Below are 115,343 nucleotides of genomic sequence, written 5' to 3' on the forward strand. Positions count from 1 at the left end.
AGGGTCAGCTGATTTTCAACTTGAGTTAACTGCTTGTTGTAGATGAACTCTTCAGCATTGTTCAATAATTGTTTTTTAACCTCTGATCCGAATTTATCTTCCACTATTGTAAGATTAATACCCCACATCGTCCTTAGTGAGGTCATCGTATATTCATTGATACGGTCTAAGGCTGATAATTCTTCAGTTTCCAAAGGAAGTACTCCTTGGTCGATATCGTGTATATATTTGGCATTATTCGCGATATTCCATGAACGTGATGTACCATTAAATGAATGTGCAGATGGACCTATACCTAAATAATGCTTTCCTTTCCAATAGTTCGTATTATGCTTTGCATACATCCCATTTTTAGCAAAATTAGAAATTTCATATTGTTCAAATCCTGCAGTTGTTAATCGATCAATCAGCATCAACATTTGATCCGCTGCTTGATCGCTATCTATTGCGGCAGCTTTTCCTGTTTTGATCATATGATCGAGCGCTGTTTTCTTTTCTACAGTCATCGAGTAGGATGAGATATGCGGAATCTGAAAATCCAGTAGCTTTTGCATATTCATTTTCCACTTTTCATCGGTTAATAATGGAAAGCCATAGATCAGGTCGCAGGTGATATTTTCGAATCCGGCATCTTGAACCCGCATAATACAGGATTCAGCTTCTTCTTGATTGTGTGCCCGGTTCATCCATCTTAGATCTTCTTCAAAAAAGGATTGAATGCCGATACTAAAACGATTGATTTCTGTTTGCCGCAGTTTCGCTACTTTTTCTCGCTTAAGATCGTCGGGATTAGCTTCTAAGGTAATTTCAACATTGGTGTCAATTTCGAAATGCTGCGATACTTTGTCAATCAGTCTGGAGATATCTTCCGCTTCTAGTATAGAGGGGGTGCCACCGCCAAAGTAAATGGACTGAATATTTTTGTCTTCCAGATAATCAGCTCTAAGTTCCACTTCCTTGTATAGCATGCTGAGCATTTCGTCTTTATATTTCAGTGACGTGCTGAAGTGAAAGTCACAGTAATGACAGGCTTGCTTACAGAATGGAATGTGAAAGTAGATCATGGGTACGTTTTATATGAAGGCAAAGGTAAAGGAAAATCCATATTTAAATGGATTTATTCTATTTCTTTGGTATACTGTTGCATGTTTTTATGAACTCTTCTTTTGATCCGATCGCGTAGATTACGGGGAGCAATAACCTCTATATTCTCGCCAAAGCCCAATATTTCTCGTTCCAGTTCAAAGTTTAAAACGACATCAAGACGAATCATGATACTACCATCATTATTTTTATCGATGATCTGTTGAGAGCTGTGTAATGGTTTGGTCTCTACATAAGGAGCATTGAAACTGTCAATTTTTAAAATTACTTTTTGGCCTCGGTCTTTGTGGCTTTTTGTTACGCCGATTGTATCGGCAAAGTAACGATCGAAATCAATTCCATCATAGGCTATGAAACCATTTTTTGCCATTTCATCAATATCTACAATACGATCAAGGGCAAGGTTGAGTAATAATTTTCCTTTTTTTGGTTTACAGATTAAAAACCACCTATTTCGGTATTCTTTTAAAAGGTATGGGTAATAAACATCTTGCGTTGGTGCAAGCGACTTAAATGATTTGTAGGTGATAAGTAAAGGTATTTCTTCGAGGATGGCATGATGTAAGGTACTGATCCAGTTCAAACCTTTCAGTAGTTTATTACTTTCCATTTGCACGACAGGTTTTTGAATTCCTACGGATTTAATGAGTGTATTTTCTAAACGTAAGATCATATCACTCATCTCGTCAAAATAAGAAAATCCATTAAGATGCTTGAGTAAATCCACGGCTTCTTTCATCTTCTTCATATCTAAGGAGGTGATGGGTGAATTACTGATGCTATATTTTGGATCACTATAGCTGTAAAATTTCCGATCTGTCACAATGATTGGAGCATTATATCCTAACTTATTGCTACGCATAAGCTGTATGTCTCCTTGAATCGTTCTTTTACTTATCCCATTATGGATACCTTCCAGTTCGTAAAGGGCATTGGATACTTTTTCAATGAGATCTTCTAACGTCCATTTGCGATGACGTTGACATAGACAACTGTCTATGGTTTTGTAGCGTATTAATGCAAGTTTATTGGTGGACATTTTCTTTTTGATGAAATTTTACAAAGTTAAATGTACAAAATTCATCTTTACTGCGCAATGTATTTGCGCATGAAGTTTTTTGTTAAGATTTTTTTTACATATATTCAAATTTATAAGTTTGATTTTCAGTTATATATGTATTTTTTTGTATTGTTTTTTAAAAATGTTTTTTGCTACGCAGTAAGGTTGCGTGATTAGGTGTGCACATTTGTAATGTCGATCAAGACAAATAGTTCTTTGAGAAATTAAGCGAATAGCTTTTAAGATATATACCTGAAAAGGTGTATGACATAGTGGATTATTTTAAAGTCCTCGTCTCCTGTTTCTGTATAGCAGGGTAGTATTATTTTAGTTGAAAATAATATGCTGACTTAAAAAACTACTATTGTCTCATGTTGGGGTCGTAGGTTCGAATCCTACCTCCGTCTCGAACGGAGTAACTCAGGGGGTAGAGTACAACAAAAAGGTGGGTTCGAATCCCACGCACATCTCAAAAGTGTGTCCATCGGTTGGAGGAGCGAAAGTTCCATGTTCAAGTTTAAACTTTCTTTAAAAAAGTTTCCACTTAATAAGCGCTTCGTCTCTCGTTTGGTTTTCTCTTTTTGTGAAAAGGGCAGACAATTGAATGGGGTCTTTGTAGTATAAAATAGGTTCTAAAGGCAACGATAGGGTTGAGGATAGTGGAATACTTAAAAGTAATACAGGAATGGGCTGTATTTTATTTAGGGATAAGCTGTCATCATTTTATTTTTCTTTTAGCCCACTTTTATATTCCGGTCATATTCAATAAACAGGAATCGAAGCGTTTATAAATAATAGGATGATCTTTTTGATCGCGAGAAAATGTTAGAACAATAATATATTCTGATAAAACACAGTGTTTTGTGTTGGGGAAGAGTATAATAAAAAATAAAATTAGAAATGAAAAGAGTAAGTATAGATATCAATCAATTGGGATTAGTTGTTAAAAAAAATCGTTATATCCGCGTAGTGCCTGCTGGAAAATACTGGCTAGGTTTTGGTGAAAAACTGGAATTATATGATTTGTCGAAGCCTTTTCCAGGTAGCTTGGATGTTGATGTATTGATGCAGCTTGCAGGTTTTTCGGTGTATGTGGAATTGGTGGAAGTTTCCGATAATGAGATCTGTCTGGTTTTTGTTAACAACAACTATAAGCAGGTACTAGCAGCGGGCAGGCATGTTTTCTGGAAGGGTTTATTAACCTATCATTTTCAAAAGGAGGATATTACTGATATAGAAATAGGAACGACAGTACATATGCAACTGTTGGAGAAGCAGACGTTGGCTTACTACGTACGGCAGTTTAAGTTGGAGCCTTCGGAAAAAGGTTTACTATTTCTTAATGGAGCATTTTCAAAGATATTGGAAGCGGGTACATATTACTGGTGGAAAAATGCGACATCCATCAGTATTTCAAAAGTAGATATACGATTGACGACTATGGATATTGCTGGTCAAGAGATTTTGACTAAAGACAAGGCGCAGATTCGGATTAATTTTTCGATACAGTACCAAGTTGTGGATGTACTGAAAGCAATGCTTGAAAACAAAGATTTTGAGAAGCAGTTGTATATGTTGATGCAATTGGCATTACGTTCTTATATAGGTCGAATGACTTTGGATGAACTGATGGACAATAAATCTGCAATCAACGCACATGTGCTAGAGGAGACTGCTTCACAGGTTGAATTGCTGGGTGTCCAGGTATTTCATGCCGGTGTTAAAGATATCATCTTGCCAGGCGATATCCGAGAGATAATGAATCAGGTACTGGTCGCGGAAAAAAAAGCTCAAGCCAATATCATCACGCGGCGTGAAGAAACTGCTTCTACAAGAAGCTTGTTGAATACAGCGAAATTAATGGAAGATAACGCGATGTTGTTTAAATTGAAAGAGATGGAATATGTGGAGAAGATTGCAGAAAAAATAAACAATATTTCGGTTTCGGGTAATGGTCAGATTGTGGATCAGCTGAAGCAGCTGTTTGTAAAATCATAGAGTTATCGTTTTATTTTAGCGTAAAACGGAGGTATAAATAAAGAGGCGCAGGGGACAGCGGTAAAGAGGTGCTGTTCCTTGCTTAAGAGAAATGAATAACCGATGTGAAAGATTGTCAATCTGTAAGCAATGGTTTCAGTACAATGGATTTGAGTAATATCATGATGGAAAATAAAAGAATAAATGGCAATGACTTAATTGCTTTAGGCTATGAAGAGAATTTTGCTTTAGGTGAAGCATTGAAAATTAATAAAAAGAGATTAGGGTTTACCCGTGAAGAGATGTTGTTGAAGTTTGCAGAAGTATTGGCCACTCCGGATAGCTATTTGGAGGATGGGCTATTCAAGTCGCTAGCGTCAGCACTTTTAAATGTTGATGAAGTAGCTAAAGCTACGATTTCTTTAAAGGAGGGGAAACAACAATACACTATTTATGGTGAGTCACAGATTGAAGAGGGGGCATTGCGCCAGATGGATCTAGCGATGAAGCTTCCTGTTGCAGTTGCAGGAGCATTAATGCCCGATGCGCATCAAGGATATGGTTTGCCAATTGGTGGGGTATTGGCTACTCATCATGCTGTCATTCCTTATGGTGTGGGTGTTGATATCGGTTGTCGAATGGCATTGTCAATTTTTGATGTACCCGAAGAGCATCTTTATCTGCATCATGATTTATATAAGAAAGTGATTATGGATAATACCAAATTTGGTGCTGGACATGGTTATTTAAAACATGAACGTGTTGACCACGCTGTATTAGCGAATAAAGCTTTTGAAGCGAATGATTTTATTCGTCAATTAAAGGATAAGGCTTGGACGCAGTTAGGCTCTTCTGGTGGGGGAAATCACTTTGTTGAATTTGGGGTCATGGAGTTTAAAGAAACAGATCGTACACTTGGTATTGAGAAAGGTCGATATGTGGCTTTATTGACGCACTCGGGATCTAGGGGATTGGGCGCAACTATTGCCGATCATTATACTAAATTGGCTAAAAAGCTTTGTTCTTTACCTTATGAAGCTCAGAATTTGGCTTATATGAGTTTAGATACTGCGGAAGGGCAAGAGTATTGGTTAGCGATGAATCTTGCTGGTGATTATGCTTCGGCTTGCCACGAGGTAATACATGAGAAAATCGGTAGGGCATTAGGTGCAGAGCGATTGGCGATGATCGAAAATCATCATAATTTTGCATGGAAGGAGTTACACCAAGGCGAGGAGGTGATTGTGCATCGGAAGGGAGCAACTCCTGCCGCGAAAGGGGTGCTGGGCATTATTCCTGGATCGATGGCAACTCCAGGTTTCTTAGTACGAGGGAAAGGAAAAGAAGAGGCAATTCATTCAGCTTCTCATGGTGCTGGACGTTTGATGAGCCGTACGAAAGCTATAAAAACCATAGCCCGTAAAGATCTAAAATCCATGTTGTCGGATAATGGTATCACTTTAATCGGTGCCGGATTGGATGAAGCACCAATGGCTTATAAAAATATTCACGAGGTGATGGCTGCGCAAGAAGATCTGGTAGATATTATCGCGAGTTTCTCTCCGAAGATTGTACGCATGGCTGATGATGGAAGTCGGGAAGATTAACATAAAAATAAGAGGCCAGTTTATTAACTGGCCTCTTATTTTTATGTTATTTCTTTTCCCAGATATTGTCGTTGGATTCAATATCTGCTAAGCGTAGCGATGGATCAATGATTACTTTTGCTGGTTTTTTTGTTAAATTGATCTCATAGGATGGCTGTGTCCAGTTCCAGTCTTCCAATGTTGTTCTTTTAATACCTTCGTATATCTTGAAGTTTTCCGATGGCTTTTCGCCTCTCATTTCACGTAATGGGATATAGAAAAGTTCTTTTGTGCCATCTTCATAGGTTACTAATAGATCAATAGGCATTGCAAAGTCGGATTTGTTCTGTAAGATAATTTCTTTATCGGTAACCGTTTTGATTGCATAATCAATCTTACGAGTCGTGTTTATAAAGAGGTTGAAGTACCATTTCAGATTGATTCCTGATATATTTTCTGCAATTCTTTTAAAATCATTCGGTGTTGGATGTTTGAATTTCCATTGTTTATAGAATTCTAAAAATGTTTTGTCCAAGTTATCTTTACCGATAATATAACCCAACTGTACTGCTAGTACCTGGCCTTTGTTGTAAGCTTCATTACTGTATGCATAGTTGGTGTTGTAATAATCGGCAAGTAGGCTTGCAGGTTCTTCTTTTCCTGATAAAGCTAGTTTGTAATATGCACGATAAGCTTCTATTGATGGGTTAGCTTCAATGGCTCCACGTTTTTCAAATAGATTTTGCATGGCAAGTTCTTCTACATAAGAAGTGAAACCTTCGTCAAACCATTCGTCTACGGTTTCATTAATGCCAAATAAGTGCTGGTACCACGAGTGGGCTGCTTCGTGGAAGATGACACCAACTAGGCTTTTTAAATTACGGCCACCTGTAACCAACGTTGCAGTTCCATATTCCATTCCTCCATCTCCTCCTTGGATAATGGTATAATTTGGCCAAGGGTAAGCTCCAAATGTCTTAGAATTGAAATCAAAAAACTCTGTTGCTAATCCAAGTGCTGTTTTCCAATTTGTTTTGACAGAATCGCTTTCTGGAATATATACTGTATAAACATGTACTCCTTGGTTGCTCTTCGCGGAGTCAACAACAAATTTTGGATCTGCAGCCCAAACAAAGTCATGGATGTTTTTAGCAACATAGTGCCATTGGACTTTATTATCTTTTGCTTTAATCCTTGGTTTTCCAACATAGCCTTTTACTTCTGTAGGGTTTTGTAAAACACCGGATGCGCCTAGAATATAATTTTTGTTGATATTGATGGTGATATCAAAGTCTCCAAATGGGGCGATAAATTCGCGTCCAATATACTCATCTAAGTGCCATCCAAATTCATCAAAATGTGCCATTTTAGGATACCATTGCGCCATGGATAAGGCGACTCCTTCTTTAGAATTGCGTCCCGATCTTCTGATTTGTTCAGGGACTTGGGCTTCCCAGTTCATCTCAAATGTTGCGGTTTCGCCGTCTTCAATTTCATTAGGAAGGGTCACTTCTAAAATGGTACCATCAACTTTGAAATTGGTGTTGTTACCATTCATCGTTAATGATTTTATTTTTTGATAACCAATTTGTTTTGCTGTTAATGTAGCAATACGGCTCTGGTATTTGGGTTTATCTTTTGTTCCAAGATTGGTGGTCATTCTTTTGTCTGGATCGGCAATGTTTGCCAGTCTGTTGTCCATCATTGATCCTGGTTGAAAGGCGTTGAAATACAAGTGGAAATACACTTTTTTGAGTGATTGTCCTGAATTATTACTGTATTTCAATTGCATATTTCCGTCATATTGATATGTCTTCTCATTCACATCAATGTTCATTTTATAATCTACGGTCTGTTGCCAATAGCCTTTTCGTTGTGCTGTTGCTGTCTGAAAGACGAACAATCCTACGATTAATGTGTAGAGGTATTTCAAATTCATGGTCCAAATTTACAAAAATGATTAGGAATTTGTGGAACTTAAAGAAGTGCTGTTTTGTAATATTTGTTTGATAAAGGGTTGTTTTTACATCTTTCAATTGTTATTTTAGATATATATCTAATCAAATTTATATGGAGGAAACCTATTATAAATCTTCAGGAAAAGCTCCGATTGGGGGAGTCCTATTTACTATTGTTGCTGGATTATGTGCTTCTGTTATTTTAGCTATTGTTTATATTGCTTTGCAATGGTTTATACCACTTGTATATTTCAATTTTTTAATCACATTTGGATTAGCATATGGTTTATTTTATGTCATTGATGTTCTTCTAAAGATAGGAAAAGTTAGGAACAGGATGATTGCACTTTTGCTTAATTTGATCTGTACCTTGATTGCCTGTTATGCGCAATGGTGCTTATTTGTTTCTTTGATGTTTAATGCGGAAGGTACAATGGGAGGTGATATATGGGTGAAGTCTTCCTTTAATTTGGATGGTTTTTTATACTTTCTATTTCACCCAACGGATACCTTTAGCGGGATTCAAGAATTAAATGCAGTTGGAACTTTTTCTCTACAGAAAAATGTTGTGAGTGGCTGGCCTTTATGGATTTTATGGGGTATTGAGGCGGCTACCATTATTATCTATCCTATGGTATTAGCCTTTTCGGGTAAGACAACTGAACCTTTTTCTGAGAGGGGTAATGAATGGATGAGAAAAAGGGATCTGGAAAAACAAATTGCTTATATCCAAAATAAGCAGATACTCGAACAGAATTTGCAAAAAAAAGATTTTACAAGCCTACAAACGTATCTTCAAAGTGATGATTTGGGTACTACGTTTGCAACTGTCACGATTTATGAATCTGACGCTGATAATTATCAATATATTTCAGTGGTTAATCATAAATTGGGCACAAATAAAAAGGGCGATATTGTTGATAATAAGACGAATGTCCTTACATACTTCAAGATCCCTGAACGTAGTCTTTAAAAATAGAAAAAGCGGATTAATCCGCTTTTTCTATTTAATAAGCTGGCCATTCTTTTCTTTCCAATCTTTCATGGAACCACTATAATTTTTAATCTTTTTTATCCCTGCTCTATAAAGGAGTGAAGTGGCTATAGTAGCACGATCTCCTGACTGACAGTGTAAATAAAGTTCTTTGTTGGTGTCAATTTTATGAAGATTTTCGGTTAAAGTTCCCACGAATAAATGTGTTGAATTTGGAAGATGTGCAGTTTTAAATTCATTCTCATTGCGAACATCTAGAATTTGTGCATTAGGATTATTTAAAGCATTATTCATTTCTTCGAAATCAATAATTTTCTGCTTTTCAAGAGGTAAGCCAAGTGTCGTTATTGTTTCGGGAGTGATAAAACCAATCGCCTGATCAATACCTATGCGCATTAGTTTTCGTGTAACGTCTTCTAATTGGTCTTTTGAAACAATGAGTATAAAAGGGTTATTATAATCTAATATCCAGCCAGCCCAATTGCTGAATGCTTTGTTATTTTGAATGTTAATGCTATTTGGGATAAATCCTTTTGCAAACTCTATTTTATGGCGTGTATCAATAACTGTTACATTATTTTGATAATGCGATACAAATTCATTCGTCTCTAATTCTTTGTAATTGGGTACGGATGTTAATAATGGACGCTTGATTTTGTTGAGTTTTTTCATCATTGCAAAATATTTTGGTGGTTCTGGCTGCCCACTTAACAGTTCTTCTACAAATCCCACTTCATTATTTCCAAATTGTAATGCCCAGTTTCTTACTTTTTCATATCCGACAGTTGTACTTGGGACTGCGCCTAAAGCTTTTCCACACGCTGATCCTGCTCCATGTGCAGGCCATACTTGGACGAATTCGGGAAGGTTGGCAAATATTTTCAAGGATTCGAACATTTGATGTGCTCCAATTTCTTTTGTGCCAACAAGTCCTGCCGCATTTTCTAATAGATCTGGACGACCCACATCGCCAACGAAGACAAAATCTCCTGTAAGTAACATGACGGGTTCGCTTGTTGCAGGAGTATCGGTTAATAGGAAACTGATACTTTCAGGCGTATGTCCTGGTGTATGTAGTACTTTGAAAATAAGATTCCCTAATTTTATTTCATCTTGATGCTTTAACCCGATATGATCAAAATCATACTGCCACTCTGGCCCTCCTTCATCAGATAGATAGAGTTGAGCTCCTGTTAGCGATGCTAATTCTAATGATCCCGAAAGATAGTCGGCATGAATGTGGGTTTCTGCGATATGAGTTATTTTTAAATTGTTTTTTTCTGCAATTGATAGGTATGTGTCTACATCTCTTTTAGGATCTATCACAATTGCTACGCCTTTGGCTTGACAGCCAATAAGGTAACTTGCATGTGCTAATGATGATTCGAAAATGTGTTGGAAAAACATAATTTATTTCTTTATAAATTTATAAACTGACTGATTTCGGTACCTGCTATGGCAATGCCTATTGCTCCAAGAAAGTATCCAAATACTACTTTTAAATTTTCTGGCTTTAATTTCGTTTTCAATTGGAATCCAATCATCAATCCAATCAGTGTGATTCCTGTAAAGATAATTAATATTGCCCAATTGATTTGATCTAAGTGTCTGAAATTGCTGAGTAGACCGAATGTGGCGTTAATGGTAATAATGAATAGGGATGCCGCCGTGGCTTGTTTAATGTTAATTTTCATTAATAATACGAGTGCGGGTACGATGATAAATCCTCCTCCGGCCCCCACCAATCCAGTTAATAATCCAGTGATAAATCCGATGGTTATTAAATGAGCTATAGTATTGCGTACTCTTCCAGAATTATTATTATTATTATTATTATTTCTTTTAAGCATTACAAATGCCGAGACTAAAATCAGTACTGAAAAGAAACTCATAATAATCTGATCTTTCGCGATAGTACTCTGATTGATAGGGATACTATTGGGAATATTTGGAAGTATATATTGCTTCGTAATGTACACCGCTAGCAGCGATGGAAGAATAAATAATGTTGTTGTTTTAAAATCAATTTCTTTTTTGAACACGTGTCCAATGGAGCCTATTAGTGATATTATGCTAATGGTAAATAAAGAATAGTCAAGTGCCTGGATGGGCTCTATATGAAATAAGTAAACAAATATAGGTAGTGTTAAAATACTGCCGCCACTGCCCATAATACCCATTGTGAGACCTACAGCTATTGCTAATGTGTATCCGAGAATGAGTGATAATTCCATCATATTATTCCTTTTTTTTCAAAGGTATGGCCTTATTAAATCATAAAAGGTAACATAAGTTACCTTTGAGTGTTTTATTTTATTCATTAAAGTAGCCGGATATTATTCCTTTGCAATAGAATCCTCCCTTGGTTTTCTAATGATTTTAATATGCGCGATACCACTACACGAGATGTATTGAGGTCATTGGCAATTACTTGGTGTGTGATGTCAATGTCTTGTGATTGAATGATTGTTGCTTTTTCTTTTAAGTAGTTCATGATCCGAACGTCCATTTGCAAAAAAGCGATGTTGTCGACGGTTGTTAGCATCTCATTGAGTCGATTGGAGTAGCTCTCCAAAATAAAATTTCTCCAGGATTTATAATGCCCCATCCAGCCATCTAGATATTGATTGGGTATCATAGCAACTATAGTATCGGTATCAGCAATTGCTCTGATTTCACTTTTTTTTGCCCCAACACAACAAGCTATAGACATGGCGCAAGTATCTCCTTTTTCTAAAAAGTATAATAACAGTTCACCTTCTTTTTTGTCTTCGCGAATAATCTTGATGACGCCATCTAATAGAAGTGGCATAAATTTAATATACTGACCAATGTCTATGATTACTTCGCCTGCTTTAAATTTTTTGACGATGGCAACTTGTTCGATTTCTACGATCAATTCTTTCTCAAAAATTCCAGAAAATGCTTGTTGAACTGTGATCATTTGTTAGTGTTTAATGAGGTAACTTATTTCTTAAAAGGCCATATAACCACGTTCCCAGGAGTGCAAATACCAGTACAATTCCCATCGTCCAATATCCTGCTCCTAGGAGTGTAAACATTGGTCCGGGACATGCGCCGGTGAGCGCCCAGCCTAACCCAAAGATTGTTCCTCCAAGAAGGTAGCGTGTGATACTCCTGTTTTTATCTATGAATTGAATATCTTGGCCACTCGTATCTTTGATATTCTTACGTTTGATTATTTGTACAATTATAATTGCTGTGGTTAAAGCTGTACCAATTATTCCATACATGTGAAATGATCTGAATTGGAACATTTCATATATGCGGTACCAGGAAGCGGCCTCTGACTTATACATGATGATACCAAAGAGTATTCCAATTAATATAAATTTTAACTGTTTCATAAGGATTTAGAAAATAAGTGGGAATATAAATTGAACCATGATGATCCCGCCAATAAAAAAACCGATAACGGCAATCAATGAGGACAATTGAAAGTTGCTCAATCCGGAGATGGCATGTCCTGACGAGCATCCTCCAGCATAACGGGTCCCAAAACCGATTAATAAGCCACCAATGCTTAAGAGTAAAAATTGAAAAAGTGAGCCATCAAATAGAAACAGACGGTCGGGCATATATCCTTGTAGATTTTCTATAATACCTAACGATTGAAGGTCAAGGACACTTTTGCTGTTAATATCAGGTGTGCTCCCATCACTTAGATAGAAATGCGCTATAAATCCCCCGATTATAGTGCCTAGTACTACTAATAGATTCCAAATCTGTGATTTCCAGTCAAACCGGAAAAAAGAGCTTGTTTTACCTGCCCCTGCTATTGAACACATTGTTCTTAAATTATTGGACATCCCAAAATCTTTGCCCTGTTTTAGTAATAAAAACATGATAAGGGCAATCAATGGACCTGATATATACCAAGGCCATGGTTTTTGAATAATTTCATACATAATAATCAATCCTAATGTGACACAAAGTAAAGGAAGAAAAAAGAGAAAGATTGTAACTTTAGTTACAATCTTTCTCTTTTTATGTATTTGTTACATGTCGTAATATTCTAATTTACTGTCTTTTAGTGATTGACAGAGATTCTTGAGATCATCTTCCGATTCGAATAACTTATTTCTCCAAGCTCTGACGTGCGCTCCGGTTTTTAATTTAATGATGATAAGATTGCCTCCCGATCGTCTTAAATTACGCACATAGTCTATGGTATTGAGCGGTATGATTTTATGAGAAGTGGGATCTTCTATTGTTAGAGATTCATTGTCAATAGTCCAAACTGTTGGTTTTCTTGAGCATTTTACGGCAATATACAAGACAAGAGGCAATGAAAATAAGGAGCCCATTATTTTTACTACTTCGGATAAAGGCAGTCTCGATACGATGTAAACAAGAGCTAGGACAAATAGCATCATGAGCAACATATATCTGCCCCGGTGTAATGTTGCAATCTTAAAGCTCAATTTTTCCATGTTATATTTTTAATGCAAAGAAACAGAAACCTGAGCTAAAACAAAAATGAGACAAGTAATTGCCTCATTTTATTATTATTACTCTGTTTCCATCTTTTGGACGAATTTTCCTTTATGGTCGATATAAAAAAAATCTTCTCCATTTTCTGAGACTAAAGATAACCCAGAATCGAACGGAGCTGCGTACTGATATTTAATGGGCGTGACAGGTTTGCCTTTTAAATCAATGAATCCATATTTTTCGTTCTGCATACAAAGCCAGAGATTCTCCCCACCGTTTGTTATAAATTCGAAAGCTGCACTAAGTTTTTTCTCCTGATGGTCAACTAGGTAATATAGTTCTTCTTCTGATATGACAGCTGTTCCATTTTGAAATTCGTGAATGAGTTCAAATTTAGTAGGAATGATTATCTTCCCAGTCCTGTCAATGACACCTGATCCAGTTTTTGTTGTTACGATGGCATGTTCATTGTCGAATTCACGGGCATAGCTGTATAATGCAGGAATAATGATATGAGCATTCGTATCCATAAATCCGTATTGGTCATTTTTTGAAAATAATAATGGACCATCTTCCGTTCTTGCTAAGTGTTCATATTGACATGGGATAACTTCTTTGCCTTCAAGATTTAATAGACCATAGCTATTATTAGAATCTACAGCTACGGCATATCCTGCAATGTATTCGTGAATAATGCTATATTTAGCAGGTGTAACTTGATTGCCATCCTCATCGGAGATACCAATGTATCCGGTGTTTTCGTCAAAATAGGATACTCTGTTTTCATCTAATTGAGTAGGTTCAAATGTGAATTGTTCTTCAGCTTTTTCGATAAGTTCAAAATCAGCAGGGATTTCAAATAATGAAGGATTTATTTCTGATGCTGTAACTTTAAAAGCTTGAATTCCCATTTCATAGGCTGATATGGATAATGCCGCGCCGGGGATCTTCTCTAAATAACCATATTCTCCCCAGTACATTTTAGGGAGAGCTTTCGTATACCAGACTTCAATAATTGGATTTCCTTCTTCTGTTTCAATTGGAAGTGTGATGATGGCTTTGTTACAGTTGTAGCCTGCAATTGATTTGGATTCTCCTGTTATAAATTCAACCTGTAGATCAGCTGTTGAGATGGGGTCTTCAGTATCAGCGACAGTTAATTTTCCTGATAACAGCTCCTCCTCATAATAGTTTTCATTATCGTAATCTAATGTATAGGCTTTGTGTTTGTTAAAGTCAGATATCTGAACTGTTTTATCCATAAATTTATTTTCTACTCGTAGGAAGTCGCGAGTGGAATAAAGATCTGCTACAGATTCTGCCTCTGCAACTCCGCCCATATGGAGAGCAAATTGAATTTTATACATTTTCTCCTGTGCATTGGAGAAATTAACAAAAATTAATAGCAGGATAAGTGTTTGAAAGTGTTTACTTTTCATTGTTTTTTCTATGAACTGCGAAATTATGCATTTTCTAAATTCTTTTAAGGGGTAAAGTTTGTTGCTGTGATTTTTTCGTTACAGCATTTCTTCAAATTGCTGTTTTAAATCGTTTCTGTATATTTGAAATTCAACCAAAACTAATTCTTTTATAATTCATGAAGAAGACCGCATTATTAATAGTTCTCTGTGTAGCAAAGGTGCTCGCTTTTGCTCAACAAAAGCCAAATATTGTTATTATCATTTCGGACGATCATTCGTACCAGACAATTGGTGCCTATGGTTCTACCTTGGGACATACGCCAAATATTGACAGAATCGCAACAGCAGGTATCCGTTTTAACAAGGCTTATGTAACGAATTCGATCTGTGGACCGAGTAGAGCTACTTTATTAACGGGAAAATATAGTCATAAAAACGGCTTTAAGGATAATGAAACATCAAACTTTGATCATAGTCAAGATTTGTTTGTTAAAGACTTGCAAAAGGTAGGTTATAAAACGGCCTGGATTGGAAAACAGCACTTAGGTAATGAACCTCAGGGTTTTGATTATTTTAGCGTGTTGGTGGGGCAGGGACATTATTTTAATCCGACTTTTGTGAACGCAAATAATCAAAGAGAGACGGTTAATGGTTATGTGTCTGATATTGTTACGGATAAGGCAACTCACTGGTTGGATTCTTTAGATAAAAGTAATCCATTTTGTCTTGTTATAGGCCACAAGGCTACCCATCGTACCTGGATGCCTGATCCGCAAGATTTTGGCAAAAATGATGAAAAGGAATTTCCTCTTCCTGCAAATTTTTATGATGATTATGAGGGACGATTGTCTGCCGGGGGGCAAGAAATGTCAATTGACAAAGATATGCAGATGGGATATGATCTTAAAATGTACAACTCTGTAGCAGCAATGAAGAAGGAAGGCAATTTTTCCCGTATGAATGACGATCAGTGGCGCAAATACTTGGCCTATTATAAGCCTATCAAAGAGCAACTGGATATGAAGCAACTTTCTGGAAAAGCTTTGGCAGAATGGAAATATCGTCGTTATATGATTGATTATTTGAATACTGCTGAATCTATGGACCGTAATATTGGTCGCGTGCTGGATTATTTGAAGGAACATGACTTGGAGAAGAATACAATTGTTATTTATTTGTCGGATCAAGGTTTTTATATGGGCGAGCATGGATGGTTTGATAAACGATTTATGTATGAGGAGTCTTTCAGGACTCCAATGATTGCTAAATTTCCTGAAATGATTGCCAAAGGGACGGTATCCGACGCTCAGATTATGAATGTTGATATTGCTCCAACGTTGCTGCAGTTGGCAGGAGTGAAGAAACCCCAGGAGATGCAAGGTCAATCATTTGTTGATGTGCTCACTGGAAAAGATAAACGGGGACGTCAAAATTTGTACTATCATTATTATGAAAATGGAGAACATGCTGTTTCACCTCATTTTGGTGTGAGCGATGGACATTACAAACTGATCCGTTTTTATAAACGTGTCAATTCTTGGGAGTTATATGATCTTACTCAAGATCCATCTGAAATGAAAAATATTTATACTACTGCTCCCGCAAAGATTGTGAAGGATCTGAAAAAGAAATTAAAACGTGAAATCATGAAAGTGGAGGATCATGATGCATTAACTATCTTTAATAAAAAATTATAATGAAATTGGTAAACCACTATATTATTAGTCTGCTGACTTTAGTTGGCTCTGTTACTCAGGTAGAGGGACAGCAACAGAAACCTAATGTTGTTCTGATCTATGTTGATGATCTAGGATATGGCGACCTAGGAAGTTATGGCGCTACAAAATTAAATACCCCCAATCTGGATGCTTTGGCTTCGGAAGGAATCAGATTTACAAATGGTCATGCTACGGCAGCGACTTGTACGCCGTCTCGATATTCTCTAATGACGGGCAATTATCCATTCAGACAGACAGGTACAGGTATTTTACCAGGTGATGCTAAATTGATTATTCCTCAGGATAAAATAACGTTACCCAAAGTATTTAAAGATGCGGGGTATCAAACCGCTGTGATTGGGAAATGGCATTTAGGTCTTGGAAATCAAGTGGATAAGGACTGGAATGGGAGTGTCAAACCAGGTCCTTTGGAAGTTGGCTATGATTATTCCTTTATTTTTCCAGCTACTGCCGATCGTGTGCCAACTGTTTTCTTGGAAAATCATCATGTACTTGGTGTTAATAAGGCAGATCCGATAATGGTTTCTTATAACAAAAAAGTAGGTAGTGAGCCTACTGGTAAAGAAAATCCGGAGTTGCTGAAGATGAAAAATTCTCTTAATCATGGTCATGATAATACCATTGTGAATGGCATAGGTAGAATCGGATGGATGTCAGGTGGCAAAGAGGCTAAGTGGGTTGATGAAGAATTAACGTTAACATTTGCAGATAAAGCGATCCGTTTTATACAAGATCATTATCAAAAGCCTTTTTTCCTTACTTATAATGCCACCGAACCACATGTGCCTCGTATGCCTGCGACAATGTTTAAGGGTAAAAGTGGATTGGGTTATCGCGGAGATGCTATACTGCAACTGGATTATACTGTTGGACAACTGGTTAAAACATTAAAAGATAATAACGTATACGAGAATACGATTATTATTTTTTCTAGTGATAATGGACCTGTGCTGGATGATGGTTATGATGACGGTGCTGTTAGTCAGTTAAATGGACATAATCCATTTGGACCTTATAGTGGTGGGAAATATTCTGCATTTGAAGCGGGGACGCGTGTTCCTTTTATAATCAGCTGGCCAAAAATGATTAAAAAGGGTACTACATCGGATGCTTTAGTTTGTCAGGTTGATTTATTGAGCAGCTTTGCTTCTTTTCTGAATGTTAAATATCCTAAAGGGGAGGCTGTTGATAGTGAAAATACTTGGAAAAGCTTTATGGGTAAAGATCTGGTAGGAAGACCTTATCTAATAAAAGCATCAGGTACTTTGAGTGTATTAAAGGATAATTACAAATATATTAAGGCTGGTAAGGGCGCAAAAAGAAATAGCCTAGTAAATATTGAGCTTGGAAACGACGAGGTTGATCAATTGTATGATCTGCGCACAGATAAAGGAGAAAAAATCAACATTGCAAAAAATAATCCTGAAAAAGTCAATGAGCTGAAAGCGATTCTTGAAAAGGAAATGAATAAATAATTGACGGGGATTAATTTGATAGCTGGTATAAAAAAACGCATTTTTGCAGGATGTCATTTGCAAAAAAAATAATAGAATGGTATCATGATCATCAGCGTGATCTGCCTTGGCGAAATACAAGGGATGCTTATAAAATATGGTTGTCTGAAATTATTTTACAGCAAACCCGTGTAGAGCAGGGCATGCCTTATTACTTGCGGTTTGTGGATCGATATGCTGATGTTTTAGCTTTTGCTAACGCTTCTGAAGATGATATTTTGCATTTATGGCAGGGACTTGGGTATTATTCCCGTGGCCGAAATATGCATAAGGCTGCAGGAATTGTGCGTGATATGTATCAAGGTGAATTCCCTAAATCGTATGTAGAATTAATTAAACTGCCGGGAGTTGGGGAGTATACTGCAGCGGCGATTTCTTCTTTTTCGAATGATGAACAGCAAGCAGTGTTAGACGGAAATGTTTTTCGTGTTTTATCTCGTTATTTTGGTGTAGAGACGGCTATTAATACTCCTGCGGGTAAAAAAATCTTTACACAATTGGCAAAGGATAATCTTGATCGAGACTATCCGGCATTGTATAACCAAGCGATTATGGATTTTGGTGCTCTACATTGTAAGCCAAAGGCTCCATTATGTGGTGAATGTGAATTGCAATTAGACTGTTTTGCCTATACGCATGGAATGGTGGCTGATTTACCTGTGAAAATTAAAGCTAAGAAAAGCAGAAATCGTTATTTTCACTACTTTATTATTCAAAAGGACGATGAAATTTTAATGTCTAAGCGTGGCGCATCTGATGTTTGGGAGAATTTGTATGAATTTCCTATGATTGAAACTTCTGAGGCTTTAGAAGAGTTGGAAATAACTGCTCATCCAGAGTTTTTAGCTTTATTTGGGCCAGAAGTTACAATAAGTTTGTTGCAACGGAATAAAAAACATGTTTTAAGCCATCAAAATATTTATGCGACTTTCTATAGCGTGTTAAGCTCTAGGGATTTGGAGCAAAAAAAAGTAAATTGGAATTATGTTTTATTAAAAGATTTGGATAAATTAGCTAAACATAAGCTCATATTTTCTTTTTTAGAAACAGCTAAATTATAACCAAATACCTTAAATATTATGTCAGGAGTCAACAAAGTTATTCTAGTAGGCCATTTAGGCAAAGATCCAGAAATTAGATATTTAGACAATAATGTCTCTGTTGCTAGTTTTCCATTAGCAACATCAGAAAATTTTAATCGAGATGGAAAACGTGTAGAGCAAACGGAGTGGCATACAGTTGTTCTTTGGCGTGGATTGGCGGATGTCGCAGCAAAGTATCTGACAAAAGGAAAGTTAGTTTATATTGAAGGACGCTTAAGAACGCGTTCATATGAAGATAAAGAGGGTATAAGACGTTATTCTACTGAAATTGTAGCTGAGAACTTCACCCTATTAGGAAGGAAATCTGATTTTGAACCTCCTACAGCTCCCCCTGCTCAATCTCATGCAGATAAGATTGAGAATAAGGAGGTTGAAGTCGATTTTACAGAGAATGAGAATGATAGTGATCCATTACCGTTTTAGGTGCTGGAATATATTTCGAAAAAGAGCATCTTTTTTAATGATGCTCTTTTTTTGTGATTATTTTTTTGCTCTTGTTACATAAATTTGAACTTCACTTACGAAAACCCTTTATCTTTTATAATATTTTGGTGTATCTTTGAATAATTATGTTGCAAGATAAAATAACGCAGTATACTGAGGAAATTAAGCAATTTGCTCCAACTTCTTCAGCTGATGTAGAAAATTTCAGATTGAAATTTTTAGTTTCAAAAGGTATTGTTAAAAGTTTGTTTGATGAATTTAAAACTGTTTCTGTAGAAGAGAAGCGTGTTTTGGGTATGGTATTGAACGAGTTTAAACAATTTGCTGAAAAAACATACCAAGAGGCTCACGAAAAATTTGGTGCGAATAAATCACAGGCTCAAAAGAGTGAAGGTGATCTTACTTTACCTGGTCAGGGTTTAAAGTTGGGATCCCGTCATCCACTGTCTTTGGTACGTAAAGAGATTGTTGAGATTTTTAAGAAATTGGGTTTTATCGTTTCTGAGGGACCTGAAATTGAAGATGACTGGCATAACTTTTCGGCCTTAAATTTTCCGCCGGAACATCCTGCTCGTGATATGCAGGATACTTTCTTTATTAAAAAACAAGAAGGGAATGATATTACATTGCGTACGCATACCTCATCGGTACAGGTTCGTTTAATGGAAGCTGGTAAGCCACCTTTCCGAGCTATTATGCCTGGTCGTGTTTATCGTAATGAAGCGATTTCTGCTCGTGCACACTGTTTCTTCCATCAAGTGGAGGGATTGTATGTGGATGAGAATGTTTCTTTTGCGGATTTGAAGCAAACATTGTTTCACTTTGTGCAGGAATTATATGGTGAAGGTACACAGGTGCGTTTCCGCCCTTCCTACTTTCCGTTTACAGAGCCATCTGCTGAGATGGATATTTCATGTACAATTTGTAAAGGTGCAGGTTGCCAATTGTGTAAATACTCCGGTTGGGTAGAGATCTTAGGTTGCGGTATGGTAGATCCAAACGTTTTAGATAACTGTGGTATCGATAGTAAAAAATACTCTGGCTTTGCTTTCGGTATGGGGATTGAGCGTGTCACCAATTTAAAATATGAGATTAAAGATTTACGATTGTTTTCTGAAAATGATGTGAGGTTCTTATCTCAATTTGAAAGCGAAATCATTTAATGATAGAACGAATAGATTATTTAATCACATTATCTATACTTTTAATCAAGAAATTGATTTTAAAAGGTATAGATAATGTGATTTCTTTTTTCATTAATGCAAATAAATATGTGTTTGATAATGAAATTTTATTGATGAATAATCGTATTTTAAACGTTGTGGTTGCTCGACGTTTGGTTCATGTACTTAAATTTTCAAGATAAATCTATGGAAGCAGATAAAATTATTGAATCTATCAAAAGATCTGCTCGAGAGCTATTTCGTAAGTACGGTTATAATAAAACCAGCGTTAATGAATTGGCAAAAAGAGCTAATATAGCAAAAGCGACATTCTATAAATATTTTGATAGTAAAGAGCTGATTCTTCACGCTATTTTAATGGAGTATATTCAAGAGAATGTGAAGGATATTCTGAAAAAGAACGTCGGAGAAGAGGATTTGGCAGTTTTTCTGGGAAATACAATTTTGAAAGTTAGCCGCCTTACTTATACAGTCTGTAATGAATTTGTAGGTTGGGAATTTATTCGTGAATCTGCTAATGCGCAGGAGTATTTAAAGACGCTCTCCGATGATTTAGAATTTTTATTGCTGAGTTCTTTTATTCAAAATGATACCATTGCAGCTTCTATCTCCGAAAAGAAGCTGACTTTCCTTATTAAGACGAGCAAAAACATTGTATTTTCATTTGCATTTACAGCGGTTACAGAAGCAGATGTGCGTAAAAATTTCATTTCTTTTCAAAAGGAAATTCTTCCTTATTTAGTTCACGCAACTATTCATTAAAATTCTGATCAAAAAAGCGTAATTTTGCGCCAATATGAGAAGAAGAAATTCACAAGAAAGATTAGTTTTCAACGATATCGCGATTATTGATATTGCAGAAGAAGGTAAGGGTGTTGGAAAAACAGATGATTTGGTATTGTTTGTTGAAAAGGCAATTCCAGGTGATGTGGTTGATGTTGAATTGATGCGCAAAAAGAAAAGCTTTGGTGAAGGTCGTATTCAGACCTTGAAGAAAGCATCTGAATATCGTGTTGAACCTTTTTGTGAGCATTTTGGAGTATGCGGTGGTTGCAAATGGCAACATATGACCTATGATGCACAGCTGTTGTTTAAACAGCAGTCTGTAGAAAATGCGCTCACACGTATTGGCAAAGTTGATACTTCTTCAATGGAGCCTATATTGGCATCTGGGCAGACGGAATATTATAGGAATAAATTGGAGTACACTTTTTCTAATAAGAAATGGTTGACGACTTTGGATGATAATGTGGAAGATATGAATATGGATGCTCTAGGTTTCCACGTTCCGGGAAGATTCGATAAGATTCTTAATGTTAGTCATTGCTATTTGCAAGAAGATCCTTCTAATGTATTGCGTAATAGTGTTCGAGAATTTGCTGTCGCAAATGCGCTATCATTTTATGATTTACGTGATCATAGTGGCGTGTTACGTAATTTAATCATTCGTATTTCTTCAACAGGAGAATTGATGGTGATCGTGGTGTTCGCTTATCCAGAAGAAGGACAAGTTGAGCTATTAATGTCTTTCATTAAGGATAAGTTTCCGTCAATAACTTCTCTTCTTTATATTATTAATCAGAAAAAGAATGATACGATTTTTGATCAGGAAATAGAGATTTATAATGGACGCGATTTCATTTATGAGGAAATGGAAGGTCTTAAATTTAAGGTTGGACCAAAGTCATTTTATCAAACGAACTCTGCGCAAGCTTATGAACTGTATAAAATAACCCGAGATTTTGCAGGCTTGTCTGGTGATGAACTTGTATATGATTTGTATACAGGCGCTGGTACAATTGCAAATTTTGTTGCTAAATATGCTAAGGAGGTTATTGGTGTTGAATATGTGCCGTCGGCAATTGAAGATGCGAAAATCAATTCGGAAATAAATGGCGTGAAAAACACGAAATTTTATGCAGGAGATATGAAAGATGTGCTAACGGCAAGCTTTATTGCTAAACATGGCAAACCTGATGTAGTCATTACAGATCCCCCTCGTGCTGGTATGCATACCGATGTTGTTGCACGACTATTAGAAATGGAATCTCCAAAAATTGTTTATGTAAGTTGTAATGCGGCGACTCAGGCACGTGATTTGACTTTATTGGCTGAAAAATATGATGTGGTTCGTATTAAACCTGTTGATATGTTTCCGCATACACAACATGTTGAAAATGTTGTTTTATTAAAATTAAAGGGAGAATTATGGAAATAGAAGAGTGGTTTGGGGCATCGAAAAATAATGAAGATGATAGCCAAAAATCTAGTCCCCTAAAGAGTTTAAAGATCGATTTAGATTATTATAGTGATTCGATTAAGGAGATATCTTTAGAAATTATGGCTGAGGGCTTATCTGCGTATCCAATTTTTATAGCGCACCAACATGTTGTTAATGTCGGTGAATTGATTTTAGATCATGTCGAGCTAAAAACAAACTGGAGTATTAACGCTTCTACATTTGAAGAGCTTGTTGAATCAAATATTATTAAAGAGGATAGGAAAGACGCGTTTATCAAAAAGTTTAAGCGTGCACAGGATTTTATGTGTTTGTTAGTTATTGTTCCTGAAGGTGCAAATTTTGTCTTTTATCCTTATAAATAGGAATTCTTAAATATTTAAACTTTTTTAACAATTGATGTGTCAAACTATTATTACTTTTATTTAAATATGTATAGAAAAATAATTTGCCATATCAGTTTGCTTAGCTTCGTGTTCCTGTTTTTTTTAGGCACAAATGTTCAGGCACAACAAATACAGCGTATCTCTGGGATGGTGTTCGAAAAAGGAACTTCATTGCGTCTTCCTGAGGTGAATGTTCGTAATTTGAGGACAAATAAATCTGTTGTGTCCAATTCATTTGGTGTATTTGTAATTGAAGCATCTATTGGAGATAGTTTATCTTTTTCTAAAATTGGTTACGCTGAGGCGAAAACTTTAATTAGTGATCTTAAAGATTTCTATGTTGAATTGCAATCAGGAATTCGACTAGAGACCGTTATTATAGAACGTAAAACTAAGGAAGCGGAATTAAATGAAGCTATGCGTGACTACGGAAAGAAGGGCGTTTATAATGGTGGTAGTAATAAGTTTGGAACCTACTTGGCTAGCCCGGCCACTGCTCTTTATAACCTTTTTGGGCGTGAGGCTAAAAATGCAAAGCGTTTCAGTCGTTTTCTAGACAGTGAAAAAGAACAGTTGCAAGTGGATAAGGTTTTTTCTAAGGACGCTGTCCGAGAAATAACAAAATTGGATGATAAAGATTTAGATTCTTTTATGCGCATTTATAGGCCATCTCCGAATATGGTTGCAAATTGGCAACATTATGATTTTTTGGAGTATGTACAACGTTCTCTTGCTGATTTTAATAAAAATGGCCGTCCAGAGGGGCTTACTCTTCCAGATATTGAAGTAAAAACACAAGAGAAATAATCCATTCAATTTTCTATCTGTTCACTATTGTCGATATTTTTGTTACTAAAATTGGTCTTTATCGGCTATTATTTATTTTTTGGCATTCGGTTTGTTTCATATAGCTGTGGAATCACACTGGAAATATTATTTAAGATATTATAATTATGAAAATGAATAAGAAGTTAGCTGTTTTTGGTCTTACAGTGGCTACATCAGCAATGTTATTTGGGAGTTGTTCAACAATTCAAAATACAAATAATACCACAAAAGGTGGCGTAATTGGTGGGGTTGCAGGAGGTGCATTAGGAGCTTTAATAGGCAACAAGGCTGGTAGTACCGCTATTGGTACTATTGCTGGTGCTGCTATCGGTGGTGCTGCAGGTGTCTTAATTGGTAAGAAGATGGACAAACAAGCCGCCGAGATCGCTAAAACTGTTGAGGGTGCTGAAGTTACTCAAGCGGGTGAAGGTATCGTGGTTAAATTTGATTCAGGTATTTTATTTGATTTTAATAAATCTGATTTGAAAGCTTCTGCGAGAGAAAATATTAAAAACTTAGTCTCGACTTTAAATAAAGAGCAAGGTACTGATATTTTGGTTATCGGTCATACGGATAACGTTGGATCTTTAGATGCCAATCAAAAAGTTTCTGAAAACCGTGCTAATGCGGTTCGTGCATTTGCAGTTTCTCAAGGTTTAGCTTCTTCTCGTATCCGTACGGAAGGACGAAATTTCTCTGAGCCTTTGGAGAGTAATGATACTGAAGCAGGTCGTGCAGCAAACCGTCGTGTAGAAATTGTTATCGTTGCTGGTAATCAAATGAAACAAGAAGCTAAGAGCCAAGCTCAATAGGTCTGAAAAATATTTTATATTTAAAAAAGCGCTGATGTATCATCAGCGCTTTTTTGTTGGTTTTTATATTCATTTAGGTGCAATATTAATATGACAAACTGTCATCAATTCAATATTTATTCCTAACTTTGTAGTCTTTGAATTTTGAGCTATGTTAGATTTTGCGCATACAACTAAGGAACACGACGAGACGCGTCAAGGTGAAGCCTTATTGATTGAAAATAATGTTTCCAAAGGTAATGGACGTAAGTTATATATTGAGAGTTATGGTTGTCAAATGAACTTTTCTGATAGTGAAATAGTTGCTTCTATTTTATTGGAGACAGGATTTGAAACAACGAAAAATTATCAAGAGGCAGACGTTGTCTTTATCAATACATGTTCCATTCGTGAGAATGCTGAGCAACGTGTACGTAATCGTTTGAAAGAATTTGAATTTGCTAAGAAAAGCAACCCTGGTATGATCGTGGGTGTGTTGGGATGTATGGCAGAACGATTGAAAGCTAAATTTTTGGAAGAAGAAAAGTTAGTTGATGTTGTTGTTGGTCCTGATGCTTATCGTGATTTGCCAAATTTAATTTCACAGGTGGACGATGGAAATCGTTCTGTTAATGTATTGCTTTCTCGTGAAGAAACATATGCTGATATAAGTCCTGTTCGTTTAAACTCGAACGGTATCACAGCATTTATTTCGATTATGCGCGGATGCGATAATATGTGTTCGTTCTGTGTTGTTCCATTTACCAGAGGTAGGGAACGCAGTCGTGATGCGGCATCTATTGTGAAGGAAGCGCATGATTTGTTCAATGCAGGATATCGTGAGGTCACTTTGTTGGGACAAAACGTTGATTCATATAAATATACTGCCCCTACAATTGAAGGGCAAGAAGCAAGTGCTCCTGTTAATTTTGCGAACTTATTAGCATTGGTGGCTGAAGTGAACCCGTTATTACGTGTTCGATTCTCGACATCTCATCCAAAAGATATTACTGATGAGGTGCTGCATACAATGGCAAGCTATGATAACATCTGTAAATACATTCATTTACCTGTACAGTCTGGAAATTCTAGAGTATTAGAATTAATGAACCGTACTTATGATAGAGATTGGTATATCAATCGTATTGATGCAATCAACCGGATTATTCCGGGTTGTGGTATTTCAACAGATATCATTACTGGTTTTTGTACAGAAACGGAAGAAGAGCATCAAGATACAGTGAGCATGATGGATTACGTGAAGTATGATTATGCGTTTATGTTTGCGTATTCGGAACGTCCGGGTACATTAGCTGCTAAACGTTATGCTGATGATATTCCAGAAGAAATTAAGAAAAGTCGTTTAACAGAAATTGTTGCGAAACAAAGAGCACATAGTTTTGAACGTTTACAGCAATTTGTAGGTAAAAACCAACGTGTTTTAATTGAGGGTTTTTCAAAACGCTCGGATAAAGATTTTGCTGGTCGTAATGATCAAAATGCAATGGCTATTTTTCCTGTAGATGAACGTTATCAGGCTGGTGATTACGTTACTGTAATGATCGAGTCTTGTACTTCGGCTACTTTACTGGGTAAAATAGTTGATTAATTAGAATATAATAGAGGTCTTTATTCTTAAATTTAGAGGATGGATAATCAAGATATTAAGAATCGATTTGGGATTATAGGTAACTCACCTTTACTTAATAGGGCTATAGATATTGCCCGTCAAGTGGCTCCTACTGATATTTCAGTTTTGATCCAAGGGGAGAGTGGTAGTGGTAAGGAGGTGTTTTCACATATTATTCATCAATTAAGCGCGCGTAAACACGGTGCTTTTATTGCTGTGAACTGTGGGGCTATTCCTGAAGGAACAATTGATTCGGAATTGTTTGGTCATGAGAAAGGTTCTTTTACTGGGGCACATGAAGCAAGAAAGGGATATTTTGAGGTTGTCGATGGTGGTACTATTTTTTTAGATGAGGTAGGGGAGTTACCTTTAGGTACACAGGCTCGTTTGCTACGTGTTTTAGAGTCTGGTGAATACATCCGTGTGGGTTCTTCTAAGGTTCAGAAAACTAATGTTCGCGTAGTTGCTGCGACAAATGTTGATGTTTTTAATGCTGTACAAAATGGTAAATTTCGAGAAGATCTTTATTACAGATTGAACACTGTTCCCCTTCGGATTCCATCATTACGTGAACGTGCGGAAGACATTTATTTGTTATTTAGAAAGTTTGTTGTCGATTTTTCTGATAAATACCGCTCACCAAGCATACAACTGACTGACGATGCACAACAACTATTGAAGACATACAGCTGGCCAGGAAATGTGCGCCAGTTGAAAAATATTGCGGAACAAATTGCCGTTCTTGAGAAAGAACGAGTTGTGGATGCGCGAATTTTACAAAATTATCTTCCTTCTGAAAGCCGTTCTACTTTACCAGCAGTAGTTGCTAATCAAAGTGGAAAGGATGATTTTTCAGAGCGCGATCTTTTATATAAGGTTCTTTTTGATATGAAGAAAGATATGGTTGATTTGAAAAAATTGGTTGTTGAATTGATTCAAAATGGAGTTAATCCTTCCACGTTTGATGAAAATTCTCCCTACATTAATCGATTGTATCAAGAGGTTGAACCTAGTGCTGATCGGCTTCAAGATCATTTGGCCGCTTCACAGACATTGACTATACATCAACCTAATGTGCTGAAAAGTAACCCGGGTCAAGATGGATATTTAAATTATGATACACAAGATGCCGAAGAAGTTGAAGAATCGTTATCTTTAACAGAGAAAGAATCCGATTTGATTAAAAAAGCGCTTAAGAAGCATCGTGGTAAACGTAAAGCGGCAGCGCAGGAGTTGGGTATCTCCGAAAGAACTTTGTACAGAAAAATTAAAGACTTAAATTTAGATTTATAATCTCGTTTATGAAGAAGCTTAGATCAAGTTTGCTACCGGGTTTTATCATGATAGCGATGTTGTTTTTTACAACAAGCTGTGGTGTAAAATATGGTTTTACCGGTGGATCTATTCCTGATGGGATGAAAACAGTGAGCGTATTGTACTTTGAGAATATTGCATCAATGGTTTATCCAACCTTAAGTCAGAATTTTACAGAAGCCTTAAAAGAGCGTATACGTAATCAATCGCGGTTGAGTCAGGTTAATGATAATGCTGATGCAACTTTTGAGGGTTTTATCACGGATTATACGATTAGTCCCGCTGCTGTTGAGGCAGGAACGGATCGTGCTGCATTAAATCGCCTTTCAATAACGATTAAAGTAAATTATCATAATAAAATCGTTGAGAAGGACAATTTTGAACAATCTTTCACAAGGTTTAAAGATTTTTCTGGTCAATTGCAATCGGCTCAAGAGGAAACATTAAATAAAGAAATTATTCTAATGTTGACAGAAGATGTTTACAATAAAGCATTTGCTAATTGGTAGTGGTTTGAGATATGGAAAATAGACGAATTTCAGACGATATAAACTTGTTTCATCAAGCGATCAACAATCCGTTATCTCTTTCGGAATCTGATTTGTTGTCCTTGATTGCCAAATTTCCATATGCGCAGTCTCTTCGTTTTGCTTATGAAAGACACCTCTACTTGCTAAATAGGGAAGTTCATAATATTTCTTCGACATTGCTCTATGCTGCTAATCCAAATTGGTTATATGAGTATCTGCATAAAGCTGTTCCTGTTGAATTACCTATTGAAGTTGAATCGGATGATTATATTGCTTTCGAAGATACAATTGATGATGTACAGGAGGATTCAACTGCAGATCTTGATAATGGAAGAGAGGAACTAAATGCTTTGATTCAATCCGGTGTAGCGCATGATTTTTTTCGATTGGAAAAAACCGATGATATTCTGGAGGAGATTAAAGATGATATTTCTAATGAACCAATGTTATCTGTGGAGTCGACCTTTGTCATAGGTCCTGTGGATGAAGAAGTGCGTGAGGAAGAGCGGATCAGTGTGTATGACGATGAGCTGATGCCTTATAGTTTTTTATGGTGGTTACATAAAACTCGTTTAGAGCATGCAGATACGTACCAGCCATTTTTGAAGGCCCCAAATTATCATGCTCATTCTGCAGAACAGCATGTGACTCGGTTTAAACAGACGATTGATGCTCAAGTTTTGGATCAACAGATTAAGGAGAATATTTTTCATCTACAGTCTCCTGAGGTTAAGTTAAGCGAGGAATTTAAAAATACGGTACCATTTCAGGTAGAGAAGAAAAATACGGATCATCTGATCGAACGATTTATCAAAGAGGATCCGCAGATAAAACCTCCTCCAGCTGATAAGATTAATCTGGAAAATAAAGCAAGGAAAAGTTCGGAAGATCAGTATTCGCTGGTGACTGAAACTTTGGCCCGAATTTATATCGAACAAGGATTATATCCTAAGGCTATAGAGGTTTACAAAAAATTAGTTTTGAAATATCCAGAAAAAAATGCGTACTTTGCGTCGGAAATTTTAAATTTAGAAAAGAAATTAACTTAATACATATAGAGAAATGCAAGGAATATTAATTGCTCTTATAATTTTGGCAAGTATTTTATTATCATTTTTAGTTTTAATACAAAATCCAAAAGGAGGTGGTTTATCATCAGGATTTGCTGGTGGAACTAATATTATGGGTGTAAAACGTACAGGTGACTTTTTAGAAAAAGGTTCTTGGGGATTAGTGATTGCGATCATGGTTTTTTGTTTAGCATTTAATATCGTAGCTCCAACTACAACAGCTACTGTGGGTGGTGGTTTGGGTAATCAAATTGAAACTCCTGCACAAACTAGTCCATTGAATTTAAATAATACACAACAACCTGCTCCAGCTCAACAAGCTCCGGCACAGAAAACTGTAACAGATTCAACTAAATAGGTTGTTGTATAGAAATTGAAAGCCCCCAAGTAATTGGGGGCTTTTTTTGTATTGTCAGTTTTGTAGCGTGACAGCCTGACAGAATGTGAATGAAATCTGCCAGTGCCTTGTTTTTTCGATGCAAATTTGTCTCAAAAGTCTGCTCTTGGCTCTTTGGCATAATTGCTGATGACATTTAGATATAATTGAAATAGAACTAAAAATAAAATATATTATGGCATTAAACATTAAACCTATCGGTGACAGAGTAGTAGTTGAAGCTGCTCAGGCAGAAGAAAAAACAGCTTCAGGATTATACATCCCTGATACAGCAAAAGAAAAACCATCACAAGGAATCGTTGTAGCAGTTGGAACGGGTAAAGTTGACGAACCTTTGACTGTTAAAGTTGGTGATAAAGTTTTATATGGTAAATATGCTGGAACTGAAATTACTGTTGAAGGTAAAGAGTATTTAATTATGCGTGAGGCTGATATTTACGCGGTTATTTAATTTTTTTATATAGTATCCAAATGTAAATAAATTTGGTCTCTTCTGGGATCAGGTGAAAATTTCAAAAATTTAAAGATAATGGCAAAACAAGTAAAATATAACGTTGAAGCTCGTGAAGCACTTAAAAAGGGTGTTGACACATTGGCAAATGCAGTAAAGGTAACTTTGGGTCCTAAAGGACGTAATGTAATCATTGAAAAAAAATTCGGTTCTCCGGTTATCACTAAAGATGGTGTTACTGTTGCTAAAGAAATCGAATTGAAAGATGCCTTAGAAAATATGGGCGCTCAGATGGTGAAAGAAGTTGCTTCTAAAACTGCTGATCAAGCAGGTGACGGTACAACTACTGCAACTGTTTTGGCTCAGGCTATCGTAGCTCCAGGTATTAAATCTGTAGCAGCAGGTGCTAATCCAATGGATTTGAAACGTGGTATTGATAAAGCTGTAGCAGCAGTTGTTGCGAATTTAAAATCGCAATCTCAAACTGTTGGTCAAGACAATAATAAAATCAAACAAGTAGCATCAATTTCTGCAAATAATGACGAAGTTATCGGAGCTTTAATTGCGCAAGCAATGGAAAAAGTAGGTAATGATGGTGTTATTACTGTAGAAGAAGCAAAAGGTACTGAAACTGAAGTTAAAACAGTAGAAGGTATGCAATTTGACCGTGGTTACTTATCTCCATATTTTGTTACAAACTCTGATAAAATGGAAGCGGAACTTGAAAATCCGTACATTTTAATCTATGACAAAAAAATCAGTAACATGAAAGAGTTGTTGCCGATTTTAGAAAAACAAGTACAAACTGGCAAACCATTAATCATTATTGCAGAAGATTTAGATGGTGAGGCATTAGCTACTTTAGTTGTTAATAAAATCCGTGGTTCACTGAAAGTTGCAGCAGTGAAAGCTCCAGGGTTTGGTGACCGTCGTAAAGCAATGTTAGAGGATATTGCTATCTTAACTGGTGGTACAGTGATTTCTGAAGAAAGAGGTTTCAAATTAGAAAATGCTGAATTATCTTACTTAGGTCAAGCAGAAAAAGTTGTTGTTGATAAAGATAATACAACAATCATTAATGGTGCCGGTAATGCTGAAGATATTAAATCTCGTGTTGCTCAAATCCGTTCTCAAATCGAAACAACTACTTCTGATTATGATCGTGAGAAATTACAAGAGCGTTTAGCTAAATTATCAGGTGGTGTTGCTGTTCTTTATGTAGGTGCTACTACTGAAGTAGAAATGAAAGAGAAGAAAGATCGCGTTGATGATGCTTTACATGCAACTCGTGCAGCTGTTGAAGAAGGTATCGTTGCAGGTGGTGGTGTTGCTTTCATTCGTGCTACTGACGCTTTAAAAGGATTAAAAGGTGCTAATGAAGATGAGACTATCGGTATCGAGATCATCAGACGTGCTATCGAGGAACCTTTACGTCAGATCTGTTTCAATGCTGGTATTGAAGGTGCTGTTATCGTTCAGAAAGTGAAAGAAGGTACAGGGGACTTCGGTTACAATGCTCGTACTGATGTATTCGAAAACCTAATTGGTGCTGGTGTTATCGATCCAACTAAAGTTTCTCGTGTAGCTTTAGAGAATGCAGCTTCTATCGCTTCTATGTTGTTAACAACTGAATGTGTATTAGCTGATGAGCCAGAAGAAAATAATGGTGCTGGTGCTCCTCCAATGGGTGGTGGCATGGGCGGAATGATGTAAGATCATTCTTCTTTATTAAATATAATAAAAAAGCCCTGTTGCAATTTTGCAACAGGGCTTTTTTGTTTATTTAATTAATGACGGCGTCTATACTTCTCGTAATATCCATCGTAATCAGATGGTGAATAGTTTCTTTTTATTCCCCATTCTTGAAGTTCATTGTTGAAAAAGTATAGCCAGTAGATTCTATATCCTGAAGTTGAATCTGCCGCATTTTCTAATTGTGCAGTGCCATATTCATAAATCTCTAATATACCGTCTTGATATTTTTTTGAGGCTACTACGGCATCCGGCTTTCCTAGTTGCTGAATAACCTTCTCTTTGGTCATGCCAACTTGTATTTTTGTAAAGTCAGGACCTTTTAGCATGCTGCAGCTCACGATTAAAGTGGCAAAAAATAGCATCATCATTGTTCTGCTGATTGGATACGTATAATTTTTAATCATAAAATCAGTGTTTGTTATATAGAGCTGATATGTTTGTATAAGTTTAATTGTTTTAAAAATAATCTATACTATTTAAAATTTAATATACTAAAAACCTGAAGCGGTATCATCACCCCGCGGATCGGCACCTGTCTGGAGTTTTCCGTTGGGTAATATTATGATATTTTCCACTCTGCCTATATTACCTCTGGGTGATATTTTGTACCCTGCATTTTCTAGACTTTTTCTTACTACGGGAGTTATTGCATTTTTTTCTACATCAATCTGATCGGGTAGCCATTGATGATGAAAACGCGGGGATGAAACGGATTGCTGTGCATTTTGTTGATAGTCAATTACGTTGACTATCGTTTGGAAGACGGAGGTCATAATTGTTGATCCGCCTGGTGTTCCTACTACCATAAATAGCTTTCCATCCTTTTCCACAATAGTTGGTGTCATTGAACTTAACATGCGTTTGTTTGGCTCGATGGCATTCGCTTTTCCGCCAACGAGGCCATAGATATTTGGAACTCCTGGTTTAACTGAGAAGTCATCCATTTCATCATTTAATATAAAGCCTGCGCCAGATACAAAGACACGTGATCCATATGAATTATTAAGTGTTGTCGTAATAGAAACGGCATTGCCTTCGGAATCGACGATATTAAAGTGTGTTGTTTCTTCTGATTCATATCCTGGAAATTTCGCTGCCTTTACATCGCTGCTTACGGTTGCTTTGGTTAAGTTTACGGCTTTTAATCTTTCACTGTTGAAAATAGAGTCTGTCAATTCTTTGACAGGTACTCTTATGAAGTCTGGATCACCTAAATACTTTGCTCTATCGGCATAAATACGACGTTCGGCTTCAACCATTACACGTATAGCGGAATCACTTTGGAATCCCCATTTTCCTAATGGATATTGTGCTACTGATTGTAATAGTGCAACTAAGGCTGGTCCACCACTAGATGGAGGTGCCATACATATGATCTTATGTCCACGGTAATATCCTGTAACGGGTTGTCGCCATACTGCTTTATAATTCTCAAGATCATTATAACTGATAATGCCATTGCCTTTATGCATTTCTTTAACAATTAGGTCAGCTGTTATGCCTTTGTAGAAGCCATCACGACCTTGATCAGCAATTCTTCTAATTGTATTAGCCAGTTCTTGTTGCTGGAATAAATCGCCTTTTTTCCAGCTTGTGGTTTTCAGTATAGGGGCGCCACTTGGGTTATATTTTTGAAAGCTTTCTTTATATTCGTTGAATTCCTCTGCCTGTTGTTTTGTAATCGGAAAGCCTTTTTCAGCTAATGCTATAGCAGGATTTAATAAAGTTTTCCAATCTAATTTGCCATACTTTTTGTGAGCTTCAACCATTCCGTCAACTGATCCTGGAACTCCTGCGGATAAATGGCCATATACACTTAGATCTTCTATTACATTTCCCTGCTTGTCTAGGTACATATTAGCATGTCCTTTTTCTGGTGATTTTTCTCTAAAATCTAAAGCATTGATTTCACCTTTACTACTTCTGTAGACCATAAACCCACCACCTCCTATGTTTCCAGCATTAGGGTAAACTACTGCTAATGCAAATTGTACTGCGACAGCGGCATCAATGGCGTTGCCCCCCATTTTTAGGATATCTACACCAACTTTTGAAGCTAAGGGATGCGCGGTAACAACCGCCGCCTTATTGAAGGTCTTGGCTTTTTTATCAAGTTCTAACGAAACTGTGCACGATTGTACTGACAGCGCCGCCGTAATAATAAACAAATAGAATTTGCTTTTTTTCATAATCTTAATTAGGTAGTCGTTCTATTTTTTCAAAATTTCCATCTAAATGGTCAATTTTTATTTTGTATCGCTTAATGTTTGAAGGTGCTGATCCCACTCCAATTCCAATCATTCCACCTCCATATCCAAAACCTGATCCTATGCCTGCTGATATCGAGAAGCTCGTACTGTTTTCTTCTGCTAAACCATAGAAATAGTATTCGTCATTTTCCATTACAAGTGGATAATATCCAAAACTTGTGGAGACATAGGTTTCGTCATTATCTACCACGGCATATATCTGTGAATCTTTTAATTTTACTTTTTTCCCTTTATCATTGGTGTAATAATAGTATTTGATTTTGCCTTTTTTATCTTTCTCATCAACTAGCGGATAATCTGGTTTTTGGTTTTTTAGAGTTTCATAGCTCATATAAATCCCGTCCACGAGATGTTCTGCGGCATATAATGGTAATTTCTCTTTTTCCTTGTAATCAATGTTTTGGATATCCTGTAAGGTTAATGATTCGGACGATATGTCTTTTACTATTAAATTTTTACGAATGAATGAATCTACAATGAGGCTTCCTTTTTTTAATAATTTGTTGGAGACATCGATTCCTGAAACTTGAAAGCTACTGTCGATATGATTTAATGGGAAATAATTGTTCCCTTTTTTTTGATATAGATTTGCTCTGAAATCAAAAAAGCCCTTTTCTTTGATTCCACCACCAATTTCAGAAAATGATAATCTTCGAATTTGCAAAAGCAATGTATCTCTCTGCGTATTTCCATTACTGATTGTTTCTAGATATTTCTGCAATTGATCTTCAAGAGCTGGATTTGCAACTACAGTAGCGGATTTTCCTAAGAAACCTTTTTGTATGATTCCGTAATGAGTTGTATCTTTTCTTGAATCCAGGATCTGGATCTTTTGGTATTGGCTACCATTAACGATTTCCTGAGCGTCATATTGAAAGGTAAATTCTTTATTTCTATCTTGTGCTGAAGCGTGTGTTAATCCTGTAAGTAAGATTGCTAAAAGCACATGGTGTTTTAATGTATGGACGTAATGTGTTAAATTCATTTCCAGAGGGAATTAATGATCTGCATTAAAGATAAAGAAATTAAAAGGCTGTATCAAGTTTCTTGATACAGCCCTTCAGCAGTTTGCATGCAAACTGTATTAAAATTAATTTGATATTTATATAACGAACTAAATTATAGTAATGTTGTATTACTTTAATTTTTCATTGTTTTTATGTCGATCGGCGTCACGGATTGATTTTTTCTCTAAATTTTTTTCTAGCGCATCTGTTAAATCAATACCGGTTTGATTGGCCAGGCACATTAATACAAAGAGAACATCGGCCATTTCATCCGCTAAATTTACTTCTTTATCAGATTTTTTAAATGATTGTTCGCCATACTGTCTTGCCATAATTCTAGCAACTTCTCCAACTTCTTCCATTAGCATTGCTGTGTTTGTTAATTCATTAAAATAGCGAATACCTGTTGTATTGATCCATTTATCAATGGTCTCCTGTGCTTCTTTTATTGTCATAGTATTAGAAATTATCTTTATCCTGTGTATTCATTATGATGGTAACGGGCCCATCATTTAATAAATCAATTTTCATATCTGCACCAAATATTCCCATTTGCACTTCGCTGTTTATTAAAGTGCTAAGATAGTGGGCCATTTGTATGTACATTGGCTGTGCTTTATCTGGTTTGGCTGCACGGATAAAAGAGGGGCGATTTCCTTTTTTTGTTTGTGCGAATAATGTGAATTGGGATATAAGTAATATTTCACCACGTATGTCTAGCACCGATCTATTCATTAAACCGTTTTCATCATTAAATATTCGAAGATTAACGAATTTTTGTGCCATCCATTTCATATCTTCAATTGTATCTTCCTCTTCGATCCCAATAAGGATTAGTAAGCCGTCTTTAATCTGACCTGTTATTTTGCTATCGACCGAACAGCTCGCCTTGGAAACTCGTTGTATTACTGCACGCATAGGACAATATTAAGAAAAAAATGCCAACTATTGAGTTTGATCTGATTAAGTATTGTTGACGTCATGGATCTTGAAAATGCTGTAAAACAACTTGCGCCTTAAATTAATGTTGAAGGCGCAAGTTGTTTTATTAGAATTTTACGTTTAGGCTTAACATAAAATTTGTTGTAGCCTGTGGATAGTAAAAATTAAAATATTTTCGAGATGTACCGTCCATATAACCCCAAGTATATCCGTTGGTTTGATATTTTTCATTTAGGATATTGTTGACAGTAAGTCCAAGGTCTATATTTTTCAAACCTAATATGGAGAAATTATAAATAGCTCTAATATTGTTTACAAATGAAGGGTCTATACTTCTTACTTTGGCTGAACTATTGTCCAGATATTGTCTTGAAATATATTTTGATAATAGTGCAATTTCTACTGAACGAAGAGGGCGATAAGTGAACTCGCTTGATAAAATAGTTGCCGGAGAAAGTGCAATATCTGTTTTTTTAATGAATTCTCCACTCGTTTCATCCGTGTAATTTTTGATTTTGTTCTGACTTAGTCCCGCTGTTGCTTTCCAACCAAAATACGCTGAAATTTTCCATGCGGCATCTACTTCTAAGCCTATTCTATAGCTATTTGGGATATTCATTCTCAATGGAGAACCTACATTATTAAGTGCTCCGGTCGGAATAAGTTGATCTTTATAGAACATACCATAAAAGTTCGTACCGATGTTAAATGTTTCATTATTGAAGCGGTAGCCAGCTTCGATATCTTGCATTTTCTCTGGTTTGGGATTGTTTCCTTTTAGATCAACAAAGTCATTTCTGACAGGTTCTTTACTAGCATAGGCATATGAGGCGTATAAATTTGAATTTTCATTGATGAGGTAAGTAATTCCTAATTTTGGATTTACAAAATTGAATTTTCTTTTAAAATCCATTCCTTTGATTTTATCGTCATCACCTTTTACTTGGTAATTAATATTACGATACTGTATATCCGCAAATAATAACCATTTTTCGAATGTAAAGTCTGCTTTCAGAAATGTACTGATGTCATCTTTTTTAGCATCATTGAGATAGTATTTATCCCCTAAATTGCTGGCGGAAGCATATTTTGCCCAGATTATTTCACCGTAATGATCTCCCTTATATTGATTTGCAGCTCCACCCCATGTCAATTTTATTGTCTGTGAAGGATTATAGTTGAAGGAAAAGGTAGTCCCATAGAAGTAATTATCTAACCATCTTCTCCTTACCAAATCGGTTTGTTTGATGGTATCGGTTCCTGAAATGACTGGTGGTAAATTGTATTTTGAAAAGTCGTCTTCAGGTCGGAATTCTTCGTAATAGCCTGCACCTCTGGTGTAATGTAGTGCCGCATTAAAAATTAGTTTTTCATTGATAAAATTGGTGTAATGTAACTGGTGATGTGTTTGCGTGTAGTTGTCTGTTTGGTTTTTATATAGGTATTTGTTGTAAGTGCGACCAGAATTTAATAGATTTTCTGTTTCTAGCTGTGTATAGCCATCATTGACGGCATAATCTTTCATCCCCTCTACATCATTGTTTAATCTTGGCTCTGGTGTTCCGTACCAAGATTGATATGTTTTTTCCTTGCCAGAGAATACAATGGCCTTTAAAATATGTTTGTCACTATAATAACCTCCATCTACATAAAAAGACTTTAAATCGGAAGATGCTCGGTCGATATAGCCATCGCTCAAAATACGTGAGAGACGAACATTAAAGGCAAATTTATTATTTAGTAGTCCTGAACCTACTTTCAAAGTATTTTTCCAAGAATTATAGGAGCCGAAAGAGTTGTTGAATTCTACGTACGGCTCTTTTTCGAGTGTATTGGATTGTATGTTTAGTGATGCCCCGAATGATCCCGCCCCGTTTGTAGAAGTTCCAATTCCTCTTTGAATCTGGATACTCTCGGTTGAGGATGCAAAATCGGGAAGATTGACGAAGAATGAGCCCATACTTTCCGCGTCATTCAACGGAATTCCATTCAATGTTACATTTATGCGGGCATTATCAGATCCTCTTATTTTCATATTTGTATATCCTATACCTGCTCCTGCGTCCGATCCTATGACGACAGATGGTGTTTGATCTAGTAGATATGGAATATCTTGTCCGAAATTGTTTTTAGCGATATCTTGTTTGCTAATATTTTTATAGGTTGTAGAAGAGTTGTTTTTGGCACGTGTTGCCATGACCAGGACTTCTTCTGTTTTTATAGCACGTGGTTTTAGAAAGATTTCAAGATCAGTATTTTGTACCAGATCAATCTGCTTCTTTTCTGTACTATAGCCTATGTAAGAGATTGTTATGGCGTATTGTCCATCAGGTAATCCTGAAAACTTTGAAGTGCCATTTCGATCAGTTGTTAAATTCTTACTCTGATTTTTTGTCAGAACGATACTTGCGCCCTGTAACGATTTTTTTGTTTCATTGTCTAAGACTTTGATGGATAAAGCGTTTTGAGCTGATACGGATAATGTTATTCCTAGAAATAGCACTGTGCTGATTAAATTTTTAATCATGTTTTTTAATTGAATTTTGAGTTAAACAAACTATTGCTAGGGGTTACAACAGTTTTTCACTTATTTAACTAACCTTTTCCCTCCGCCAGCATTATCTGGATCAGGTGCACAACACATAAATGTATTGTTGGGTATAATCTCAGCCTTTATTCGTGTTCGTAGAACAAGGCACCCCTTATTGATAATGCGAAGGTATTAAATAAAATCTGTACTAAAAATATAATGTAAAAATGGATGTTGAGGAATTGAGTTTTGGAATATCAATTTGTTTTGCTCGTAAAAATAAGTGGAATAGATTTTCGTTTATAGGATTGTATTATGATGAATGTTGTGTTGCTTTATCTTTAGCTTCTTTCGGATTTTAAAGTAGCTGTATTGATCCGGTTTCTTTTTTTTATAACTAAAAGGATGTCCATTTATAATTCCATGATTTATTGATGCTTCACTGACATAACGTCATTGAATCGCTACAAAAATGAATAAAATTGTGGTTTTTAGATAATATATTGGCTGAATTTAAACTTATTCCCTACCTTCAAAAAATATGCTAAAATTCAAACTTTTAGCTCATGTTAATTATTTTTAGCAACAAGGGAGTTTTTATTAAGGTTTAAATTTATGTTACATTCTTATAAGTTAATTTATCTAAAAGTCTTTGATTTTTATCACGATTAAATAATTAAACTAATTGTGTAAATTTGTTTTTTTTAATGGTAATATTTTTTTTACTAAATTTTGGCACGAATTTTAACGTTAATAACCACAGTTCCTTTGCGTTGACCTGAATGCTAAGTAACTATTAAAGTTTTTATAATAATGAAATATTTTAGCGCTACCTATATCTTACCAATTACATCTTTACCTATTAAAGATGGAGTGGTAAAAGTTAATGATGATGGTGAAATCCTTGGGATTTATGAAAGTAAAGACGTAGAATTGAGCGGCCAGCATATTGAAAAATTTGAAGGAGTTATTGTTCCTGGATTTATTAATGCGCATTGTCACTTAGAATTGTCCCATATGAAGGGTACGATTCCGCAAAAAACTGGATTACCAGCTTTTCTTTCTTCGGTTATGACAAGTCGTGGCACTTCTTTAAAAGTGATTGATAAAGCGATGGCTGCTGCTGATGAAGAAATGTACAATAATGGTATTGTGGCAGTTGGAGATCACGTGAATTCTGATAACACATCTAACATTAAGGAGTCTAGTAAGATTCTTTACCACACTTTTGTTGAAGTCTTCGGAGTAGAGCCGGATGAAGCTGATGGTCGATTGCAGGAGGCTAAGGATTTGATTCATGAATTTGATCCAGCACATTCTTCAATTACACCACATGCTCCTTATTCTTGTTCGAAAATACTTCTGAAGAAATTTAAAAAAGCAGTTTCTGATGTTAATATTATCAGTATTCATAATCAAGAGAGTGATGAAGAAAATAGATTGTTTCGTTATAAAACGGGAGGATTTATCGATTTCTTTAAAGTAATAGGGAAAAATCCTGATTTGTTTAAAGCTCAGGCTAGAAATTCAATTCAGTCATATTTACCATATTTACCTCATCCTAATAAGTTGATCTTGGTTCACAATACGTATACGTCATTGAAAGACCTTGATTTTGTGGACCGAATGGGCCGTGATATCGTATGGTGTTTATGTCCGAAGGCGAATCTTTATATTGAAGGTCAATTGCCAAAAGTAATGAACTTTGTAAACGATAATCAAAAAATTGTAATCGGTACAGATAGTTTAGCATCCAATGATAAGCTTTCAATTTTAGATGAATTAAAAGTGTTACATAAACATTTTGATAATTTAGATTTTCAGCAATCTATCCAGTGGGCTACTATTAATGGGGCACAGGCTTTAAATATCGATGATAAATTTGGTTCAATTGAAGTTGGTAAAAAACCAGGTCTTGTTCTATTAAAAAATATGGAACATTTTAGATTATCTGATAAAGTTACGGTGCAAAGATTAGCATAGTAAAATACTCAAAATCTTCTGTACTTTTGTTGATATGAAACATGTTAATATTTCTATCAAAGGAAAAGTACAGGGGGTTTATTTTAGGTTATCTACCAAAGCAGTTGCCGACCAATTGGGTATTAAAGGGTTTGTTAGAAATTTAGCGGATGGTTCTGTTTATATTGAGGCAGAGGGTGATGATTTTGCTCTAGATTGTTTAAAAGAATTCTGTGAAGAGGGACCTGAGCGCGCAGTAGTGGAAGAAGTGATTTGTGAAGAGGGCGTCTGGGAAGATTTTAAGAATTTTGAAGTGCTAAAAAAATCGTCTAAATAAATCTTAATATCTTGTCTGTTTTTAAGAAATTTGCTGGTCAAACCTTGATCTACGGTCTCAGTACTATCATCTCTAGATTACTGAATTTTGTTTTAACGCCAATTTTCGTTCGTAAATTTGAAGCTTCCACCTATGGAATATTTACGAATATGTATTCTTGGGCAGCTATGATCAATGCATTCCTAGCTTTTGGGATGGAAACAACCTATTTTAGATATTTACAGAAAGTTGAGGAGAAGGATAAATCTAAAGTATTCAATAATAGCTTTGTTGTCACCATTTTTACTTCTTTAATTTTTCTATTAACTATTCTTATTTTTTCTAATGACATTGCGCATTGGTTTGCAAAAGAAAATATTGACTCTGTAGGTCAATATAAAAGCTATATTTACTTTGTTGGACTTACTTTAGTCGTTGATGCACTTGCTGTTGTTCCTTTTGCCAAAGTTCGTGCTAATGGTCGGCCATTGCGCTACGGCGTATTGAAGTTAGTCAATATCATCACATTTGTTATTTTAAACTTGACATTCATTGTCTTCATACCTTATTTACTTCAACATTTTCCGGATACTGAACCATATTTTTCTAGCTGGTATATAAACTCATGGTTGGGTTATGTGTTTATTTCTAATTTTGTAGCGAGTGCAGTGACATTGTTGATGCTGTTGCCCGAGATTAGAACATTTAATTTTAAAATTGATCGGGTGTTATTAGGTGATATGTTTCGATATAGCTTTCCTATTTTGATCGCTAATATTTCATTTATCATAAACGAAAACCTAGATAAGATTTTAATGCCTGAATTATTACCGAAAAGTATTGCTGACCGAGATGTTGGTATATATGGTGCTATTGCAAAGATTGCTGTTTTCTTAAGCATTTTCGTGCAGGCATTTCGTTTAGGAGCCGAACCTTTTTTCTTCTCCTATGCCAAAAATGATAATTCGAAAAAGGTTTATGCAATGATCATGGAATATTTTGTGATTGCTATGATGGTTGTCATGATCGGATTGTCTGTCAATATTGAATGGCTTAAGTATTTTATTCAAGGAGGATCTGCTTCAGAGAGTGCAGAATATTGGTCGGGTCTATTTATTATTCCTGTTATTTTATTCAACTATGTGATGCTTGGGATATATATGAACCTTTCTGTGTGGTATAAACTTTCTGATCAAACACGATACGGTCTCTATATTTCAGGTATTGGGGCTTTAATTACAATTATATTGTGTTATATCCTGATTCCGCGCTACAGCTATGTCGGTGCAATTTATGTGACGACCATAACTTATGGTGTAATGGTATTTTTATCCTATTTTTGGGGACAAAAGAATTATCCAATTCCTTATAAGATCTTTAAAATTGGGGCTTATATGTTGGTTGGTACTATGATCGTTTATATCCATTACATAGTATTTGACCGGAATTTTTGGATTGGCAATATGATGTTGATTGCTTACTTATTGGGAACCGTTTTTGTCGAGAGGAAAACGGTAATGAAGATGTTGAAGTCTAAAAGTTAGAAGAAGCTATTTTTAATAAATAGCTTCTTCTGCAAAGTTATGTTGTATTTCGTCTAACACTTCTTGGATCTCTTCGAATGTCTGAAGACTGACTAATCGCATTCTGTATTCTTTAAAGTCTGGTATACCTTTAAAGTAGTTTGAATAATGACGACGCATTTCGAAAATACCTGTTTTAGGTCCTTTCCATTCAATTGATTTAATCAAATGTGTTCTGCACACATCTACACGTTCAGCAATTGTTGGACCGGCTAAACGTTCTCCTGTGTTGAAAAAGTGTTTTATTTCTCTAAATATCCAAGGATATCCAATTGAGGCGCGACCAATCATAATACCATCAACTTCATATTCCTGGCGCCATGCAATTGCTTTTTCTAAAGAATCTACATCGCCGTTTCCAAAAATTGGAATTTTAATGCGTGGATTACGCTTAATATCACGAATCATAGACCAATCTGCTTGCCCTTTATACATTTGTGCGCGTGTACGTCCATGTATTGATAAAGCTTTAATACCGATATCCTGTAAACGTTCTGCCACTTCATAAACATTTTTGGTATCATCGTCCCAGCCAAGGCGGGTCTTCACAGTAACTGGTAGATGTGTTCCTTCCACGACTGCTTTTGTCATTGCGACCATACGATCGATATCTTGCAATAAACTAGCACCTGCTCCACGGCAAGCAACGTTTTTAACTGGACAACCGTAATTAATATCGATTAGATCTGGATTTGCTAATGTGCAGATTTCGGATGACTGTCTCATGTGTTCGATTTCGGAACCGAAGATTTGTATACCTATTGGTCTTTCATACTCGAAGATATCTAACTTTTTACGTGATTTTGCTGCGTCTCGAATTAATCCTTCTGAAGAGATAAATTCCGTATACATCATATCTACCCCATTTTGCTTACAAACAAAACGGAATGGCGGATCACTTACATCCTCCATTGGAGCTAGCAATAATGGAAAGTCTCCTAAATCTATATTTTCGCCAATCTTAACAGACATATTTGATTTTTTTACAAAGATAACAATTTTGAGATAGTTCTATTTATGGTGTTTTTGATATGAATGTCATATGATGATTTAGGAAATTAATGTTTTATTGTTTATTAATATGCAGGGCAGGTTTCTTGCTAAAATGTGCTTCTTCGTAAAGAGATTAATTAGTAAGGATATATGTTCTGAAGTTTTCAAAGTTGTTCGTATTTACAACGCTCGAATAAGTATAAATAGAAAACAGCTATCAATTTCTTTTGATAGCTGTTTTCTATTTATACTGGTGTGGAATATCACCTTTGCATCGTGTTGATTTTTATAATCTATTTTTGATATCTTCCGAACCTGTTGAGCGTTCTTTTGCTCTGTTATCTGAACCTCCAAATCGGTAATTGAATGATAAAATTGCTGTTCTGCTATCGGGATTTGATTTTCCTATTAATCTCACTGCATTGGATACTGTTTCATATCGACGGTTATTGGTATGAAATATGTCGTTAACGACCAGCTTAATCGTTGCTTTTTTACTTAAAATGCTCTTTTGTATTCCACTGTAAATAAGTCCGTAACTTTTGATATTCGTTAAACCAATGGTCAGACCAGAATTATAATTTCCTCCAATCTCTACAGACCAATCTTTGGGTAGTTTGAAAGTATTTTGTGTATTTAATGATAACGTATTGCCTGATCTTTTGATTAGTTCATTTTCTTGTGGAATCTCATATTCGTTTCTGTAATAGTTTGCAAAATGTGTAGCTGTCCACCAGGAAAATAATTGTGTAGGAGCCATGAATGATACGCCAAAATTTTTGAATGAACCGATATTTTCGGGTCTTTCAAAAGTGATTTGTTTGTTTGTAGGATCTAATCCTATGATATCATTTACGACATTAGATCTGTCTGCATAATTTAACGTAAATATATATTTGTTAGCTAGTGTATAGTTAGCTTCATAAGCGTGCTCGTAAGCAGGATCTAGTTTTGAATTCCCTTCTGAATAGGAGAAGGGGTCTGTATAGACGCGGAATGGGTTTAGACTCCAGAAGGATGGACGCTCGATGCGATAGCTATAGCTTAGTTGTACTTTATGATTGTTATTGATGCTATAAGATAAAAATGCTGATGGGAAAAACTTTAAATAATCTTTAGAGAAATGTTCATTTAAAGTTATTTGATTACCATCGGTAGATGTGTGCTCTGCTCGTAATCCTACTTGTGTTGAAAATTTGCTCCAAGTTTTTGATAGATTCACATAACCTGCTTGTATCGTTTCTTTATAAATGAAGTGATTACTTGTCGATAGATCTGGAACATAACTCTCATTTAGCAATGTATCATACCGCAAATCGTTTTCTGTCCGGATATGACTTGCTTTCCAACCAGTTTCTAGCTTAAAAGTTTCATTAAAAGGGAGGGTATAATCAATTTTTGCAACATAAACCTTACTGTCTGAGGGAATATCGCCAGTGCGTGATGATAAGGGGCGTATATTATTTTGATTTTCATTACTGTATTTAGTATTTAGTGTTTGATCCATTTTGGAATAATGGTCAATCATATCAAAATCCACTTTTAGTTCATGTCCATTTTCGTTGAACTTCAGGTTATAATTGATGTTATATAACATGTCTTCCCATCTTTCTTTTCCTTCGGTTATGGTTGAAGCCGACCAGATGAGATCTTTTGTCGCATAGTTTCTAAAATGATTGGTGGTTGGTTCATATTTTGGATATTTACCAAAGCCTCCATTTACTAGAAATCCCAAAGTCTGTTTTGAACTTAAATAAAAATCCATACCAACTCTGAAATTATTTGAACGCAGTTTCGGTTGAATTTTGTTTTCCTGTTGGGAGTAGGTTTCTGGTTCTGCTTGCGTATCTTTATAAAAGTAGCGTGTTAATGAATTGTAAAACTCTAAATTTTGAAAGTATTGATTGTAATTTCCGAAGATATTTACTTTTTCCGTTCTGTAATTTAGGTCTAAACTACCGCCTAGGTGTAATCCGCGACCTGCTCCCATATTTCCGGAAACAGCTCCGTTCAACCCTTGCTTCAATCCTTTTTTTAATACGATATTGATTATCCCTGATGTTCCTGCCGCATCTTGCTTGGCATTAGGATTAGTCATAACTTCAATTTTTGTTATATCGTTTGAGGATGTGCTTCTTAACAAATTGGCTAGCTGATCTGCGGAGAGGTAGGTAAGTTTTCCGTTAATCATGATAGAAGCACCAGATTTTCCTTTTAAACTGAAGGTTCCATTATCATCTAGACTTATACCTGGAATTTTGGTCAAAAGTTCTAATCCACTGTTACCATCTGCTAATGCAGAGTTTTCTATGTTGAAAATGGTTTTATCTTGATGTTGTTCTATAAATTGCTTGCGTTTATTGATGACAACCTCACTCAGATAAGCATTGTTTTGAAGCAATACAATTTTCCCAAAATCATATGCATTCACGTGCTCGCTTAATATGAATTGAGATGTTTTAAAATCTTCGTGTGTCATATTTTTTATATGCACATAGTAATTTCCATATGGTGCATTAGGGAAAATAAAATTCCCTATGCTATCGGCAGTAATAATTTTTGCGACAGTTCCATCATGAACGCGATGTAAAGTTACTTGTGCATGGGGTACAGGTTCGTTCTGTTCATCTAGGACACGGCCCATGATTTTAGCAGAATTTTGAGCACTGGCAACAAATAAAGTAAAAACTAGAAATAAACTAAGTAAGTAGCTGCTATGATGAAACATGTCTGCAAGATTAAGATGTTATTGGATGAATAGATTTTGATTTTTTTACTGTTTTTTTCTTTTTCCCCCACCAGATATAGAAACCAGTAATCGGTAATGTTGCGCAAATAAGTGATGCTAAAAAATATATTATTTTAGTAGTCATTCCCCCAATGAATCCTGTATGTAAGGCATAATTTGCGCGCATTAGCCATTCTGTGGTATTGGCATCATCAATGGGACCTTGTTTTCTGCCTGTTAATTCTAGCGTATTACGATCAAAATTTAAGTCACGCCATATACCGTTTTCCATATCTGTACATGCATATACGGATTTATCCTCGGCTTCAGGGTAGTGGACGATAACGGCTTCTTTGTTATGGCGAGCATATTCATGGCGCACTTTATACCAGATTTGATCAGCAACAACCAATGCATCATTCAAGGGTTGATCATCAGGTATTTCTTTTTCAACTTGTTCTACTTTAGGTTTATTCGGGTATCCTCCGCTGAGCCAAACTACTGATTTGCGCATCCACGGGAAGCTCATGATTAACCCTGTAAGGCACATAACTAAGGCTATGGTTAGTCCGTAAAATCCTAATACATTGTGCAGGTCATAATTTACTCGTTTGAACCGCGCTTTCCATTTGATGGTAAAACTCTGCTCACGAGATCTTTTGTTCCATTTTTTTGGCCACCATAAAATAAGACCAGTGATTAGTAGTGAAAAGAATATAAAAGTACTCCAGCCGACTACTTGACGGCCGATCTTGTTCGGCATCCATAGATGACGGTGCCCCTCATCCATGAAATGAAAGAAATCTTCATGATTAACAACAGCTAGGATCTCAGCTGTATAAGGATTGACATAGACTAAACTATCGGAGTGGTCTAAACTTACTTTAACTGATTTATCTAAACCATAATACCAGGAACTAGCTATTTCTTTGTCTGGAATGGCTGTCTTTACAGCTTTGTAGATTGCAGATGGAGGAAGCTGATCTTCTGATCTTTGTGCTTCTACGCGAATATAATTTGTAGTGAATTCTTTGATGTCATGTTCGAAGACAAGTACACAGCCGGTTATACTTAGGATAACAACAGGTATGCCTGCCGCTAGTCCTAACCAAAGATGTAGCCATGCATTAATTTTGCTGAGCATAATAATTTAAAGCGCTATTTATAAAGTGATAAAATTTATTCTGTCAAAGTATTTCTTTGACAGAATAAATGGATTTTTATTTTTAGTAATTGATTTTACTCATGGACGAAACACCAGATACACCGACAAATTTTAAACCTCTTTTGGCTGTTGCATTATTGATGTCAATTGTATAGGTATAATATTGTTTGTCTTCTAAACTCTGACATGCATAGTAAGCTTTACTGCCATCTTTTTCAACAAATACGACGTCCTTATATCCTTGTTGTTCATGGGCAGGAATTTCTTTGATTTCAGTCATCTTTTTTGTCTGAATATCGACGATGTATAATTTTACTAATCCACCTCCTACACCTTCAGCTTGTTCGCCTTTATTATAAACTGTCATTAAGAATTTATCATCTTTAAGATAACTTCCTCTTGCAATTTTGCCATTTCCTAATGATTCAATATCAAAATAATAGTCTTTATCAAATTCATCCGTTCCTTTCTTAATTCGAAGAAATCCTGATTTGTTTTTAGAAGCTAAAGATGCTTCATTTGCTGAAAACCAAACGTATGCATCACCTTTGTTGTCTACAGCAAGACCTTGTTGTGCCCACCAATTTCCAATATGTGAACCACGTCCATCTCTAATTGTTTTTTCGAATTTTAGCTCAGGATAAGAGAAGATACCGATGTAAGTAGTGTCGGTGGTTGTGAAATTACCGCCCCAGTTGTTTGATCCGTCTCCAGATTGAAAAGGTACATATATTTTATTTCCGACTTGAAACACGCCGGTCCAGATGGCCATTCTTTTTCCGCCTAAAACTTTGGATAGATCAACGGTGTTTTTATTTGCTATAGAGAAATTTTGAGCATCGTAATTTCTTAGGGTTGCCACTGGATTAACAATACTTCTATTTGTGGTACCTAATATAATATTTTTGTCTCCAAAATGTCCATAAATACCTGATGTCTCAGCATTTACTTGTTCATCTTTAAGTCTCTGGAACTCACCTTTACTATCAATGTTGTAAGGGGTTATCGGTCCTTGACCACCATATGTTAGTCCAAAGATATAGTTGTTCTGATTGATAAAGGATTGTTCTGTCGCTGGCATACCGTTACCTACAATACTGAGTGTTCCATCGCTTACATTATCTGTTGACAGGATATAATTACCTGAAGTTCCAGCTTCTCCACTACCTTGTCCATTTACGATAAAAACAAATTTTTCTCTTTTTCCGGAATTTCCGGTATCACTTCCTCCATCAGAAGGATTGTCTTTTGAACATGCAGTGATGGCTAAAACGCCACATGCTAGGGTCAGCATTTTTAAAGTGTTTAACTTTTTCATTGTATTTATTTATTGAATTGTGATTGTTATTTTGTACGTATAAAGTATCTGAACTTAATATTGAAAGATCTACTTGGCTTTTGCATTTCGAAATTGTCGAAACGTGTTGCATCGGTTAGATTATTACATTCTAAAGCGATATTATATTTTCCAGATGCTAAAGAATAGATGATGTTTACATCATGTGATACTTGTGTTGGGATTCTATATCTTTGAGATGGGGTCGCTAAACTTGGCCAATCTAAAAAGAACTCATGTATATATTGAAGATTATATCCTACCGTTAAAGTATTATTCTGTTTACCGACGTTGTGAAAATAGTAAGTCGCGTCAGCATTACCATATAAATAGGGCATATTTGGCATTCTATCTTTGTAGATACTACTTTGTATAATTTGCGAAGGTTCAACTTTAGTTGTGTTGATCAGGTTTTGGTAAGTCATATTTCCTCCGACTGAAAACAGGTTCTTGAAATAATATTTTAAGTTGATATCAACACTATTGTTTCGTACACTTCTTAGATTAGCACTTTTAAGTTCTCTTTTATTATTGCTGCTTAATGGTCCTACATACTGGCGTATAAAATCTTTAGCATTGCGGAATATGTAATTGGCATCTATGATAATTTGTTGGTTTTTTTGTAATTTTAAAGCATATGATAAACCTAAGTTGATATTATCACTACTCTCGGGTCTTAGACCAGGATTACCACTAATATTGATGGCATCACCAAATAATTCGGTATTATCGGGAAGTCGGTATGCTTTCTCATAGGAAGCTTTTAGTTGAATGTCTGGATTCAGGAAATAGGAAGTAGCTAAGCCATATCCAATTTTATTGATTGATATTTCCACATTCTCATAAGTTTCCTTCTCAAGTTCATTGAAGTATTTTCCATTTTGATTGTAGTTTTTTAGAAAAATATTAGCATCCCAACGATCAAGTATGGAGGTTCTATAGCCGATTCCTGTAATGTTTTTTATTGTTTTGCGTGGGAGCTTATTAACTTCTAAATCTGGATAGTAATGATCTTTTCCTTTTCTGTCAAATGTTGTCAACAAATGATTGATCATAATGCTATTATTCTTGTTAATTGCATAAGAGATATTGGCCGTAAGATTACCATTGTTGTTTTTGTAGCGGTAATCTGTTAAGTCATTTTCTCCTCCTGGAGCATTCGGATCTTTTGGATTTTTAGGTATACTTTCTCCTGTCCAAGTGAATCTTCTTGGGACGGTATCCAAACTTCTTTCCGTACCGAAATTGTATCGAGCGTTTATCGTTACATCTAAACCTGCTGTCAATAAATTTCTCTTGATGTATTTAAAAGTCGGCTGTACAATGTTTCCTTGGCTTTCTCGACCTCCATATACATCTTCCATATGATTACCCGTTTGGATTTCTTTCTTATTCTGGCCGAGGGTAATACCAAAAAGGAGCTGATCAGCGTATTTTTTATTAGAAACGCCCATATTATATACTAATGTTTCATTTCTGTATGCATCGTGGAAACGTTTTCTTCTTTCGGCGGGGTAAAATTTTCCAGTGTCAAAATTGTATGATCTTACATTTACCAAGTAATTGTTGTCCGAATAATTTTGAAAAGCAGAAAGCATCATTGTAAAACCGTTGTTAGCAATGTATCCGGCATTAACTGAAGTTTTGTGGGTGTTAAATGAGCCATATGAATATGAAGCATCTAAATATTTTCCCGGCTGGTTTTTGGTTACAATGTTGACTGCTCCACCTAATGCATCGCCGCCTAGCCATACGGGAACGACTCCTTTGTAGACTTCAACTCGTTCTGCAAAATTGATCGGTATGTTGTTTAACTGAAAGGACGATCCGAAATTATCCATGGGAATTCCATCAACGAATAATTTAACCTGATTGCCCGAAAAACCATTTAAGCTAAAATTCATGTTTGATCCTACACCACCCGACTCTCGCAGTCTAACACCCGAAACACGATTTAATGCCTGACCAATATCCATTGTTGTATTGTACAATTTCTTCGCATCGATTGCTGTAACATTAAATGGTTGCTTTTGTATTTCTTTTGCTTCGGATCTTGCAACGATTTCGACTTCATCCATTGTTGTCTGTTTTGAAGCCAATTTTATAGATAGCACTTCAGTGTTTTTCTGGCTAATAAGAAAAGTTCTGTCCTTGGCTTTGAATCCAACAGCAGATACTCGTATAGTATAGTTGGCAAAAGCGATATTTTTTATTGAAAATAAACCGCTTTTATCAGCTTGGGTCACTTGATTTGTTTCAAGAATTGTAATAGTTGCACCCTCAATAGGTGTATTTGAGGTGGTACTTATTCTTCCTTTTATTTCTCCTCTCTGTTGTGCGTAAGCAGTAAACGATATGATTACATATAGACTTAACCATATTATTTTTAAATTCGACATCCCTTTATTTAGATTAATTATACATAGAGATGTTGCGTAACTCCAAATATACCGAAGGTCAGAGTGAGAAAAAGATTATAAAATGTGCTATTTGCTTAATTTTTAGGCTAATAAATTTTATACATCTAAATTTATTTAGTTTTTAGGCTACTCAGTTTTGGAATAAATTTATGAAGATAATGTCAAATTGAAATATCATCATTGATTAGCGGCATAAAAAGATAGATAGCGAATTAGGGAGTTAGCAAGAAGAAGAGAAAGGTTTAATACTGTTGTATGGAGACAATATTTCTTGGTCGAAGAGGTTTCAAAGCAAAAATCAAGTTGATTTTAAATTGATTTATTTAACAATATTCAAATGACAAGTGGTAAGATATTCGGAGCGAATTATTTTCAGTTATAAAAACTAATTTAGTTTGTCTATACGGACAATGAAATCTGTCTCTTTGTCTAATTTTAGTCCGGTACTTATCTTTTTAGTTTGAATATTGTATATCCAAACTTGATGATTATCATCTTTATCGTCAATGGTAATATATGCCTTACCATTCTCCACAAGAACAGATTCTTTGCGAGTTCCTTTATCGTAGGGTAGGGTTAGCTTTGTTGCTGTTTGTTTTAATAAATCTACAACATAATATTCAAATTGATAAGTTGAATGATGATCGCTGAAATCGTTATAAAGGTCTTTTCTTTCACTACGAATGATTGCTTCATTATTCCCTAAGTACCACATGCCATAGGCATGATTTTGATTTGTAGCGGTAAGATTAAAGAAATAGCTTGAATCTACTGTTGTTGTATTATTTGGTATTCTAAATATTGCGGTAGGTTTACTGAGATTGTTTCCTAAAGCAATTCCTGGGCAACTCATAAAATAGAAATTTCCTCTCTCATCATGAAAACTGTAAGACTGTACTGTATTGACTCCTCCTGGGTAGGTGGATCGGTTATCTTTTTGTATGCTTTTTATCTTTAGCGTTTGTGGGTCTAATGTTGCAAAATACATGGTGTCAATAGTCGTAAAATCTGTTTCGTTGATTACTTTATTGTATGTATATCCCAGTATGAGATTATTCTGATGTAATGTGCTGAATCCTATTGAAACTATCGGAAATTTACTTGGAGCAACTGGTAAATGTATTTCTTCTTTTTGTAGGATCTCGAACTTCTTTACATCTATTTTATAGTAGTGCAGTTTACTATATGTTTTATTGTCAAGCGTAAAAAGTAATAACGTATCTTTTCCTTGCCAATTCATATTTTCTATATGTTGATTGGACATCGGAATCGCAGCTATTTCTGTTAATGCATTTTCCTGCATTTCGAATTTTATGAATTTTCCACTTTTTATATGATAGAAAAAGCCATTATGTACGATGATGCTTCGATCAAAATATCGTGTTGGTAAGTCGATACCATCTTTCAGAATATTTATTGTCCCCGAATCTATAGAATTAGTTGTTACAATGGTATTTCCCAAATTCTTATTCATAATATACAAGCTGTAGTTGTTGGAACTACTGTTACTTTGGTCTCTACTCGAACAACCAATAAAGAAAACTATTAATAAAAGTAGAAGAGTTTTAGAAATAGGTTTTAATTGCATGGGAATTGAAGTTATTAATAGAGGCTTGTTATATAATGTTAAACTGTAATTTAAGCTGATTCTGTATTGTTGGTGCTAAAAAAGTGAGTTCCGATTGGGAGAGAATAATTTGCTTGCCTGTATTTTTGGAGTTTAGAATGAAATAAGTTTCTCCATTTTTTAATTCCTTTTTTTCTCTAGTTCCAATAAAACTAAATTCGAAATCTTTCTTTGGAATAATAACCATTGTACCCATTGAAAAAAATTCTCCAGTTTCTACATTAATTTTTGCTGTAGCATGCTTTCCTAAAATTAGTTCATAACTATTTTTTTCAAAATACTTTGAATTTGCACTTGTGCTATTATCAAAAATGGCATAACTAATTTCTTTATCTATATTGTTTTTATAGATAAAGAGGCCGAATAAAATTACGATTGAAGCAGCGATACTTATGTAACGTATTAGTCTTTTTCTATTATTATCAACTTTAATCGGGGCTGGTTCAATTATATTAGCGGCAATGTTTTCCCAGATCTGTGATTGGATATGGGACTTGTCAAATTGAGGAAGTGATAGTGGAGAAAAGTCCAAATTATCATCTACAAGCCATTCCTCCACAAGAATTCTTTCTTCTGGAGTGCATTGGTTTAAATGATATTTCTCTATCAACTTTTGATCAACTTTCATCGGCTTATATCCTTAATAGCAAAAATACAGGATTTCTTTTTTATTTAATTAATATATTCGGTTAATTCGGTTTTTAGCGTTTTTAAAGCTTTGGAAATGTGATATTCTACAGCTCGCTCTGATATATATAATTTATGGGCTATTTCTTTATTTGTTAAACCTTGATCTCTGCTCATTTGAAAAACATTTTTACATTGAGCGGGTAATTTATTGACTAATGATGAAATCTTCTCCGATAGTTCTTGAGCAATTAAGGGATGCTCTACATAGTGGTTTTCCGCTGTATTAATTATGTTTTCTAAATGATGTTGGCGCGTAACTTTATTACGTATATATTCAAAGGTTTTGAGTTTAACAGCTCTGATTAAGTATCGCTCAACTTCTAGAAGACGAAGATCATCACGCCGTTCCCATAATGATTTAAAAACTTCTTGAACGATTTCTTTTGCAACTTCTTCATCTTGGATATTTTTGATACAAAATGCAAACATACCTTCCCAATATTGAAGGTATATTTGCTCAAAGCTATCTTTATTTATGATAAAAATTTTTGTGTCCAAAATAAGAAGCGGCTACTTAATCTGTGATTTTAAGAAGCAAATATACTCTTATTTAGATTGGATTTAAATAGTTTTTATATTTCTTTTACAAATTCCAATAATGCTTTCCCCGGGTCAGTTGTTTTCATAAAATTTTCGCCAATAAGAAATGAATTATAACCAATGCTTTTTAATTCACGGATTGTTTGAGGGTCTGAAATTCCACTTTCTGAAACTTTAATATAAGTATCTGGAATTTTATTGACTAAGTCGTAAGAGTGCGCTAATGATACGGAGAAGTCTTTCAGATTACGGTTGTTTACGCCAATGGCATCAACTGTATCAAATAGGTTTCCTTTTAATTCTTCTTCGTTATGAACCTCCAAAAGTACATTCAGACCCAAAGTTTTAGCGTAATTGGAGAGTTCGCTTACCTCTTCATTGGTCAAACATGCCGCTATTAGTAAAATAATATCAGCCCCATAGGCTTTTGCTTCAGCGATCTGATATTTATCGATTATAAATTCTTTACGAAGTAAAGGTATGGTTAATACTGATCGGGCTTCTTCCAGATCCTTTAAACTTCCTTGAAAAAAATCAGCATCTGTTAATACTGATATTGCAGAAGCGCCTGCATTTTGATATCCTTTGACAACTTCTGATACCGTGTTAATGTTGTTGATGACGCCTTTGGAAGGGGAGGCGCGTTTGTATTCTGAGATTATCCCCGTACGTTGTGGATCAATAACGGATTCTTTTAGCGAATAACAAGTTCTACTAAAGAGCGGATATTCACTAAGTTCTTCGATAGAAACTTTTGCTTGAGCTTCTGAGACTTCTACTCGTTTTCGTTCAACTATTTTATCTAAAATTGTCATTTCTATTTTTTTAACCAGTTTTCAATTAGTTTTTTCCCATTCTCTGTCAAAACAGATTCTGGATGAAATTGTAATCCTTTTACGTCAAGGGTCCTATGGGACAGTGCCATGATAACACCATCTTCATCTGTTGCGGTTACTTTTAAGGTTTCAGGAAGAGATGAAGTTTCGACAGCCCAGGAATGATAACGTGCAATTTTACTGTGACTAGCGTAATCTTCAAATAGTTTTTCTGAATGATCTATAATAATTAGATCTGTTGCCACTCCATGTAGCGGTCTCGGCATATTATAAAGTTTACCTCCAAAAACTTCGGCAATGGCTTGTTGGCCAAGGCAAATGCCTAATATACTTTTTGTATCCGCATATGTGCGGATGACATCTAATAACAGACCGGCTTCTTCGGGAATACCTGGACCTGGCGACAATAAAATTTTATCAAAAGCAGCTACCTCTTCTAATTTGAATTTATCATTTCTCCATACTGTATATTCTTGATCACATTCTTGTAATAGATGAACCAAATTGTAGGTGAACGAATCGTAATTGTCGATTACTAATATTTTATGATTGCTCATGGAAAATTTCTGTTTCTTTATTAATGAAGTGATTGATGATTGATTGGAATACACTTTCTACGAGTTTTCCTTCAATTTTAAAATTAGTTGCCCAATCATTTCTTTGCTCGAACATGTTAATTACTCTTTGTTCCGCTTTAACTTCTTCTAATGAAGATTTATATTGAGCGGCTTGTTGTACATATTGCGCCCGTTGTGCAATAAGTTCAATGATTCTATAGTCGATACAGTCAATTGAACTACGAATGTGTGATAGATTGTCACAATATTCTAAAGGTCTAATCATAACGTTTCTGCTAATTCTAATGCTTTTCTCAAAGCTGCTATTTTATTATTTACTTCTTGTAATTCCATCTCTGGATCTGAATCTAATACAATTCCTCCTCCTGCTTGGTAATTCAATAGATTTTGTTTACTTAAAAATGAACGAATCATAATAGCATGATTAAAATCGCCATTAAAACCCATATATCCAATTGCACCGCTATAGAATGATCTTTGTTGGCCTTCATAACGATCTATTAAAGTAAGCGCCATATGTTTAGGGGCACCACTCAGTGTTCCTGCCGGATAAGTATCACCCACAACATCAAAAGGATTGACTCCTGGTTTTAATTTGCCTGAAACTTTTGAAACTAAGTGGATTACATGGGAATAGTATTGTGCTTCCTTATAAGATTTTACCTCAACTTGGTTACAATGTCTGCTTAAATCGTTTCTTGCAAGATCTACGAGCATGACATGTTCAGCGGATTCTTTAGGGTCATTTTTAAGTTCTTCGGCTATTTTAATATCCTCCTCCATATTACCGGTCCGTTTAAAAGTACCTGCAATTGGATAAATTGTTGCTTCTCCATTTTTAATGGTCAATTGTGCTTCTGGAGAAGACCCAAATAGTTTGAAATTTCCGTAGTCAAAGTAGAATAAGTAGGGGGAGGGGTTGATGGAACGTAAAGCACGATATACATTGAACTCATCGCCTAGAAAAGGCGTTGAAAATGCGCGTGATGGAACAATTTGAAAAACATCACCTCTTTGAATATGTTCTTTTACTTTTTTGACCAATTCGCGATGTTCTTCATCTGATCTATTGGACGCCTCTTCTCCAGTTCTACGAAATGTATATTCGGGAAAGTTCTTATTTTGTATTAAATACTGTAGTTTATCTAATTCGGATTCTTCATCATTTAATAAATGTTCAAATACAAATAGTTCATTTCTAAAATGGTCTATTGCTATCACGTATTTATAAACATGATACTGTAAATGTGGAATATCCAGTTTTGGACTTGGAGCCGTAGTTAACTTGATATCTTCGAAATGTTCGATGGCATCAAATGTGAAATAACCAAAAAGACCATTTGAAATAATGTTACGTTCTGTTGAAATGGGTTCGCCAAATGCTTTTCTGAATGTAGCTACCTCCTCTTTTAAATTAATTTCTTCCTTATTTTTAAGGATGACTTTTTCGTTCGGATATGCAATTTCTAATTGCGTATTATCAAGTTTGATATGCGCAATGGACTGGCAACAGATGTAACTTATATTGTTGTCTCTGCTGTGGTAATCCGAACTTTCTAGTAAAATGCTATTTGGAAAGACGTCACGTAATCTGAGATAGATGCTAACCGGAGTTGTCGTATCAGCAAGCAATTTTTTGAGATTTGTTTTAAACGTGTATTTCATTTTATTCTTAATTTTTTAAACATAAAAAAACCCGATACTGAGTCGCATCGGGTTTGAACTTCCATAAATGGTTTTGGTTGATTATGAAATATTTTGACAATACCAATTAGTCCCCGATGCTTATTGCTTCAGGCCACCACCAATTTGTATATGTTCTAACTGTCGTCATTGTATCACAAATTTATAAAAAAAAATGATTAAGCAAACTTTTTATGATAAATAATCAATAAAATCTGAAATTTATTAGTCATTTAATAAATCTGGTCTTCTTTCTCGGGTGCGGATAAGCTGCTGTTCGTCTCTCCATTGCAATATTTTAGCTTCATGTCCACTAAGTAATACATCCGGAACTTTATGTCCTTTCCAGTCTGCAGGACGCGTATAAATGGGCGCATCAAGTAATCCGTCTTGAAAAGAATCGGATAAAGCGGAAGTTTCATCTGATAAAACTCCAGGTATTAATCTTATAATGGCATCTGTTAAAATTGCCGCTGGTAATTCTCCTCCAGATAAAACATAATCACCCACAGAAATTTCTTTTGTAACATAGATATCTCTAATTCGTTGATCAATACCTTTGTAGTGGCCACAAAGAATCATCATGTTACCTTTTGTAGATAAATTATTCGCGATTTCTTGATTGAGTGTTTCGCCATCAGGAGACATGAAGATAATTTCATCATACGTGCGTTCTGCTTGTAGTTTTTCTATACAAGCCGCAAAGGGCTCGATCTGCATAACCATACCAGAACCTCCTCCATAGGGATAATCATCAACACTTTTCTGCTTATTTGTCGCGTAATCACGTAGATTGTGTACAACAATTTCTGCTAAACCTTTTTTTTGTGCCCGTTGCAAAATAGAATGTGCAAAAGGACTATCTAATAGACTTGGAAGTACGGTAATTATATCAAATCGCATGAGGCAAAGATACACAAAATTGAAAATTACTATTATTATTTCTTTTATAGGAAATGATATTCAATTATCAATAAAGATATATGCTGAAAATTATTGACCATAATTCTTGTTTTTTCTTGTAGTTGTTAGGTATAATCATCCATAAAAATGGTGGGTACTATATTTATAAGATTGATTCGCTTATCTTTGCGGAAAATATAAGCGAATAAAAGTGATTAACGTAAATAATATTTCAGTTTCCTTCGGAGGAACAACTCTTTTTAGTGATGTGTCATTTTCAATCAATGAAAATGATAAGATTGCTTTAATGGGAAAAAATGGTGCAGGTAAATCAACATTATTGAAGATTATTGCTGGTGCAGGTAAACCTACAACAGGTAATGTTTCGGGACCGAAAGATGCAGTTATTGCATACTTACCCCAACATTTATTAACAGAAGATAATGTTACTGTTTTTGAAGAGACATCTAAAGCATTTGGAGAAGTTTATCAGATGCGGGATGAGTTAGAGGAACTAAATGAACAACTTAATGTAAGAACAGACTACGAAACTGATGATTACATGAAGCTGATTGAAAGAGTGTCTGAACTAAGTGAAAAGTTTTATTCAATTGAAGAGGTTAATTACGATGCTGAAGTCGAGAAGGTACTAAAAGGATTGGGATTTGAACGCACAGATTTTACTCGTCAAACTTCTGAATTTTCTGGAGGATGGCGCATGCGAATTGAACTGGCGAAGATTCTCTTGAAAAAACCAGATTTAATTTTATTGGATGAACCGACCAATCATATGGATATTGAGAGTATTCAATGGCTAGAGGATTTCTTGATGAATTCTGCAAAAGCTGTCATTGTTATTTCTCACGATAGAGCTTTTGTCGATAACATTACAAATCGAACAATTGAAGTAACGATGGGTCGTATCTATGATTATAAGGCTAAGTACAGTCATTATCTTGAGTTACGTAAAGATCGTCGTCTACACCAATTAAAGGCTTATGAAGAGCAACAAAGATTTATTGCTGATAATCAAGAATTCATAGACCGTTTTAGAGGAACTTATTCAAAGACGCTCCAAGTACAATCACGTGTTAAAATGTTAGAGAAATTGGAAGTAATTGAGATCGATGAGGTTGATACATCTGCTTTGAGATTAAAATTTCCACCTTCACCTCGTTCAGGACAATATCCTGTTATGGTTGAGGAGCTTACAAAAAAATATGATGAACATGTTGTTTTTCAAAAAGCAGATATGGTTATTGAACGTGGCGAAAAAGTTGCTTTTGTGGGTAAAAATGGAGAAGGAAAATCAACTATGATTAAAGCAATTATGGGAGAGATTGATTACGAAGGAAGTTTGAAAATTGGTCACAATGCTAAGATTGGCTATTTTGCACAAAATCAGGCCGCGTTATTGGATGGAGAACTTACTGTTTTCGACACGATTGATCAGATTGCAGTAGGTGATGTCCGCGTGAAAATTAAAGATTTGCTCGGCGCTTTCATGTTTAGCGGAGATGATACTACAAAAAAAGTAAAAGTCTTGTCAGGAGGTGAAAAAACTCGTTTGGCCATGATTAAATTGCTATTGGAACCTGTAAATGTTCTTATACTAGATGAGCCTACCAATCACTTGGATATGAAGACTAAAGATATTATTAAAGATGCTCTTCAAGATTTTGATGGAACATTGATCTTGGTGTCTCACGATCGAGATTTCTTAGATGGATTAGCTCATAAAGTCTTTGAATTTGGAAATAAACGTGTTCGTGAACACTTTACAGATATTAAAAGTTTCCTAGAATATAAAAAGATGAATAGCTTAAAAGATATCGAAAAATAATTTTTCTAATCTTTTAATCGCTAATTGAGAGGTAAGTATCCAAAATACTTACCTCTTTTTTTTGAATGTATTGATATCGAGTAGCCTTCGTTGCGATATTTTATTTATGAAGAATATTAAATGTTTTTTGGTTCAAATTAAAATACTAAATTTAGTTTATGTCAAGAATTTTTAAAAAAATTATTTTCACAGTTCTTACCCTTGTATTAATTCATGGGCCCTCATTTTCTTTTGCTCAATATGGCATTGAAGATCTTCCTAATCCTAAAATTAAGGGACAAAATTATTTTGTTTCAAATCCGGATCAAATTATTTCTAATCATGTAGTAGAAGAACTAGATGCTATTTCTTGGCAGGTCGATTCGATCACAAAATGTGAATTTGCGATTGTAATAGTTAATGACTATGTCGGAGATAGTGATTTTGATTTTGCATTAAATTTATTTAATGCTTGGGGAATTGGTAAAAAAGAGAGTAATAATGGATTACTTCTTTTTATTGCTAAAAACAGACATGAGTATCGATTTATATCTGGATATGGTATGGAGGGTATATTGCCGGATGCCTATCTTAAGCGGATAGGTGAAAAGTTTTTAGTTCCCAATTTTAAAGCGGAGGATTATGATCGTGGCGTTTTAGAATGTTCACGATTTATCCAGACTATCCTGACTGCTCCAGATGCACGAACAGAATTGGATCGCTTAATGCCAGAAACAATACCTTTCTGGAATTTTAAAAATCCACATTTAAAAAATTCATTACTAGTTCTTTTTGCTTTTGTAATCTTATATGTTTGGATATCAGTTGTGACTAAAATGACAAAGGGAAAGATTACAAAAAAAAGTAGTTATTTTCCTCCGTTAGTAAGCGGTTGTGGGTGTATGGGTATGCTGATGTTTTTTACGTCTTTTATTTTTGCATTTGTTTTTGAAAATTTTGAACAAGTTTATCAAGTTAGGAATTTACCTTATTTCATTCTCGTGTTCGGTATCATAACTCTTGCTATGAAGTATAATGCGGGCGTAACGACTGTTATGAATTCTTATAAGGATGAGGAAAATATTCAGCAAGCAATTCGTAAATTTTTGAGATGGAACTTTCTTCCAATATTAGTAAGTCCTTTGGCTTGGATAGATTTTGGCAAGTCAAATAAAAGATTATATAAATATGAAGGACGGTTATTACCCCCAGATAATTCTGGTAATTGGTTGCGTATAAATAGAGATAATGCGGATTCAAAAATGAGAAATTACCTGGATGCAGGTCAATTAATGGAAGAGAAAATTAATAGCCGTGATTATGAAGTCTGGGTTAATAGTAAAACTAATGAGACTAAATTGATTCCCTGGGATGAAAATAAAACTATCGAACTATGTCCACAATGCCATTATAAAACATTTGAAAAAGATTTACGTAAAACTATTACAAAGGCGACCTATAGTTCTGGTGGATTGGAAGAAAAGTATGATCTATGTAAATATTGTGGTTATACAATCTCTCATGGAACTCAGAGTACGCCGAGATTGGTGAGGTCATCATCAAGCAGTTCAAGTGGTGGATCGGGCAGATCTAGTGGTTCGGGTGGTGGTAGTTTTGGTGGAGGATCTTCTGGAGGTGGAGGCGCGGGAGGGCGATGGTAAAGCATTGTCCATTAATGTGATAGATGAATTTAGTATTTTATTAAATAAAAGGGATTTCCTAAAATATAGATCTATAAGTCTATATTATTGTTACAATTATCCAATTTTGCAAATTAAATTTCAAAGCTCTTTATTGTGCTCTAAGAGTATAAAAGATCATTTCTTTCTGATTTTTTATTTTATGCTTTAGCATTTGTTTAATTTTAAAATATATTGTCTGATCTTTATTTTAAATTAACGTAATTTTATTTATTTTAAACTTATAATTTTATGAAGAAATTGATTTTATCTGCTGCGGCTGCAGTGATTATTTTTGCGTCATGTAATAATACGGATAGCAAAAAAGTAGAAGTAAAAGATACAACTACTCAAGTTAACACTGATAATGGTGTTGCGACAACAACTACTACAGAGACTACTTCGACAACTACAGTACCTAAATTTAGTTCTCCGGAAGTACAGCAATTGGCTGATGATTATACAAAATTTGTGAATGAGTATGTTGCTGCCGCTAAAGGTGGTGATGCGACTAAGCTTCAAGAATTAGCAACTAAACAACAAGAGTGGGCTACTAAAACAGCTACCGCTGCTAGTAAGTTTACAGCTGATGATGCTAAATTGTGGGCTGAGTATACTCAAAAATTGGCTACTGAAATTACTGGAGCAGCGACTAAGTAAATCTTACCGCAATAAAATAGAAGAGGCATTCATTTTTAATGATTGCCTCTTTTATCTTAAGAAGATAGAATAATCTTAATCTTTATTATGTTACCGATTTTATTTCTTACTGATAGCATTGATTATGCCCTGTAAGTTTTCATTAAATTCCAATAATTGAGCAAACATTTTATCATCTTTACCTAGAGCACCATGCTTATTGTCTTTTTGAAAAACCTTTTTGATTGCTTCCCAGCGCTCTTTTTCCTCTTTTGTTAAGATATCTGCTAACTCTTTAAGCTTTAATAAATTTGATTCTGTATCTGCAGTAAGCGTTTGTGATTCACTTTCATAATGTGTTAAAATAAGCTGATTAATTTCTTGATCGTTCATCATAGGAACGACTTGGGCGACCAGTTTGCTCATATTTCGATAAGAACCCTGTAATTTAAAGGGAGGCTCTGTTCGATAATTATCTTGCATAGCAGCACTGTTGATGTAGCTTTGATTTACTTTTATGACGATATTACGAATCTTAAGAAGATGCTGCAAGACTGCAAGGAAGTCATCAACGTCTTGCTTCAAATAGTTTCCTTCTAACTCTGGTAATTGTTCTTCTCTATTTTCTATATACCGTATGAGCGCGTAAAAATCGTTGAAACTTTTACCTGCAATTTTGTCAATTGCAGGATTTTCAACAGCAGCATTTTCAATTAAGCTTAAATTGAATAAGTAATCTGTATCTCCTATAACATCTCCTAAGTTGTATACATCAGCGCGATTGGCTAGCATATCAGGGATTCTAAATTTTGAGCCACTCTCTGTATAAGGATTTCCCGCCATTACGATACAAAATCGATTTCCGCGAAGATCGTAAGTCTTGCTTTCTCCTTCAAAAATACCGTCAATCTTTCTTTGTCCATCGGCTAGTGATATGAATTTTTGAAGAAACTCAGGATTGAGATGTTGGATGTCATCCAGGTACAGCATCACATTGTCTGCCATTTCAAAGGCTAGATTAATTTTTTTAAGCTCCTCTCGTTCACCAGATGTTTTAGCTTCAGAAGGATCGATCGATGTAATGGTGTGACCGATTGTGGGACCATTGATTTTCACAAAGTGTAGCCCCATTGTTTTTGCTAAATACTCCATCAATGTTGTTTTTCCATACCCGGGAGGAGAAATGAGAAGAAGCATTCCCATTTTTGCTGTACGTTTATTTTCTCCAGCCACACCTAATTGCTTCGCAAAATTTGTTCCTATTAAAGGAAAGTAAACATCATTAATCAATTTATTTCGAACAAACGAACTCAATACTTTTGGTTCGAATTCGTTTATTTTTAGTTCTTTTTTATAGGCTGTGCTTAATTTTTCTTTTAATATGTTAAATGACTCGAAACGAGGTATATCTATCTCGTGAAATTTTTCTAATTTTTGAATGAAAGAGTGAAAATCTATTTGATAACTTTCATTTGTGATCACTGGATGACTTCCTTTCAAATTCGCTACTGAAAGTTGATCTTGGGCTATAATAAGTTCGTAATCAATCTGATCAAACAAGATTAATGCTGCGGTTTCATTAATATATTTTTCAAATTTAATTAAATGATCATTGCTCTCAATAAAAGCATATAGCCAGTTTTGAATTAAATAATAACGATCTATAAGACTGAAACCTTCATTGTTTATATCTCCTTCAAAATCTTTTAGGGTCTTTCTATCATGTAGGTAACGCGTAAACTCTTGTTTTAAATGATCGGCAAAGTCGGACAATGATAATTTATTGAATTTGCTAAATGTTTTAAAAAGGTATTTTGCAATGTTCTCTTTGTTTATTTGCGATAGATCCAGGTGTGTTTCCCAACGATTGACCTCATCATTCATTTCCTTTAGTATACTTTCGTATCGATTTGAATTTGGAAAATTCTTAAGGATTTGATTAGATGATCGGATAAGAGCTATTAATTTAGAACGAACGGATTGGTCCAATTGCTGCCAAAAAAAATGGGCTAATGTTCTTGTTTCAGGATCAAACTTTAATACATCTAATTTTTCCCCTAGGGTGTGAAGTTGTTCGTAGATCTGAAGGGCATCAAAATTGTGAACACCTTTGATATAAGATTCTACATAGTTTTGTTCTACAGCTTGATTAATGAATTTTTCTGCATTAAAATTGCTTTTAGATTGTGATGCTAGGAAAGTTTTATAAGCTAAATATTCGGCACGATACACAAGTTTATTCTCAGAAATAATTTCTTGTTCCCAAATATCTTTATAAATATTGATCTCTTGGGCGGTCACTTTTTGATAGAAACTAGTTCCTGTCAAATGATAATATAGTTCGTCTTGACGCCGTATTAATGTTAGACCTAAGCGTTGGTTATTAACTGTGAATTTGTTTTTGCCAAGTTTAATTATATTTTCACCTTCAACATATAGTTCGGACTTATCTCTTAAAACTCTTAACGCATCTTCTTGTGATTTCTTAAGTAAATTCTCAAGGCTTTCGGCTTTAGATACATCTTGTATTGTTTTCAGTTCTGAAATAATATGACGAATCTTGTCGATCATTAAGTCGGTCGAGTAAAAACTTAAAATCTCTTCTTTCGTGAGTAAAGATTTTGCCTTATTTTCGATGTTTTTAAGGACACGCAGTGCTATCTGTTCAAGAGAAGAGGCGCGTTTATTGATTTGTTCAATAATATATTCGCGTTTCCCATTGAAAGCTTTAATGATTTCATCGCGCTTATCAGCGATTTTTAAAGCAAATTCGTCAAATTCAGAAAACTTGCTTTCGAGTTCTTCTAAGTTTACAACAATCTTAGTATAATACTCGTCAACTTTTTCTGCCGAAGTTGATAATTCCAAGTAGTTAACAATTGATTGCTCTAACAAAGTGAGTTGAGCCGAAAATTCTGCAATGGCTTCAGAACTTTTTAGTGTATTTAATTTACGTGTTAATTGGGCTCGAACCTCATTTAATGAAGCAAAAATAACTGATATTTTTTCAATTATCTTTGTTGTATGTGTTGTGTCATCAATCTTTAAGCTATGAAGTATATCAATTAATAATTCCAAATCACTAGAAATAGCTTTACATCCATTCTCTATGGCTTTGGCATCGATAGCTTTTGTTACTTTGTCGACTTCATTCTTTTGGATGACGACCTTCTGTTCATATGATGTAAGTGCAGCTTCCTGTAATAAGAACTGTATTGTTTTCTCAGAAAGATTAGTCGCTATGTGGTGAAGCTGTTCCTCTAGTTCATTTATCCGATTGTTTTCAATATACTTCACATTGCGCAAGTCAATGACCTCACCTTGTAATTTACGTGTATGTGATAAATTATGTACCAGTTGATCTAACTGTTCATAAATCGAACTATTGACTTTAAAAACAAGATCTTCTATTTTTTTTTCTATTGCTGTTAGAATCTCTTCCGCATGTTTACGCTGAATCTGTACCTTAACGAACTCGTCGATCGCTGTGTTCGCGATTTCTTTTATATGTTGTAATGGTGTACCAAGATTTTGAAGAGCCTCATCATGGACCCAGAAGTACGAATCTATGATGGAATTTGATTTTTTTAGAATATCCTCATATAGGCCTTCATAGGAATCTTCTTTGTTAATCAGTTGAATGACTTCTTGAACTTCAGACATCGCTTGGACAATATCTTTATTGCCAATTTTGTACAAGGGATCATCTCTGCGCGATGCATTTTCTTTCAGAACAGCCATGTATGGAGTCTCCCATATTTGTACTTGATGGTGGCGCGTCGCTTCATTTTCTGTACGAAAATAGATTAAGCTTCCATCTTTAAATATGGTAAATCCATTGCAAACGATTGGGGTTTCTACAGATTGTTGAATAATATTGTAAGACATTAAAATGTATGTATTCGACTGCTCATGAGTGAAAACATATAGGTAGTCTTCTCCGTTAGGAGAGATTACTTTTTTTAGAAACTGAACATTTTCAAGGTTATTCTCAAAGGTTTTATGTGTGCCATTTTGAAGATAATATCCATTTGAGAAAATAATACCTTGTTTATCTGGTAGCAAAATAGCAGATTCATTGAGCGTTTTTAGGTTGACGACCTCTTTGGTTCTGATGTTGAAAATGTAAGCGCGAAATTCTTCTTGAAAGGGTTTGATCCTAAGAGCAATCATATTACCTAAGTCAGCATAATGGTATTCTGCATCATCTAGCTGTTGATCAAGATTACTAACCTTTTCAGAATAAATTCCTTTACCTGACTCTGTATTATTTTCAATTTTAAATGTTATATCACCATGAATTGCTTCAATAAATACCTTATCTAAGATAGAAATATGGGGAAACCGACCCAATCTTCGATCTTCAAGGGTAGTTTTTGTCCAATCAAATTCATGTTGATTTGCTTTTTTAACTTCATGTATACTTCGATCATCTAAATAAGTTAATTTTCCATCTTTAATCAACCATTTAAATGCTTTTAGATCTTGTTCATTCTTGGTGGTTTGAAAGATCATATATAAATAGTTCTCTGTTTTTCTAAATTTGGAAAAAATTGAATCTCTATAATATTTGTATAGATTTTGGTAATCATTAACAAAATTTATATCATTTATGAAATCAAGATCTTGGGGAATAAATTGATTATCTTCAAATAAATAGATGCTAAATACGTCTTGTAACTGAATTTCGGTTCGTAATCCAAAATGTACATTATATCCGAATATGCAGATATTACCAATTGCTAAAATACCTCTTGATACGCAGTTATTATCTGTTGATATACGTTGATTTGCCTTTAATATAAAGTTGGTCGAATTAAATATTTCTTTTCTGGCGGTATTTAATAATTGTAATTTATCGGAAAGCGTTTCTTTTTGATGTTGAAGACGTTTTCTGATAATTTCGTAAGATCCAGAGTCTAAAGTATCGTTGTTCGCTTGTGTTTCTTGCATAATTCGAAAATAATCGTGGACTATTTAATCCGTGTTGAATTCTACTTTCTACCTGTGTTAGTATATAGTTAATGTATTGACTTTATGATTTTCATTTGGTGAAGTCAATCTTACATTTACAATGGTGAAAATCTAAATCATCTTTGGAAAATACTATATTATGAACAGTGTAATAAAGCTAATTATATCGTTGTCAACTTGAAAAGAATCCGTTATCAAGTTGACATATGTGTAAAAATTAGATCAATTTTTTGTTTGATATTCCTAAGTTTTTGGCTAAACCGAATAACGAGTTGATGAAATTAGTATCTTCATTATCATCCGCATTTTTGGCTGCTTGTTGTAATTGAACCAAGGCAGCGGAGACAGTTAGATTTTTGATATCATTAGATGAAATACCATATTTATCGGCTAAGCCACGTACTTTTTCTGCCAGATCACCTTTTCCGTCTGGACCCAACAATGAATTTTTGATGTCTGTTGCATGTTTTGAATTATTGATTAAATGATCAAATCCTTTGGAATTGGAAACTTGGCGTACAATGTTTTCGAAGAACATAGTCTCACCTCCAACGATATCAATTTTTGCAGTTTTTAACGCTTCTGCCAATACAGATGCTTGTGAAGCTGCGATATCTTTTTGAATGCCTATTTGAGCCAATTCAATATCTTTTTCTTTTTGTAGTTGAAGCTTGAATTCTTCGTGATCTCTTCCTACACCATCTAACTTTTTCATTGCTTCAGCTTTTTCTTGAATACCCGTGGCTTCAGCAATTGCTTTCTCTCGCGTTACCTCTGCCTCCATTATTCCCTGCTTACGGCTTGCTTCAGCTTTTTTCTCGATGATAGATGCCTCTGCAGTACCCTGTATTTGAATTGCTTCTGCTTTCGCTATCATAACTTCTGCCTCAGATAGACCTAAAGCAGCATCCTCTTTCGCTTGTGCTTCGGCAATTATTTTACGACCTTCTGCTTCTTTTACTGATGCTTCTTTTTTCGCATCAGCATCGATTAATAACTCTTGCGCTTTTTTCTCGGCAACTTTTCTGCGGGACTCCGCAAAAATAACATCTTGCTCAGCTTTTTGTTCAGAAGCTATTTTATCTGCTTCAGCAGCTTTGACAGTTGATATTAGACGCTCTTCGGCTTCTTGTGATGCCGCAATAACACCTGCTTGTTTTTTTCGTTCAACTTCACGGAATACCTCTATATCTTTGACACCTTGTTGTTCTTCTACAACACCTTTTTCGAGTTGAACACGCTCTTTGATTACATTTTGAATATTTTTCTTTTCGATTTCAATTGAACGTTCCTTATCAATTTGTGCTAATGTGACAATTCTTATTCGCTCTGTCTCTTCCAGTGCTCGATCTTTTTCCACACGTTCAGTTTCAACCGCACTAGTACGTAATTTGTTTTTCTCTGCAATGATAATCTGACGAAGCTTATTTTCTTCTTGAATAGCTAACTGTTCTTCTGTAGAGATGCGGACAGTTTCGGATTTTAGACGCTCTTCTTCTCTAACTTTCGCTATTTCAGCATCTTCACGAGCTTTAATATTGTCGATTTCGCGACGTTGTTTCTCTTCTTTTTCAGCTAATTGTCGATCTAACTCAAGTATTGCCTCACGCGTTTCTACATTCTGTTTTTTAATTACTTTTTCTTCATCACGACGTATTAAATTGGCATGAATATTCTGAGCTGCAGTTAGTTCAGTGATTTTACGGATACCCTGTGAATCTAAAATATTATCTGGACTTAAAAATTTCAATTCTGTTTGTTCTAGATAATCGATTGCACAGTCGTCTAATATATAGCCATTCAAATCTGTCCCAATAATATTTAGAATTTCATTTCTAAATTCCCGTCGAGCTTCGTACAATTCAATAAAGTCGAATTTTTTTCCTACAGTTTTTAGTGCTTCTGAAAATTTGGATTCAAAAATACTTTTTAACGTATCTGGATCACTCGCGCGCTCACATCCTAAATTTTGTGCTACACTGATTACATCATCAACAGACTTATTAACACGCACAAAAAATGCGACCTTAATATCAGCACGAATATTGTCCTTACATATTAATCCATCGTGCTGCATTCTGGATATTTCAATCTTTTTTACTGAAATATCCATTATCTCCATTTTGTGAAAAACTGGAATGACATACATCCCTTTGTTGAAAGCAACATTTGTCCCGCCAATCCCAGTTCTTACTATTGCTTTTCCTTGTGGAATTTTTTTGTAGAAAGCACTTAATACAATGAAAAATGCAAAAATTAGTAAAACTATAATTCCTACAATCAAGAGGATGAGACCTGTTATCCCATCTATAAATAAAAGAGTTTGTAACTGCATGGTTAATAATTAAATATTGTGAATGGTTATTTCTTTGGTTACGTAATATATATTTTTGTCTTTTGATTCATCAACAATAATGACTTCATCTCCATATTCTATTTTTTCTCCATTTAGACTTTCTACATAAAGCCGTATAGGATCTCTTTCGATCAAAAATTCTGCTGATCCCAGTTTTTTTCCTTCTATTGTTGCTTTCATTTTTCCTATTCTCCCAAGGAAATCAATCGGTTCTTCCCCATGATATCCAATGTTTTTAAAAAGTTTTGCAAGAGGTTTAGTGAAAAAATGCATTAATATAAAAGTGATGAAAAATATAGGAATTAAAATAAAAAGGGATTTCAGTCCCCAGGTGGCGGTATTTAAAAGTAATGAAGAAATGATCGTGATGATCCATCCAATAAATTTGAAAAGTGTAACGATGATCATAATAGGAACTTTGCCAACATTAATGAAATCCATTGCTTTTGCGAAAAAAGATGGCTCTATATGTGTATCGGCGTCCGAATGGTGATGTAAATCTTGTGAACTGTCTACGTCTGTTACATCAGCAGTAGAGTGGAGGTGACCATCCAGGTCCACATCGCCATCAAAGAGATGTAATCCATCCCCCGCAAAGGACATAATTATCCAATATAACAGCGAAATTCCTGTCAGTACAGTCATGATACCGTTGGATACTGGATTGAAAAGGAGGTTGAATAATTCGCTCATAATGGGTTCGGTTTTGTTATAATTCTCTTTTGAATGTATAGTGAAATGACCAAGAACTTCCGCCGATCTCTAAATCTTGCATCGATACAAGTTCCCAGCCCTGAGCACCTAATTCGTTAAGTATTTCATCTATGCGATCTTCATCAAGTTTTGTCCCCCAAAAACCTTTAGGTTCGATTTTAATTGTTTTGTATTCAAATTTTCTCATCATTATTAAGTTTTAATTTTAAAGCTTCTAGTTCGGCATTGATGGAGTCCTTATTTGAAATTGTTTCATTGATTTCATCAATGATCGATTTATTCCCATGTGCAATTTCGCCATATGCTTTTGCTAACGCTTCATCTTCCTCTACTTTAACTTTCATTCGTTCCAGCATAGATATGGTACTATTTGAATCAATATTCGCCAATTGCTTATTGACCATCTTAGCGGCGTTAGACACTTTTACACGAGCTTTTAATGTGGTTAATTCGCTTTCCCATTTCGTAATGTTGAATTTGAGTACATCTACATTCTTATGTAATTCGTCTGCTGACTGAAGATGAATTATACTTTGTTTTTCTAATTCTATCGCCTCTGCTATAAATTGCTTTTTTAATAAGAGAGCCTCTTTTGCTAAGTTTTCAGCTTTATCAACTTGAAGTTCTCCATTCTGTGCTTTCTTTAATAAGAGAATAGCTTTTCCTTCAAACAGGTTTGCTTCTTCTTGTTTTTTCTCAAAATTGCTTTTGGTACGAATTGCTAATGCTTTTACTTTAGCATATGCCTCAAGGGCTTGTTCTAAATCTTCTTTCATTTCCCGGATACCTTGTTCCGTCATTTTGATTGGATCTTCCATTTTTTCAACGACAGCGTGTATTTCCGCTTGACCAATCCTGAAAATTCTTTTAAAAATATTCATAATTACTATAATTTAGAGAAGTTAATTAATTGATTGTAATACTCACTGATTAATAAGCTTAAAGAATTGATGGCTGCATCAAATTCATTTTGGTCAATATTGCTGATTTGTAGTGTGTATCTAAAAATTACTTTTTTACCGTCTTCTGTTAAGGCGAAACCACCGTGGATCATGTCCCTATTTTTAATGAGTAGTGATTTAAACAATTCCATACTTTCATTGGAAATTGTAAATAAGTATTGTTCAAAAATTAAAATTGGATTAGCTATACCTACAATCAAATTGTGAATGCCATCTAATTCATTTTGAATGATGAAAACGCCTTCTTTCTCATCTTTATAAAAGATATCGTATCCGATATTGCTAATAAAATTTTCAATTTTTGAGAAGTACATAATTTAGTTTTTTATATATTGCATATATTCTTTGCATAAAGATAATATTTTTGCAAAAATATTTTGCAAAAAATTTTAATTTTTTTTAAAAATGACAAATATTGGTAATAATATAAAGAAATTAAGAAAGGTGAGAGGGTTAAGCCAACAAGCATTTGCTGATTTATTTAATCTAAGCAGAGGTAATATTTCGTCTTATGAAGAATTAAGAGCTGAGCCTAAAATAGAAACAGTAATGATAATTGCTAATTATTTTGGCATTCCTTTGCAGAGTTTAATTCAAGAAAATCTTTCTGTTAATCAAATTTTAAATTTCAGTGATTATTTTGAACCAGCTATTGTAACAAATAGCACAAAAAATTTAGCAGGTATTCCCTTATTGACCCGAGAAGTTATGATGAACAATACTGATTTGTTAAAGCAAATAGAGGGCGCACCACAACTTCAGCTTCCTATTCAAAGTAAGCATAAGTTTTTAGCCATTGAGTTTTCAGAATTGATTGCCGCTCCATTGGAATTGGAAGTTAAAGAGCAAAGTATACTAATTTTTGAAGGTATTGAAATGGAATATCTGCATCTTCTTCACAATAACTTGGGTTTGTTTTTGTCTGAAGAGGAAGTTTTTGTTGGGAAGTATGAGCAAAATGGGGAACAGATATCGCTGATTCTTAGCTCTTGGAAAAAAAGTTTATTTTCCTTGTCTGATATTCGATATTATTGGAAATTGTATGGAAAGTTTGAAAAGGTTTAGTAGTTCAATAGTAATGAAACATAGATATAATTAAAAAAATATGCCTAAAATATTTTTAGGCATATCTTGTAAGTTATGTTAGTTTTTACTACCTCCACCAAAAAGTTTAGCTAGTAGCCATATTACTAAAGCAACAACGACCACAACGATGATTATACCTGACCAAACTCCTGCTTTGAAAATACCTTCAATGACCGAACAGCTCGATAAAGAAAGGCAAGTTAACACGATTAATGATATTGGAAATATTCTTTTCATATGATATTGAGTTTAAATAAGAAACAATCATCTGGATTGAAATGTTTGTTTTTACTACTATTTATTTAAAATGGTAAGTCTTCTTCTGTAATTTCTTGACTAGAAATTTCTTCATTTCGTTTCTTTAATTTAGATTTATTCATAACAATTAAACTGTCAACTTTGATTTCTGTAATTGTCTTGTTATTTCCATTATTATCTTCGTATTCGCGGTAGGTAAGTTTTCCCTCTACTAGTAACTCTGAACCTCTTAGACAATATTTTTCTACAGTAGTATTAAGGTTGCCCCAGATCACTAAAGTATGCCACTGGGTTTCATCAACCCATTCACCAGCTTTGTTTTTAAATAGATCTTTGGTAGCTAAACGTAAGGTTGATACTTTAGTTCCGCTTGTGCTAATTTTTACCACGGGATCAGAACCTAAGTGTCCAATCAATTGAATTCTGTTTTTTAATCTGCTCATAACTTTGCTTTTAAATGTTTGTAAAATTGTTTAACTTCAATAAATGCATCCTTTCGAATTATGCTTAGGAAACAGAAACAAAAGTGAAAAGTAATTGAGATTTTAATCGGTTAATAAACGTTTGTAATCGACTATAACCGTTTGTAAACGTTTGTTGTCGTTTATTTTATGATTTATGGAAGAAGAAATTAATTTAAAAAAATGTCTAGATTGTAAAAAGTCAATAAGGGGACGCTCTGATAAAAGATTTTGTGATGATGCCTGTCGCAATAGTTATAACTATAAACAGAATAGTGATCAAACGAACTTGATCAGAAAGATCAATCATACATTGCGTAAGAACAGGCGTATTCTACAAGAAGTTCTGGGAGATGAAGGGATACTCAAGATAAGCAAGGAAAAGATGTTGCTGCAAGGCTTTGATTTAAAATATCATACTCATAATTTCATCAATGCTAAAGGACAGACCTACTATTTTATTTATGAGTATGGCTATTTGGTTCTGGAAAATAATTTGCTGTTGATCGTGAAACGTATACCTAAATAGTTTTTGATAAATTTATTTTGAAATTTCAATTTTGTTTTAAATATTTGCAAAATCAATTAGGTATTCACAATTAATAATAGAAGAATATGTTTGCTATATTAAATAACCCTACTTCAATCCAAAAGAAGGATCTTGGGTATATTCTTCAGAATACTTTTTTCTCGTAGTTACTCCTCTTTTGACTTTATTTTGGTCTCGACAATGTTCGAGCAATTAATGATTTCTTTGGTATTTCGTGAGTCGAGGTATTTAAGATAATCTTTTATTTAATTATTGATCCTTAAATAGACATCGCTTATTTAAGGATCTTTTGAGAATTGATGCAATATATTTTATGAATAAATATGTGTTACAGGCATTGGATAGTTATCCATATTACCTAGAAAATACGTTAGAATCTTTGTCATACGCCTTGTCTTATGATGATTCAAATACGATGGCACTATGTCTGATGGGGAGACTTCATGCAGAACAGTTGTTTGATTTTGAACAAGCAAAGAAATATTTTCAAGAAGCGTTAGTACATAATTTATATGCTTTGGAAATTTATCAACCTTATATACAAACCTTGATTGATACCAATGCATATGAAGAGGCAGAAAAAACAATTGAGTTTGCTTTAACAATACCCGGAGTTTCATCTTCTTTATTTCTATTAAAAAGGGTACTTATATTGGAAAAACTTAAAAAATTTAAAAAAGCCTTAAAAGTATTAAATTTGGTTAGATTGGAAAATTTAGATAGTGAGATGTTGTCCACGATCAAAGACGTTGAAGATCGAATAAAAGGAAAACGGAAAATAGGACGTAAAAGCAAAAAATAACTAATTGACAGTTTATTCTTTCTAATTGAGGATAAACTCAATAGATTGTTTCTGAGATGAAATGAATAACACGTATATCCTTCCCCTGAATTAAAGAAGGGTATACGTTTAAATATTATGATGCAACAACGTCAAATAAACGCCTCATTTTCTTTTTCAATCAAATGATGTAGACTAATTAAATAAAAAAATCTAATGCATTAAAGAGTTGAATATGACAGTAGGCAACGGGATTGGCGCCTAATGTCAACTACGGTATCAATTTCTCTCGTACTTTGGTACCCCTGTGGTCTGTGCCGTAAAATATGAGATATTCAACTTGCGTCCCTAAGCCTGAAGTTCCCTCTTTTTGTTTAATGAAAATACGATGGAGATTAAATTTGTGACCATTTAATGTGGTTTCCACATAAGGCTTTCCTGCTTTATCCATCTTGAGATATAAGGGTTGATTTTTGTAAGACACAATCTCAAACTCAAATGTATTATTGCCTAGTTCTTTTGTTATAATACCGTAGGCAAATTTTTGTTGGATACCAGTTAAAGGTTTAATTTCTCCTCCTTTATCATATAAAATCCGATAGTTATTGATAGGATTCTTGTTATTGAAATGCTGTTTATCACTCATATTTGCTTCATAAACATAGGTGTTATGACCTTCGCTATGTTGTATATAAAAAAGAGTGTTTGATTTGAATGGTGGAGTGGGATAGCCCTCTTGTGCAAAGGTATAGATTGATACAAAAAACAGAAAGTATAAAAGACAAGTGAAAGTTTTCATGATATACACTTTTTTGATTAGGGTAAATTTAAACTTTCTATATTAAAGTATTAAATATAAACTATTATTTTTTTACAAAAAAAGATCCTGAAGTGATTTAACTTCAGGATCTTTTATATTTATAATTCTAAAAATTTAAACTTATTCAGCTCGCAAGATTTTAGCAGCTTCAACCATAGCTTCTAAGGCAGCTTTAGTCTCTGGCCAAGCACGTGTTTTTAAACCACAGTCAGGATTTACCCAAAGTTGCTCAGCTGGAACTACAGCTTTTGCTTTACGTAATAATTCAACCATCTCTTCTGTACTCGGTACACGAGGAGAGTGAATGTCATATACACCTGGTCCAATATCGTTTGGATATTTAAAATCTGCAGCAAATGCATCTAATAATTCCATTTGCGAACGTGAAGTCTCGATAGTAATTACATCAGCATCCATTGCAGCAATATCTTCAATGATATCGTTGAACTCAGAGTAACACATATGGGTGTGAATCTGTGTATCGTCATCTACATTCGAAGATGAAACTCGGAATGAACGTACAGCCCAATCTAAATATTGTTGGTGATCAGCTTTACGTAATGGCAGACCTTCACGAATTGCAGGTTCATCGATTTGGATAATTTTAATACCTGCTTTTTCTAAAGCTTGTACTTCATCTAAAATCGCTAATGCAATTTGGTAAGTTGTTGTAGAGCGTGGTTGATCGTTACGTACGAATGACCATTGTAAAATCGTAACCGGACCCGTTAACATTCCTTTTACTGGACGGTTTGTCAGGGTTTGAGCATATGAAGACCAACGTACGGTCATATCAGCAGGACGGTAAACATCACCATAAATAACTGGAGGTTTTACACAACGTGAACCATATGACTGAACCCATCCGTTTTTAGTGAAGGCATAACCTGCTAATTGCTCTCCGAAGTACTCAACCATGTCATTACGTTCGAATTCACCATGAACTAATACATCGATATCCAATTGCTCCTGAAGACGGATTGTTCTTTCTGTCTCTTCTGCGATTTCTTTATCGTATTGTTCTTGAGAAATTGCGCCTTTTTTCAAATCAGCTCTCCATTTACGAACATCTTTAGTTTGTGGGAATGAACCAATTGTCGTTGTTGGAAATGCTGGAAGATTAAATTTCGCTTGTTGTGCTTCTTTACGAGCTAAGAAAGTAGATGTACGTTTAGCATCATCATCAGTGATATTTGCTGTACGTTCTTTAACTTCAGGCTTGTGGATTAAAGAAGATGTACGACGGTCTTCCGCAGCAGCCTTATTGGCTTCGAAACGCTCAGTGGTTTTTGCATCTACTTCGCCTTCAGCTAAGATCGCTAAATCTTTTACCTCTGCTAATTTTTGCTTAGCAAATGCCAACCAATTTTTAACTTCTTTAGGCAATGACTCTTCATTATCTTCATTGTCTAAATCGAAAGGTACGTGTAATAATGAACTCGAAGGTCCTACTAATACACGGTCTTTGCCTAAAGCATCAACAGCTTTTTTGATTTGTGCTAAAGATTTTACGTAATCATTTTTCCAAATGTTGCGACCTTCAACTACACCCAAAGAAAGTGTTAATGAAGCCGGAACTTTGGCTAATATAGTGTCGAGTTGGTTTTCACCTCTTACTAAATCAACATGAACTGCGTAAACTGGTAAGTTTAGAGCTGTTTCTTCGTTGTCACGTAAAGCCTCGAAATAAGTCGTTACAATAATTTTGATGTCTTTAGCAGCAGCAGCTAATTTAGTAAATACACGAGTGTATAGAGCACGTGTTGCATCATCAATATCTAAAGCTAAAAATGGCTCATCAATTTGTACATATTTTGCACCAGCGGTAGCCAATTTAGTTAAGATTTCTTCATATACAGGAACCAACTTATCGATTAAATCGATACGGTTGAAACCAGATTCTTTTTCTTTACCTAATAATAAGTATGAGATCGGGCCAATTAACACAGGCTTCGTTTCAATACCTAAAGATTTTGCTTCATTATATTCATTTAAGAATTTCTCTGAAGTCAATTTGAATTCTTGATTTTTCACGAATTCAGGTACGATGTAATGGTAGTTGGTATCAAACCATTTTGTCATTTCCATTGCCGTTACGTCAACGCCATCTTGCTGGAAACCACGCGCCATTGCAAAGTAAAGGTCCAAATTGTATCCTTTATCTTCGTTATTTAAAAGTGATTGATATTGTGCAGGGATTGCACCTACAGTTAATGTCAAGTCTAAAACTTGGTCATAAAATGAAAAATCATTGGAAGGAATCAAATCGATGCCAGCATCTTTTTGAGTTTTCCAGTTGCCTTCACGGATTTTCAGTCCAGCCTGCAATAATTCTTGCGCGCTGATTTTTTTAGCCCAATATGCTTCATTGGCCTTTTTCAACTCGCGGAAGGCACCTACACGTGGGTAACCTAAGTTGTTCGTTAGTAACATAAATATAAAATTATTTTATTTGTTCAACCTTAACGAAGCAAGAAATTAGAAGGATTTTTTTTATTCGAAATAAAAAACGATCAAAAATTCTTGAATCTATTTACTAAATTTTTTGATTGCTTTTAGAGAGGAGGGCACAAGATATATTTTGTGTCTAGCTTATCATTCCCACTTTTTGATGGGGTAGAATGTAGCACCTTGTCAATTGACAGGTTGCTAAGGCTTCATTGGGTCTATTCCCTCTGCCTTTCTCTATAAGCGCTGTAAATATCGGAATTAGTTTTATAAAAACAAATATTTTGTAACTTTTATATAAAAATGATAATAAACCAAGGTTTAAAATTGGAAATTAGCAGACAAACCAATTTGTTTTCCATTGTAAAACGGTGTTGCCATCGTTAGGTAACTTGTTTTTTTTGATTGCAAGTGTTTATCAAATAATGGTAATAGCCAGTATGCAATTTTTGTTCCCATAATACCAATACCAGCTCCCATGGCGACGTCAGAAAACCAATGTTTATGATTATACATTCTCAGGTAACCTGTTCCCGCCGCAATTGTATAGCCTGCAATACCATACCAAATGGATTGATCTTTATATTCTTGCCATAGAATTTCTGCACCGGTAAAAGGTACAGCAGTATGTCCTGAAGGAAAAGATTCTTGATCTGCGCGATCAGGTCTCCAAGTAGGTGTCGTTTTTTTTATGGTATAAACTGCTGATAAGGTGATTGCATGGGCAATCGAACTTACCACTAAGCGTTGTTTTAAATTGTGCTTACTTGGTATTCCGAGTAAGTCAAGCCCAAAGACAGCGGCAGAAGGAATGAAAACGCTAACATTATCAAGTTTAAAAGTTTTGGACGGATCATTATTAATTGAATTGTTTATTTGTTGATCCTTATGTTTGAGGTATGGGCTATTTAATGAGATTACTCCGTAAGTCATTAAAGCCACAGGAACTATTAATTGCTTATAATTTATTGGCTTAGCATTGGTTTCAAAATCTTGATTATCATTTTGTAAAGTATCTTTTTGCGCATAAAGCGATGTAGAAGAGCAAAAGATTGAAAGGATTAAAAAAAATGGAATTGATAGTTTCATTGTTGCAAGATAAACAAAAAGAGATGTTTTTAACATCTCTTTATTATTCTAGTAATTGTGTATTAGCTAACCAATAATTTATAGCCTTTTCCATGTACATTGACAATTTCAACTTTGGGATCATCTCGTAGGTATTTTCTCAATTTGCTTAAGAAAACGTCCATACTCCGGCCTGTAAAGTAATTGTCATCATGCCAAATTTTTAAAAGGGCTTCTTCTCGAGTCAGTACATCATTCTTTTTTAGACAAAGTAGACGTAATAATTCCGCTTCTTTCGTTGATAGTTTTTGTTGCACACCTTTATGCGCAATTTGTTGACTTGTATAATCGAAGAAGTACTCTCCAATCTCAAATTTATCGCTTACAACCTGATCATCTTTCTCTCTTACAACACGCTTAAGCAATGCATTTATGCGAAGGAGCAATTCTTCCACTCGAAATGGTTTTGTGATATAATCATCGCCACCAAGTTCAAATGCTTCTGTTTTATCTTCCATCATACCTTTTGCAGTAGCAAATATGATGGGGGTTGTTGTATTTATTTTCCTGATTTCTCGGCCTACTGTAAAGCCATCTTTCTTGGGCATCATGACGTCTAAAATGCAAAGATCATAACTGCTCTTACGAAATTGATTGACAGCTTCTTCACCATCTGTACATAAGGTGACATCAAATTTCCCTTTAAGCTCTAAATAATCTTTTAATAAATCTCCTAAGTTTGGATCGTCTTCTGCTAATAATATCTTCTGCATATTCTTATGGTTTTGTTCGAATATTGATGATAATATACGAAATTAATATCGTTTTAAATTTAATTTTTTATGGGTAATAGGATGTCAAACTGCGTTCCCTTATCTTTATCGCTTTTTACTTGAATTTTACCATTCATTCTTTTAATAATATCATAGACATATGATAGTCCCAATCCAAAACCTTTTACGTTGTGGACATTTCCTGTAGGAATGCGATAAAATTGATCAAATATTTTTAATAGATGATCTTTTGCCATTCCAATCCCATTATCAATAATTGTAATTTGAATACTTTCTTTTGTATTTTTGGTTTTCACAATTATGTGTGGATTATCTTTACTGTATTTTATAGCATTATCTACCAAGTTGAAAAATACATTTGACAAATGAAGTTCATCTCCTACTACAATATCATTTTGTGCATCAAAGTGATGTTCAAATTTGCCACCTACTTTTTGTATTTGAAGTTGCATGCTGTCTAATACTGCTGAAAGCAGATCATTAATGTGAATAGGTGTTTTTTCTAACTTTAATGTTTCTTTTTCCAGACGAGCAATATCTAATACTCGTTCTATATGGTTACCTAATCTCACATTTTCATCATATATAATATTTGCAAGACGCTTTACTCTACGCTCATCAGAAATGATCTCTGGATCTCGCAAGGATTCACTGGCTATCATAATTGTAGCAACAGGTGTTTTAAATTCGTGCGTCATATTGTTGATAAAATCAGTTTTCATCTCTGAAACTTTTTTCTGTTTGAATATGATTAATAGGGTATATGCAAAACAGCCAATTAATAGGAAAAGCAAAGCTATTGTAGGGAGCAATAGATAACTCATATTATCAACAATGATAGTACTTTTTCTAGGAAAATAAACGCTTAATCTTCCTGGAGGAGAACCAATATCTCCTTTAAATAGAGCTGTTGAATAACGAGTTATTTTATTTGGTTTAATAATATTATCGATGGTCTGTACACTGAAAACAATATTACTGCTATCGCGAACTTCAATATTAAAAGGATAATTGATATCTCTTTCTGCAAGTTCCTCTTTTAATAAGTTTTGAATGAGATTAATATTTAAGCGCTCTCTAAATGGGCGTTTGGATAGCTCCATTCCAATAGCAACATCTTCAATAAGACCGCTTCTTTTCCCGCCGATAGCTGCGATAGTATCAAATACATTTTTACCAGTTCCAATCAAATTCTGACCGCTCATATTTTCCAACTTATTTTCAAGATCTACTATTTTCTTAGCAATCTGTTTATTGAATCTTGGAGGTAAAGTCGCAATTTTATACTCAATTGCTTGCTTTAAGATAGGATCTATTGTTGGTATAACGAATCTTGCACTATCATCTTTTGCATTTTCTTTTGGTAGAAATTTGGTTGCTCCAATTTCTACATATTCTTTTATGACATGATCAGGACTGTTGTATTTGATGACGTCAATGCTTAATACATTTTCTTTACTTTTTCTATTGATGTAAGTCTCATAAAATGAATTTTCAATAGATACAACACTAGGAAATGTTTCTTTTAGCTGATCTTCAGCTTCTTTAAATTTTTCTTTTATGGCATATTGATCAGCTCGTAAGTTTTCCAGATCTCTTTGCATTTTCAATTGTTCAGCAAGATGCCTTTGCTTCTCCTGTTCAAATTGATATTTTTTGATATTGGTTTGCTGTTGTACTTTTGCAAAATCAATTACCTCCCGACGTTCTATTTTACCTGCGACTGCCGTTAAGGAAGCATTGACCGATTCGTCAAACAATTGTGATTTTTGACGATAGGATTCTCTGATAAAATAAAATTGCATAGCTGCCACTCCCAGTAATGCTAGGGTCATCAAGCTAATAATTAAAACTATGCTACTTTTCTTCATTTGTTACAAATATAGTTATGCTTTATTTGATTTAATTGCTTTTAACAATGTTTAACAAGCTTAATGTTTCATTATGAAGGATTAAGCTTTATTTTAGATAAATATTTTATAAAAATACTCGATATGAAAAAGATATTAAGTTTAGTTTGTTTCTGTATTTCATTTTTTGCAACACATGCATCTAGTGTATCCAGAGATACATCAAGTGCTAAGTTTGGTACAGAGGGTAATAAATACGGATCGAAAAATTTTAATTTAAAATTGGAGCCCAATTCGGATGAACGTTTTAATGTAGTAAAATCGAATAGTCTGCCAATAGATAGGGAGGGTGCTGATTTGAATATGAGAGGAAGTCGCTACAAGTCCAATACTCCGGTGTTAAAGATTCCGACAGATCCAAATGTTCATTATCATATGCAACATAAAAAAACTGACATTGACGATGCTGCTCCGATACCAAATTCTTTTAAGAATGCTATCCCTTTAGGGGACAGTGGCAATTCTAAACTAGAGAATAACCCTGTTCAACCTTTATATAAATTAGAGTTTTTACCCGATAGCCTGATGCATCGTCATGACTCTCCACTCAAACGTAATGGATATAAAGCTAAATAAAGCTAATTAAACCATATTTTATGGGTGTTGCTTAAATTTTGACGGAGCTTTATTTTACTTGGTTTTTAGTTAAAAATATAGGTTCATACAAGGCAATGGGCAAATAACAACAATTAATTAGTCGCTAATTGCTATATATTGGCTATTGCCTAGATTTTGAAGTAAAGGAATTTCAGTAAATCTTGAGAATCAGCATCTAAAATTTAATAGTGCTCAGTAATTGTACTTATCATATTTTGCTGTACAAGAGGTTTATTTATTATACAACCTTTTAAATGCTATTGTTCTTTGCAAGCCATAATATTTATCATCGTTATGGTGGCAAATTGAATCCTAAGTTTTACGATATTCCTTATTAGATGTAAAAACTGTGTTTTAATTAACATTTAGAAAATAAAAATAGGTCAATTACAACTAAGCTATTGACGTTACTTTACCCCGTAAGTCTGTTTTAAAATGAATTTAACAGCATCTTTAATTCGATTTATACCTTCTTCTGTTGTTAAATTTATCTCACAAAAGGTACTATCTGTTGTTTTTGTATGCAATACAAGATAATATATACCAGCTACTAGTAAACTAGAGACGGCTCTAAGATCAACGTCTTTTCCAGCGAGTTCTTTATCCGAATATGGGAAAAATAGGGCACTCATCTTCTCTCTAGTCTGCGTAACATGGGACATAATATCAGATTTTTCACTGATTTGCCAAAGTACTACTTTTTGCATTTCTTCATTCAATGTGAATTGATCAATTTGCTCCAGTAATAAGTTTTCAAGGAAAAGGCGAGAGCTAGTACCTGAGGCTTTTGCAAGTGTTTCCTCAGCAGCAATGGTTGCTTCTACCCAGTAGTCCTTACCTTTTATATATGTTTCGATAAGATTATCAACACTTCCAAAGTATACTGAGATTAATTTTCTGTCTACTCCAGCAGTACTGGCAATATTCGCGATTGAAAGTCCTGTATATCCTTTTTTTTCCAAAACTGCACCCACTGCTTGGATAAGTTTGGTCATCGTTCTACTTTTATCGTTCTTTTCTCCTTGATACGTTTTTCTGGCCATTGAAGTAATATATTTAGTTAGACACTGCCGTAATATATTTAGTTAAACTTTAGGATCAAAGTTAATTAAATATATTGCTTTCTTTCAATTAGATGCTTTTATCTTGTTTTAGTAAGATCAATTTTTTTGCCAATATGTTCAAAAGCATTTAAAACATGGTCTAAATGCTCCTTGCTATGTGTAGCCATTAAGCTGGTTCTGATGCGTGCATCTTTTTTAGAAACACCAGGATAAACAATGCAATTTGCATATACACCGGCCTCTAGTAGCATTCGTGCTACTTGCGCAGTTTTGTGTGGATCCCCAATCTTCACAGGAATTATTGGAGACTGTGTTGTGCCTATATTTAAGTTCAGTGAAAGAAGTCCGTTTTTAAAATAAGCAATGTTTTCTGCTAATTTGGTTCTCCATTGTGGTTCTTCATCAATGAGTGCGATCGCTTTAATTAAGCCATTGGCGGCGGGTGATGATGTTGAAGAAAATACTTGTTGCCTAGCTTGATAGCGTAAATAATTTATAATTTCTGGAGTTGACACAATAAAACCGCCAATATGTCCAAATGCTTTGCTTAAAGTGCCAGAAATGATGTGAACTTTATTTAATAAATTATAAACTTCAATGCATCCTCGTCCTTTTTCACCTATTACACCGATGCCATGTGCATCATCTACCATTAAATAAGCACCATATTTTTCACAGAGATCATATATTTCATCCATTTTTGCAAGATCTCCATTTTGTGAGTAAACACCATCAATGATGACCAGTTTTGTCCTGAATTTGTTTTGAGCATCAACCAAAGCTCTTTCCAAATGAATCATACTATTGTGAGGAAAACGTTTTGTGTTTGTGCTATTTAAACCTTCGTAAACACTAGCGTGTACTTCCATATCAACAATAGCACAATCTTCTTCTTTTAGTAATGATTGTAGCGTTGCTGTGTTTGCTGTATATCCTGTTGTATAAACAATTGAGGAGCCTGTTGGTCTATTGAAAAAATCAGATATTTTATCTTCAAGTTGAACATGATATTCATGATGGCCTCCAATAAGAGGAGATGCACCTGCCCCTGTTCCATATTTCATTATACCTTCAATTGCTGCTTGCTTCACTTTCGGATGCTGGGTGAAATTTAGGTAGTCATTTGAGACTAAACTGATACATTCCTTTGAGTTTTTCATGAAGGAGGTTTTCACTTGAACGACTGGTCCACACCCTTTGGTAACGAACCGAAAATTCATATGATCATTTTCGCTCATGTAATCAGTAAATTCTTGAAAAGCAGTAGCTGATTGGACCATGTCATGGTTTGGAATATTTTCAAATTCCTTAAAGCTAGCCTTTGTAAAATCAATGTTGTGGTTAAGAGTTGGTAGCATTTTTTTTCTATATTATTTAATTGGCTGTAAATATTATGAAATATAATGATTTATTTTTTAAAATTCCTTGCCTTGGTATTTTTTATTATAAATTTTATCTAATGATTTTGAGCATTTATTTTGTACTTGTTTTGGCATTCTAATTTATATCTAACTGTAGGTTGGGTATAAATTAGAAAATGGTGGATTTATAGATGATTTAGATTTTCTTTTAGCTCACTCTAGAGTTAAATAATACTTGTTGGCCAATCCGGAATGAAGAAGGTTGCTTAATTGCCAAAATTATCAATAAGTGTCTAGTTCAAGTAGGTGTCCATCATTCCCGATATCAACCCTATTTTCATTAATTTCGATTTGCTGGGTAGGAACATAGCTACCTTAAAAGGCATCATTTAAGGTTAAAAAAAACCTATTGCAATAATAGTATTTAAAAAGGTACCTCTAAATCTTTACTGATTTTCATAGCTTAAAGCTGAACTTTACTTTATTTTTAAAATCCTAGACAGTAATCTCACTTTGTTGTTGTGGTCCATCAATAAACTCCTTTTCAGCGGTAGTTGAAAAGGTTGCTATTAATTTGGGTATACTGTATTTGGGTAAGGTTGCTTAGTAGGTGTCGCCATCTTTTAATGGTGTTAGTTCTTTTATCAATGACGGATTGTTTGAGACGCGAAAGTAAAATGTGTTAATTTCTATATTCTCTTCAGGGGTATGCTCTTTGTCCTGCTGTGTAACATCTTTACTACTCTAATAAAAAATAATATGTACAAGAATAAACGATTGCGAAGGTACATATTTACTAATTTAGGAATATGGTAGAGACAATTTAGCTAATTGATTCTGTAGTAAATATCGGCTTAAATCAGGTTACTTTTTTTTATTAAATGCTTTAAATGTCTTGTATATGAGAACTATGTCATTTTTAACAATAACTTCTAAATGTATATTGCAACAAAAAAAGCGCTCTCCAAATTATTCTTGGAAAAGCGCTTTTCTATTTTTTTAATATTATGCTGATTACAATTGGGAAACACGAATTGTGTTCGTTTTTCCTTTTTCGATTAACGGTGTCGATGCCGTGTTAATCACAATCGAACCCGGAGCGATATAGTTATTCTTAACAATAAATTTATTGACATCATGAATAGAACCGTCTGTACTGTCAAATTTGTCATAAATAAAGGTTTTAACACCCCATAATAAACTTAATTGACGTAACAATTTTTTAGTTCCTGTAAAAACCATGATATCAGCGTTCGGTCTGTAACTTGCGATTTCAAATGCAGTAGCGCCAGAAGATGTTAAAACAGCAATTGCGGCAGCATCTGTTTTCTTTGCTAAATATACCGAAGACGCACAAATTGCATCTGGAATTTTAGTTCCATCGCTAATCTCACTAACTTTCTCATTATAATATGGATATGATGTTTGTTCCACGTGGATAATGATTTTACTCATTGTTTCGATAACGATTTCAGGAAATTCACCTACAGATGTTTCTCCGCTTAACATCACTGCATCAGCTCCATCAATAACCGAGTTAGCAACATCATTAACTTCAGCACGTGTAGCACGTGGAGTTGTGATCATACTTTCTAACATTTGAGTTGCAATGATAACCGGTTTTGATAAATCACGACATTTTTGAACGATGATTTTTTGTAAACCTGGTACTTCTTCCATTGGCATTTCAACACCTAGATCACCACGTGCAACCATAATTGCATCAGTTGCTTCGATGATAGCATCAATATTTTCGATAGCCTCGGGTTTTTCGATTTTTGCGATTACTTGTGCGTGGCTTCCTTTTTCAGCAATGATTTTTTTACATTGGTAAATATCTTCTGCTGAACGTACAAATGACATTGCAATCCAATCTGCACCATGGTCAAGTGCAAAATTTAAATTATCTAGATCTTCTTCTGTTAAAGAAGGAATTGAAACTTTTGTGTTTGGTAAATTAACACCTTTACGAGAAGTTAATACACCTCCATGTACAACCTCACAAGTAACAGTATCTTTATAGTTGGTGTTTAAAACACGCAATTGCAATTTGCCATCATCTAATAAGATGATTTCATTAGCAGCAACATCATTTGGGAAATTTTCATAAGTGATGTAAATTCTCTCTTCATCACCGATTAATTCATGTGTAGTAATTTCAACTTGTGAGCCATTTACTAATATAGCGCCACCTTCTTTCATTTTTCCGATACGGATCTTAGGACCTTGTAGATCGGCTAAAATAGCGACATTAAAATTAGTTTCTTCATTGATCGCATTGATGGTTTCAATTACTTTCAAATGATCTTCTTGACTACCGTGTGAAAAGTTTAAACGACATACGTCTACACCTTTAGCAATCATATTTGTTAGCACTTGTTTATCAGCAGATGCAGGACCTAGTGTTGCAACAATTTTAGTCCTTTTTTGAACTTTTTCCATTCTAATTTTTTTATTACTATGTATTTTTATTTTTATATAACTTCATTTTTTTTGTGAAATTATAAAACTCGTTTTACTAACGAGGATAATTTAGATTTAAGGGGTGTATCTTGTACACTATTAAATAGTTTGCTAAAATATCAGATTTTCTTTGGATTTCAATATTTTTGGTGATATTTCTTTTACAAACACGACTTCGGGTATTTTGTTTATATTTTTTACTATACGATCCAGGTCATCATCATCAATATAATTTTTGATTATTATAAAATAATCGAAATTAGGATGCTCCGGTATTAATAAATTACCTTCGATACTTTTATTGTTGATTAAATAATATTCTGTTTGAAATTTGGTATTTATATACCAGAAGGTAGTAAAGTGCTGCTTCGATTTTTTAGCATTGTCAAAAACAATATGATACTCTAATTCTTCAGAAGTTTTTTGCTTTAACTTTTGATTATGGTCAAATTTATCTTCTTTTCCTCTGACAAAATTTAGGAGCGTTAGCTTATTAATAAAATGGCAGAGACGGTAATCTTTTAAAGGAGATGAAATGGCAATAAGGACGAAGTCTAATTCGGCATCAAATTCTAGGTCCCATTTTAGTATCGTTTTGTTATTCAAAGTGAAAATTTAAGCTTGTGTTCTTGACGAAAATACAAAAAAATGATGCAAATGCTGTGAATTTAATGTAAAATTTCAATTAATTGCCTCTATGTTTGTACATATTAGGAATTATTGTTATACTTGAATACGGTTAGTTTATAGCGAGTTAAGGGTGTAGCTGTACCGGGTTGGGAAATAATTTGACAATCTAAAAATCAAATGGATTTTTATATTTGATGAAATTTATTTTTCTTTGCACAGATTTATTAAACAATTAAACTATAAAATCATGTCAGATATCGCTTCAAGAGTAAAGGCAATTATCGTTGAAAAATTAGGTGTAGACGAAAACGAGGTAACACCAGAAGCTTCTTTCACTAATGATTTAGGTGCAGATTCACTTGATACTGTAGAGTTAATCATGGAATTTGAGAAAGAATTCAACGTTGCAATACCTGATGACCAAGCTGAAACTATTGGTACAGTGGGACAAGCAATCACTTATTTAGAAAAAAACGTTAACTAACTAATTTAATTGGGCCAAATCGTATAAATGGAGCTTAAAAGAGTAGTAGTAACAGGATTAGGCGCACTTACACCAATTGGTAATACCGTTTCAGAATATTGGAATAGTTTATTAGATGGTGTAAGCGGTGCTGCTCCCATTACGCATTTTGATGCGTCAAAATTTAAAACCCAATTCGCTTGTGAAGTGAAGGGGTTTGATCCACATGAATTTATGGATCGCAAGGAAGCTCGCAAAGTAGATCCTTTTGTACAGTATGCTATTGCATCATCTGATGAAGCAATTAAGGATGCTGGTTTAATTTTTGAAAATTTAGATACAAATCGTATCGGAGTTATTTGGGGATCAGGAATTGGGGGATTGACAACTTTCACAGATGAAGTTGTAAATTTCGCAAAAGGGGATGGAACACCACGTTTCAATCCTTTCTTCATTCCAAAAATGCTTGTCGATATTGCTCCGGGACATATTTCTATGCGCCACGGACTTCGTGGACCTAACTTTTCGGCTGTCTCCGCATGTGCTTCGGCAACCAATGCAATGATTGATGCTTTTAACTATATCCGTATGGGTAAAGCTGATGTAATCGTAACTGGTGGATCTGAGGCAACTATTAATGAAGCTGGAATCGGTGGATTTAATGCAATGCATGCATTGTCAACTAGAAATGATGATCCTAAAACAGCTTCACGTCCTTTTGATAAGGATCGTGATGGTTTTGTTTCTGGTGAAGGGTCTGGTGCGATTATATTAGAAAGTTTAGAACACGCATTAGCGCGTGGTGCTAAAATTTATGCTGAAATTGGAGGTGGGGGTATGAGTGCTGATGCACATCACATCACAGCTTCTCATCCAGAGGGCTTAGGTGCTAAACTTGCGATGACAATGGCGGTTAATGATGCGGAACTAGATTTCACAGATATTGACTATATCAATGTGCATGGCACTTCTACTCCGGTAGGGGATATTAGTGAAACTAAAGCTATTGTAGATTTATTTGGTGAGCACGCTTATAAATTGAACATTAGTTCGACAAAATCAATGACAGGACACCTTTTAGGTGCTGCTGGTGCGATTGAAACTATTGCTTCTATTTTAGCTGTTCAAAATGATATAGTACCACCTACTATTAATCATTTTACAGATGATCCGGAATTGGATAACAGATTAAATTTCACATTTAATAAAGCTCAAAAGCGTATTGTAAATGCTGCAATGAGTAATACTTTTGGTTTTGGTGGTCATAACGCAACTATTGTTGTGAAGAAATACAAAGCTTAATATTACTTTATTTAAGTTATTAAAATAATTGGGATACAACAGGTGCTTTATACCTGTTGTCCCTTTTTTAGACTAAGATGCCTTTTTCAAGGATTTATAAATTATATTTTTCTGCTGACAAAGCTTATGTTAGAAAGCTCAAGAACCTGTTAGGTTTTGTCCCTGGAAACATACGACTTTATCAAATGGCTTTTAGGCATAAGTCTGTAGCTGTTGTGATCAAGGAAGGTTCCAAAAATAGCAACGAAAGATTGGAATTTTTGGGAGATGCTATTTTAGGTTCAGTGGTTGCTGAACTACTATTTAAAAAATACCCTTATAAAGACGAAGGCTTTTTGACTGAAATGAGATCTAAAATTGTCAGTCGTGTACATCTTAATCAACTTTCTCGGAAGCTCGGATTAAATGAGCTTATTCAGTTTGACGCGAGAATGATTAGCTTTCCCAATAAACAAGGCTCTTTGTTAGGTGATGCTTTTGAAGCACTTATCGGTGCCGTATATTTGGACAAAGGGTATGTGTTTACTAAAAATTTTCTATTAAACCGTATTATTAAACCACATGTAGATATTCACTTATTGGAACAAACGGAAACTAATTTTAAAAGTCGTTTGATCGAATGGTGCCAGCATAATGGTAAAGAGGTTGTATTCAATCAAATTGATAATCCTCCTGGTGAATCGAATAAAATGTTTTCTATTGAAGTAGTTGTACAAGGTGAAGTTTGTGGCCTAGGACAAGATTTCAATAAAAAAAGCGCTGAAAAAACAGCTGCAGAAAAAGCTTGTGAGTATTTGAAAATTTTAGAGCTTGACTAAGCTTTTTTCTTCTAAGTTCCAATAAATCCTTCTTAAATATTAACTTTGCCAAATGGCAACAGTAAAACCTTCTTTAGCAAAAGGCACACGTGATTTTTCACCTGCCGAAATGCTTAAACGTAATTATATTTTCAATACACTTAAGCGTGTTTTTAAAAAGTATGGTTACAGTGAAATTCAAACTCCTTCTTTTGAAAATTTGCAGACACTTACGGGAAAGTATGGTGATGAAGGGGATCAGTTAATTTTCAAGATTTTGAATTCTGGAGATTATTTGAGTAAAGCTCCCAATGATTTACTTGAATCCAAGTCTTCAACTAAATTAATCTCTCTTATTTCTGAAAAGGCACTTCGTTATGATCTCACTGTACCGTTTGCTCGTTATGTTGTCATGCATCAAAATGATATTTCTTTACCTTTTAAACGTTTTCAAATTCAACCTGTATGGCGCGCTGATCGTCCTCAAAGAGGTCGTTATCGCGAATTCTATCAGTGTGATGTAGATGTAGTGGGTTCTGAAAGCCTATTGAATGAAGCTGAGTTTATTTTAATCTATCATGAAGCATTGAAAAATTTGGGACTGCAAGATTTTACGATTAAAATTAACAACCGTAAGATTCTTTCAGGTATAGCTGAGATTATTGGTAAGCCGGAACTTATTGTCGATATGACAGTTGCGATCGATAAATTGGATAAGATCGGTTTAGAAGGTGTAAATAAAGAACTATTAGAACGAGGTTTTACAGCAGCAGATTTAGAAATTTTACGTCCAATTATTTTATTAGAGGGATCAAATCTAAAGAAATTGTCTGCCTTAAAGCACGTATTATCAAATTCGGAAATAGGATTAAAGGGAATAGCAGAAATAGAAGAATCGTTTGATTATATTTCTAAGTTGGATTCTTCAAATGAAGTTTTAAACCAATTTGTAGAGGTTGATATTACCCTAGCGCGTGGGTTGAATTATTATACGGGCTGCATTTTCGAGGTAAAAACGAATGAGGTCGCTATGGGGAGCATCGGTGGTGGTGGACGCTACGATGATTTGACAGGTATGTTTGGTTTGAAAGGATTGACCGGTGTAGGTGTGTCTTTCGGTGCCGATCGTATCTATGACGTTCTAGAAGAATTAAATCTTTATCCTGAGGCTAAGGGAGATTACACTAAGCTTTTGATTGTGAACTTTGATAAAGAAACCGAGTCCTTTACATTACCTCTTCTAAATCGCCTACGTAAGGCGAACATTGCAGTCGAGCTTTATCCAACAGCTGCGAAATTGAAAAAACAGATGAGTTATGCCGACAGTAAAGGCATTCCATTTGTTTTATTAATTGGTGAAGAGGAAGTTTCTTCAGGCCAGCTTTCATTGAAAGATATGCAAACAGGTGATCAAAGAAAAATAGATGAATCAAGTTTGATTGTTGAATTGAGCTAAAATCATATTTGTTACAAAACAAAAAAGCCAAAAGAATAATATGTCTTTTGGCTTTTTTGTTTGTTCTTTTTTTAATTTACTAAATTAAGCCAGTCATTTATTTGGGTATCTTCTTATGTCGTTTAAATCAAATGTCTTAGAACTGTCTAAAACAAGAAGAAAATTTGATTTTCTGACCAAAATATCACCCAAATTGATTAGATTTGTAGTCAAGATTAGTAAGAAATTCAAAACTTTGAAATGAGTTCAACACCTATAACAAAAGAGACATATTTAGAGTGGTATAGATCTATGCTACTTATGCGTAAGTTTGAAGAGAAGACAGGTCAACTTTATGGACAACAAAAAATCCGTGGTTTCTGTCACTTGTACATTGGACAAGAGGCAGTAGTAGCAGGTACAATGTCTGTTATCAAACCTGAAGATTCTTTAATTACAGCCTACCGTGATCACGCACATGCTTTAGCAAAAGGTGTATCAGCGAATGAATGTATGGCTGAGATGTTTGGAAAAGCAACAGGTTGTTCAAAAGGAAAAGGTGGATCTATGCACTTTTTCTCGAAAGAACATAAGATGATGGGTGGCCATGGTATTGTTGGTGGTCAGATTCCATTAGGAGCTGGTATCGCTTTTGCTGAAAAATATTTGGGTACAAATAATGTTAACGTATGTTACATGGGTGATGGCGCAGTTCGTCAAGGTGCTTTTAATGAAACTTTGAACATGGCCATGTTGTGGAAATTGCCTGTAATTTTTGTTTGTGAAAACAATGGTTATGCAATGGGTACTTCCGTACAACGTACAACCAATATGCAAGATATTTATAAAATGGGCCTAGGTTTTGATATGCCTTGTGCTCCAGTAGATGGTATGGATGTCGTAGCTGTACACAATGCGATGGATGAAGCTGTGCAACGTGCTCGTGCTGGGGAAGGACCTACTTTCTTGGAAATACGTACCTACCGTTACAAAGGTCACTCGATGTCCGATCCTGCGAAATATCGTACGAAAGAAGAATTAGAAGAATATAAAGGACGTGATCCATTATTGGCGACAAAGCATGCTATTGTTGAAAACAATTATGCTGATGAAGCTTGGTTTGCTGAAGTGGATGCTGAGGTGAAAAGTATTGTAGATGAATCTGTGAAATTTGCTGAAGAATCTCCTTTCCCTACAGCTGATGAATTGTACAAAGATGTGTACGTTCAAGAGAATTATCCATTTATATTAGATTAATATAAGTTACTTTAACTAGATAAATAAAATACAATGGCTGAAGTAGTTAGAATGCCGAAAATGAGCGATACCATGACCGAAGGGGTTATCGCAAAATGGCACAAACAAGTTGGTGATAAAGTTAATTCTGGTGATTTAGTTGCTGAAATCGAAACTGATAAAGCGACGATGGATTTTGAATCATACCAAGAAGGAACACTTTTATATATTGGTCCTAAAGAAGGTGAAGCAGTTGCTATTGATGCTGTTATTGCCATTCTTGGAGAACCTGGAGAAGATTTTCAAGCATTATTAAATGACGCTCCTCAGGCTGAAGAAGTGACGGAGAAAAAGGAAGTAGAAGGTTCTAATTCATCTGGGACTGAAGCAGCTCCTCAGTCTAATGTAACACCGGAGTCTTTAGGTGTTACAGTTATCACTATGCCTTTGTTAAGTGATACGATGACAGAAGGTGTAATTGCGCAATGGAATTTTAAAGTTGGTGATACAATCAAATCTGATGATTCTATTGCGGATGTAGAGACGGATAAAGCGACGATGGAGGTTACAGCTTATGCTGATGGCACATTGTTATATGTAGGTCTTGAGGCAGGTGAAGCTGCTAAAGTAAATGATATTATTGCTATTGTAGGTCCTGCAGGAACAGATGTAACACCATTGTTAAATCAAAAAGCTGCTCCTACATCTCAAGCTGCTCCTGCCGAAGTAAAAAATGAATCAAAGGTAGAGGCTAATGTAACTACGGAAAATAAAGCTACTGATGTAGCCGATGATTCTCGAGTGAAAGCATCTCCATTAGCACGTAAAATTGCTAAAGATAAAGGAATCAACCTGAATGAGATTAAAGGATCTGCTGATGGTGGCCGTATTGTAAAAAAAGATGTTGAATCTTACGTTCCAGCTACTAAAGTTGCTCCTGCTTCAACAATTGCTGCGCCAGTTGCTACTGAAACAAAAGCGATCACTTTACCTACTTTTGTAGGTGAAGAGAGATATACAGAAGTTGCTGTTTCTCAAATGCGTAAAACAATTGCACGTCGATTAGGTGAAAGTTTGTTTACTGCTCCACATTTTTACCTAACGGTAAGTATCGACATGGAAAATGCAATGCTTGCTCGTACGCAAATCAATGAAGTGGCTCCAGTAAAAGTTTCTTTCAATGATATCGTTGTAAAAGCAGTTGCAGTTGCATTGAAAAAGCATCCTGCCGTAAACTCTTCATGGAAAGGTGATAAGATTCGTTTTAATGAGCATACAAATATTGGTGTTGCAATGGCTGTTGAAGATGGCTTATTAGTTCCTGTTGTACGTTTTGCTGACGGAAAATCATTATCTCACATTTCTGCAGAAGTTAAAGATTTCGCTCAAAAAGCGAAAACTAAAAAATTAACTCCAGCTGACTGGGAAGGTTCAACATTTACAGTTTCTAATTTAGGTATGTTTGGTATTGATGAATTCACATCAATTATCAACTCTCCGGATGGTGCAATTCTATCTGTTGGTGCAATTCAACAAGTTCCTGTTGTTAAGAATGGTACTGTTGTTCCTGGTAATGTGATGAAGTTGACTTTAGGTTGTGACCACCGTGTAGTGGACGGTGCTACTGGTGCTCAATTCTTGCAAACATTAAAAGCATTATTAGAAAATCCAGTGAGATTATTAGCGTAATCTTACTTCGAATAAGTATATTCAAAAGGTCACTTTATATAAAGTGACCTTTTTTTATTGTTTTTTTCTTTTTTTAGTACTAAAATCAGCATTTTAGCATTAATACATTAGAAAAGAAATAGAATCCGTTAAATAGTGAAATTATATATACTAAAAAGCATAGTTGCTGTTCTTATCATAGCAACCGTATCGTGTAGTTCGAAAGAAGAAAAGCAAAAAAAAGCATTAGTTGAACAGGCTAAGACTGACAGTTTAAAACTCATATACAATCCATCTGAAGCAGATCCTAAAATTGAAGCTTTTATGCAAAATTTGCATAAAAGAGTAGGATTTAATGGTAATGTACTGATTGCAAAAAATGGAAAGATTTTATATCAGAATTCATTTGGTTGGGCAAATTATCTTTTAAAAGATAGTTTGAAGATTGATTCAAAATTTGAATTAGCGTCTGTTTCCAAACCACTTACAGGTATTGGTATTTTGAAATTGGTTGAAGAGGGCAAATTGAAATTGGATCAAACTATTAATGATTTTTATCCTAATTTTCCCTATCCAGATATTACAATAAAGCAATTATTGTCTCATCGTTCTGGATTGCCAAATTATGTTTATTTTTCGGAAGAGCATTGGAAGGAAAAAAAGAAGGGTATGACCAATCAAGATGTCATGAATATGCTGATTGAGTTTAAACCGAATCGCTATGGTAAACCTGACGGTAAATTCTTTTATAACAATTCGAATTTCATGGTTTTAGGCGCTATTATTGAAAAGGTAACTAATCAAAGTTATGCGGAATGGATGAAAGAAAATGTCTTTAATCCAGCAGGAATGACTAATACAGCTGCATTGTCAAAAGCTATTTATGAAAAAATTCCGACAGATGTTATCGGTCACGATAAGGTTTGGAGAAGATCTGTTGTTCAGAATTTTCAAGATGGCCCTCTGGGCGATAAGGGAATTTATAGTACAGTTCGGGATCTGTATAAATTAGATTTAGCGTTAAATGAAGGAAGGTTATTAAAGAAAGAAACGTTAGATTCTGCTTATGTCGATCGTGCGAAATCTAAAAATGGAATATTTGGGTACGGATTAGGTTGGCGCACTTTTCACAGAAATAATGATCTAATAATCTATCATACTGGATGGTGGCACGGATTTCGCAATTTGTATGTTAGGGATCTAAAAAATAACGTTACGATTGTACTTTTATCGAATATGACTAATGGTAGCTTAGTTAAATTGGATGAATTGTATAAAATTTTAGGGATGCCTATCTTAAGAAAGGGAATATATAATGATGCTGGTAATGTGGCTGATGATGTTTAATAAAATAAGTAGTTATGAAAAAAACGCTAATAATAGGAGCGAGTACTAATCCAGAAAGGTATTCGTATAAAGCAGCCTATAAATTGAAGCAATATGGACATGATATTGTGAATGTTGGGCTTAAGAAGGGTGAAGTTGCTGGTGTCGAAATAGAACCTATGGGACTTATTCACACGGATATTGATACCATTACTATGTATGTTGGCGCAGCAAATCAAAAAAGCTATTTTGATTATATTTTAGAAACAAAGCCAAAGCGGATTATTTTTAATCCTGGAGCTGAAAATGCGGAATTAGAAGCACTTGCAGGTGCAATAGGTATTGATACTGAAAATGCTTGTACATTGGTTCTTTTAAGTACAGGACAGTATTAAGTGGATTGATCTAATTGTTTTATTATTGGATCTATGATCCTTATTAATAATCATGAAAAAAGGGTAATAATGGTTTCTGAAACCATTATTACCCTTTTTTCATGATTTTCTTCTCAAACGATTTCGTAAGTTTCTCTTGTGTGTCTACTAAAAAAAGTACATTTTAGAGCCCAATTGAACCCTATTTATGCGGAATTTATATATTTTTTTTATTTCTATCTTATGTGTTATTTGTCGTGCTCAGGGTCAAGACAAACCAATATTTCATATTCCTCAGTTGGGTAAAAGTATTTACGAAGGGGTATTCACGGGGAATGGTTTACTAGGAACGATGACCTATTTGAAATCTTCACAAGCTGTACGTATAGATATTGGTAGAACGGATATTTATGATCACCGTGAAAAAAATCGTGAAAAGCTTTTTGATAAAGCTCGTCTGTCACTAGGGCATTTTTCTATAAACCTTAATGTGGACATTGATAGTATAGGTGGTGATATTTTTATTCAGCAAGCTTATTCTCAAACGAATATTAAGACTTCGGATGGTATGTTGCATATTAAAACGACAACACTGTCTGATGATAATATTATACTCATTGAAGTCATTAAAAAGGACTACCATGGGAACTACTCTTTTGACTGGTGTCCGGATTCTGCTATCAGTCCCCGTATGAAATTTGATTATACACAAAAACCTACTTATTATACTCGCAATCCTGAGGGAAAATCAGGCACTAGTAAGGGATTTTCTTTTTATAATCAAGAGTTATTAGCTGGCGGTGGCTATGCAACTGTATATAAGAAAATGCTCGGTATGGACAATGATGTTTATGTTGTCTCGGTTGGATATAATCAGGTTAACAAGAGCTATCTAAAAGAAACAATTGATTATGTTGATCATTTTGATTCTAAAGATATTACTATAGCTTTGGAAAAACACCAAAATTGGTGGCGTAATTATTATAGTGCTTCTTCTTTGTCATTACCAGATAAAATTTATCAGCGTTTTTATGATATGCAGTTGTATAAATTAGCAAGTGCCACCAGAACAAATAAGCCAGCAATAGATTTGCAGGGACCATGGACGAGCGTTACTCCTTGGCCAGCTTACTGGATGAACTTAAATATGCAATTGACATATTCTCCTGTTTTCACGTCAAACCATCTTGATATCGCGAATTCTTTAATTCAAATGATTGATCAGAATGTCTCCAATTTGAGAGAAAATGTTCCTGTGGCTTATCGTTATAATAGCATTGCTATTGGGCGCTCATCTGCGAACGATCTCTGGAGTCCTGTTCTCTTAGAGAAGGGAGTCTCAATTTCCGATGCTTCTGATGGTGAAAAAGAACTTGGCAACTTGCTTTGGTTATTGCATAGCTACTATTCTTACTATCGCTATGGCATGCAGGAAGAGGTATATGACCGCTTATTTCCCTTACTTAAAGAGGCTGTTAATTATTATTTGCATCTATTAGAAAAAAATGAATCAGGAAAATATCATATCGCTGTTAAAACTTATTCGCCAGAATATAAATATGGGTATGCTTATGATACGAATTATGATCTAGCTATTCTGAGATGGGGGCTTAGATCACTCATCGAGCTAGATGATGAAAAGAATAGGAAAGATCCTCTATATGATCGATGGCTCGATGTACTCGAAAATTTGGTCGATTTTCCACAAGGGGTAAACGGTTATTTGATAGCTAAGGATGTTCCTTATGGTGAGTCACATAGACATTATTCGCATTTAATGATGATCTATCCTTTTTATGAAATTAATTGGGATCAAAAGGAAAATAGAGTTTTGATTGAGCGTTCAATTAAGTACTGGCAGAGTAAAAATCAGTTCTTGCAAGGTTATTCATTTACTGGTGCCGCATCGATGTATGCCATGATGGGAAGGGGAGATGATGCCTTAGCATCTCTTGATAATTTATTAAAATCTTATATTAAAAAGAATACGCTTTATGCCGAGTCGGGACCAGTAATTGAAACCCCGTTAGCAGCAATGACAAGCATCCAAGAACTTTGCTTACAATATTGGAATGGAAAATTAAGAATTTTTCCCGCTGTACCTACTTCCTGGAAAGATATTTCTTTTAAAAGGTTTTTGACTGATGGAGCTTTTCTGGTTTCTGCAAAGAGGAAAAATGGTATAACGCAAACTGTGGAGATCGAAAGTCAACATACGGGTACAATTAGAGTTGAATCGGGGATATCGGCTCCAATGATTGTGATTAAAGGAAAGGGTAAGTATGAAATAGATCTTGATGGAATAATTGTTTTTACACTTAATAAGGGCTCTCGAGCAGTAGTTTATGAGAAGAAGTAGAAAGTGCTATAAAATTTTAATGTTTCTCTTTTTTGTTATGTTGCAAATTAATGCACTTGGACAACACACCTTAGAGCGGCATCTTTCAGGTGAAGTTTTGACAAATACCGTTAATCGTATTGATGACTGGCGGTTGGAAAAGAAAAATGAATGGAACAAAGCTATTCAAGCGCTATCAATATTGGAAAAGTCTCACATAATGAAAGTTGCAGAGGATGCGAATTCATTTACTTGGCCATCATTGTTAGCTACAAAATATCTTGAATATAAGACTGATGGAAACAGAACTCGCTACGAGGATGATATTAATACACGCAGGAGTATCGTATCGCATTTGGTTATAGGAGAATTGGTTGAGGGAAAGGGACGTTTTATTCCGCAGATTATTAATGGCCTCTGGTTAATGATGGAAGAAAGTACTTGGGTAAGTCCTGCACATATTGTAGTGCAAAAATCTGGAATTGGTTTGCCTGATCCACTGGATGATTATATTGATCTAGGAGCAGGTCGGGTAGCAGCTGATCTGGCGATGGTTTATTTATTGTTGGGAGATGAATTAAACCAAATTTCTCCTATGATTACTAAAAAATTGAAAGATGTCTTACAGAGCCGTATTTTAAATCCTTATTTAGCCCGAGATGATTTTTGGTGGATGGCGCTTCAGTCAAACAATATGGTTAATAACTGGAATATTTGGATCAACACCAATGTTCTTAAAGTAGCATTATTAGTGGAAGAAGATGCGTCTAGATTGAAGATGATTATTCAGAAATTGGCTCATAGTGCGGATAAATTTATTGACTCTTACGCTGAAGATGGTGCGTGTGAAGAGGGGCCCTCTTATTGGCTACATGCTGGTGGTGAACTTGGACAGATGTTGTTGTGGTTAGAGGATGTGTCGGATGGAGAGGTGACATTTAAGGAGGAACATAAATTATTTAATATTGGCAACTATATCTTGAATTCTCACATTTACAGAAATAGATACATCAATTTCGCAGATGCAGAGGCGATACAAGTACCCTATCCTGCTAAAATATGGGCTTATGGTACTTTATATAATGATGATAATCTAAAAGCATACGCAAGCTATTTGACAACTCTAAAATCACCAAGTATGTCATTAGGAACAGTACAGGATTTTTTAATGCATGCGTCTATTTATAATGAATTAAGTAATCATCGAAAAGACTTTATAGCCCCCCAATTTCATTTTTATGAGAGTTTGGGACAGGCAACTATGCGGAGTTTAAATAAAAAGGGTAATTTATTCTTGGCTACGATAGGAAGTAATAATGGGGTAAGCCATAATCATAATGATGTTGGAAGCTATATGCTCTATTTGGATTCGACGCCAGTTTTAATTGATGTAGGTGTGGGAACTTATACCAAAGAAACTTTTAGTAGGAATCGCTATACATTGTGGAATATGCAATCGCAATGGCATAATCTTCCTATTATAAATGGAATACAGCAAAAGGATGGAAGGTCTTATCATGCGGAGGATGTCGAGTATATAACTAATAATGAAACTGCTCAATACCGTGTCAATGTTGCGAAGGCTTATCCTAAAGAAGCCGCAGTACAATCTTGGATGCGAACTATCAAGATGCATGCAGGAAATAATGAAATCAGGGTAGAAGAACAGTATCAATTGGAGGAATTTAAAAAACCACAATCGATTAGTTTCATATCTAAAATAAAACCTCAGTTAGTAAAGGATGGCTTTTTCTTACAATTGGATAATGGGAAAAAAGTCTTTATAAATTTCGAAAGGGAAACTGTTACTTTTTCTTTAGAAAATAAGGAAATCGAGGATCCACGATTGATTAAAGTGTGGGGTGGAATGCTTTATAAAATGAATGTTTTAATTAAAAGTATGGAATTAAGGAATCAAGTGATATATAAAATAATAGCGAATTAAGATTATTGTAAATTATGATGAAATTGAAAAGACAGATTATCATGGTATTATGTTCTGTTTTAGGAATATGTACTGTTCAAGGTCAATCCCGGGATCTGAAATTATCGAAAGAGTTTATTCAGCAGAATTTGAATGACGCAGCTCTCCAAATTAAAGTCTTGGCAAATGCAACACCCAATGGAAAATTTCCTAAAACTTTTGAAAATAATAAAGAGATCTTTTCATCATCCAGTTGGTGGTGTTCTGGATTTTATCCTGGTACACTTTGGTATTTATATGAAGGGACTCAAGATCAGGAATTATTAAAAAATGTAAAAGAGAAATTACCTAATTTGGAGAAAGAAAAGTATAATAAAGGTACACATGATCTAGGTTTTATGCTGTTTTGTAGTTTCGGCAATGGTTTACGTCTGACCGGCGATTCTGCGAAATATAAAGATGTATTAGTTACAGGTGCTGCTTCTCTTGCTTCTCGTTTTAATGAGAGAGCAAAAACAATTCGGTCTTGGGATCACAAACCTTGGCATTATCCCGTTATCATTGATAATATGATGAATTTAGAGTTTTTGACGCAGGTTTCAAAAATGACTGGTAATAAGAAATATTATGACTTGGCTATAAAGCATGCGGAAACAACATTGAAAAATCATTTTAGGAAAGATTATAGCTCATATCATGTTATTGACTATGATGTGAATAGCGGCAAAGTTATTGGAAAAAAAACGCACCAAGGTGCTTATGATGAATCCGCATGGTCTAGAGGCCAAGGTTGGGCGCTTTATGGGTATACGATGATGTATCGAGAAACAAATAAAAAGGAATTTCTAAATCAAGCTAGACATATTGCGAAATATATTTTGAATCATCCGAATATGCCTCAAGATTTAATTCCTTATTGGGATTTTGATAAAGATAAGATTGATCAATCTAGTAAGATGTATGCTAAAAAAGATCTTCGGGATGTTTCGGCAGCCACATTGTATGCATCTGCTTTACTTGAATTGGCTCAATATACAAAAGGTAAAGAATCTGCCCTTTATCTTTCTAATGCAGAGACAATGCTTACTAATTTATCCAAAGAACCTTATAAAGCAGTTTATGGGACAAATGGCGGTTATTTATTAAAACATAGTGTGGGGGCACTTCCTTTAAATTCGGAGATTGATGTACCACTGACATATGCTGATTACTATTATGTAGAAGCATTAGTGCGCTATAAAAGGCTCTTGGATGGTGAACCAATGATTAATGAAATCGCGAAGTAAATACAGTAAAGATAAAAGTAACAAAGGCCCCCATTTAGGCGCCTTTGTTACTTTTAAATCTATTCGTACCATGCCTACAATCTTTTTTCAAATATTTAATCCCTTTTGTGTTTTAATTATCTTCGTCGGAGTCTGCTATTTGCTGTGATGGATTATACCCAAATTGTTTCTTAAATTCTCTGCTGAAGTACTTTCTTTCAGAAAATCCGACTGCATAGGCTACCTCACTGACATTCATCGAAGATTTTAGCAACTCCTTCGCTCTGTTAAGCCGGTACATCTTCACATAATTATTGATAGAAAGGTTGGATATCGCCCGGAGCTTTCGATAAATAATAGGTGTGCTCATACCCATCTTTCGGGAGATAAAATTAACATCAAAGTCATCCGACTGCATATTATCTTCGATCAGTTGATCTAATGTAGCAATAAATTTAGCATCCAGTTCATTGTCGAAATCTGTTTTTTTGACCTGAAATTCCTTGCTCTTTTTATGACTGATTGCTATGAGATTCTGCACAGATAGAAACAACAGCCTATTGTCAAAAGGTTTTGTTAGATAGATGTTTGCTCCATATTGTAGGGCCTGTGTCTGTGATTCACTGTCTGTCACTGCAGTCAACAGGATAACAGGAATATGACTGGTTGCGATATTTGTTTTTACTGCCCGGCATAACTGGGCTCCATTCATATAAGGCATCATCAGATCAGATAAGATCAAGTCGGGAATATACTCTTGCGCTTTCGATAAGGCATCTTCTCCATTGACAGCCGTGATGACGGTATAGCTATCCTGAAATAAATGAACAATGGTATCCAAAAGCTCTCTATTGTCTTCGACAATCAGAATGGTCTGTTGCAAGGATCTGCCCAATACGGTCGGAGTTGTTGAATTTGATTCATCTATAATGGTCATCAGGGAGTCTGTAGGAGGGGACATGTTGACTTTTGATAGCTTCGGTAAACGTAGGTTGAAAACCGTCCATTCTCCTTTTTCATCTTTCATGGTAAAGCAACGGATCTCTCCTTGATGCTGTAGAACAATCTGCTTGGTTAAGGCTAGTCCGATACCAGTACCTATACTGTCATTTGCTTGTTCCTCCCGATAATATTCTTCAAAAATCTTGAATTGATTGTCCGTTGCGATGCCAATCCCGTTGTCAACGATGTTGATAATGATGTTGTCTTCGCTCTCAAGAAGCTCAAGATAAACTGTGCCATTCGCGGGTGTATACTTAATGGCATTTGACAATAGATTGAACATGACCTTGTCAAATTGAACAGCATCTATGGATTGTAACCCTACGGCATCCAATTGTCGGATATAATAATTGATATGTTTATTCTGGGCAAGATCATTGAGGAGATAGAATGTGTCTTCAATATATTCCCTGAAGGGGATATCGCTCTGTTTCAAGATGAAGTGCTTGTCATCAAATTTTTTGAAATCAAGTAGCTCGTTAACTACCCCCAATAATTTAGCTGTATTCTTTTTAATCCGTTTTATCTTAGATTGGGTAGTCGATAAGTTGGCTGTTTCGGTAATGATTTCATCTAGAGGTGACATGATCAGGGTAAGCGGAGTCCGGATCTCATGCGAAATTTGTGTAAAGAATTTGATTTTCTTTTCCTGTTCTCTTTCGGAATTGATCAGCATCTCGCGTTCCACAACAAATTTAATGACAAAGTGTACCCCGAGTGTAAATAGTCCGGCGTATAAGAGGTAGGCCCACCATGTTCTCCAGAGCGGAGGTTTTATATCAATGTGTATTTGTAGTGGGGTACTGCTCCAGATGCCATCATTATTGCTGGCATATACACTGAGTGTATGCTGTCCTTCGGGAATATTGGTATATCTGACACTTGGTGTATTGGTTTCTATCCAACCTTTATCAAAACCTTCGAGCTTATACCGATATCTATTTTTCTGTGGTTTGATAAAATTGGAACTCGAAAAATTGACCGTTATAAAATTCTCGTCATAAAGTAATTGCAACGTATAGTTATTGGGTTGATCACCTTGCTGGATGCGACCATAGTTTAAGGGTGTATCTTGAAGGAATATATTTCTAAAAAGCACATTCGGTTTTTTCTGATTGAAAGTGATTTTTCGGGTGTCGATCGAAACTAAACCATTCAATGTAGTCACGAATAAAAATCCGGCTTCGCTGCTATAGACCTTAGCCCCTTGCATATTCTTAACAGGGAGACCATCATACTGATTAAGGACAGTATGATACTTTGTGCTTGGATCGAAGAAAATCAGTCCATTTTTGCTGCTGATCCAGAAATGTTTGTCGATCATGACGGGCCAACCTAGGGTGTTATTGGGAAAATGGGCTTTAAGGGCCACATTATCCTTAACATCGAAATGATATAAATCCCCTTTCGAGGTAAGCCAGATATTGCCATCGGGCGCGACATAAAATCCATTGATGTACAGTGAGTCAATTTGCTTTATGGATCGGACAGTAGCGCTAAAAGTCTTTTTTCGAAATAGCTTTCCTGATTGCAGGAAATAAATCTGTTGTTTATCATCTGCCTGTATCTCATCTATTGTGTTTGCTGCTAGTGAGGAATCAAACTGTAGTGGTTTTTCCTGTTCCGCAATGTAAAGTCCCTTATTTGTGCCTAGATAGATTCGTTGTGCTGGATCCACGTAAATGCTATAAATATTGTTTTTGAGGTTTAAGAGATCCTTTTCGAGGAGATAATTTTTGGTGTTGCCCGATTTTAGGTCAATGATGGAGTAGCCTCCACCATATTGTGCGGCATATAATTTTTCATCCCGGACATAGAGGTCTTTTATCAGGTTTGATCGGGTAAATTGGGGTTGTGGACTAGTATTCCCCGTAATTTTATCAATTTTATTAATTCCTTCTTCTTCAGTGCCTATCCAAGCAGCATTCTTGGAAACGGCAAAACTACCCACGATATCACTATTCAACTGTTGACTTAATAGCGAACGTGTAGAGTAGGTTTGTATAGGGATAAAATCAGGATAAACTGCGTTGATACCCCCAAAATATGTTCCTAACCAGACTACTTTTTGATTATCGACAAAGATATCATAAATCGAGTTCTGGCTGAGGGAGTTTTTGATGGATGTATTATGTTTGTAATTTGTGAAAACAGGGGATCCATTGAAAACGGAAAGACCTTTCAATGTGCCAATTAATAGTTCTCCATTTGTATTTTTAATGATTTTACGAACATTATTGCTTAAGAGATTACTATTTCCTTCCGTTAGATTTTTCCAATTTTGACTGGAAAAATTAAACAGAAATAGACCATGTAGTTTTGTCCCTACCCAAAGCGTGTTATCTTTCACATACATCGTACTAAAGATTCGTTCCTTTAGTGGTAACTGTGGTAAGCCCAGGTTGCGGGTTTCAGATAGCCGCTTGTTTTTATAGGTAAATGATTCGATACCGTTAGCGCTAGCTATTGTATAGGAGTCTGCTCCTGTTTGAACAATAGTTTGTGTATGAGGACGGTCTAAAATTAATTTAAAATCATAAGAGCCTGAGGCGGGAATAGCTATATATAGACCCCTATTTGTACATAAGAAAATATGGGAGGATAGAATTTGTATGTCTGAGATAAGGACTTTCTCGATAAAGGGCTTTCCTCTTTTTAGGAGAGGCTTTCGTTTGTCTATATTGAAAATAAATACCTGAGTAGAGGTAGCTATAAAAAGATCATTATTGTCGTTTATACAAATCTTGTTGATATAATCTAATTTGTTGAATACGCTATCCTGAACTCGAAGGTTTATAATATTCTGTGAGTCATAAATAAACAGATTTGGACCTCCTCCAAACCAAAGTTTTCCATTTTTATCTTGAGCGATACTCAATACCGCCTGTTTATCTAATACATTGTCCTGTGTTAGTGTTTCAAAACTGAAATTCTGGGCCAAACAAGACATAAATGGGCAAAGTAGCCATGCGATAATGATCATGTTTTGGATCTGTTTTACAAGGAAATTCATAGATGAATAGAGGTTATACCATCAAATTTAAGATTTTACCCCTTAATATTTATAAAAATCACCCTAATAAATGACCGCACTTAATCAATTTTGAGCTTGTTAAATAACCAATTTTTAATTATAAAACCAATTTCCTAAAGTATGGCTAAGTTTTACGCAATAGGATTGTCCGCGATGACACTATTTTCTGTAGGTACAGTTCACGCCCAGCAGAAAGTAAATGTAACGGGACAAATCAAAGACAGTCAAGGAACACCATTATCAGGTGTAACAATTCGTGAGAAGGGGGGGACGCTCTCGACTTCCACAAATGGATCGGGAACATATTCCTTATCTGTGAACCCTAACGGAACGCTAGTAATTTCTTATGTAGGATACCAAAATCAAGAGATTGTACTAAATGGCCGCAATGCCATTAATGTAACGTTGGAAAGTGCCAGCTCGGCGATTGATGAGGTTGTTGTTGTGGGGTATGGGCAACAGAAGAAATCCAAACTATTGGGTTCTGTTGCAACTATCGATGGAAAAAAACTGGAAAGCAGGGCTGTGACGAATGTATCCTCGGCCTTGTCGGGGCTGGCTGCCGGTGTTCAGGTGAAGGTCGGCAATGGTAAGCCTGGTAGTGATGGAGCAACCATTCGCGTACGCGGTACAGGTACCATGAACAATAATGATGCTTTGGTGATTATTGACGGTATTCAAGGGGTAATGGATGCTGTAAATCCAGAAGATATTGAAACAATATCGGTATTAAAAGACGCTTCTTCGGCAGCGATCTATGGTGCGAGGGCTGCTAATGGAGTTATTGTCATTACGACAAAGAAAGGAAAAGTCGGACAAGCACCGCAAATAAAATATTCAGGTTTATTTTCGCGAACGACACCAAGCGCGAAGCCTGAATTTTTAAGCGATTATTTGAGGCATATGAGCTTCTTTCAGGAAGCTGCAGAAAATATAGGCGAGAAAGGTCCATATACGCAAAGTGCTATTGATACCTGGACAGCGGCAAATGCTGATCCAAATGGTATGACCGCTCAGGGCATACCAAATTACGTCGCATTTCCCAATACCAACTGGGGAGATTGGATTTATGAGAACGCGTGGTTAAAGAGTCATAATGTCAGTGTTTTAGGAGGTAGTGAAAATATCCGCTATAACCTATCTGGAAGAATACAAGACAACCCAGGCATAATGCACAACACAGGCATGAAGCGCTATGAAGGGCGGGTGAATCTGGAGACCGATGTTACCAACTTCCTTACAGTAGGTACACAGACATTTATTCTGAAAGAAGATCGTTCTATGGCTTCCGATGCCAATCTGTATAATTTCTTACGGCAAACCACACCGGGTATTTACCCAATGTATGACGGTAAGTTTGGAAGTGCTGTACTCAGCTCCGGTGAATCATCACAGCTGAACAATTTAATGACCTATCTTTACGATAATAAGGGAAGCAATGAGCGTACACGATTCAACACGACCTTATTTGCTAATGTTAAACTTTGGAAGGGTTTGACATTTGAAACGAAATTTAACTATCAGAGCCGATTTGATGAAGTGAAAACCTGGTCTGATCCGTCTCCACGCTATGACTTTTCAACCATGACGATTACATCGACACCTGTTAATCTTGCGACTTCGACGACTGGACAGTCTTATGGTAAAATTTACAGAAAATCTTTCGATAACGTATTGCGTTATAATACGACGATTGGTAAACATACGATTGGCGCATTAGTTGGTCATAATGAATTTTATTACAACGATTCCGGATTTAGTGCTTCTCGAAAAGGATTGATCGATGCGACCATTACCAATATCGGTACAGGAACGGAGATGAACAGTATCTCTGGAGGGGAATCTGATAACTCCATGCGTTCCTTTTTTGGTCGTGCTAGCTATGACTACGATGCAAAATATTTAGCAGAATTCAGTTTACGTCGGGATGGGGCTTCAAAATTTGGGCGGGGACGAAAATACGGTACATTCCCTTCTGTTTCTGTTGGTTATATATTATCTAAAGAGTCGTTTATGGAAGCCGTTAATCCTTACGTACAGGATATTAAACTTCGGGCTTCATGGGGTAAATTGGGGAATGATGGCGGAGATGATTTGAATGTTTACGGCTGGCACGGAGTATATGGTTCGGTGGGGTATTCATTTAATGGAGCTCAAGCCAACGGATTAGCATTGTCACGTTTTGGCAATAACTTGTTGCAATGGGAAGATTCCGAAAATAGAGAGCTTGGATTGGAATTTGCAACATTAAACCGTCGTGCATCTGTGGAACTAAGTTTATACGATCGTAAAACTTCAAACATTATTCGTACAGCACAAATGCCAATTACGGCTGGTACCGCTAGTGGCCCTTATTACAACCAAGCCGCTATGCGTAATAAAGGAATTGAGCTCAATCTAAACTGGCGGGATAAGATTGGGGATTTTAGTTATAACATCGGTGGTAATTTCTCATATAATAAAAATAAAGTCACGGAATATGAGGGTAAGCTGGTTCAAGGTATGGTTGATGACGGAACGGGAAAAATGGTCTGGAATACTAACTTGGGTGATGTATCCACAGGCGGTGTAAACCGGAGACTTGAGGGATACCAGCTGGATGAATTCTATCTACGCCAAGTATATAGAGGTGATGGAAGTTCTTTTAATGCCGATGGTTCGGTTAATATCAATGGTGGACCTACCACAGGGATGATCCGTACGGATCAGGATTACGAATGGGCAAAAGCAATGAAAGCTGCTGGCTATTCTTTTATAACCTCATCCCAAGCTATTGCGGATAGTTATGGTGCGAATGCACGTATGTATTATGGAGACTTGGTCTATGCCGATCGGAACGGAGATGGTATTTATGGAAATAATGCCGATCAGTACTTTACTGGGACGTCGACAAGTCCTAAATATATCTATGGATTCAATCTTGGGTTCTCTTATAAAGGTCTGGATATGTCTATGATTTGGGCAGGAGAGGCTGGAGGACAGTATTACTGGACAGATATTGGTTATAATAATAATGTGTTGATTCTTGGTAACCAAGTGACCACTCGTATTGCAGATGATCATTATTTCTATAACCCGGCGGCACCAAATGATCCACGTACCAATCAAAATGGATATTTCCCTAGATTGAAATATGGCACTTCAGCGGAAAATATCAATAATCAAGCAAGCGATTATTGGTTATATAAGGCAAATTTTTTAAAACTTAGAAATTTACAAGTAGGTTATACGTTTGATAAGAAACTAACTGAAAAAATTAAAGTACGGAGCTTACGGGTATTTTTTACAGGTGAAAATCTACTGATGGTTACGGACTTTCCAGGGTTAGATCCAGAAGTTGGTGCAGGAGCAGAATATCCAACAATGAAACAGTTTGCTTTTGGTTTGAATATTGGATTCTAAAATAGAAAGATCATGAAAAATAATATAAAAAAATATAATTTGTGGAGTAAAAAAATACTGCTTTGCGTGACTATCGGTTCTGCAATATTGTTTTCTTCTTGTCAGAAGGATTTATTGGATACTGTCCCTAAAACACAGGTATTAACCAATAATATGTGGTTAACAGAAAATCTTACCGACCAAGGTGTAAATGGTGTTTATCATGGGTTGCGTTTAGGTCAGATGTTGTATGTATATGACACATACGCGACTCTTCAGGGGAGGGACAATTCAACCTTGATGAACGCAACGGCTACTGCGTCATCGGGTATTTTTTCATCTACCTGGCAAAATTTGTATGAGGGTGTTCACCGAAGTAATAATGCGATCTATGGTATCGCCAATGTGTCACCTGTAGGTGCTGAAAAGAAAGCAAGATTGCTTGCCGAGATGAAATTTTTGCGCGCGTTCTATTATTATCGGTTAAATCAACTGTATAAAGGAGTCCCCATTTACACTGAACCAATCGAGTGGGATAAGGTGGATAAACCAAGGAGTACAGAAAAAGAAGTCTGGGATTTGATTATTAAAGATCTAACAGATTGTATCAATGAACCTTTATTGTCAAATCGTTATGATAAAGGAAAGGCCGAGTTTGGGCGAGTGACTAAATCTGCAGCATATGCGCTTCGTGGTAAGGTGTATATGTATACGCAAGAATGGGCAAAAGCCATTGCCGACTTTGAGCAAGTCAAAAATATGGGACATACCTTATTTGGTAATTATGCCAATCTGTTTAAAGGTGATAATGAGCAAAGTCCTGAAATTATATTTAGTATCCAGAATATCGCTTTGGCAGGATATGGTTCAGATTACCAATTCAGGTTTGGATCACGATCAGCTTTTGGATCCAATTGGAATACCTATTTGGTACATCCCGATGCGGTAGATCGCTATCAACGTAAAGATGGTGCTAAATTTGATTGGGATGATTACCTACCAGGTTATAATCAGATGGCACCGGGCCAAAGGGAGGTGTTTTTCTTACGGAATAATTTAACCCCTGCTGAAATATCGAACATTGAAAAACGGACTACAAATAAGCTTGATATGTCTTTGTATTTGCCTACGGGTAATGAAGAACGCCTTAAGAAAGCCTATGAAGATAGAGATCCGAGGTTAGTAAGCAACGTGATTTTACCTTATTCTACTTTTGTAGGAGCAAACGGTGCGACAGACCAAACCTTCACTTCAAGATGGCCATATCGGCAAGAATTTGGTGGTGTGTTTGACTTGAGAACGGATATCGTCCCTAATTTCTACTATTACCCACGTAAGTTTGTTTATGAGGGAGCTAACCCAGGTATTCCCAATAGAGAGGCAGGGGCTTATGATTATATTGTGATGCGATATGCAGATATCCTTTTATTATGGGCAGAAGCATTGAATGAATCGAAAAAGCCTGGTGAAGCTGTGTTAAAAGTAAATGAGGTAAGAAAACGTGCCGGAGTTGGAGAATTGCTATTAGGGATAGGTGAGCAGGATCTCAGAAAAGAAATTCGTGAAGAACGCCGTCGTGAATTGATGTGTGAAGGAGTTATCTACTTTGACGAGTTGCGATGGAAAACATTGAAAGAAACATCTTTTTACACAGGAAATGGTATTAAACAGGCATGGGGAGGAGTTGTTTCGCCGTATGACTGGCGAGGTGATCAACTTTATACATGGCCAATCCCACAAGTGGAACGGGAACGAAACACATCATTGACACAAAACAGTGGCTGGGATGATTAAGAAATAAAGAAAGATTTTTCTTTTCTTGTAAAGAATTTGTTATCAATCGCTCTAGCAAACGATTGCACGAGCGATTGATTCTTTTTAGTTTGTTTTTCTGTGTTAAAATAAAGATTTTTCATGTTTTGTGTGCTTGTTGAGCACACATTATTTATAAACCATTATCGATGAAGAGAAGATCTGTATTAAAATTGTTAGGCGGTGCTGGCGTTGGTGCATTGACGGCATCGTTGCCAATGGGGGCGAAGGCAAGTGTTTTATCTGATGAAGGCATAAGTTATGCAGGGAATGACCGTGCTTATTGGGTTTCAATACTAAGCAAGATGGCTACACCTATATTGGATAATATCAGTAAACAGCAATGGCGCAAAAAGATGCCGATGGAGGTAAGTCCTACTTTTGACAGTAGAGATCCGGGCGTTGGATACCTCGAGGCTTTCGGTCGACTGCTGGCAGGTATGGCCCCTTGGCTGGCTTTACCTGATGACAGCTCCGAAGAAGGAAAGCTACGTAAAAAATTACGTGATCAGGCCTTATTGGGGATTCAATATGGTGTAAATCCTCAATCCCCGGATTATTTTACATGGCGAGGTCCTTCATCGCAAACACTGGTAGATGCAGCACATCTCGCCCTTGCGTTTCTAAGGGCACCGAAGGCACTGTGGGAACCATTGGATCAGGTAACAAAGAAAAGGGTTGTCGAAGAATTTAAACTACTACGTAAAATTAAACCTAATGAAAGTAATTGGTTGCTTTTTGCGGCCATGACTGAGACGTTTTTACATTATACCGGTGAGGAGTGCGCACGGGAAAAAATAGATTATGCTGTAAATAAATTTGATACAGAATGGTATGTGGGCGATGGGTGGTATAGTGATGGTGCTCACTTTAGTTTCGATCATTACAATGGTTACGTTATTCACAATATGCAGGTTGAAGCACTGCGCCATAATATAAACGTAGATAAGAAATACAAAGAAATGTTTGATCGTGCTTATAAAAGGATGCAGCGATATGCACATCACTTGGAACGCATGATTTCCCCAGAAGGTTATTATATGGTAGTTGGTCGCTCTTCAACATATAAGAATGCTGCTTTTCAACCCCTGGCTGCAGTGGCTCTTGAAAATAGGCTGCCAGAGGATATTTCTAAGGGTCAGGTGCGAGCTGCCTTAACTGCAATACTGAGACATATTTATATTGATAAGACTTTTTCACCTTCTGGATGGCTTAGTATGGGAGTAGTTGGTGACCAGCAGCAGAATTTGGCAGATTACTATACGAATGCTGGCTCTATGTATGTAGCTTCTTTATCCTTCCTTCCTCTCGGATTGCCGGCTAATGATGAATTTTGGACTTGTAGTCCAGAAAAGTGGACTTCGCAAAAGTGCTGGAATGCGGAACAGTTTCCGAAAGATTATTATGTAAATTATTAAAAACTCAAAAAAATAACGTTTTAAATGAACATTCGAAATTATTTAATCCTATTTGGAATAGTAGGATTTGCTCTTCAAGGGGTTTCGTGCCAGACTAAAAGAGGGCTTGCCAAGAATAAGTTAAACCTTGATTCAGCTTTTGTGAATGAAAATCTGGAAGATGCAAAAAAACAAATTAGTTACCTCGCTGCTTCTGTTAAAGAAGCCGATATTCCTACGACTTTCCAAAATGGTAAATATGTGAATTGGGGGTCTAGTTGGTGGTGTTCTGGTTTTTATCCAGGTACTGTATTGTATCTTTACGAATATTCGAATGATACGAAATTGTTAGATGAGGCTAAACGAAAGTTGAAATATTTAGAAAAAGAAAAGAATAATAAAGGTACGCATGACCTGGGTTTTATGCTTTACTGCAGTTTTGGAAATGCATTAAGATTGACAAATGATTCTAGTGCTTATAAGAATGTGCTGAGTACAGGTGCTGCTTCTTTGGCTACACGTTATAAGGATGCGACAAAAACTATTCGATCATGGGATGGTGGTAAGAATTGGGATGGGCAATCTTGGACTTATCCGGTTATTATAGATAATATGATGAATTTAGAGTTTTTAATTGAGGTATCCAAGATGACAGGTAATTCAAGTTATGCTGACATCGCAATTAAACATGCGGATGCAACAATGATCAATCATTATAGAAAAGACTATAGTTCTTATCATGTTGTTGATTATAACAGTAAGGATGGAAGTATAATCTCGAAGAAGACTGCGCAAGGGGCTTTTGATGAATCAGCTTGGTCTAGAGGCCAAGCCTGGGGTTTGTATGGATATACCATGATGTTTAGAGAAACTAAGGATCAAAAATATCTACGACAGGCACGAAATATTGCAAATTTTTATTTGAATCATCCAAATTTGCCCCAAGATTTAATTCCGTACTGGGACATGGATCAAAATAAATTAAGTGCTTCAAGTAAATATTACAAACAGAAAGATCTGCGTGATGTATCAACTGCTGCTGTAATGGCTTCTGCTTTATTGGAACTTGCTCAATATACTGATGGGGCTGAAAGTCAATTATATATTGTCAAAGCAGAACAAATGTTACGGTCATTATCTTCTAAACCTTATAAGGCGGAGTATAAGGAAGCTGGTGGTTATATACTGAAACATAGTGTGGGATCTATTCCACATGAGACAGAAGTTGACGTTCCCTTGACTTATGCGGACTATTATTATGTAGAAGCTTTAGTCCGATATAAAAGACTGTTGGATGGGCAGTCTGTCATTAAAATGTAGATTATTGTTAATTTAAAAAGGCACATGAACTATCCGCAGCTTATATGCTATGGATAGTTTTTTTGAGTTTTTTATGTTTGTATTGGTTGTATAATATCTTATTATTTCCCATTAAGCTCTGATAATTTATCTTCTTATTATATATTATTGAATTAGGATGCTCACTTACTGTTCTTGTTATTTCTCAATTTATTTTAATATCTCGATTAGTTAGTTTTTTAAATATTCGATCTAGACAAAAAAATAAAAAAATAATGTGCTAATAATTTGGTAGTTAGAAATTTCTTCGTACTTTTGCAATCCCTTATTGGGGGAAATACGTCTTGAGCGAAGCCCTACTGCTTCGATGGACTTTTAATTAATTAATTTACAACATGTCAGGTATTATTGGAAAAAAAGTAGGAATGACAAGCCTGTTTGATGCAGAGGGAAAAAACATTCCGTGTACTGTTATTCAAGCTGGTCCGTGCGTGGTTACGCAGATACGTACGGAAGAGAAAGATGGCTACGCTGCTGTTCAACTTGGCTTCGATGAAGCTAAAGAAAAGAACACAACGAATTCTTTAAAAGGGCACTTTGCGAAAGCAAATACAACGCCTAAGCGTAAGCTGGTAGAGTTTAAAACTTTCCCAGATGCAAAACAACTTGGTGACGTAGTTGACGTTACACTATTTGAAGAAGGGGAGTATGTTGACGTAGTCGGTACTTCTAAAGGTAAAGGTTTTCAAGGTGTAATGAAACGTCATGGATTTGGTGGTGTAGGTGGTGCGACTCACGGTCAGCACAACAGATTACGTGCTCCAGGTTCAATTGGTGCGGCTTCTTGGCCTTCACGTGTATTTAAAGGTATGCGTATGGCAGGTCGTATGGGTGGTGACAGAATTAAAGTTCAAAACTTACAAGTTTTGAAAGTTTATGCTGATCAAAACCTAATCGTTGTTAGTGGTTCCATCCCAGGAGCTAAAGGTTCTTATGTAGTTGTAGACAAATAGGAAATGGAAGTTAAAGTTTTAAATTTATCAGGTAAAGAAACAGGTGCCAAGGTGCAACTTCCTGAGTCGGTATTTGGGTTAGAGCCTAACGATCATGCGATCTATTTGGACGTGAAACAATACTTAGCGAATCAACGCCAAGGAACTCACAAATCTAAACAACGTAATGAAATCGCGGGTTCAACTCGTAAATTACACAAACAAAAAGGTACTGGTGGTGCTCGTGCGGGTTCTATCAAATCTCCATTGTTTAATGGTGGTGGTCGTGTATTCGGTCCTCAACCACGTGATTACAGTTTCAAATTGAATAAAAAATTGAAACAAGTAGCACGTAAATCAGCGTTAAGCTACAAAGCAATTGATAACAATGTTGTAGTATTGGATGAAGTTAAATTTGACTCAATCAAAACTAAAAATTATGTTGCTTTTGTAAATGCTTTGAATGTAGCAGATGAGAAAACTTTATTGGTTTTATCAGCGCAAGATAATAACGTTTATTTATCAAGCAGAAACTTGAAGAAAGTAAAAGTAACAACTGTAGATCAATTAAATACATATGATGTATTAAATGCGGCTAAGTTATTATTTACTACAGGTTCGCTTAAAACTTTGGAGGAGGCATTAGCTAAGTAATATGGACATTATTAAAAAACCTATCTTAACTGAGAAAGCTTCATTTTTAACGGAAAAATTAAACCGTTATGCTTTCAAAGTAGATCACAGAGCTAACAAAATTCAGATCAAAACAGCTATTGAGGCTATGTTTGGTGTTACTGTTCTTGCGGTTAATACTGCAGTAGT

The 115,343-nt window shown here is 35.3% G+C and carries 95 protein-coding genes and 2 riboswitches (2 of these 97 running past the window's edge); of the genes, 48 read left to right on the forward strand and 47 right to left on the reverse strand.

The window, feature by feature from the left end; translation table 11 throughout:
* Positions 1–1,064, reverse strand: partial view of a radical SAM family heme chaperone HemW gene (gene hemW, locus EDF66_RS14605; RefSeq protein WP_132843508.1) — the 5' portion only. It extends 61 nt beyond the left edge of the window; 1,064 of the gene's 1,125 nt are visible here — the first part of the coding sequence; the start codon lies at positions 1,062–1,064; its stop codon lies beyond the left edge, outside the window.
* A gap of 53 nt (positions 1,065–1,117) precedes the next feature.
* Complete coding sequence (locus tag EDF66_RS14610; protein WP_132771601.1) at positions 1,118–2,143, reverse strand: helix-turn-helix transcriptional regulator; 1,026 nt, start codon at positions 2,141–2,143, stop codon at positions 1,118–1,120.
* Positions 2,144–3,064: 921 nt separating this feature from the next.
* On the opposite strand from EDF66_RS14610, the gene EDF66_RS14615 reads away from it, so the two are divergent.
* Together EDF66_RS14615 and EDF66_RS14620 are read left to right on the forward strand one after the other, a co-directional pair.
* Positions 3,065–4,162, forward strand: coding sequence for a slipin family protein (locus tag EDF66_RS14615; protein ID WP_132843509.1), 1,098 nt, complete (start codon positions 3,065–3,067; stop codon positions 4,160–4,162).
* A gap of 164 nt (positions 4,163–4,326) precedes the next feature.
* Complete coding sequence (locus tag EDF66_RS14620; RefSeq protein WP_197086419.1) at positions 4,327–5,748, forward strand: RtcB family protein; 1,422 nt, start codon at positions 4,327–4,329, stop codon at positions 5,746–5,748.
* A 46-nt stretch (positions 5,749–5,794) separates the two neighbouring features.
* Here the strand turns inward: EDF66_RS14620 and EDF66_RS14625 are convergent, their stop codons facing one another.
* On the reverse strand, positions 5,795–7,666 hold the full coding sequence (locus EDF66_RS14625) for a M1 family metallopeptidase (protein WP_132843510.1): 1,872 nt from the start codon (positions 7,664–7,666) through the stop codon (positions 5,795–5,797).
* Positions 7,667–7,797: 131 nt separating this feature from the next.
* Here EDF66_RS14625 and EDF66_RS14630 point away from each other — a divergent pair, with 131 nt between their 5' ends.
* Positions 7,798–8,658, forward strand: a complete 861-nt coding sequence (locus EDF66_RS14630) for a hypothetical protein (protein WP_132843512.1) — start codon at positions 7,798–7,800, stop codon at positions 8,656–8,658.
* A 30-nt stretch (positions 8,659–8,688) separates the two neighbouring features.
* On the opposite strand, the gene EDF66_RS14635 is transcribed toward EDF66_RS14630, so the two are convergent.
* The 7 genes from EDF66_RS14635 to EDF66_RS14665 all read right to left on the reverse strand — a co-directional run bounded on the left by EDF66_RS14635 (position 8,689) and on the right by EDF66_RS14665 (position 14,573).
* Positions 8,689–10,086, reverse strand: a complete 1,398-nt coding sequence (locus tag EDF66_RS14635; RefSeq protein WP_132843513.1) for an MBL fold metallo-hydrolase — start codon at positions 10,084–10,086, stop codon at positions 8,689–8,691.
* Positions 10,087–10,097: 11 nt separating this feature from the next.
* Positions 10,098–10,916: a sulfite exporter TauE/SafE family protein gene (locus EDF66_RS14640; protein WP_132843514.1), complete on the reverse strand. Its 819-nt coding sequence runs from the start codon at positions 10,914–10,916 to the stop codon at positions 10,098–10,100.
* An 83-nt stretch (positions 10,917–10,999) separates the two neighbouring features.
* Positions 11,000–11,623 (reverse strand): Crp/Fnr family transcriptional regulator, encoded by a 624-nt coding sequence (locus EDF66_RS14645; RefSeq protein ID WP_021192211.1) that lies wholly within the window; start codon positions 11,621–11,623, stop codon positions 11,000–11,002.
* Between the two features lie 10 nt (positions 11,624–11,633).
* Positions 11,634–12,047: a DUF6691 family protein gene (locus EDF66_RS14650; RefSeq protein ID WP_021192210.1), complete on the reverse strand. Its 414-nt coding sequence runs from the start codon at positions 12,045–12,047 to the stop codon at positions 11,634–11,636.
* A gap of 6 nt (positions 12,048–12,053) precedes the next feature.
* Positions 12,054–12,608: a YeeE/YedE family protein gene (locus tag EDF66_RS14655; protein ID WP_132843516.1), complete on the reverse strand. Its 555-nt coding sequence runs from the start codon at positions 12,606–12,608 to the stop codon at positions 12,054–12,056.
* A gap of 90 nt (positions 12,609–12,698) precedes the next feature.
* Positions 12,699–13,133: a hypothetical protein gene (locus EDF66_RS14660; protein WP_132771595.1), complete on the reverse strand. Its 435-nt coding sequence runs from the start codon at positions 13,131–13,133 to the stop codon at positions 12,699–12,701.
* A 78-nt stretch (positions 13,134–13,211) separates the two neighbouring features.
* Positions 13,212–14,573, reverse strand: coding sequence for a WG repeat-containing protein (locus EDF66_RS14665; protein WP_132843517.1), 1,362 nt, complete (start codon positions 14,571–14,573; stop codon positions 13,212–13,214).
* A 158-nt stretch (positions 14,574–14,731) separates the two neighbouring features.
* Between EDF66_RS14665 and EDF66_RS14670 the strand changes: the two genes are divergently transcribed.
* From EDF66_RS14670 to groL, 17 genes are all read left to right on the forward strand, one after another.
* Entirely contained in the window at positions 14,732–16,252 is a 1,521-nt protein-coding gene (locus EDF66_RS14670; RefSeq protein WP_132843518.1) for a sulfatase, read from the forward strand.
* A complete protein-coding gene (locus EDF66_RS14675) occupies positions 16,252–17,769 on the forward strand; it encodes a sulfatase family protein (RefSeq protein ID WP_132843520.1) in 1,518 nt (505 codons plus the stop codon). The genes EDF66_RS14670 and EDF66_RS14675 overlap by 1 nt, the downstream gene beginning before the upstream one ends.
* A 50-nt stretch (positions 17,770–17,819) precedes the next feature.
* Entirely contained in the window at positions 17,820–18,869 is a 1,050-nt protein-coding gene (mutY, locus tag EDF66_RS14680; RefSeq protein WP_132843522.1) for an A/G-specific adenine glycosylase, read from the forward strand.
* Positions 18,870–18,887: 18 nt separating this feature from the next.
* Positions 18,888–19,334 (forward strand): single-stranded DNA-binding protein, encoded by a 447-nt coding sequence (locus tag EDF66_RS14685; protein ID WP_021192203.1) that lies wholly within the window; start codon positions 18,888–18,890, stop codon positions 19,332–19,334.
* Positions 19,335–19,480: 146 nt separating this feature from the next.
* A complete protein-coding gene (pheS, locus tag EDF66_RS14690; RefSeq protein WP_132771591.1) occupies positions 19,481–20,518 on the forward strand; it encodes a phenylalanine--tRNA ligase subunit alpha in 1,038 nt (345 codons plus the stop codon).
* A gap of 207 nt (positions 20,519–20,725) precedes the next feature.
* Complete coding sequence (locus EDF66_RS14695) at positions 20,726–21,301, forward strand: TetR/AcrR family transcriptional regulator (protein ID WP_031289705.1); 576 nt, start codon at positions 20,726–20,728, stop codon at positions 21,299–21,301.
* A 34-nt stretch (positions 21,302–21,335) separates the two neighbouring features.
* The gene (gene rlmD / locus EDF66_RS14700; protein WP_132843523.1) at positions 21,336–22,757 is read left to right on the forward strand and encodes a 23S rRNA (uracil(1939)-C(5))-methyltransferase RlmD; all 1,422 of its coding nucleotides are present in this window, start codon (positions 21,336–21,338) and stop codon (positions 22,755–22,757) included.
* Positions 22,748–23,143: a hypothetical protein gene (locus tag EDF66_RS14705; RefSeq protein ID WP_021192201.1), complete on the forward strand. Its 396-nt coding sequence runs from the start codon at positions 22,748–22,750 to the stop codon at positions 23,141–23,143. The genes rlmD and EDF66_RS14705 overlap by 10 nt, the downstream gene beginning before the upstream one ends.
* A gap of 66 nt (positions 23,144–23,209) precedes the next feature.
* Positions 23,210–23,971 (forward strand): hypothetical protein, encoded by a 762-nt coding sequence (locus EDF66_RS14710; RefSeq protein WP_132771589.1) that lies wholly within the window; start codon positions 23,210–23,212, stop codon positions 23,969–23,971.
* A 152-nt stretch (positions 23,972–24,123) separates the two neighbouring features.
* Positions 24,124–24,804: an OmpA family protein gene (locus EDF66_RS14715; RefSeq protein WP_243656060.1), complete on the forward strand. Its 681-nt coding sequence runs from the start codon at positions 24,124–24,126 to the stop codon at positions 24,802–24,804.
* 151 nt (positions 24,805–24,955) lie between these two features.
* Positions 24,956–26,392 carry a tRNA (N6-isopentenyl adenosine(37)-C2)-methylthiotransferase MiaB gene (gene miaB, locus EDF66_RS14720; protein WP_021192198.1) on the forward strand — a complete coding sequence of 479 codons (1,437 nt, stop codon included), beginning with the start codon at positions 24,956–24,958 and terminating at the stop codon, positions 26,390–26,392.
* Between the two features lie 39 nt (positions 26,393–26,431).
* Positions 26,432–27,706 carry a sigma-54 interaction domain-containing protein gene (locus tag EDF66_RS14725; protein WP_021192197.1) on the forward strand — a complete coding sequence of 425 codons (1,275 nt, stop codon included), beginning with the start codon at positions 26,432–26,434 and terminating at the stop codon, positions 27,704–27,706.
* Between the two features lie 8 nt (positions 27,707–27,714).
* Positions 27,715–28,236 carry an LptE family protein gene (locus EDF66_RS14730; RefSeq protein WP_132771586.1) on the forward strand — a complete coding sequence of 174 codons (522 nt, stop codon included), beginning with the start codon at positions 27,715–27,717 and terminating at the stop codon, positions 28,234–28,236.
* Positions 28,237–28,247: 11 nt separating this feature from the next.
* Positions 28,248–29,306 carry a tetratricopeptide repeat protein gene (locus EDF66_RS14735; protein WP_132771585.1) on the forward strand — a complete coding sequence of 353 codons (1,059 nt, stop codon included), beginning with the start codon at positions 28,248–28,250 and terminating at the stop codon, positions 29,304–29,306.
* A gap of 13 nt (positions 29,307–29,319) precedes the next feature.
* Entirely contained in the window at positions 29,320–29,685 is a 366-nt protein-coding gene (gene secG / locus EDF66_RS14740; RefSeq protein ID WP_132771584.1) for a preprotein translocase subunit SecG, read from the forward strand.
* 214 nt (positions 29,686–29,899) lie between these two features.
* Entirely contained in the window at positions 29,900–30,175 is a 276-nt protein-coding gene (groES, locus tag EDF66_RS14745; RefSeq protein ID WP_021192191.1) for a co-chaperone GroES, read from the forward strand.
* 75 nt (positions 30,176–30,250) lie between these two features.
* On the forward strand, positions 30,251–31,888 hold the full coding sequence (gene groL / locus EDF66_RS14750) for a chaperonin GroEL (protein WP_207898652.1): 1,638 nt from the start codon (positions 30,251–30,253) through the stop codon (positions 31,886–31,888).
* Between the two features lie 74 nt (positions 31,889–31,962).
* On the opposite strand, the gene EDF66_RS14755 is transcribed toward groL, so the two are convergent.
* From EDF66_RS14755 to EDF66_RS14780, 6 genes are all read right to left on the reverse strand, one after another.
* Entirely contained in the window at positions 31,963–32,334 is a 372-nt protein-coding gene (locus EDF66_RS14755; RefSeq protein WP_132843526.1) for a DUF3192 domain-containing protein, read from the reverse strand.
* Between the two features lie 87 nt (positions 32,335–32,421).
* Positions 32,422–34,119, reverse strand: a complete 1,698-nt coding sequence (ggt, locus tag EDF66_RS14760; RefSeq protein WP_132843528.1) for a gamma-glutamyltransferase — start codon at positions 34,117–34,119, stop codon at positions 32,422–32,424.
* A gap of 4 nt (positions 34,120–34,123) precedes the next feature.
* A complete protein-coding gene (locus tag EDF66_RS14765) occupies positions 34,124–35,185 on the reverse strand; it encodes a hypothetical protein (RefSeq protein ID WP_132843529.1) in 1,062 nt (353 codons plus the stop codon).
* A gap of 150 nt (positions 35,186–35,335) precedes the next feature.
* Positions 35,336–35,662, reverse strand: a complete 327-nt coding sequence (locus EDF66_RS14770) for a nucleotide pyrophosphohydrolase (protein WP_021192353.1) — start codon at positions 35,660–35,662, stop codon at positions 35,336–35,338.
* A 4-nt stretch (positions 35,663–35,666) separates the two neighbouring features.
* Positions 35,667–36,125, reverse strand: coding sequence for a D-aminoacyl-tRNA deacylase (gene dtd, locus EDF66_RS14775; RefSeq protein WP_021192354.1), 459 nt, complete (start codon positions 36,123–36,125; stop codon positions 35,667–35,669).
* A 130-nt stretch (positions 36,126–36,255) separates the two neighbouring features.
* Complete coding sequence (locus EDF66_RS14780) at positions 36,256–38,676, reverse strand: TonB-dependent receptor (RefSeq protein WP_132843531.1); 2,421 nt, start codon at positions 38,674–38,676, stop codon at positions 36,256–36,258.
* A 60-nt stretch (positions 38,677–38,736) separates the two neighbouring features.
* Positions 38,737–38,862, reverse strand: a riboswitch (TPP riboswitch).
* A 630-nt stretch (positions 38,863–39,492) separates the two neighbouring features.
* Here EDF66_RS14780 and EDF66_RS14785 point away from each other — a divergent pair.
* The 3 genes from EDF66_RS14785 to EDF66_RS14795 are packed head-to-tail and all read left to right on the forward strand — an operon-like array spanning position 39,493 to position 42,501.
* Positions 39,493–40,662: an amidohydrolase family protein gene (locus tag EDF66_RS14785; protein WP_206368607.1), complete on the forward strand. Its 1,170-nt coding sequence runs from the start codon at positions 39,493–39,495 to the stop codon at positions 40,660–40,662.
* Positions 40,663–40,696: 34 nt separating this feature from the next.
* Positions 40,697–40,978 (forward strand): acylphosphatase, encoded by a 282-nt coding sequence (locus EDF66_RS14790; protein WP_021192356.1) that lies wholly within the window; start codon positions 40,697–40,699, stop codon positions 40,976–40,978.
* Positions 40,979–40,989: 11 nt separating this feature from the next.
* Entirely contained in the window at positions 40,990–42,501 is a 1,512-nt protein-coding gene (locus EDF66_RS14795; protein ID WP_132843534.1) for an oligosaccharide flippase family protein, read from the forward strand.
* A gap of 12 nt (positions 42,502–42,513) precedes the next feature.
* Here the strand turns inward: EDF66_RS14795 and dusB are convergent, their stop codons facing one another.
* The 13 genes from dusB to trmD all read right to left on the reverse strand — a co-directional run bounded on the left by dusB (position 42,514) and on the right by trmD (position 58,039).
* Positions 42,514–43,512: a tRNA dihydrouridine synthase DusB gene (gene dusB, locus EDF66_RS14800; RefSeq protein WP_021192357.1), complete on the reverse strand. Its 999-nt coding sequence runs from the start codon at positions 43,510–43,512 to the stop codon at positions 42,514–42,516.
* Positions 43,513–43,819: 307 nt separating this feature from the next.
* Positions 43,820–46,261: an outer membrane beta-barrel family protein gene (locus tag EDF66_RS14805; RefSeq protein WP_132843535.1), complete on the reverse strand. Its 2,442-nt coding sequence runs from the start codon at positions 46,259–46,261 to the stop codon at positions 43,820–43,822.
* A 10-nt stretch (positions 46,262–46,271) separates the two neighbouring features.
* Positions 46,272–47,405: a PepSY-associated TM helix domain-containing protein gene (locus tag EDF66_RS14810; RefSeq protein WP_132843537.1), complete on the reverse strand. Its 1,134-nt coding sequence runs from the start codon at positions 47,403–47,405 to the stop codon at positions 46,272–46,274.
* An 82-nt stretch (positions 47,406–47,487) separates the two neighbouring features.
* On the reverse strand, positions 47,488–48,744 hold the full coding sequence (locus EDF66_RS14815) for a DUF4374 domain-containing protein (RefSeq protein ID WP_132771573.1): 1,257 nt from the start codon (positions 48,742–48,744) through the stop codon (positions 47,488–47,490).
* Positions 48,745–48,770: 26 nt separating this feature from the next.
* Positions 48,771–51,161, reverse strand: coding sequence for a TonB-dependent receptor (locus EDF66_RS14820; protein WP_132843538.1), 2,391 nt, complete (start codon positions 51,159–51,161; stop codon positions 48,771–48,773).
* A gap of 406 nt (positions 51,162–51,567) precedes the next feature.
* On the reverse strand, positions 51,568–52,656 hold the full coding sequence (locus EDF66_RS14825; RefSeq protein WP_243655459.1) for a DUF4374 domain-containing protein: 1,089 nt from the start codon (positions 52,654–52,656) through the stop codon (positions 51,568–51,570).
* Positions 52,657–52,798: 142 nt separating this feature from the next.
* On the reverse strand, positions 52,799–53,437 hold the full coding sequence (locus EDF66_RS14830; RefSeq protein WP_021192364.1) for a hypothetical protein: 639 nt from the start codon (positions 53,435–53,437) through the stop codon (positions 52,799–52,801).
* 44 nt (positions 53,438–53,481) lie between these two features.
* The gene (locus EDF66_RS14835) at positions 53,482–53,997 is read right to left on the reverse strand and encodes an RNA polymerase sigma-70 factor (RefSeq protein ID WP_021192365.1); all 516 of its coding nucleotides are present in this window, start codon (positions 53,995–53,997) and stop codon (positions 53,482–53,484) included.
* A 74-nt stretch (positions 53,998–54,071) separates the two neighbouring features.
* Positions 54,072–54,854: an indole-3-glycerol phosphate synthase TrpC gene (trpC, locus tag EDF66_RS14840; RefSeq protein ID WP_132843540.1), complete on the reverse strand. Its 783-nt coding sequence runs from the start codon at positions 54,852–54,854 to the stop codon at positions 54,072–54,074.
* 2 nt (positions 54,855–54,856) lie between these two features.
* Positions 54,857–55,432 (reverse strand): anthranilate synthase component II, encoded by a 576-nt coding sequence (locus EDF66_RS14845; protein WP_132771569.1) that lies wholly within the window; start codon positions 55,430–55,432, stop codon positions 54,857–54,859.
* A complete protein-coding gene (locus tag EDF66_RS14850; protein WP_021192368.1) occupies positions 55,419–55,718 on the reverse strand; it encodes a chorismate mutase in 300 nt (99 codons plus the stop codon). The genes EDF66_RS14845 and EDF66_RS14850 overlap by 14 nt, the downstream gene beginning before the upstream one ends.
* Positions 55,715–57,118, reverse strand: coding sequence for an anthranilate synthase component I family protein (locus EDF66_RS14855; protein WP_021192369.1), 1,404 nt, complete (start codon positions 57,116–57,118; stop codon positions 55,715–55,717). Before EDF66_RS14855 ends, EDF66_RS14850 begins: the two co-directional genes overlap by 4 nt.
* Positions 57,119–57,361: 243 nt before the next feature.
* The gene (trmD, locus tag EDF66_RS14860; protein WP_021192370.1) at positions 57,362–58,039 is read right to left on the reverse strand and encodes a tRNA (guanosine(37)-N1)-methyltransferase TrmD; all 678 of its coding nucleotides are present in this window, start codon (positions 58,037–58,039) and stop codon (positions 57,362–57,364) included.
* Between the two features lie 211 nt (positions 58,040–58,250).
* On the opposite strand from trmD, the gene EDF66_RS14865 reads away from it, so the two are divergent.
* From EDF66_RS14865 to EDF66_RS14875, 3 genes are all read left to right on the forward strand, one after another.
* Positions 58,251–59,882: an ABC-F family ATP-binding cassette domain-containing protein gene (locus EDF66_RS14865; protein ID WP_132843541.1), complete on the forward strand. Its 1,632-nt coding sequence runs from the start codon at positions 58,251–58,253 to the stop codon at positions 59,880–59,882.
* 158 nt (positions 59,883–60,040) lie between these two features.
* Complete coding sequence (locus EDF66_RS14870; protein WP_132843542.1) at positions 60,041–61,522, forward strand: TPM domain-containing protein; 1,482 nt, start codon at positions 60,041–60,043, stop codon at positions 61,520–61,522.
* Between the two features lie 270 nt (positions 61,523–61,792).
* On the forward strand, positions 61,793–62,200 hold the full coding sequence (locus tag EDF66_RS14875) for a hypothetical protein (protein WP_132771566.1): 408 nt from the start codon (positions 61,793–61,795) through the stop codon (positions 62,198–62,200).
* Positions 62,201–62,299: 99 nt separating this feature from the next.
* Here the strand turns inward: EDF66_RS14875 and EDF66_RS14880 are convergent, their stop codons facing one another.
* The 6 genes from EDF66_RS14880 to EDF66_RS14905 all read right to left on the reverse strand — a co-directional run bounded on the left by EDF66_RS14880 (position 62,300) and on the right by EDF66_RS14905 (position 71,499).
* Complete coding sequence (locus EDF66_RS14880; RefSeq protein WP_132843544.1) at positions 62,300–67,132, reverse strand: DNA repair ATPase; 4,833 nt, start codon at positions 67,130–67,132, stop codon at positions 62,300–62,302.
* 238 nt (positions 67,133–67,370) lie between these two features.
* Positions 67,371–69,488 carry a flotillin family protein gene (locus EDF66_RS14885; protein WP_132771564.1) on the reverse strand — a complete coding sequence of 706 codons (2,118 nt, stop codon included), beginning with the start codon at positions 69,486–69,488 and terminating at the stop codon, positions 67,371–67,373.
* A gap of 9 nt (positions 69,489–69,497) precedes the next feature.
* Positions 69,498–70,202, reverse strand: a complete 705-nt coding sequence (locus EDF66_RS14890; protein WP_132843545.1) for an OB-fold-containig protein — start codon at positions 70,200–70,202, stop codon at positions 69,498–69,500.
* A 16-nt stretch (positions 70,203–70,218) separates the two neighbouring features.
* A complete protein-coding gene (locus EDF66_RS14895) occupies positions 70,219–70,413 on the reverse strand; it encodes a DUF4177 domain-containing protein (protein WP_206368603.1) in 195 nt (64 codons plus the stop codon).
* A complete protein-coding gene (locus EDF66_RS14900; protein ID WP_021192377.1) occupies positions 70,397–71,104 on the reverse strand; it encodes a PspA/IM30 family protein in 708 nt (235 codons plus the stop codon). Before EDF66_RS14900 ends, EDF66_RS14895 begins: the two co-directional genes overlap by 17 nt.
* 5 nt (positions 71,105–71,109) lie before the next feature.
* Positions 71,110–71,499 carry a YbjN domain-containing protein gene (locus tag EDF66_RS14905; RefSeq protein ID WP_021192378.1) on the reverse strand — a complete coding sequence of 130 codons (390 nt, stop codon included), beginning with the start codon at positions 71,497–71,499 and terminating at the stop codon, positions 71,110–71,112.
* A 91-nt stretch (positions 71,500–71,590) separates the two neighbouring features.
* Here EDF66_RS14905 and EDF66_RS14910 point away from each other — a divergent pair, with 91 nt between their 5' ends.
* On the forward strand, positions 71,591–72,250 hold the full coding sequence (locus EDF66_RS14910; RefSeq protein WP_021192379.1) for a helix-turn-helix domain-containing protein: 660 nt from the start codon (positions 71,591–71,593) through the stop codon (positions 72,248–72,250).
* Between the two features lie 78 nt (positions 72,251–72,328).
* On the opposite strand, the gene EDF66_RS14915 is transcribed toward EDF66_RS14910, so the two are convergent.
* Both EDF66_RS14915 and EDF66_RS14920 read right to left on the reverse strand, forming a co-directional pair.
* On the reverse strand, positions 72,329–72,508 hold the full coding sequence (locus EDF66_RS14915; protein WP_084825378.1) for a hypothetical protein: 180 nt from the start codon (positions 72,506–72,508) through the stop codon (positions 72,329–72,331).
* Positions 72,509–72,573: 65 nt separating this feature from the next.
* The gene (locus EDF66_RS14920; protein WP_021192381.1) at positions 72,574–72,972 is read right to left on the reverse strand and encodes a single-stranded DNA-binding protein; all 399 of its coding nucleotides are present in this window, start codon (positions 72,970–72,972) and stop codon (positions 72,574–72,576) included.
* Between the two features lie 175 nt (positions 72,973–73,147).
* Here EDF66_RS14920 and EDF66_RS14925 point away from each other — a divergent pair, with 175 nt between their 5' ends.
* Both EDF66_RS14925 and EDF66_RS14930 read left to right on the forward strand, forming a co-directional pair.
* Entirely contained in the window at positions 73,148–73,519 is a 372-nt protein-coding gene (locus EDF66_RS14925; protein ID WP_021192382.1) for a hypothetical protein, read from the forward strand.
* 334 nt (positions 73,520–73,853) lie between these two features.
* A complete protein-coding gene (locus tag EDF66_RS14930; RefSeq protein ID WP_021192383.1) occupies positions 73,854–74,342 on the forward strand; it encodes a hypothetical protein in 489 nt (162 codons plus the stop codon).
* A gap of 250 nt (positions 74,343–74,592) precedes the next feature.
* Here the strand turns inward: EDF66_RS14930 and EDF66_RS14935 are convergent, their stop codons facing one another.
* From EDF66_RS14935 to EDF66_RS14955, 5 genes are all read right to left on the reverse strand, one after another.
* A complete protein-coding gene (locus EDF66_RS14935; protein WP_021192384.1) occupies positions 74,593–75,120 on the reverse strand; it encodes a DUF4833 domain-containing protein in 528 nt (175 codons plus the stop codon).
* Between the two features lie 141 nt (positions 75,121–75,261).
* A complete protein-coding gene (gene metE, locus EDF66_RS14940) occupies positions 75,262–77,574 on the reverse strand; it encodes a 5-methyltetrahydropteroyltriglutamate--homocysteine S-methyltransferase (RefSeq protein WP_132843547.1) in 2,313 nt (770 codons plus the stop codon).
* A 156-nt stretch (positions 77,575–77,730) separates the two neighbouring features.
* Positions 77,731–77,835: riboswitch (SAM riboswitch) on the reverse strand.
* A 75-nt stretch (positions 77,836–77,910) separates the two neighbouring features.
* The gene (locus EDF66_RS14945; RefSeq protein ID WP_132843548.1) at positions 77,911–78,678 is read right to left on the reverse strand and encodes a phosphatase PAP2 family protein; all 768 of its coding nucleotides are present in this window, start codon (positions 78,676–78,678) and stop codon (positions 77,911–77,913) included.
* A 62-nt stretch (positions 78,679–78,740) separates the two neighbouring features.
* Positions 78,741–79,430 carry a response regulator transcription factor gene (locus tag EDF66_RS14950; protein ID WP_021192386.1) on the reverse strand — a complete coding sequence of 230 codons (690 nt, stop codon included), beginning with the start codon at positions 79,428–79,430 and terminating at the stop codon, positions 78,741–78,743.
* Positions 79,431–79,489: 59 nt separating this feature from the next.
* Positions 79,490–81,286, reverse strand: a complete 1,797-nt coding sequence (locus tag EDF66_RS14955; RefSeq protein ID WP_232789356.1) for a sensor histidine kinase — start codon at positions 81,284–81,286, stop codon at positions 79,490–79,492.
* 159 nt (positions 81,287–81,445) lie between these two features.
* On the opposite strand from EDF66_RS14955, the gene EDF66_RS14960 reads away from it, so the two are divergent.
* Positions 81,446–81,937, forward strand: coding sequence for a hypothetical protein (locus EDF66_RS14960; RefSeq protein ID WP_132843550.1), 492 nt, complete (start codon positions 81,446–81,448; stop codon positions 81,935–81,937).
* A 428-nt stretch (positions 81,938–82,365) separates the two neighbouring features.
* Here EDF66_RS14960 and EDF66_RS14965 read toward each other — a convergent pair whose 3' ends face one another.
* The 4 genes from EDF66_RS14965 to EDF66_RS14980 all read right to left on the reverse strand — a co-directional run bounded on the left by EDF66_RS14965 (position 82,366) and on the right by EDF66_RS14980 (position 87,452).
* A complete protein-coding gene (locus tag EDF66_RS14965) occupies positions 82,366–83,001 on the reverse strand; it encodes a TetR/AcrR family transcriptional regulator (protein ID WP_132771557.1) in 636 nt (211 codons plus the stop codon).
* Between the two features lie 98 nt (positions 83,002–83,099).
* Positions 83,100–84,380, reverse strand: a complete 1,281-nt coding sequence (locus EDF66_RS14970) for an aminotransferase class I/II-fold pyridoxal phosphate-dependent enzyme (RefSeq protein ID WP_132843552.1) — start codon at positions 84,378–84,380, stop codon at positions 83,100–83,102.
* Positions 84,381–85,397: 1,017 nt separating this feature from the next.
* Positions 85,398–86,825, reverse strand: a complete 1,428-nt coding sequence (pyk, locus tag EDF66_RS14975) for a pyruvate kinase (protein WP_132771555.1) — start codon at positions 86,823–86,825, stop codon at positions 85,398–85,400.
* 132 nt (positions 86,826–86,957) lie between these two features.
* A complete protein-coding gene (locus tag EDF66_RS14980) occupies positions 86,958–87,452 on the reverse strand; it encodes an IPExxxVDY family protein (RefSeq protein ID WP_132771554.1) in 495 nt (164 codons plus the stop codon).
* 271 nt (positions 87,453–87,723) lie between these two features.
* Here EDF66_RS14980 and EDF66_RS14985 point away from each other — a divergent pair, with 271 nt between their 5' ends.
* From EDF66_RS14985 to EDF66_RS15035, 11 genes are all read left to right on the forward strand, one after another.
* Positions 87,724–87,960: an acyl carrier protein gene (locus EDF66_RS14985; protein ID WP_021192392.1), complete on the forward strand. Its 237-nt coding sequence runs from the start codon at positions 87,724–87,726 to the stop codon at positions 87,958–87,960.
* Between the two features lie 27 nt (positions 87,961–87,987).
* On the forward strand, positions 87,988–89,241 hold the full coding sequence (gene fabF, locus EDF66_RS14990) for a beta-ketoacyl-ACP synthase II (RefSeq protein WP_021192393.1): 1,254 nt from the start codon (positions 87,988–87,990) through the stop codon (positions 89,239–89,241).
* 77 nt (positions 89,242–89,318) lie between these two features.
* Positions 89,319–90,059: a ribonuclease III gene (rnc, locus tag EDF66_RS14995; RefSeq protein ID WP_132843553.1), complete on the forward strand. Its 741-nt coding sequence runs from the start codon at positions 89,319–89,321 to the stop codon at positions 90,057–90,059.
* A gap of 52 nt (positions 90,060–90,111) precedes the next feature.
* Entirely contained in the window at positions 90,112–91,494 is a 1,383-nt protein-coding gene (hisS, locus tag EDF66_RS15000; protein ID WP_132771552.1) for a histidine--tRNA ligase, read from the forward strand.
* 240 nt (positions 91,495–91,734) lie between these two features.
* Positions 91,735–92,730, forward strand: a complete 996-nt coding sequence (pdhA, locus tag EDF66_RS15005) for a pyruvate dehydrogenase (acetyl-transferring) E1 component subunit alpha (protein ID WP_132843555.1) — start codon at positions 91,735–91,737, stop codon at positions 92,728–92,730.
* A gap of 33 nt (positions 92,731–92,763) precedes the next feature.
* Positions 92,764–94,398, forward strand: coding sequence for a pyruvate dehydrogenase complex dihydrolipoamide acetyltransferase (locus tag EDF66_RS15010; protein WP_132843557.1), 1,635 nt, complete (start codon positions 92,764–92,766; stop codon positions 94,396–94,398).
* A gap of 135 nt (positions 94,399–94,533) precedes the next feature.
* Positions 94,534–95,724, forward strand: a complete 1,191-nt coding sequence (locus tag EDF66_RS15015; RefSeq protein WP_132771550.1) for a serine hydrolase domain-containing protein — start codon at positions 94,534–94,536, stop codon at positions 95,722–95,724.
* Positions 95,725–95,738: 14 nt separating this feature from the next.
* The gene (locus EDF66_RS15020) at positions 95,739–96,098 is read left to right on the forward strand and encodes a CoA-binding protein (RefSeq protein ID WP_132843558.1); all 360 of its coding nucleotides are present in this window, start codon (positions 95,739–95,741) and stop codon (positions 96,096–96,098) included.
* A 187-nt stretch (positions 96,099–96,285) separates the two neighbouring features.
* Entirely contained in the window at positions 96,286–98,436 is a 2,151-nt protein-coding gene (locus EDF66_RS15025; protein WP_132843560.1) for a glycosyl hydrolase family 95 catalytic domain-containing protein, read from the forward strand.
* A 37-nt stretch (positions 98,437–98,473) separates the two neighbouring features.
* Positions 98,474–100,360 carry a heparinase II/III family protein gene (locus EDF66_RS15030; protein ID WP_165902450.1) on the forward strand — a complete coding sequence of 629 codons (1,887 nt, stop codon included), beginning with the start codon at positions 98,474–98,476 and terminating at the stop codon, positions 100,358–100,360.
* 17 nt (positions 100,361–100,377) lie between these two features.
* On the forward strand, positions 100,378–101,625 hold the full coding sequence (locus EDF66_RS15035; RefSeq protein WP_132843659.1) for a glycoside hydrolase family 88 protein: 1,248 nt from the start codon (positions 100,378–100,380) through the stop codon (positions 101,623–101,625).
* A 112-nt stretch (positions 101,626–101,737) separates the two neighbouring features.
* Here the strand turns inward: EDF66_RS15035 and EDF66_RS15040 are convergent, their stop codons facing one another.
* A complete protein-coding gene (locus tag EDF66_RS15040) occupies positions 101,738–105,589 on the reverse strand; it encodes a hybrid sensor histidine kinase/response regulator transcription factor (protein WP_165902451.1) in 3,852 nt (1,283 codons plus the stop codon).
* A 171-nt stretch (positions 105,590–105,760) separates the two neighbouring features.
* Here EDF66_RS15040 and EDF66_RS15045 point away from each other — a divergent pair, with 171 nt between their 5' ends.
* The 7 genes from EDF66_RS15045 to rplW form a co-directional block, all read left to right on the forward strand.
* Complete coding sequence (locus tag EDF66_RS15045) at positions 105,761–109,042, forward strand: SusC/RagA family TonB-linked outer membrane protein (RefSeq protein WP_132843565.1); 3,282 nt, start codon at positions 105,761–105,763, stop codon at positions 109,040–109,042.
* Between the two features lie 12 nt (positions 109,043–109,054).
* Positions 109,055–110,815, forward strand: coding sequence for a RagB/SusD family nutrient uptake outer membrane protein (locus EDF66_RS15050; protein ID WP_132843567.1), 1,761 nt, complete (start codon positions 109,055–109,057; stop codon positions 110,813–110,815).
* A 167-nt stretch (positions 110,816–110,982) separates the two neighbouring features.
* Positions 110,983–112,251, forward strand: a complete 1,269-nt coding sequence (locus EDF66_RS15055) for a DUF2264 domain-containing protein (protein WP_132843569.1) — start codon at positions 110,983–110,985, stop codon at positions 112,249–112,251.
* Positions 112,252–112,275: 24 nt separating this feature from the next.
* A complete protein-coding gene (locus tag EDF66_RS15060) occupies positions 112,276–113,550 on the forward strand; it encodes a glycoside hydrolase family 88 protein (RefSeq protein ID WP_132771542.1) in 1,275 nt (424 codons plus the stop codon).
* Between the two features lie 374 nt (positions 113,551–113,924).
* A complete protein-coding gene (rplC, locus tag EDF66_RS15065; protein WP_132843571.1) occupies positions 113,925–114,542 on the forward strand; it encodes a 50S ribosomal protein L3 in 618 nt (205 codons plus the stop codon).
* 3 nt (positions 114,543–114,545) lie between these two features.
* Positions 114,546–115,175, forward strand: a complete 630-nt coding sequence (gene rplD, locus EDF66_RS15070; protein ID WP_021189656.1) for a 50S ribosomal protein L4 — start codon at positions 114,546–114,548, stop codon at positions 115,173–115,175.
* 1 nt (position 115,176) lies between these two features.
* Positions 115,177–115,343, forward strand: the 5' portion of a protein-coding gene (gene rplW / locus EDF66_RS15075; protein ID WP_021189655.1) for a 50S ribosomal protein L23. 124 nt of this gene lie beyond the right edge of the window; only the first 167 of its 291 coding nucleotides appear in the window; the start codon lies at positions 115,177–115,179; the stop codon falls past the right edge of the window.

The organism is Sphingobacterium sp. JUb20 (assembly GCF_004342035.1).
Lineage (GTDB): Bacteria > Bacteroidota > Bacteroidia > Sphingobacteriales > Sphingobacteriaceae > Sphingobacterium > Sphingobacterium anhuiense.

Excerpts from the sequence above, each read along its gene's own strand:
- EDF66_RS14635 (WP_132843513.1), bottom strand. The coding sequence starts at position 10,086 with ATGTTTTTCCAACACATTTTCGAATCATCATTAGCACATGCAAGTTAC.
- EDF66_RS15035 (WP_132843659.1), top strand. The coding sequence starts at position 100,378 with ATGAAATTGAAAAGACAGATTATCATGGTATTATGTTCTGTTTTAGGA.
- EDF66_RS14960 (WP_132843550.1), top strand. The coding sequence starts at position 81,446 with ATGAAAAAGATATTAAGTTTAGTTTGTTTCTGTATTTCATTTTTTGCA.
- EDF66_RS15010 (WP_132843557.1), top strand. The coding sequence starts at position 92,764 with ATGGCTGAAGTAGTTAGAATGCCGAAAATGAGCGATACCATGACCGAA.
- EDF66_RS14890 (WP_132843545.1), bottom strand. The coding sequence starts at position 70,202 with ATGAGCGAATTATTCAACCTCCTTTTCAATCCAGTATCCAACGGTATC.
- EDF66_RS15060 (WP_132771542.1), top strand. The coding sequence starts at position 112,276 with ATGAACATTCGAAATTATTTAATCCTATTTGGAATAGTAGGATTTGCT.
- EDF66_RS14780 (WP_132843531.1), bottom strand. The coding sequence starts at position 38,676 with ATGATTAAAAATTTAATCAGCACAGTGCTATTTCTAGGAATAACATTA.
- EDF66_RS14910 (WP_021192379.1), top strand. The coding sequence starts at position 71,591 with ATGACAAATATTGGTAATAATATAAAGAAATTAAGAAAGGTGAGAGGG.
- rplC (WP_132843571.1), top strand. The coding sequence starts at position 113,925 with ATGTCAGGTATTATTGGAAAAAAAGTAGGAATGACAAGCCTGTTTGAT.
- EDF66_RS15050 (WP_132843567.1), top strand. The coding sequence starts at position 109,055 with ATGAAAAATAATATAAAAAAATATAATTTGTGGAGTAAAAAAATACTG.
- EDF66_RS14930 (WP_021192383.1), top strand. The coding sequence starts at position 73,854 with ATGAATAAATATGTGTTACAGGCATTGGATAGTTATCCATATTACCTA.
- EDF66_RS14675 (WP_132843520.1), top strand. The coding sequence starts at position 16,252 with ATGAAATTGGTAAACCACTATATTATTAGTCTGCTGACTTTAGTTGGC.
- rplD (WP_021189656.1), top strand. The coding sequence starts at position 114,546 with ATGGAAGTTAAAGTTTTAAATTTATCAGGTAAAGAAACAGGTGCCAAG.
- EDF66_RS14770 (WP_021192353.1), bottom strand. The coding sequence starts at position 35,662 with ATGACAATAAAAGAAGCACAGGAGACCATTGATAAATGGATCAATACA.
- EDF66_RS14970 (WP_132843552.1), bottom strand. The coding sequence starts at position 84,380 with ATGCTACCAACTCTTAACCACAACATTGATTTTACAAAGGCTAGCTTT.
- ggt (WP_132843528.1), bottom strand. The coding sequence starts at position 34,119 with ATGAAAAAAAGCAAATTCTATTTGTTTATTATTACGGCGGCGCTGTCA.
- EDF66_RS14735 (WP_132771585.1), top strand. The coding sequence starts at position 28,248 with ATGGAAAATAGACGAATTTCAGACGATATAAACTTGTTTCATCAAGCG.
- EDF66_RS14630 (WP_132843512.1), top strand. The coding sequence starts at position 7,798 with ATGGAGGAAACCTATTATAAATCTTCAGGAAAAGCTCCGATTGGGGGA.
- EDF66_RS14665 (WP_132843517.1), bottom strand. The coding sequence starts at position 14,573 with ATGAAAAGTAAACACTTTCAAACACTTATCCTGCTATTAATTTTTGTT.
- EDF66_RS14640 (WP_132843514.1), bottom strand. The coding sequence starts at position 10,916 with ATGATGGAATTATCACTCATTCTCGGATACACATTAGCAATAGCTGTA.
- trpC (WP_132843540.1), bottom strand. The coding sequence starts at position 54,854 with ATGACAATTTTAGATAAAATAGTTGAACGAAAACGAGTAGAAGTCTCA.
- EDF66_RS14830 (WP_021192364.1), bottom strand. The coding sequence starts at position 53,437 with ATGAAAGTTGATCAAAAGTTGATAGAGAAATATCATTTAAACCAATGC.
- EDF66_RS14670 (WP_132843518.1), top strand. The coding sequence starts at position 14,732 with ATGAAGAAGACCGCATTATTAATAGTTCTCTGTGTAGCAAAGGTGCTC.
- EDF66_RS14725 (WP_021192197.1), top strand. The coding sequence starts at position 26,432 with ATGGATAATCAAGATATTAAGAATCGATTTGGGATTATAGGTAACTCA.
- EDF66_RS14615 (WP_132843509.1), top strand. The coding sequence starts at position 3,065 with ATGAAAAGAGTAAGTATAGATATCAATCAATTGGGATTAGTTGTTAAA.
- EDF66_RS14655 (WP_132843516.1), bottom strand. The coding sequence starts at position 12,608 with ATGTATGAAATTATTCAAAAACCATGGCCTTGGTATATATCAGGTCCA.
- EDF66_RS14905 (WP_021192378.1), bottom strand. The coding sequence starts at position 71,499 with ATGTACTTCTCAAAAATTGAAAATTTTATTAGCAATATCGGATACGAT.
- EDF66_RS14730 (WP_132771586.1), top strand. The coding sequence starts at position 27,715 with ATGAAGAAGCTTAGATCAAGTTTGCTACCGGGTTTTATCATGATAGCG.
- EDF66_RS14820 (WP_132843538.1), bottom strand. The coding sequence starts at position 51,161 with ATGTCGAATTTAAAAATAATATGGTTAAGTCTATATGTAATCATATCG.
- EDF66_RS14950 (WP_021192386.1), bottom strand. The coding sequence starts at position 79,430 with ATGCAGAAGATATTATTAGCAGAAGACGATCCAAACTTAGGAGATTTA.
- pheS (WP_132771591.1), top strand. The coding sequence starts at position 19,481 with ATGTTGCAAGATAAAATAACGCAGTATACTGAGGAAATTAAGCAATTT.
- EDF66_RS14765 (WP_132843529.1), bottom strand. The coding sequence starts at position 35,185 with ATGAATTTAACACATTACGTCCATACATTAAAACACCATGTGCTTTTA.
- EDF66_RS14900 (WP_021192377.1), bottom strand. The coding sequence starts at position 71,104 with ATGAATATTTTTAAAAGAATTTTCAGGATTGGTCAAGCGGAAATACAC.
- EDF66_RS14610 (WP_132771601.1), bottom strand. The coding sequence starts at position 2,143 with ATGTCCACCAATAAACTTGCATTAATACGCTACAAAACCATAGACAGT.
- EDF66_RS14810 (WP_132843537.1), bottom strand. The coding sequence starts at position 47,405 with ATGCTCAGCAAAATTAATGCATGGCTACATCTTTGGTTAGGACTAGCG.
- EDF66_RS15045 (WP_132843565.1), top strand. The coding sequence starts at position 105,761 with ATGGCTAAGTTTTACGCAATAGGATTGTCCGCGATGACACTATTTTCT.
- EDF66_RS14755 (WP_132843526.1), bottom strand. The coding sequence starts at position 32,334 with ATGATTAAAAATTATACGTATCCAATCAGCAGAACAATGATGATGCTA.
- EDF66_RS15040 (WP_165902451.1), bottom strand. The coding sequence starts at position 105,589 with ATGATCATTATCGCATGGCTACTTTGCCCATTTATGTCTTGTTTGGCC.
- rlmD (WP_132843523.1), top strand. The coding sequence starts at position 21,336 with ATGAGAAGAAGAAATTCACAAGAAAGATTAGTTTTCAACGATATCGCG.
- EDF66_RS14875 (WP_132771566.1), top strand. The coding sequence starts at position 61,793 with ATGAAGAAATTGATTTTATCTGCTGCGGCTGCAGTGATTATTTTTGCG.
- secG (WP_132771584.1), top strand. The coding sequence starts at position 29,320 with ATGCAAGGAATATTAATTGCTCTTATAATTTTGGCAAGTATTTTATTA.
- EDF66_RS14790 (WP_021192356.1), top strand. The coding sequence starts at position 40,697 with ATGAAACATGTTAATATTTCTATCAAAGGAAAAGTACAGGGGGTTTAT.
- hisS (WP_132771552.1), top strand. The coding sequence starts at position 90,112 with ATGGCAACAGTAAAACCTTCTTTAGCAAAAGGCACACGTGATTTTTCA.
- pyk (WP_132771555.1), bottom strand. The coding sequence starts at position 86,825 with ATGGAAAAAGTTCAAAAAAGGACTAAAATTGTTGCAACACTAGGTCCT.
- EDF66_RS14845 (WP_132771569.1), bottom strand. The coding sequence starts at position 55,432 with ATGAGCAATCATAAAATATTAGTAATCGACAATTACGATTCGTTCACC.
- EDF66_RS14935 (WP_021192384.1), bottom strand. The coding sequence starts at position 75,120 with ATGAAAACTTTCACTTGTCTTTTATACTTTCTGTTTTTTGTATCAATC.
- EDF66_RS14625 (WP_132843510.1), bottom strand. The coding sequence starts at position 7,666 with ATGAATTTGAAATACCTCTACACATTAATCGTAGGATTGTTCGTCTTT.
- groES (WP_021192191.1), top strand. The coding sequence starts at position 29,900 with ATGGCATTAAACATTAAACCTATCGGTGACAGAGTAGTAGTTGAAGCT.
- EDF66_RS14650 (WP_021192210.1), bottom strand. The coding sequence starts at position 12,047 with ATGAAACAGTTAAAATTTATATTAATTGGAATACTCTTTGGTATCATC.
- dtd (WP_021192354.1), bottom strand. The coding sequence starts at position 36,125 with ATGCGTGCAGTAATACAACGAGTTTCCAAGGCGAGCTGTTCGGTCGAT.
- EDF66_RS14850 (WP_021192368.1), bottom strand. The coding sequence starts at position 55,718 with ATGATTAGACCTTTAGAATATTGTGACAATCTATCACACATTCGTAGT.
- EDF66_RS15020 (WP_132843558.1), top strand. The coding sequence starts at position 95,739 with ATGAAAAAAACGCTAATAATAGGAGCGAGTACTAATCCAGAAAGGTAT.
- mutY (WP_132843522.1), top strand. The coding sequence starts at position 17,820 with ATGTCATTTGCAAAAAAAATAATAGAATGGTATCATGATCATCAGCGT.
- EDF66_RS14915 (WP_084825378.1), bottom strand. The coding sequence starts at position 72,508 with ATGAAAAGAATATTTCCAATATCATTAATCGTGTTAACTTGCCTTTCT.
- EDF66_RS14855 (WP_021192369.1), bottom strand. The coding sequence starts at position 57,118 with ATGAAATACACGTTTAAAACAAATCTCAAAAAATTGCTTGCTGATACG.
- EDF66_RS14955 (WP_232789356.1), bottom strand. The coding sequence starts at position 81,286 with ATGACCCTAGCATTACTGGGAGTGGCAGCTATGCAATTTTATTTTATC.
- EDF66_RS14695 (WP_031289705.1), top strand. The coding sequence starts at position 20,726 with ATGGAAGCAGATAAAATTATTGAATCTATCAAAAGATCTGCTCGAGAG.
- EDF66_RS14985 (WP_021192392.1), top strand. The coding sequence starts at position 87,724 with ATGTCAGATATCGCTTCAAGAGTAAAGGCAATTATCGTTGAAAAATTA.
- EDF66_RS14895 (WP_206368603.1), bottom strand. The coding sequence starts at position 70,413 with ATGATGAGAAAATTTGAATACAAAACAATTAAAATCGAACCTAAAGGT.
- EDF66_RS14870 (WP_132843542.1), top strand. The coding sequence starts at position 60,041 with ATGTCAAGAATTTTTAAAAAAATTATTTTCACAGTTCTTACCCTTGTA.
- rnc (WP_132843553.1), top strand. The coding sequence starts at position 89,319 with ATGCCTTTTTCAAGGATTTATAAATTATATTTTTCTGCTGACAAAGCT.
- dusB (WP_021192357.1), bottom strand. The coding sequence starts at position 43,512 with ATGTCTGTTAAGATTGGCGAAAATATAGATTTAGGAGACTTTCCATTA.
- EDF66_RS14885 (WP_132771564.1), bottom strand. The coding sequence starts at position 69,488 with ATGCAGTTACAAACTCTTTTATTTATAGATGGGATAACAGGTCTCATC.
- fabF (WP_021192393.1), top strand. The coding sequence starts at position 87,988 with ATGGAGCTTAAAAGAGTAGTAGTAACAGGATTAGGCGCACTTACACCA.
- EDF66_RS14685 (WP_021192203.1), top strand. The coding sequence starts at position 18,888 with ATGTCAGGAGTCAACAAAGTTATTCTAGTAGGCCATTTAGGCAAAGAT.
- EDF66_RS14825 (WP_243655459.1), bottom strand. The coding sequence starts at position 52,656 with ATGAATAAGAATTTGGGAAATACCATTGTAACAACTAATTCTATAGAT.
- EDF66_RS15025 (WP_132843560.1), top strand. The coding sequence starts at position 96,286 with ATGCGGAATTTATATATTTTTTTTATTTCTATCTTATGTGTTATTTGT.
- EDF66_RS14805 (WP_132843535.1), bottom strand. The coding sequence starts at position 46,261 with ATGTTTCATCATAGCAGCTACTTACTTAGTTTATTTCTAGTTTTTACT.
- EDF66_RS14785 (WP_206368607.1), top strand. The coding sequence starts at position 39,493 with ATGAAATATTTTAGCGCTACCTATATCTTACCAATTACATCTTTACCT.
- EDF66_RS14880 (WP_132843544.1), bottom strand. The coding sequence starts at position 67,132 with ATGCAAGAAACACAAGCGAACAACGATACTTTAGACTCTGGATCTTAC.
- EDF66_RS14815 (WP_132771573.1), bottom strand. The coding sequence starts at position 48,744 with ATGAAAAAGTTAAACACTTTAAAAATGCTGACCCTAGCATGTGGCGTT.
- pdhA (WP_132843555.1), top strand. The coding sequence starts at position 91,735 with ATGAGTTCAACACCTATAACAAAAGAGACATATTTAGAGTGGTATAGA.
- metE (WP_132843547.1), bottom strand. The coding sequence starts at position 77,574 with ATGTTACTAACGAACAACTTAGGTTACCCACGTGTAGGTGCCTTCCGC.
- EDF66_RS15055 (WP_132843569.1), top strand. The coding sequence starts at position 110,983 with ATGAAGAGAAGATCTGTATTAAAATTGTTAGGCGGTGCTGGCGTTGGT.
- trmD (WP_021192370.1), bottom strand. The coding sequence starts at position 58,039 with ATGCGATTTGATATAATTACCGTACTTCCAAGTCTATTAGATAGTCCT.
- EDF66_RS15030 (WP_165902450.1), top strand. The coding sequence starts at position 98,474 with ATGTTGCAAATTAATGCACTTGGACAACACACCTTAGAGCGGCATCTT.
- EDF66_RS14645 (WP_021192211.1), bottom strand. The coding sequence starts at position 11,623 with ATGATCACAGTTCAACAAGCATTTTCTGGAATTTTTGAGAAAGAATTG.
- EDF66_RS14965 (WP_132771557.1), bottom strand. The coding sequence starts at position 83,001 with ATGGCCAGAAAAACGTATCAAGGAGAAAAGAACGATAAAAGTAGAACG.
- EDF66_RS14705 (WP_021192201.1), top strand. The coding sequence starts at position 22,748 with ATGGAAATAGAAGAGTGGTTTGGGGCATCGAAAAATAATGAAGATGAT.
- EDF66_RS14710 (WP_132771589.1), top strand. The coding sequence starts at position 23,210 with ATGTATAGAAAAATAATTTGCCATATCAGTTTGCTTAGCTTCGTGTTC.
- EDF66_RS14620 (WP_197086419.1), top strand. The coding sequence starts at position 4,327 with ATGGAAAATAAAAGAATAAATGGCAATGACTTAATTGCTTTAGGCTAT.
- miaB (WP_021192198.1), top strand. The coding sequence starts at position 24,956 with ATGTTAGATTTTGCGCATACAACTAAGGAACACGACGAGACGCGTCAA.
- EDF66_RS14925 (WP_021192382.1), top strand. The coding sequence starts at position 73,148 with ATGGAAGAAGAAATTAATTTAAAAAAATGTCTAGATTGTAAAAAGTCA.
- EDF66_RS14945 (WP_132843548.1), bottom strand. The coding sequence starts at position 78,678 with ATGAAACTATCAATTCCATTTTTTTTAATCCTTTCAATCTTTTGCTCT.
- EDF66_RS14715 (WP_243656060.1), top strand. The coding sequence starts at position 24,124 with ATGAATAAGAAGTTAGCTGTTTTTGGTCTTACAGTGGCTACATCAGCA.
- EDF66_RS14920 (WP_021192381.1), bottom strand. The coding sequence starts at position 72,972 with ATGAGCAGATTAAAAAACAGAATTCAATTGATTGGACACTTAGGTTCT.
- EDF66_RS14660 (WP_132771595.1), bottom strand. The coding sequence starts at position 13,133 with ATGGAAAAATTGAGCTTTAAGATTGCAACATTACACCGGGGCAGATAT.